The organism is Shewanella sp. SM95 (assembly GCF_025653595.1).
GTDB lineage: Bacteria > Pseudomonadota > Gammaproteobacteria > Enterobacterales > Shewanellaceae > Shewanella > Shewanella oncorhynchi.
The window spans coordinates 57,672-173,014 of the sequence record NZ_JAKKSE010000005.1 but is presented as its reverse complement, the minus strand read 5'-3'; the positions used below and the strand labels follow the sequence as shown (position 1 = coordinate 173,014).

The 115,343-nt window shown below is 45.4% G+C and carries 88 protein-coding genes, 2 pseudogenes and 1 riboswitch (2 of these 91 cut by a window edge); of the genes and pseudogenes, 35 read left to right on the top strand and 55 right to left on the bottom strand.

Features of this window, described 5'->3' with window-relative positions; genetic code table 11:
• Positions 1-1,678, top strand: the 3' portion of a protein-coding gene (locus L5M29_RS08815; protein ID WP_105252534.1) for an acetate--CoA ligase family protein. The gene continues 1,028 nt to the left of window position 1, outside the view; only the last 1,678 of its 2,706 coding nucleotides appear in the window; its start codon lies beyond the left edge, outside the window; its stop codon occupies positions 1,676-1,678.
• A gap of 131 nt (positions 1,679-1,809) precedes the next feature.
• Here the strand turns inward: L5M29_RS08815 and L5M29_RS08810 are convergent, their stop codons facing one another.
• The 5 genes from L5M29_RS08810 to L5M29_RS08790 form a co-directional block, all read right to left on the bottom strand.
• A complete protein-coding gene (locus tag L5M29_RS08810) occupies positions 1,810-2,838 on the bottom strand; it encodes a GGDEF domain-containing protein (protein ID WP_263167374.1) in 1,029 nt (342 codons plus the stop codon).
• Between the two features lie 188 nt (positions 2,839-3,026).
• Positions 3,027-4,652 (bottom strand): phosphoethanolamine transferase, encoded by a 1,626-nt coding sequence (locus L5M29_RS08805; RefSeq protein ID WP_173496895.1) that lies wholly within the window; start codon positions 4,650-4,652, stop codon positions 3,027-3,029.
• 268 nt (positions 4,653-4,920) lie between these two features.
• Positions 4,921-7,014, bottom strand: a complete 2,094-nt coding sequence (locus L5M29_RS08800; protein ID WP_028759895.1) for a prolyl oligopeptidase family serine peptidase — start codon at positions 7,012-7,014, stop codon at positions 4,921-4,923.
• A gap of 211 nt (positions 7,015-7,225) precedes the next feature.
• Positions 7,226-7,705 carry a MarR family winged helix-turn-helix transcriptional regulator gene (locus L5M29_RS08795; protein ID WP_263167369.1) on the bottom strand — a complete coding sequence of 160 codons (480 nt, stop codon included), beginning with the start codon at positions 7,703-7,705 and terminating at the stop codon, positions 7,226-7,228.
• Positions 7,706-8,956, bottom strand: a complete 1,251-nt coding sequence (locus L5M29_RS08790) for a cation diffusion facilitator family transporter (RefSeq protein WP_263167367.1) — start codon at positions 8,954-8,956, stop codon at positions 7,706-7,708. It lies immediately after the preceding gene.
• A 641-nt stretch (positions 8,957-9,597) separates the two neighbouring features.
• On the opposite strand from L5M29_RS08790, the gene eco reads away from it, so the two are divergent.
• On the top strand, positions 9,598-10,149 hold the full coding sequence (eco, locus tag L5M29_RS08785; RefSeq protein WP_263161281.1) for a serine protease inhibitor ecotin: 552 nt from the start codon (positions 9,598-9,600) through the stop codon (positions 10,147-10,149).
• An 86-nt stretch (positions 10,150-10,235) separates the two neighbouring features.
• Here eco and L5M29_RS08780 read toward each other — a convergent pair whose 3' ends face one another.
• The 4 genes from L5M29_RS08780 to L5M29_RS08765 form a co-directional block, all read right to left on the bottom strand.
• Positions 10,236-10,511: a hypothetical protein gene (locus L5M29_RS08780; protein WP_028759892.1), complete on the bottom strand. Its 276-nt coding sequence runs from the start codon at positions 10,509-10,511 to the stop codon at positions 10,236-10,238.
• Positions 10,504-12,492 (bottom strand): ATP-dependent DNA helicase RecQ, encoded by a 1,989-nt coding sequence (locus tag L5M29_RS08775; protein ID WP_263167366.1) that lies wholly within the window; start codon positions 12,490-12,492, stop codon positions 10,504-10,506. Before L5M29_RS08775 ends, L5M29_RS08780 begins: the two co-directional genes overlap by 8 nt.
• 347 nt (positions 12,493-12,839) lie before the next feature.
• Positions 12,840-13,178 (bottom strand): hypothetical protein, encoded by a 339-nt coding sequence (locus L5M29_RS08770; protein WP_105252539.1) that lies wholly within the window; start codon positions 13,176-13,178, stop codon positions 12,840-12,842.
• A gap of 202 nt (positions 13,179-13,380) precedes the next feature.
• Positions 13,381-13,875 (bottom strand): hypothetical protein, encoded by a 495-nt coding sequence (locus L5M29_RS08765; RefSeq protein ID WP_263167365.1) that lies wholly within the window; start codon positions 13,873-13,875, stop codon positions 13,381-13,383.
• 589 nt (positions 13,876-14,464) lie between these two features.
• On the opposite strand from L5M29_RS08765, the gene L5M29_RS08760 reads away from it, so the two are divergent.
• Both L5M29_RS08760 and L5M29_RS08755 read left to right on the top strand, forming a co-directional pair.
• The gene (locus L5M29_RS08760) at positions 14,465-15,580 is read left to right on the top strand and encodes a tyrosine-type recombinase/integrase (RefSeq protein WP_263167363.1); all 1,116 of its coding nucleotides are present in this window, start codon (positions 14,465-14,467) and stop codon (positions 15,578-15,580) included.
• Between the two features lie 422 nt (positions 15,581-16,002).
• Positions 16,003-18,060 carry a PhoX family protein gene (locus L5M29_RS08755; protein WP_263167362.1) on the top strand — a complete coding sequence of 686 codons (2,058 nt, stop codon included), beginning with the start codon at positions 16,003-16,005 and terminating at the stop codon, positions 18,058-18,060.
• Between the two features lie 147 nt (positions 18,061-18,207).
• Here the strand turns inward: L5M29_RS08755 and L5M29_RS08750 are convergent, their stop codons facing one another.
• A complete protein-coding gene (locus L5M29_RS08750; RefSeq protein ID WP_263167360.1) occupies positions 18,208-18,972 on the bottom strand; it encodes a tRNA-uridine aminocarboxypropyltransferase in 765 nt (254 codons plus the stop codon).
• 408 nt (positions 18,973-19,380) lie between these two features.
• Here L5M29_RS08750 and ampC point away from each other — a divergent pair, with 408 nt between their 5' ends.
• Positions 19,381-20,565 (top strand): class C beta-lactamase, encoded by a 1,185-nt coding sequence (gene ampC / locus L5M29_RS08745; protein ID WP_173496889.1) that lies wholly within the window; start codon positions 19,381-19,383, stop codon positions 20,563-20,565.
• Between the two features lie 377 nt (positions 20,566-20,942).
• The gene (gene emrD, locus L5M29_RS08740) at positions 20,943-22,175 is read left to right on the top strand and encodes a multidrug efflux MFS transporter EmrD (RefSeq protein ID WP_263167358.1); all 1,233 of its coding nucleotides are present in this window, start codon (positions 20,943-20,945) and stop codon (positions 22,173-22,175) included.
• Between the two features lie 153 nt (positions 22,176-22,328).
• On the opposite strand, the gene pssA is transcribed toward emrD, so the two are convergent.
• The gene (gene pssA / locus L5M29_RS08735) at positions 22,329-23,642 is read right to left on the bottom strand and encodes a CDP-diacylglycerol--serine O-phosphatidyltransferase (RefSeq protein WP_263167357.1); all 1,314 of its coding nucleotides are present in this window, start codon (positions 23,640-23,642) and stop codon (positions 22,329-22,331) included.
• Positions 23,643-23,653: 11 nt separating this feature from the next.
• Complete coding sequence (locus tag L5M29_RS08730; protein ID WP_028759882.1) at positions 23,654-23,986, bottom strand: DUF1904 domain-containing protein; 333 nt, start codon at positions 23,984-23,986, stop codon at positions 23,654-23,656.
• A 430-nt stretch (positions 23,987-24,416) separates the two neighbouring features.
• On the opposite strand from L5M29_RS08730, the gene L5M29_RS08725 reads away from it, so the two are divergent.
• Both L5M29_RS08725 and dacB read left to right on the top strand, forming a co-directional pair.
• A complete protein-coding gene (locus tag L5M29_RS08725; RefSeq protein WP_006081710.1) occupies positions 24,417-24,593 on the top strand; it encodes a hypothetical protein in 177 nt (58 codons plus the stop codon).
• 59 nt (positions 24,594-24,652) lie between these two features.
• Positions 24,653-26,146, top strand: coding sequence for a D-alanyl-D-alanine carboxypeptidase/D-alanyl-D-alanine-endopeptidase (dacB, locus tag L5M29_RS08720; RefSeq protein ID WP_263167356.1), 1,494 nt, complete (start codon positions 24,653-24,655; stop codon positions 26,144-26,146).
• Between the two features lie 101 nt (positions 26,147-26,247).
• Here dacB and L5M29_RS08715 read toward each other — a convergent pair whose 3' ends face one another.
• The 10 genes and pseudogenes from L5M29_RS08715 to aroA form a co-directional block, all read right to left on the bottom strand.
• Positions 26,248-28,005, bottom strand: a complete 1,758-nt coding sequence (locus tag L5M29_RS08715) for an acyl-CoA dehydrogenase family protein (protein WP_263167355.1) — start codon at positions 28,003-28,005, stop codon at positions 26,248-26,250.
• A gap of 228 nt (positions 28,006-28,233) precedes the next feature.
• A complete protein-coding gene (locus tag L5M29_RS08710; RefSeq protein ID WP_263167353.1) occupies positions 28,234-28,776 on the bottom strand; it encodes a DUF2058 domain-containing protein in 543 nt (180 codons plus the stop codon).
• A 70-nt stretch (positions 28,777-28,846) separates the two neighbouring features.
• Entirely contained in the window at positions 28,847-29,668 is an 822-nt protein-coding gene (locus L5M29_RS08705; RefSeq protein ID WP_263167352.1) for an SDR family oxidoreductase, read from the bottom strand.
• A 185-nt stretch (positions 29,669-29,853) separates the two neighbouring features.
• Positions 29,854-30,549 carry an orotidine-5'-phosphate decarboxylase gene (gene pyrF, locus L5M29_RS08700; RefSeq protein WP_263167351.1) on the bottom strand — a complete coding sequence of 232 codons (696 nt, stop codon included), beginning with the start codon at positions 30,547-30,549 and terminating at the stop codon, positions 29,854-29,856.
• A 45-nt stretch (positions 30,550-30,594) separates the two neighbouring features.
• On the bottom strand, positions 30,595-31,755 hold the full coding sequence (gene lapB / locus L5M29_RS08695; protein WP_113940394.1) for a lipopolysaccharide assembly protein LapB: 1,161 nt from the start codon (positions 31,753-31,755) through the stop codon (positions 30,595-30,597).
• A gap of 1 nt (position 31,756) precedes the next feature.
• Entirely contained in the window at positions 31,757-32,032 is a 276-nt protein-coding gene (locus tag L5M29_RS08690) for a LapA family protein (protein ID WP_263167349.1), read from the bottom strand.
• 122 nt (positions 32,033-32,154) lie between these two features.
• The gene (ihfB, locus tag L5M29_RS08685) at positions 32,155-32,442 is read right to left on the bottom strand and encodes an integration host factor subunit beta (RefSeq protein ID WP_006081718.1); all 288 of its coding nucleotides are present in this window, start codon (positions 32,440-32,442) and stop codon (positions 32,155-32,157) included.
• 73 nt (positions 32,443-32,515) lie between these two features.
• A pseudogene (gene rpsA, locus L5M29_RS08680) lies at positions 32,516-34,186 on the bottom strand (30S ribosomal protein S1); the annotation flags it as partial.
• A gap of 99 nt (positions 34,187-34,285) precedes the next feature.
• Positions 34,286-34,978, bottom strand: coding sequence for a (d)CMP kinase (cmk, locus tag L5M29_RS08675; RefSeq protein ID WP_168827070.1), 693 nt, complete (start codon positions 34,976-34,978; stop codon positions 34,286-34,288).
• Between the two features lie 186 nt (positions 34,979-35,164).
• Positions 35,165-36,445 (bottom strand): 3-phosphoshikimate 1-carboxyvinyltransferase, encoded by a 1,281-nt coding sequence (gene aroA, locus L5M29_RS08670; protein WP_263167347.1) that lies wholly within the window; start codon positions 36,443-36,445, stop codon positions 35,165-35,167.
• Between the two features lie 435 nt (positions 36,446-36,880).
• Between aroA and L5M29_RS08665 the strand changes: the two genes are divergently transcribed.
• The 3 genes from L5M29_RS08665 to L5M29_RS08655 all read left to right on the top strand — a co-directional run bounded on the left by L5M29_RS08665 (position 36,881) and on the right by L5M29_RS08655 (position 40,873).
• Positions 36,881-38,071: an amino acid aminotransferase gene (locus L5M29_RS08665; RefSeq protein WP_263167345.1), complete on the top strand. Its 1,191-nt coding sequence runs from the start codon at positions 36,881-36,883 to the stop codon at positions 38,069-38,071.
• Positions 38,072-38,445: 374 nt separating this feature from the next.
• Positions 38,446-40,005 carry a YjjI family glycine radical enzyme gene (locus L5M29_RS08660; RefSeq protein WP_263167344.1) on the top strand — a complete coding sequence of 520 codons (1,560 nt, stop codon included), beginning with the start codon at positions 38,446-38,448 and terminating at the stop codon, positions 40,003-40,005.
• The gene (locus L5M29_RS08655; protein ID WP_263167342.1) at positions 39,977-40,873 is read left to right on the top strand and encodes a YjjW family glycine radical enzyme activase; all 897 of its coding nucleotides are present in this window, start codon (positions 39,977-39,979) and stop codon (positions 40,871-40,873) included. Before L5M29_RS08660 ends, L5M29_RS08655 begins: the two co-directional genes overlap by 29 nt.
• Here the strand turns inward: L5M29_RS08655 and L5M29_RS08650 are convergent.
• From L5M29_RS08650 to gyrA, 3 genes are all read right to left on the bottom strand, one after another.
• Positions 40,870-41,790 carry a LysR family transcriptional regulator gene (locus L5M29_RS08650; RefSeq protein ID WP_263167341.1) on the bottom strand — a complete coding sequence of 307 codons (921 nt, stop codon included), beginning with the start codon at positions 41,788-41,790 and terminating at the stop codon, positions 40,870-40,872. The genes L5M29_RS08655 and L5M29_RS08650 overlap by 4 nt on opposite strands.
• Before the next feature lie 357 nt (positions 41,791-42,147).
• The gene (serC, locus tag L5M29_RS08645) at positions 42,148-43,239 is read right to left on the bottom strand and encodes a 3-phosphoserine/phosphohydroxythreonine transaminase (protein WP_131524063.1); all 1,092 of its coding nucleotides are present in this window, start codon (positions 43,237-43,239) and stop codon (positions 42,148-42,150) included.
• 135 nt (positions 43,240-43,374) lie between these two features.
• The gene (gyrA, locus tag L5M29_RS08640; protein WP_105253124.1) at positions 43,375-46,125 is read right to left on the bottom strand and encodes a DNA gyrase subunit A; all 2,751 of its coding nucleotides are present in this window, start codon (positions 46,123-46,125) and stop codon (positions 43,375-43,377) included.
• A 385-nt stretch (positions 46,126-46,510) separates the two neighbouring features.
• Here gyrA and ubiG point away from each other — a divergent pair, with 385 nt between their 5' ends.
• The 5 genes from ubiG to yfaE all read left to right on the top strand — a co-directional run bounded on the left by ubiG (position 46,511) and on the right by yfaE (position 52,354).
• Positions 46,511-47,221, top strand: coding sequence for a bifunctional 2-polyprenyl-6-hydroxyphenol methylase/3-demethylubiquinol 3-O-methyltransferase UbiG (gene ubiG / locus L5M29_RS08635; protein WP_263167338.1), 711 nt, complete (start codon positions 46,511-46,513; stop codon positions 47,219-47,221).
• A 1-nt stretch (position 47,222) separates the two neighbouring features.
• A complete protein-coding gene (locus L5M29_RS08630) occupies positions 47,223-47,894 on the top strand; it encodes an HAD family hydrolase (protein ID WP_212600984.1) in 672 nt (223 codons plus the stop codon).
• 502 nt (positions 47,895-48,396) lie between these two features.
• A complete protein-coding gene (gene nrdA, locus L5M29_RS08625) occupies positions 48,397-50,685 on the top strand; it encodes a class 1a ribonucleoside-diphosphate reductase subunit alpha (RefSeq protein ID WP_113940388.1) in 2,289 nt (762 codons plus the stop codon).
• Positions 50,686-50,759: 74 nt separating this feature from the next.
• Complete coding sequence (nrdB, locus tag L5M29_RS08620) at positions 50,760-51,890, top strand: class Ia ribonucleoside-diphosphate reductase subunit beta (protein WP_028759863.1); 1,131 nt, start codon at positions 50,760-50,762, stop codon at positions 51,888-51,890.
• Positions 51,891-51,928: 38 nt separating this feature from the next.
• Positions 51,929-52,354: a class I ribonucleotide reductase maintenance protein YfaE gene (gene yfaE / locus L5M29_RS08615; RefSeq protein ID WP_263167413.1), complete on the top strand. Its 426-nt coding sequence runs from the start codon at positions 51,929-51,931 to the stop codon at positions 52,352-52,354.
• Positions 52,355-52,678: 324 nt separating this feature from the next.
• Here yfaE and L5M29_RS08610 read toward each other — a convergent pair whose 3' ends face one another.
• Positions 52,679-54,697: an NADPH-dependent 2,4-dienoyl-CoA reductase gene (locus L5M29_RS08610; protein WP_263167335.1), complete on the bottom strand. Its 2,019-nt coding sequence runs from the start codon at positions 54,695-54,697 to the stop codon at positions 52,679-52,681.
• A 165-nt stretch (positions 54,698-54,862) separates the two neighbouring features.
• On the opposite strand from L5M29_RS08610, the gene sppA reads away from it, so the two are divergent.
• On the top strand, positions 54,863-56,710 hold the full coding sequence (sppA, locus tag L5M29_RS08605) for a signal peptide peptidase SppA (protein ID WP_263167333.1): 1,848 nt from the start codon (positions 54,863-54,865) through the stop codon (positions 56,708-56,710).
• A 137-nt stretch (positions 56,711-56,847) separates the two neighbouring features.
• Positions 56,848-57,861 carry an asparaginase gene (gene ansA / locus L5M29_RS08600; RefSeq protein ID WP_006086774.1) on the top strand — a complete coding sequence of 338 codons (1,014 nt, stop codon included), beginning with the start codon at positions 56,848-56,850 and terminating at the stop codon, positions 57,859-57,861.
• Positions 57,862-58,166: 305 nt separating this feature from the next.
• Here the strand turns inward: ansA and L5M29_RS08595 are convergent, their stop codons facing one another.
• From L5M29_RS08595 to L5M29_RS08545, 11 genes are all read right to left on the bottom strand, one after another.
• Entirely contained in the window at positions 58,167-58,448 is a 282-nt protein-coding gene (locus tag L5M29_RS08595) for a YeaC family protein (RefSeq protein ID WP_028759859.1), read from the bottom strand.
• On the bottom strand, positions 58,445-58,762 hold the full coding sequence (locus tag L5M29_RS08590; protein ID WP_263167331.1) for a zinc ribbon domain-containing protein: 318 nt from the start codon (positions 58,760-58,762) through the stop codon (positions 58,445-58,447). The genes L5M29_RS08595 and L5M29_RS08590 overlap by 4 nt, the downstream gene beginning before the upstream one ends.
• Positions 58,763-58,774: 12 nt before the next feature.
• Positions 58,775-59,902 carry a M14-type cytosolic carboxypeptidase gene (locus L5M29_RS08585; protein WP_263167330.1) on the bottom strand — a complete coding sequence of 376 codons (1,128 nt, stop codon included), beginning with the start codon at positions 59,900-59,902 and terminating at the stop codon, positions 58,775-58,777.
• Between the two features lie 225 nt (positions 59,903-60,127).
• On the bottom strand, positions 60,128-60,808 hold the full coding sequence (locus L5M29_RS08580) for a response regulator transcription factor (protein ID WP_028759856.1): 681 nt from the start codon (positions 60,806-60,808) through the stop codon (positions 60,128-60,130).
• Between the two features lie 223 nt (positions 60,809-61,031).
• Entirely contained in the window at positions 61,032-63,593 is a 2,562-nt protein-coding gene (locus L5M29_RS08575) for a TonB-dependent receptor plug domain-containing protein (protein WP_263167328.1), read from the bottom strand.
• 1,001 nt (positions 63,594-64,594) lie between these two features.
• Positions 64,595-65,599: a Holliday junction branch migration DNA helicase RuvB gene (gene ruvB / locus L5M29_RS08570; protein ID WP_028759854.1), complete on the bottom strand. Its 1,005-nt coding sequence runs from the start codon at positions 65,597-65,599 to the stop codon at positions 64,595-64,597.
• A 47-nt stretch (positions 65,600-65,646) separates the two neighbouring features.
• A complete protein-coding gene (gene ruvA, locus L5M29_RS08565) occupies positions 65,647-66,264 on the bottom strand; it encodes a Holliday junction branch migration protein RuvA (RefSeq protein WP_006081742.1) in 618 nt (205 codons plus the stop codon).
• Positions 66,261-66,782: a crossover junction endodeoxyribonuclease RuvC gene (gene ruvC, locus L5M29_RS08560; RefSeq protein ID WP_006081743.1), complete on the bottom strand. Its 522-nt coding sequence runs from the start codon at positions 66,780-66,782 to the stop codon at positions 66,261-66,263. Before ruvC ends, ruvA begins: the two co-directional genes overlap by 4 nt.
• 120 nt (positions 66,783-66,902) lie before the next feature.
• Entirely contained in the window at positions 66,903-67,649 is a 747-nt protein-coding gene (locus L5M29_RS08555) for a YebC/PmpR family DNA-binding transcriptional regulator (protein WP_131524073.1), read from the bottom strand.
• 327 nt (positions 67,650-67,976) lie between these two features.
• Entirely contained in the window at positions 67,977-69,755 is a 1,779-nt protein-coding gene (gene aspS / locus L5M29_RS08550; protein ID WP_263167326.1) for an aspartate--tRNA ligase, read from the bottom strand.
• 184 nt (positions 69,756-69,939) lie between these two features.
• A complete protein-coding gene (locus tag L5M29_RS08545; protein ID WP_263167324.1) occupies positions 69,940-72,750 on the bottom strand; it encodes a transporter substrate-binding domain-containing protein in 2,811 nt (936 codons plus the stop codon).
• 150 nt (positions 72,751-72,900) lie between these two features.
• On the opposite strand from L5M29_RS08545, the gene cmoA reads away from it, so the two are divergent.
• The 4 genes from cmoA (at position 72,901) to L5M29_RS08525 (ending at position 77,891) form a co-directional block, all read left to right on the top strand.
• Positions 72,901-73,632, top strand: coding sequence for a carboxy-S-adenosyl-L-methionine synthase CmoA (cmoA, locus tag L5M29_RS08540; RefSeq protein ID WP_263167323.1), 732 nt, complete (start codon positions 72,901-72,903; stop codon positions 73,630-73,632).
• Positions 73,629-74,621, top strand: a complete 993-nt coding sequence (gene cmoB, locus L5M29_RS08535; RefSeq protein WP_263167321.1) for a tRNA 5-methoxyuridine(34)/uridine 5-oxyacetic acid(34) synthase CmoB — start codon at positions 73,629-73,631, stop codon at positions 74,619-74,621. Before cmoA ends, cmoB begins: the two co-directional genes overlap by 4 nt.
• A 295-nt stretch (positions 74,622-74,916) precedes the next feature.
• Positions 74,917-76,779, top strand: coding sequence for a M3 family metallopeptidase (locus L5M29_RS08530; protein ID WP_263167319.1), 1,863 nt, complete (start codon positions 74,917-74,919; stop codon positions 76,777-76,779).
• Between the two features lie 203 nt (positions 76,780-76,982).
• The gene (locus L5M29_RS08525; protein WP_028759846.1) at positions 76,983-77,891 is read left to right on the top strand and encodes a LysR family transcriptional regulator; all 909 of its coding nucleotides are present in this window, start codon (positions 76,983-76,985) and stop codon (positions 77,889-77,891) included.
• A gap of 147 nt (positions 77,892-78,038) precedes the next feature.
• On the opposite strand, the gene L5M29_RS08520 is transcribed toward L5M29_RS08525, so the two are convergent.
• From L5M29_RS08520 to L5M29_RS08480, 9 genes are all read right to left on the bottom strand, one after another.
• On the bottom strand, positions 78,039-80,249 hold the full coding sequence (locus L5M29_RS08520) for a putative metalloprotease CJM1_0395 family protein (protein WP_263167317.1): 2,211 nt from the start codon (positions 80,247-80,249) through the stop codon (positions 78,039-78,041).
• 5 nt (positions 80,250-80,254) lie between these two features.
• Positions 80,255-80,518, bottom strand: a complete 264-nt coding sequence (locus L5M29_RS08515) for a chemotaxis protein (RefSeq protein WP_113940374.1) — start codon at positions 80,516-80,518, stop codon at positions 80,255-80,257.
• Positions 80,519-80,620: 102 nt separating this feature from the next.
• Positions 80,621-81,736, bottom strand: coding sequence for a 2-iminoacetate synthase ThiH (gene thiH, locus L5M29_RS08510; RefSeq protein ID WP_113940373.1), 1,116 nt, complete (start codon positions 81,734-81,736; stop codon positions 80,621-80,623).
• Positions 81,733-82,497: a thiazole synthase gene (locus L5M29_RS08505; RefSeq protein WP_263167312.1), complete on the bottom strand. Its 765-nt coding sequence runs from the start codon at positions 82,495-82,497 to the stop codon at positions 81,733-81,735. The genes thiH and L5M29_RS08505 overlap by 4 nt, the downstream gene beginning before the upstream one ends.
• A gap of 1 nt (position 82,498) precedes the next feature.
• Positions 82,499-82,702: a sulfur carrier protein ThiS gene (thiS, locus tag L5M29_RS08500; protein WP_131524081.1), complete on the bottom strand. Its 204-nt coding sequence runs from the start codon at positions 82,700-82,702 to the stop codon at positions 82,499-82,501.
• 1 nt (position 82,703) lies between these two features.
• Positions 82,704-83,606 carry a HesA/MoeB/ThiF family protein gene (locus L5M29_RS08495; protein WP_263167311.1) on the bottom strand — a complete coding sequence of 301 codons (903 nt, stop codon included), beginning with the start codon at positions 83,604-83,606 and terminating at the stop codon, positions 82,704-82,706.
• A complete protein-coding gene (locus L5M29_RS08490; RefSeq protein WP_263167411.1) occupies positions 83,599-85,551 on the bottom strand; it encodes a bifunctional hydroxymethylpyrimidine kinase/phosphomethylpyrimidine kinase in 1,953 nt (650 codons plus the stop codon). Before L5M29_RS08490 ends, L5M29_RS08495 begins: the two co-directional genes overlap by 8 nt.
• A gap of 2 nt (positions 85,552-85,553) precedes the next feature.
• Complete coding sequence (gene thiC / locus L5M29_RS08485) at positions 85,554-87,659, bottom strand: phosphomethylpyrimidine synthase ThiC (protein ID WP_263167309.1); 2,106 nt, start codon at positions 87,657-87,659, stop codon at positions 85,554-85,556.
• Positions 87,660-87,860: 201 nt separating this feature from the next.
• A riboswitch (TPP riboswitch) is annotated at positions 87,861-87,959 on the bottom strand.
• A gap of 166 nt (positions 87,960-88,125) precedes the next feature.
• Positions 88,126-89,478 carry a hypothetical protein gene (locus tag L5M29_RS08480; RefSeq protein WP_263167307.1) on the bottom strand — a complete coding sequence of 451 codons (1,353 nt, stop codon included), beginning with the start codon at positions 89,476-89,478 and terminating at the stop codon, positions 88,126-88,128.
• 494 nt (positions 89,479-89,972) lie between these two features.
• On the opposite strand from L5M29_RS08480, the gene trhA reads away from it, so the two are divergent.
• Together trhA and L5M29_RS08470 are read left to right on the top strand one after the other, a co-directional pair.
• Positions 89,973-90,656, top strand: a complete 684-nt coding sequence (trhA, locus tag L5M29_RS08475) for a PAQR family membrane homeostasis protein TrhA (RefSeq protein ID WP_263167306.1) — start codon at positions 89,973-89,975, stop codon at positions 90,654-90,656.
• A complete protein-coding gene (locus tag L5M29_RS08470) occupies positions 90,632-90,778 on the top strand; it encodes a pentapeptide repeat-containing protein (RefSeq protein ID WP_263167305.1) in 147 nt (48 codons plus the stop codon). Before trhA ends, L5M29_RS08470 begins: the two co-directional genes overlap by 25 nt.
• 55 nt (positions 90,779-90,833) lie before the next feature.
• Here L5M29_RS08470 and L5M29_RS08465 read toward each other — a convergent pair whose 3' ends face one another.
• From L5M29_RS08465 to L5M29_RS08455, 3 genes and pseudogenes are all read right to left on the bottom strand, one after another.
• Complete coding sequence (locus L5M29_RS08465; protein WP_411569040.1) at positions 90,834-91,394, bottom strand: tRNA-uridine aminocarboxypropyltransferase; 561 nt, start codon at positions 91,392-91,394, stop codon at positions 90,834-90,836.
• A gap of 193 nt (positions 91,395-91,587) precedes the next feature.
• The gene (locus L5M29_RS08460; protein WP_263167303.1) at positions 91,588-92,118 is read right to left on the bottom strand and encodes an NUDIX hydrolase; all 531 of its coding nucleotides are present in this window, start codon (positions 92,116-92,118) and stop codon (positions 91,588-91,590) included.
• Positions 92,119-92,410: 292 nt separating this feature from the next.
• A pseudogene (locus L5M29_RS08455) lies at positions 92,411-93,203 on the bottom strand (tRNA (adenine(22)-N(1))-methyltransferase).
• Between the two features lie 278 nt (positions 93,204-93,481).
• Here L5M29_RS08455 and L5M29_RS08450 point away from each other — a divergent pair.
• The 3 genes from L5M29_RS08450 (at position 93,482) to L5M29_RS08440 (ending at position 97,386) form a co-directional block, all read left to right on the top strand.
• On the top strand, positions 93,482-95,644 hold the full coding sequence (locus L5M29_RS08450; RefSeq protein ID WP_263167301.1) for a glycoside hydrolase family 97 protein: 2,163 nt from the start codon (positions 93,482-93,484) through the stop codon (positions 95,642-95,644).
• Between the two features lie 346 nt (positions 95,645-95,990).
• Positions 95,991-96,893 (top strand): helix-turn-helix domain-containing protein, encoded by a 903-nt coding sequence (locus L5M29_RS08445; protein WP_263167299.1) that lies wholly within the window; start codon positions 95,991-95,993, stop codon positions 96,891-96,893.
• Between the two features lie 43 nt (positions 96,894-96,936).
• Entirely contained in the window at positions 96,937-97,386 is a 450-nt protein-coding gene (locus L5M29_RS08440) for a carboxymuconolactone decarboxylase family protein (RefSeq protein WP_263167297.1), read from the top strand.
• Between the two features lie 84 nt (positions 97,387-97,470).
• Here the strand turns inward: L5M29_RS08440 and L5M29_RS08435 are convergent, their stop codons facing one another.
• Both L5M29_RS08435 and L5M29_RS08430 read right to left on the bottom strand, forming a co-directional pair.
• On the bottom strand, positions 97,471-98,478 hold the full coding sequence (locus L5M29_RS08435; RefSeq protein ID WP_263167296.1) for a class I SAM-dependent rRNA methyltransferase: 1,008 nt from the start codon (positions 98,476-98,478) through the stop codon (positions 97,471-97,473).
• A 211-nt stretch (positions 98,479-98,689) separates the two neighbouring features.
• A complete protein-coding gene (locus L5M29_RS08430) occupies positions 98,690-98,983 on the bottom strand; it encodes a YciI family protein (RefSeq protein ID WP_198572268.1) in 294 nt (97 codons plus the stop codon).
• An 887-nt stretch (positions 98,984-99,870) separates the two neighbouring features.
• Here L5M29_RS08430 and L5M29_RS08425 point away from each other — a divergent pair.
• Both L5M29_RS08425 and L5M29_RS08420 read left to right on the top strand, forming a co-directional pair.
• Entirely contained in the window at positions 99,871-101,532 is a 1,662-nt protein-coding gene (locus tag L5M29_RS08425; RefSeq protein ID WP_263167295.1) for an MFS transporter, read from the top strand.
• A gap of 148 nt (positions 101,533-101,680) precedes the next feature.
• A complete protein-coding gene (locus tag L5M29_RS08420) occupies positions 101,681-104,233 on the top strand; it encodes a glycoside hydrolase family 15 protein (RefSeq protein ID WP_263167293.1) in 2,553 nt (850 codons plus the stop codon).
• Between the two features lie 134 nt (positions 104,234-104,367).
• Here the strand turns inward: L5M29_RS08420 and L5M29_RS08415 are convergent, their stop codons facing one another.
• Complete coding sequence (locus L5M29_RS08415) at positions 104,368-105,186, bottom strand: AraC family transcriptional regulator (RefSeq protein WP_263167292.1); 819 nt, start codon at positions 105,184-105,186, stop codon at positions 104,368-104,370.
• A gap of 80 nt (positions 105,187-105,266) precedes the next feature.
• On the opposite strand from L5M29_RS08415, the gene L5M29_RS08410 reads away from it, so the two are divergent.
• The 3 genes from L5M29_RS08410 (at position 105,267) to umuC (ending at position 108,579) form a co-directional block, all read left to right on the top strand.
• Entirely contained in the window at positions 105,267-106,658 is a 1,392-nt protein-coding gene (locus L5M29_RS08410) for an SLC13 family permease (protein WP_263167291.1), read from the top strand.
• A 230-nt stretch (positions 106,659-106,888) separates the two neighbouring features.
• Positions 106,889-107,308, top strand: a complete 420-nt coding sequence (gene umuD / locus L5M29_RS08405) for a translesion error-prone DNA polymerase V autoproteolytic subunit (protein WP_212601839.1) — start codon at positions 106,889-106,891, stop codon at positions 107,306-107,308.
• Positions 107,305-108,579 carry a translesion error-prone DNA polymerase V subunit UmuC gene (gene umuC / locus L5M29_RS08400; protein ID WP_263167288.1) on the top strand — a complete coding sequence of 425 codons (1,275 nt, stop codon included), beginning with the start codon at positions 107,305-107,307 and terminating at the stop codon, positions 108,577-108,579. The genes umuD and umuC overlap by 4 nt, the downstream gene beginning before the upstream one ends.
• A 181-nt stretch (positions 108,580-108,760) precedes the next feature.
• On the opposite strand, the gene L5M29_RS08395 is transcribed toward umuC, so the two are convergent.
• Entirely contained in the window at positions 108,761-109,918 is a 1,158-nt protein-coding gene (locus tag L5M29_RS08395; protein ID WP_263167286.1) for a cupin domain-containing protein, read from the bottom strand.
• 219 nt (positions 109,919-110,137) lie between these two features.
• On the opposite strand from L5M29_RS08395, the gene L5M29_RS08390 reads away from it, so the two are divergent.
• Complete coding sequence (locus L5M29_RS08390) at positions 110,138-110,764, top strand: PolC-type DNA polymerase III (RefSeq protein WP_263167285.1); 627 nt, start codon at positions 110,138-110,140, stop codon at positions 110,762-110,764.
• A gap of 136 nt (positions 110,765-110,900) precedes the next feature.
• Here L5M29_RS08390 and L5M29_RS08385 read toward each other — a convergent pair whose 3' ends face one another.
• Both L5M29_RS08385 and L5M29_RS08380 read right to left on the bottom strand, forming a co-directional pair.
• Positions 110,901-111,956 (bottom strand): LacI family DNA-binding transcriptional regulator, encoded by a 1,056-nt coding sequence (locus L5M29_RS08385; RefSeq protein WP_263167283.1) that lies wholly within the window; start codon positions 111,954-111,956, stop codon positions 110,901-110,903.
• A 104-nt stretch (positions 111,957-112,060) separates the two neighbouring features.
• A complete protein-coding gene (locus L5M29_RS08380; protein ID WP_263167282.1) occupies positions 112,061-112,789 on the bottom strand; it encodes a DUF3334 family protein in 729 nt (242 codons plus the stop codon).
• Between the two features lie 357 nt (positions 112,790-113,146).
• Here L5M29_RS08380 and L5M29_RS08375 point away from each other — a divergent pair, with 357 nt between their 5' ends.
• Positions 113,147-114,784, top strand: coding sequence for a methyl-accepting chemotaxis protein (locus tag L5M29_RS08375; RefSeq protein ID WP_028760053.1), 1,638 nt, complete (start codon positions 113,147-113,149; stop codon positions 114,782-114,784).
• 208 nt (positions 114,785-114,992) lie between these two features.
• Positions 114,993-115,343, top strand: partial view of an ACT domain-containing protein gene (locus tag L5M29_RS08370; protein WP_028760054.1) — the 5' portion only. It continues 45 nt past the right edge of the window; 351 of the gene's 396 nt are visible here — the first part of the coding sequence; it begins with the start codon at positions 114,993-114,995; the stop codon falls past the right edge of the window.

The following is a 115,343-nucleotide window of genomic DNA, read 5'->3' as shown; positions in this document are numbered from 1 at the left end:
ACCTAATACTTGGTCAAGGCAAAACCCCATCGATATCATTGGTGATGCGAACGCATCACGATATGCTAAAGCTTTGACTATCTTGATGGATTCCAATGAACTTGACGCTATTTTGGTCTTGCACTCCCCTTCAGCACTCGGTGAAAGTGTTGAGATAGCTGATGCTTTGGTGAGTGTGATCCACGCGCATCCCAAAAAGAATCGCCTCAATATTTTGACGAACTGGAGCGGTGAAGACTCGGCTTATCAGGCACGAAAACGCTTCACTAAGGGCGGTATATCCACCTACCGTACACCCGAAGGTGCTGTGGGTGCCTTTATGCACATGGTTGAATACCGTCGTAACCAAAAACTGCTGCAAGAAGTGCCGCAATCGATCCCCGACAATATTCCGACAGATAGCCTCACGGCGCGCAAATTACTACAAGCGGCTCAAGCTAAAGGAAAATCGGTACTGGAAACCCATGAGGCCAGCCCTATTTTGCGGGCTTATGGGCTTAACACCATAGACACTTGGTTTGTGAAAGATGCCGATGAAGCGGTGGCCATTGCGAATGAAGCGGGCTATCCCTTAGCGTTAAAAGTGCAATCCCCTAACATCTTGCATAAGTCCGATGTGCACGGAGTGATGCTCAATTTAACCTCGGCTGAAGATATCCGCCACGCCGCGAATGCGATTACCCAGAGGGTGCATCAAGCCAATCCCGAAGCCATTATTGAAGGCATGATAGTGCAGAAAATGGCGTTGACCGCTGGCGCGCAAGAAATCCGCGTGGCCGTGATAAGCGACCCCGTCTTTGGTCCAGCGATTTGTTTGGGTGAAGGCGGTTCTGAATGGGATCCGACTAATGACGCCGCCGTTGCCCTGCCTCCACTGAATATGGCACTGGCGCGGTATATGGTGATCCAAGCGTTAAAGACCCATAAGTTGAAGGACAGGCATTTACCGCTCGGTTTAGACATGAATGCCCTGTGCGTGATGTTAACGCAAATATCCCACATTATTATCGATTGTCCTGAAATCGCCTCGTTAGATTTAAACCCAGTACTGGCCGCGGGTGAAAACATCACTCTGCTCGATGTGAATATCCGTTTGCATGATGCCAATGCCGACAGTTCATCGCGGATGGCCATCATGCCCTATCCGAAGGAATTAGAAGAATTCGCCGAGCTAAAAAATGGCCTTAAGGTAATGCTAAGGCCGATTTTGCCCGAAGATGAACCTAAACATTTGGCCTTCGATAATTCGCTCTCCGATGAAGACAGATACAAACGTTATTTTGGGGTGCGATCGAAAATGACCCATGAAGAAATGGCGGTATTAACTCAAATCGATTACGCCCGTGAGATGGCCTTTATCGCCACGGCTAAGGGACCCGATGGCGATGACATCACTTTAGGTGCCGTGCGTGCATCTATTGACCCTGATAATACCGAGGCCGAGTTTGCCATGGCGGTGCGTGGCGATCATCAAGGTATAGGGTTAGGCAAATTGTTACTCGAAAAATTGATCAAATATTATCAGGCCAACGACACGCCCGTGCTCACCGGCTTTACCATGTTTGAGAATCGCAATATGGCCAGTCTTGCCAAGAGTCTCGGTTTTAAAGTGACCTTCGATATGGAGGAGCATTTGATCAAAATGCACATGGATTTAAAACCGCCCAGTGATCAATAGCACCTATCCAGACGAACAAAAACGCCGCAAATCATTGCGGCATTTTGTTATCCTAAGTAAATGATTATTTAACGAAATAGCGACCGAGCTAATACTTAACGCCTTGAAACATCGACACTCGCATCACATACTCAGCCTCTAACACAGTTACGGCCTTCGGACTTAGCTTGGTACAGTGCTTTATCGGCGCGACTAAACAGCGTTTCAGCATCATCCCCCTGTTGCAATGAGGCCATCCCAATCGAGACAGTAATCGCGCCAAGGGAAAGCTTTTTGTCTTTCCCTACCGTTAAGCGTCGCTCAGAAATACGTTCACGCAGATTTTCAGCCACTTGCAATGCGTCGTGAAAATGGGTGTTAGGTAGCACCACCACAAATTCTTCACCGCCATAACGCGCAACAAAGTCATCCCCACGCACACATTGCTTTAAGGCTAATGCGACATAGGCCAATACTTTATCACCCGTTAAATGACCATAGGTGTCGTTAAAGGCTTTAAAATTATCGATATCAATCAGTAAGAGACTACAGCGGGTCTGGTGATCTTGTGAACGGTAGATTTGATCCTGAATACTCAATTCATAGGCGCGGCGATTATGCAGAGACGTTAATTGGTCTGTCATAGCCGCGAGGCTAAGATTTTCCATTTCAGATTTAAGATTTTGCACTTCTTGACCCATGGTACACAGACTTTGCTCCATCTCACGGTTGTTGATAAGTAGCATCTGCATCTCATCGACCACACCATCAACCAGCTCGTTCAAGGTATTGATATCGGGATTAGTCTGTAATCGCAAACCAAACTCGGCTAATGAGCCAGAAAATGCCGCGGTTCCTTGACTCAACTGGCTGATTTTATTCAACAGGCTATTGATCAAGATTTGTGTTTCAATCTGAACATTTTCAATCACTTCTGGTGACTGTTCTTGGAGAAAGGTTTTATAAAGACTGGTATTAACTTCCTTGGTAAAAGAGACAGAATTCGCCAAAAAACCATCAATCGCGCGATTTAAATCGAGATTTGTGCCTGCAAAATATTCATACCAAACAGTGTAATTTTCAGGAGTAACAGGAATATCGAGGGCAGACATTTGCGGCACGGCCAAACGCAAAATTTGCGCGGCAGAATCAAGTTCTTTATTTTCTGCAGTAGAAGACATAAATCGCAAACCATAGATTTGTTATGTTTTTGTATACATCAAGTTAACTCAACTGATTAGATTTGGATATGGGAGAAATCAATTATTATGACAGGGAGCAAAAGAAAAGAGGATGTTGCCATCCTCTTCCTCATCACGGTATCGAACCAACTAGAACGAGCTAAACCTCGCGACAATTAAGTCCACAACTAACCGCGGCAGCGAGCAAAGATATCTAATTCAGGCTGATATACCTCAGTTTTGATATTCATTAGTCCCAATAGACTATCGAATAAATTGTCATGGGAGAAACCACCTTTCGCCGCATGCTCAGCCAAACAGTCCATATCCAATTGATTATCTTGGCTAAAATCTTTTGATACCCAAGCAAGCATAGGAATGCTCGTCTGCTCAATCGGTGCGATACTGTAAGGCGCACCATGTAAATACATGCCTTTTTCGCCTAAAGACTCGCCGTGATCGCTCAAATACAACATGGCTGGATCAAATTTATCTTGTTGGTTTTCTAACTTTTTAACCACTTCGCTAATAATATAGTCAGTGTACAAAATACTATTGTCATAGGTATTCATCAGCTCATCTTCACTGCAGTTTTGTATATCACTGCGCTGACAATCCGGTGTGAACTTACGGTGTTCTGCTGGATAACGTAAAAAATAAGTTGGGCCATGACTACCAATGACATGCAATACAATCACAGTATCTTTGCGTTCTGCGTTGGCTAAGGCTTCATCTAATTTGTTCAGTAACACTTGGTCGAAACAATATTGGCCAGTGCACAACTTAGGATCACTGTTCAAATCAATGGTTATGTTTTCAACTTGGTCACACACCCCTTTACAGCCAGAATCATTGTCAAACCACTGTACTTTAATACCGCCATGATCCAACACATCAACGGCGGTGTCTTGAGCATAGGCACGGCGTGAATCGTAATCTTCCCGTCCCATGCGAGAAAACATGCAAGGCAAAGATACCGCGGTTGCCGTGCCACATGAATGGGTATCTTTAAAGACTATTAATCCTTGGTCTTGAGTGTGGGCGTTGGTTGGCTTGTCGTAGCCATAATACTGATAACTCATTGAACGCGCGGTTTCCCCCACGACTAGGACTAATAAATTCGGTTTTCCATTTGAGTTGGCACTGACATTTTTTGCATCGAGGCCAAGTTGCTGATATTCCATTGGCGTTTGCAAGTACTGCACATTGATGTACTTAGACACCGCACCGATAAAATACGTCGGCACGATATAACGTTTTAGCTCGTCGTTGTTACGGCCAAAGGCCGCGTAATCTTGAAAATAGAAGAAAGCAATAATGCCCAGTCCTGCCAACATCGCTAGCATAAAAAGCACTTTATGCAGTAATTCTTTTAGGAAAGGTTTGTACTGAATATCCGCTTTATAGATAAGGTACGCGGGTAAAATCCCAGTCAGTAACATATTCATTATCGAAGCGAAATTCACATACATGAACGCTTCGGCATGATTGGTTTGAAAAGTGTTTTCTATCATGCCGTAATCGAAGACGACATTGTATTGGTAGGCAGCGAAGAACACACTCGATGATAACAAGGTGAGTAAGATGAAAAACGGTTTAACGAGATACTTCACCGTAAATAAGGAAAATACAAAACTGAGTGCAAAGGTTAAAAACAACGGCACTGTAGCGATGAAGATAGGATCGACATCAGGTTGTTTTTCAATGCCTTTCTTAATGATGCCAAACAATGGGATATTGAAAATACAGACGTAAAATAACGCTGTGATAAAAGTGAATCGATTCACCGATAGAGTCTTAAATCTTGCTAACACTGATAGCTCTCACTCAAATTAGTTGTTTGTCGAGAATAACTTAGTATTCTTAAGGTAGTCTTAGCCTTTGACAGTGAAATTTTTTCGCAATAGTAGCAAGCTCTTGGCAATGGCTCAAATTATCTGTGGGTATTGTTAACATTAAATAATAAACTTAAAAAAACGGCCGAACCTCAATAAGTTCGACCGTTTTCTGCTCCCCAACCTATTAGGGTCTTGCTCGGTTTTACCAGTGAAGAGTTAACAATTCATGCTAACCCAGCGGTAATTATCTTAATTGCTGTAATAAGTAGGCAAACGCCATTGAATTAAGTTCCGCGGCTTGATTATTATCTGCAGCGCCGGCGTGGCCACCTTCAATATTTTCGTAATACAAAACATCAATTCCCATGTCTTTCATCTTAGCAACCATCTTACGGGCGTGACCAGGGTGAACCCTATCATCACGGGTCGATGTGGTGAAAAAGACCTTTGGATAATGCACGTCTTTATGCAGATTATGGTAAGGAGAGTACGTTTTAATGTAAGCCCATTCCTCAGGAATATCCGGATTACCGTATTCGCCCATCCAGCTGGCACCGGCGAGTAACTTATTGAATCTAAACATATCAAGCAGAGGTACTTGGCACACAACAGCGTTGTACAGATCCGGTCTGCGGGTAAATGCCGCCCCCATTAACAGGCCACCGTTGCTGCCACCTTGGATGCCTAAATGTTTACTTGACGTGATTTTACGGGCAATCAAATCTTCCGCTATTGCCTCGAAATCCTCATAGGCTTTATGTCGATTTTGCTTTAACGCAGCTTGATGCCAAGCTGGGCCATATTCGCCACCGCCACGAATGTTAGATAACACATATACGCCGCCTTGCTCTAACCAGTTCTTACCAATGGTGGCCGAATAGGATGGACGCAGTGAGACTTCAAACCCACCATAGCCATAAAGTAGCGTAGGATTAGTGCCATCTAACTTAAGATCCTTAGCCATCACCACAAAGTACGGTACTTTAGTGCCATCTTTAGACGTCGCAAAGTATTGCTCAGTTTTAAACTTATCCGCAGCAAACTGTTGCGGCATACCTTTAATTTTCTTCGGATTTAAGGTTTTTGCATTAACCGTATAGAGGCTTGAAGGCTCAAGAAAACTGGTGTAATTCACAAAAAAATCATCACTGTCTTGCTCAACGTCCATTACCGTCAAGGCGCCATTCGCTTCGAATGGGACTTGGGTGCTTTGCCAAGCGCCCTTTTCGTCTTGCTCATACCGTACTAATTTGCTTTTCACGTTATCGAGCCAATTCACGAAAATCGCACTTTTACTAAAACTCAGCTGCGCTATCGATGCGGTCTGAGTCGGGCTCACAAATAAACTGAATTTGGCTTTTTGGGCGATAAGATCCGCCACATCAGCATACACGACCGCGCCTTGCTTAAAGTTACCGTCTTTGTTGGTTAAATCGCTCTTTAACTCAATAAATAACTTACCTTTAAAATAACCTTTAATCTCAGCATCTTGAGGTAATGGCAACCCAATGAGTTTGCCATCTTGATAGACATATTGGCTGGCGGTATAAAAAGTATGTGCCTCGGTGACTAAACTCAGCGGCGTTTTATCATCGAATAAAACCCAGCCTGATACTGCGACTGAGGTTTTGTCACCAGTGAAAATCGGTTTCGCTTGCTCGAGTGCTGTACCACGTTGCCAGAGTTTCACTTCCCGTGGATAACCTGAGTCAGTCATGCTTTGACCATCACCAAAATCAGTACCGACAAAGGCGTGGTCTTTATCTATCCAGCTCAGACTTGATTTGGCTTCTTTCAAAAAGAATGGCTTATCTTTGGTGGCAACAAAGGATTTAGTATTTAAATTAAATTCTCGCACTTCCACCGCATCGGCACCGCCGCGGGAAAGTGAGACAAAACAGCGCTCATTTTCGGGATACTGACAGCTAATATCCTTAAATACCCAATTGACGGATTCAGCTTTACCTAGGGCATCGATATCGAGCACGGTTTCCCATTTGGGATCGGGTTTAGCATATTCTTCCATGGTAGTGCGGCGGTAAATACCGCGCACATGGGTGTCATCCTTCCAAAAGTTGTATAACTTGTCGCCAATGTGGGTCGCGTAGGGAATGCGTTCTTTATCGTTCAGGATGGCGAGACTGTTCGCCACTAAGGTATCAAAACCTTTAAACGCTTTAATTTCGGCGGCAGATGCAGCATTTTGGGTTTTCACCCATTCCATAGGCTTAGCGCCTTCAACATCTTCTAACCAAATGTATTTATCTTCTTCTGCGTGAAGTTGACCGCTCATACCGAGCACTCCTGCAATGCACAAAGGCAGTAATTTATTATTCATTCTATTCCTTTTAAACAAAGTCCATCTTGAGATCTGCCCTTACATTACCTTAATTAATATCCAGTTCAACTATTAATCCAACAAGAATGTAACAAAAGGTAAGATACTGTAATAGCTGATGATTAATCTAGAATGAATCGCGTTTTTAAAGATGTCATGCTATAAAAAAGCGTCCACGAGGGACGCTTTTTAGTGGATGAAATAGGGTAAATTAAAACTCGTTATTCATGCGAGACAACAAATTGAGCAGCACGATACGTTCTTCACTGCTCATTTTAGCGGTGAGATCTGTGGTGAGTTGTAGATGTAATGCATCATGTTCAAGGAACAAAGTTTGGCCCTTTTCGGTTAACTCCACCAGAATCGAACGACGATCGGTTTCATGGGGACGACGTACAACCCACTCAGCTTCTACCATTTTGTCGATTTGGACCGTTAGTGTGCCTGTTGTGACACCAATTTTATCCGCCAGTTCTTTCATCCTCATAGCGCCGTGCACGCCGAGTAACTCAATGGTGTGCACCTGCGATAGGCTAAAACCTTTGTCACGCACAATGGCGTGTTCCCAAGACGACAGCTTTTCATAAAATTCAATAATCACATGATTTAATGCATGATCTGTTGAATGTGCGGCCGTTGAATGAGCAGTCGTTAAATTCAGGTTTGATGAATGATGATGTTTAACAGTCATTTAGGCTTCCTTAACCATACACTCGCGCTGACGGCAAGTATGGAGTTCAATAGTGATATGAGCCAATTCAGGAAATTGTGACAGTAACTGATTAAAATAACTGACATCTTTCGGTGAATGGGACACGATAGACACCATAATAGCATGGTGATCGGCACTCACTCGCCAAAGGTGTAAATCGGCCACTTGATGATCCGGTACGGCCTCAAGGGTTTCCACGACCTTACGCTGCAATGACGCTTTAACACCACCGTCAAGTAAGATAGGACTCGTTTGCTGAATGAGTCCCCATGACCAACGGCTAATAATCACAGCACCCACTATACCCATAACCGGATCGAGCCAAGTCAGTCCCATGTATTTACCAAACAACAAGGCCGCAATGGCGAGCACTGACGTTAACGCATCGGCTAATACGTGAAAATAGGCGGCGCGTAGGTTGTGATCATGACCACCGTGTGCCTTCTGACTTTCATGCTCATGCTCATGCTCATGCTCATGCTCATGCTCAGCAGCATGGTGCTCCTGTTTATGATGGCAATGGCTATGATCTTGATGACTTTCATCGTGTACATGTGAGTCATCATGTGTATGTGGACCCGCACCATGTGAATGAGCCGTATGGACGTGATCGTCATGAGAGGAGTGTGCTTCGCAGCTGTGATGAGCATGCTCGTCTTCATGATCATCTTGATGTCCATGATCGTGACTATGACCATGAGTGTGCCCATGGTCGTGGGTATGGTGATCTTTGAGTAAAAATACACTCAGCACATTAACGCTCAAACCTATGACAGCCACAAATATGGCTTCGTTAAAATGGATTTGCTCAGGATTAATCAGTCGCATTCCCGATTCAATCAACATCACCAGTGCCACAAGTCCTAGCGCTATTGCGCTGGTATAACCGCCAAGCACACTCACTTTGCCAGTACCGAAAGCAAATGCAGGATCGTTAGCGTGTTTACGGGCATACGAATAGGCGAATAAAGTGATCATAAAGGCCGCGGCATGGGTTCCCATGTGCCAACCGTCGGCGAGCAGTGCCATAGAACCGTAGATGGTTCCGGCAGCAATTTCAGCCACCATAGTGATCACGGTTAAATACAGTACATAGCGAGTGTTCTTCTCGCCATCGCGGTTCTGACTCGAAAACTCATGGGCGTGCTGCCACTGGGTGAGTGAGTGCCCTTGGCTGCTTCCCGTAGTAGCTTGATGCCCTGTCGCTTGCTCGGCTGTCATTGATTTCATTGTATGGCCCCTGTTCCATTTCTATCGCTATTAATGGTGAAAAACTCGTCGCTTGAATTATAGTTTGAAAATCAAAATATATGAAGATCAAATTAACTATTTATCAAGATATACTGTTTTCAAACTTTTAAACGTGTATTTGAATCCCCATAATGCATCTGCCCTCCTGCCATCAGTCGAGACACTGATATGTGAATTAAGATAGGCAGCTAGACTAGGCAAAGGATATCAGGCAAGGTTTAATGGATTAGCGCTTGATTTATGAGTAAAAACAGCTCACATAGCTGAGTTAGATTGGCTTTATTATAGCCTTATGCAGTTATAGACAGACACAGCTGTGGCTTTTCAGTGCAAGTTGAAATCCAAGTTTTAAGGTTTTTATCTAGGCTATTTCGTATATTTTTCGCATGATATGAGTCATAAAACAGCCACAGCAAAGAATTGAAATAGCTGCGAACTTAACAAAATAAGTCATTGGAAAGTGTAATCAACCCTTATTATTCAGATTGATAAAGATTATTTGAATAAAAAATCGATTTTTTATTGAATAATTTAACCCTTTTTTACCTCTGCTGCGTTTATAGGGAGCAGAACACAGACAAATTTATCGACATCAATTCAGTTCGATTAGGAGAAATAAAATGAAATTGAAGACCTTATTTAGCGTTAGCGCTGTTCCCCTTGCATTTGCACTATTGTCATTCAATGCCGTGGCGGTGAGCCCACCACATCCAACAGGGTTAAATGCGCCTATGATCAGTATTCAACGTTTCGATCCAAAAGATTACAGCGCGCAGGAAGCCACTAAGATGTTCCCTGCTCCGGCAGCAGGTATGGTGCAGCACATTTTGAGTTTACCTAAATTAGAAAACGAAGATGACTACATGGTCGAAATCCAAATTGGTCAGACTCAAATGGTTGATTGCAATAAGCATGGATTAAACGGGGAGTTGAAGGAACTGACAGTACAAGGTTGGGGTTATAACTACTATCAAGTGGATGAAATCGCTGAAGGCCCAAGCACTATGATGGCCTGTTTCGAATTGGCGAAGAAAGAAGCTTTTGTACGTATTCCAGCTGAGCTAAAAATGCGCTACGACAGTCGCTTGCCTAAGGTGTTTTATCTACCAGAAGGCGCTGAACTGCGTTTCAGAACTTGGAAAGTAGATTCAACCTATCAATATTCCAAGTAAATAGCCGAATTTAACTCTTGCGTCATCAATCAAATGCGCTTCGAGTCTTTGCTGATTGATAAAAGCAAAGACTCGAAGCGCATTAACTAGAATCGTTTAATTCTAACGACTTGCATAATTTCTATTTCAAAACCTGCCACAGTTTCTGTCTCTGGGTAATAGATGACATTGATCTTTTGTCCTTGCAGATTACGATACTTTTTGACCCGTCTAAATTTAAACGGCACGTCACAATCTTCAATCATAACAGTATGTTGTATCCACTCCGCTTTTTCCCTTTGCATATGCGAAACCACAGTCACACCTTCAGAGTGAACCAAATGTTCATGGGTGGCTAACATCTTTTTTACGGCCTTATTCATGTTCAACTCTTTTATCATCTAGTTGCGACAACAGTGACTCAACTTTCTGTTTAATTTCAGCATATCTCAATTTTTCACAGCGGCCGAAGCCACTTAACTTACGCACTTGAAAACGACTCACCAAAGGAACCGACATGCCAGCGAGGCAACGACAATAGGTATCGAGTGACAAAATCTCAATGCCTTTAGCCGTTAAATGATGTTTCAACTCACGCAAATCAGCCAATATCTGCTGATCTGTCGGCCAAGTTGGTTCCGTCGAATAGCGCAACTTAGCAAGATTGCCGCGGCAAACACTGCAATGACCGCAGACCGCTGGCGTCTCATTATCATTAAAATAACGGGATAAATTGTGGCTTAAGCACGTCTCAAGTTCAAAAAAGCGGACTAACTGCGCGATTCGCGCAATTTCTTTCTGCTCTTTATCGATAAAATAATGGTACAGCTCATCGATGAGTTCCGGACGCGCTAATGCGGCAACATCCACCCGATACACATCAGTAATTCGTTTAGTTTCTAATTCAATGAAATGATGTTCAGCTAAATATTCCAGCGCGGCTAACACGCGGCTGCGCTCATGACCCGTCGCACTGTACAAGGCATCAAAATCTAACGCGCCCCATATTTTCTTCATCTGCGTATGATTAAAAATCTGTGTCAAAAACGCCTGCCGCTCTGGATTAAATCGGCTCAGAATAGCGTGTTTGTCGACCAAAAACTTGTAATTAACATCGGCGTAATAAGCAAATAACGGCTTAACCACACCTAGAATTTCTAACTGCACAAGTAACGTTCTTAACGGCAACTGGCGAATATTACTCGCAGTCGACACGCCATTAAGCTGACATTCCCACTGAGCAGAATCTTGTTCAAGTCGAATAGCTTCAATGACTTGCGCTATACCTTCTCGCTCAGGCGTATCGCCATACACAAAATTTTCAACGGTATTGAGTCCATCAAGATTGGCTAAAGTCACACAATGGGATAACGCACCATCACGCCCTGCTCTGCCGATTTCTTGACTGTAGTTTTCAATGGATTTAGGCAAATCATAGTGGATCACAAAACGGATATTGCTCTTATCGATTCCCATACCAAAGGCGATGGTAGCAACAACCACTTGCAGCTTATCCTGCATAAAATCATTTTGAATTTGTTGACGTTTTTCATCTTCAAATCCAGCATGATAGGCACTGGCGACTATGCCTTGTTGGCTCAAGAGTCGTGCGACTGTTTCGGCGGTTTGCTGTAACGTCACATACACAATACCAGCACCTGAGAATGATGTTATCTGGTTAACCAGTAAGGCATTTTTCTCTTGCGTCGACACGGGCAGAACAGTCAAATCTAAATTGGGTCGATAAAATCCCGTTTGTACTATGTGTTCGGGCGCGATATCGAAGCGCTTGGCCATATCCAGTTTCACTTTACGTGTCGCTGTGGCCGTCAGTAACAGTACCCGCGGGATCTCAAGCTCGCGCCGATAATCGGGTAATTTAAGATAATCAGGCCGAAAATTGTGGCCCCATTCTGAAATACAATGCGCCTCATCTACGACCAACATAGACAGCGGAACCGATTGAATAAACTGCCTAAAGCGTTCATTTTTGAAACGCTCCACCGACACCATTAAAACTTTCAGTTTGCCAGAGCGCGCATCTGTCATCACTTGCTGACTCTGCTCAGCGCTTAAGGTTGAATCTATGCTGGCCGCATGAATTCCCTTAGATTGTAAAAATTCCAGCTGATCTTTCATCAAGGCGAGTAAAGGCGAAATCACTAAACTCAAATGGGGTAACTGCAATGCTGTAAATTGATAACAAAGGGATTTACCAGAACCCGTCGGGAAAATCGCTAAACTCGACTTCCCTGCTAAAAGTTGTGTTATCGTTTGTGCTTGGCCTGGGCGAAATTCAGAAAACCCGAAATCCTGCTGCAATAAACTAACGTATGGATTGGTTTCCGGAATGGGATTTAACATCAACCGTCCTTTACACTTATCCTTACCACCCACAAAATTCGGGCATACCGCAAGAAAAAGATTCAGCATTAAGTGAGTCGACTAGTCTAGCAAATTTTGACGTACTTTACGGAGTTAATTAGCAACAACTGAGTTTTCAAGCCAACTTAACTGCTTATCAGGAGCGTAATTATAGGTGCAGATTTCATTGCAACACGATGATTAATATATAATTAATTTAATTTTTTAGTCAGCAATTAAATATGAAAATAAAACCGATTTGTAAAAATTCGTTCCGATATCTCCTATAAAAAAACAAGACGTCAGATGAATCTCAGCAAAAAATACATCTCCGATAAATTGAGCATTTAAGGTTTTCTAGCAAGATATAGATTGATCAGCGACGTCAGTTTGTCCTGAAATCTTTCTTCAAAACCATCAATGTCACGCCCTATAGAGACTAAATATTTAGTTGCCTGCTCACGCGAAAGCAGCTTATTTGCAAGACTATATTGCATCTCTTCTAAGGTTTTATCATATCTTGGGATCAATACCCAAGTGCCGACATCGACGTCAAAATGTTGCATCGCTTTCTGGGCTAAAGCACAAAAAGCCTCAATATGATCTACGCCATCAGGTCCGAGACAGCCAGGTTCAATTCGGCATAAAACCGCAATTTTCCTATCGTTTGCAATACTTAAACTCATCTCTAATGCCCCGCGTTATCTAGTCGTAAATATAAGATCTTAACAGTAATTTTACGTGTCTGCACAGATAAGTCACGGCTAACTTACCTTTATTAGATAATCCATTTTAGGCAATAGAACAACTTTAAAATCATATTCTTCAAAACATAGATCCGCGGTTATTTTGTTCTATTCATCAATAATGTCACCTACAACATCCTCATCAGTATGTTGTAAAAACATTAAGCGAAATATTTTCATTATGCTCTGACAATAGGGTATCAATGGCTTGGTCAAAACTGTCTAACTTTTGAGTTTCCATATAACGTTTTAACCTCAAAATAATATCCCTGCTCAGCTCAATATGAGACTTTTTTTGCCGTTTTTTTATTTGAGATAATTCTTTGCGAACCATACGCCAGCCAAAATCAGTAAAATACTGATTGAGCATTTTGTTTACATTAGTAAGCTCGTTGTCGATCCGCTGTGCCTTTTTGCGTAATCGGACCAATTCATTTAGTTGTGTCACCAACTTAGTATAGAAAACCGTTTGTAACTCAGCGTCACAAAACCAATCCGGTTTAGATGCCACAGCTTCAGGATTGATAAGACGATAAATTAAGGGTAAGGCAAAAATTAATTCTGCTTCCTCAAGCAATAATAATTTTCTCCCTGCTGTTGGTTTGTCTTGTTGATATATCCAGGCTTGCGGTTCCATAAATACGTTTCTTTAGTTAAGCATGCGTCTAATGCAGATGAAATAAATCGGTCCTCATGCTAGTACAAATCGACAAGTATTAATATATGGTTCAACCATTTTTTGTGTTTGATATCGATTCTTTGTGCTTCCTTTTACTTTAGGAAGAATAACTCAACTCGTATCAGGTCAAATACCTAGCAAGCTGTTGTACTTATTAGCTTAAATTTCATCCAACATACAAGCCTAGTTTAGCAGCATTCCATTCAACAAAGCCAATAAAATGGTTAAACCATTCTTTAAAGTTGTGATTCTTTGGCTAACCAAGTTCGAAACCACCGCATATAGAGAGTACAAATTTCATACTATTTTTGCTTTTAATTCTATATCCGCATACTTAATCGCCATTGTCCAAATGGCTTTATCTTGGCTATTTTTTAAACTAAAAAAACCAACTAAATGCTATTTAATGCGCCCTATTCCGATAACAGAAGTTTATTTGAACAAATAAGCACTCTACCAGTGATAATGACGATTATCACTGGTAGATGTAGGCGTGATTTGCGTATAATTACACCTTCTTAATTCGATATCAGGTGACTTCAACGGCATGTCTAAAATAATCCGGACAAATAGTAATGCTCAAAATAACACCAATGTATCGAATGAAAGAGTGACTAGATCAGATCATCACAATAATAACCGTACTGAACAGCCACGTTTTTTTGAAGAGACTTTCCTGCCACAATCTGTTCGAAGTGATTATTTAAGTGCTGCCGAAGAAACTGAATATGAAATTTCAGCCAACACCCGCCGTGTTTATAATACGAGCTTTAGTCTATTTAGCCGTTATTGTGCGGAGCACCAACTGCAGGCCCTTCCTGCAGATCCAAGAAGCGTAATTTCATTTATTGGTCATCAAAAAGAATTGTTCCAAGAAAGCACTGGAGTACAACTTTCTAAACAGACATTAACGACTCGACTCGCGGCGATTCGCTACCACCATATTCAAGCGGGATTCCACTCACCTACCGAGCACCCTCTGGTGATCAGAGTGATGCGCGGTTTAAGCAGAAATCAATCTCGCCATGTGAGTGATTATGATCAACAACCGATTATGTATGATGAAGTGGAAATGCTCATTCAAGCTATCGATGAACAAGTGCAGCCATTAACCCGAGCAAGAGACAAAGCCATTATTCAGTTAGGATTACAAGGTGGGTTTCGCCGTTCTGAACTTGCAGATATAAAAGTTCAATATGTCAGTTTTTTACGTAATAAGCTAAAAGTGCGCCTACCTTATTCGAAGAGTAATCAGCAAGGTCAACGGGAATGGAAAGACCTGCCGGATCATGAACCTTTTGCAGCACTCAACGCGGTAAAAAATTGGTTATCACTCGCCAATATTGAAGATGGACATTTATTTAGATCGCTTTCCCGTGATGGGAAATATTTACGCCCTTATCAAATAGTAGAACATCACTCTGAAGCTAATTCAAGTTTACATAAAAATAGTGGTTTTCTCACGGGAGATGATATTTATCGCATCATTAAAAAATATTGCACAAAAGCGGGCCTACCTGCAAAGTTTTATGGTGCCCACAGTCTGCGTAGTGGTTGTGTCACTCAACTCCATGAAAATGATAAAGATCATTTATACATTATGGCCAGAACTGGCCATACCGATCCTCGATCACTCCGCCATTATTTAAAACCAAGAGACTAAAACCCAAAAGACTAAACTAGATCATGACTCGGTAAGAATCAGTTAGTCTTTTACCTAAAATAAAATAGCAATTTTAACGTTAAACATAAATCTATCATGTTTATGAATAAAAAATGATATTCAGTAATTTATATTAAAATTATTTCCAACTTTTAATTTTAAAAATAATTAAAGCAATAATTTCACATTATATATTTTTATCTGTGACACAACATTTGACATCATAGCAGAATAAAAATCCTAATTGAGGTACTTTGACCTCAGCAGCTTAGACCATAGCAAACTGCTGGTTAACATTTTTATAGAATATCGGGTTTATTGCTCACTGCAGTATTATTGTAATATAAAATCATCTTTATTGTCATATTGATACTTTAGCCTTAGTCACGAAATTTAATCCATCGTACTAGCCGGAGTAATATATGAGTAAGGCCACCTTTGATCCTACACTTTATAATAAAAGTAATAACGAGCCATTTAACCAAGTGTTGGATAAACATTTATCTCGCCGTAACTTCGTAAAAAGTGGTTTAGGCCTCAGTGCTATGACTGCTTTTGCCAGTGTAGGTTTAACTGCTTGCGGATCAGATGACACACCCGTTACAAAACCTGTTGATCCAGTGACACCTTTGCCACCGACAAAAAGTACCGCCAAGCTAAACTTTACGTCAGTTGCGGGTTCTCGTTTAGATGCCGTCGTTGTGCCAGAAGGCTATACAGCGCAGGTACTTGCACCATGGGGCACGCCATTAAATGCAAAAGCAGCACCATGGAAAAGCGATGGTAGTAACACTGCCGATGACCAAGCGAACTCAGTCGGTATGCACCATGATGGCATGCATTTCTTTCCATTAAATGATTCGGGTAATGACGGTTTACTTTGCATTAACCATGAATACATTGATGAAGTTGCATTACATCCTGCAGGACAAACTTTTGATCCTACTTCAGGTTTGCGCACGATTATCGATGAGGTACGTAAAGAAATCAACGCCCATGGCGTATCGGTTGTACGTATAAAACTGGTTAATAATCAATGGGAAGTGGTTAGCAATGATAACCATAACCGCCGATTCACCGGTGCGACTGTAATGGATATTAGCGGTCCTCTCGCCTACTCTTCTCTACTCGAAACCCGCTACTCTCCCGACGGTAGTCAGGCTCGCGGTACATTAAATAACTGCGGCAATGGTTACACGCCTTGGGGCACTTATTTAACCTGTGAAGAAAACTGGCCAGGCTACTTCGCTAACCGTGGTACGTTAACTGCCGAGCAAAATCGCATTGGGATCAGCAAAACCAGCACACGTTATGGCTGGGATGATCTTGCAGGTCATGATGAAGAACGTCTCGATGAATTCGCGCGTTTTGATGTCACACCAAAAGGTGCAAGTGCTCAAGATGACTATCGTAATGAAGCGAATGGTCACGGTTATATTGTTGAAATTGACCCTTTCAATCCAACATCGCGCGCAGTTAAACGTACCGCGCTTGGTCGTTTCCGCCATGAAGGCTGTACCTTTGGCAAATTAACCGAAGGTAAGCCAGTAGTGTTCTATTCTGGCCACGATTCACAATTCGAATACCTCTATAAATTTGTCTCGGCCGCGGCATGGGATGCAAAAGATGCTGACAGCAGCAATCGCATACAAACTGGCGATAAGTATATGAATGAAGGTACTTTATATGCAGCTAAGTTTAATGCAAATGGTGGTGGTGTTTGGTTGCCTTTAACCTTAGATAGCCAAACTACGGACGGAAAAACCCTAGGCAATACTTTCGCTAGCTTAGCCGAGATTATTTTGAACACCGCAGGCGCAGCGGATCTTGTTGGTGCAACACCGATGGATCGCCCTGAATGGTGTGCTGTCGATCCTTTCACAGGTTCAATTTATTTGACCTTGACCAACAACTCAAAACGAACTGAAACCAATCCAGCGAACCCAAGATTGAAAAACCACTTTGGCCATATTATTCGTTGGGATGAAAGTGACAAAGATACTGAATTTACATGGGATATCTTCGTATTCGGATCACCAAGTGATGGTAACGCAGAGACAAACTTATCAGGCTTAACGGATCTTAACCAATTTGCCAGCCCAGACGGTTTAGCCTTCGATCAACGCGGTATTTTGTGGGTTCAAACCGACAATGGAGCCAAGGAGGTCGCAGAAGAAACCAACGATCAGATGCTAGCGATAGTGCCTTCAAAACTTGTTGATGGCCAAGAGAAACAGCTAGGCGTATCGGCTAATAACCAAATGGAATTAAAGCGTTTCTTCGTTGGACCAAACGACTGTGAGGTTACGGGTTTTGCTATTAGCCCTGATTACACTTCTGTTTTTGCTAACATTCAGCATCCCGGTAATTGGCCTTATTCGTCCAATGCCGCTGAAAAAACGCCTGCGGGCACGACATTACGCCCTCGCGCCGCTACAGTCGTTATCCGTAAGTTAGATGGTAAAGAAGTCGCGGTATAAACAATTATGCTTGTGCAAGGTATCTTCTTAATATGAAGTTCCTATAAGTTAATTGCTACACATAACAAATCCCCTCACTGTAGGGGATTTGTTATTTAAGAAGATAGTTAACTAGCCTTTTTCATAATAGATTAAATCCAACATCTATTAACTCTTACTACGACTTGCTTGTTCAAAGGCCAGTTCAAAAGCATCGGTAAAATCTGTAATTGGCAGAAGGTCCTCACGGCAACGGCGATTGCGGCCAAGTAAGGAAGATTCAACAAACAAATCAAACCAAGTACTTAAGGCTTTGCCATTAGCCGCTTCGCCAATCGCTCCTAAAGCCAATGATGCCACCTCGGCGGTGCCAAGTTGAAAATCATGACTACCTTTACGCAATGCATAGGTCGCGAGCGTGTCGGGATCGAAGGAAAGCAACGGCAGCGAGTGTAAGTAAGAGCTCTTACGGAACATTTTAATCGCTTCACGCCAACTGCCATCAAGCAGAACAAGCAGCGGCCGTTTGCCTTCGGCCAATGTCGACATCGGCACTTGGTTCAGTACGGTTTGCCCTTGCTCTGCATACTGGGCAGGAAACACTAAATAGGGTTGATATTGCGGCGAATTAACCAAAGCAAGCAACTCAGCTTCAGGTTCTGTACGTGACCAAATATAGGCGTGAGTATCAGGAATAAGATCCGCTATGAGTCGTCCGCTATTAGTCGGCTTTAACACCTCATCGTTATACATAATCAGCAGAAAACTGGCGTGAGTATCTAACTGACGGCGTAGCGCACAGGTACAGAACTGCTCACCTAAGAGGCATAATGGACAGCGGATCAGTTTTTTACCGCGGGCACCAAAGGGTTTAGTCGAAATAGACTTACGGTACTGATATAAATGGTGCACTGCATGGGGGGCTAAAGCCATAAAAACCAATTCTCTATCAAACTTATTAAGGATCGCGACCACATCATTTAGCACTTTTTTATCGCGGTGGCGCAGTTTATCCCTTGGCCATCAATGGTGCAATCGCGTAATACATTATCGTGATAAAAGGCCGGTGTCAGTGGTTGATGGTTTCATATGCAGCCTAACGCCAGTGAGATAATTTAAGAGCACAGAGCAATTATCTCTTAAAACAACTGTAATGTATTAATCTGTGTTACCACTTAGCATGCAATAGTGTGCAACACTAAACCGACTAAATTAACGTTTAACTTACTTATTGGGGGAGTATTTAAGCTAAATATCAGTAATGACTTAACTTCGTGTGGAATTGCCCTAATATCATGCGAAAATCTACTCTACAAATACAGTCTCAATGAAAGGTCAATTATGCACCCAAAAGCCCCGATCGCTTCTATACCGTTATTAAGCGGCGTACTGCTCTCTGCTACGCTATTTTCTAATGTCACTACGGCCCAAACGCTTAATACCAAAGACATCCAGTCAATTGTAGATTCCGCAGTTAAACCACTGATGGCCGAGTATGCTATTCCCGGTGCAGTAATTGGCATCACCATAGAAGGTAAACAGTATTTTTACCAATATGGCGTCAGTTCTAAAACCTCTGGGCAAAGTGTGACTGAAGATACCCTGTTCGAGATTGGCTCTATCAGTAAAACCTTTACCGCAACACTGGCTAACTATGCACAGGGCGAAGGTAAATTAACACTCACGGATATGGCCAGTGATTATGTTCCAGCATTAAAAGGCAGCCATTTTGATAAGATTAGTCTCATCAATTTAGCCACCCACACAGCGGGTGATTTGCCGATGCAAGTTCCTGATAAGGTCACTAATAATGCAGAGTTAATGGATTACCTTAAGCATTGGCAACCATCATTTGCCGCGGGGACCCATAGGAATTACGCCAATCCGAGTATTGGACTACTTGGCATGATTGCCGCGCAGAGTTTAGGGCAAACGTTTCCACAAGCCCTTGAGCAAACACTATTTCCACAATTGGGTATGACAAACAGCTATCTCAAGGTTCCTAGCAACAAAATGGCCGATTATGCCCAAGGCTATGATAAGCAAGACATGCCAGTGCGAGTCAATCCCGGTGTATTAGCCGATGAAGCCTACGGCGTTAAAACCTCAGCCAAGGATTTACTGCAATTTGTTGAGGCCAATATGCATATACATTCGTTACCCAAACCACTGCAAACGGCACTCGATGAGACCCACACGGGATACTTTGATGTGGGCATGATGACCCAAGATATGATTTGGGAGCATTACTCATATCCTATTGATCTTGATAAAATACTTATGGGCCATACTCAGGAAGTCGTGTTTGGCAGTACACCCGTTAAACCCATAGTGCCGCCCCTCGCACCGCAGCAAAATGTGTGGATTAATAAAACCGGCTCTACTGGCGGTTTTGCCGCTTATGCAGCATTTATTCCCGCGCAAAAGCTTGGCATAGTATTGTTAAGCAATAAAAATTATCCCGTACCGCCTCGGGTGACTGTGGGGTATCAGATTTTAACTGGGATCGAAAAGTTGCAAAAATAACCATGCACTAGGATAGAGGAGATAAGTATATTGGTGCTATCTCCTTTTTCTTAACAATATTCTTGTCGCTACTGATTTATGGCTGACACCTTGCTGCTAACTCACAGTTTCCTTGCAATCTCTCTTTTCTCATGGCGGCTTGTAAGAAAAGATGCACCACAGAGTTAATCCTTGCGTTAATTCATTTGCAACTCATCGACCTAGTTAACAGACAAATAACCTATCGTAAGTTTAGCTTTACAGCTTAAAATCAGGATAAAAACTTATGTATCACATTAAAAATTATTTCGTTAAATCAATATGATTGACACTTGAAGTTACGATTTTAGGGAGTAAGATGCGCGCAAATACCTTAAGTGACCTTTTTCGGGAATATCATGTCAGGCACGCCACATTCTCCTATTCATCACGATGTCGCTCCAGCGGCGAGTCAGTCTAGCCTACTGTTAATGATTGTCTTTATGGTCGCCTGTGGCCAAATGGCGCAGACGATTTTTGTACCTGCCCTTCCACAAATCGCACTCGGGCTCCATGTGGACGCCAGCCAACTACAAGCCGTGATGGCCTGTTACTTACTCTCCTACGGGATGTTTCAATTTGTGTATGGCCCAGTGTCAGATCGCGTTGGCCGTAAAATGCCACTCATCGTGGGTATCGCAATTTTCGTTCTAGGCGCAGTGTTCGCGGCGAAGGCCACAAGTTTTAACCAACTGATAATGGCAAGCCTTATCCAAGGATTAGGCACAGCCAGCGCAGGCGCATTATGCCGGAGCATTCCCCGCGATCATTACTTTGGCGACCGACTGGTAAAATTTAATAGCTATGTCTCTATGGCTGTGGTGTTTTTACCTTTGCTTGCACCATTTATCGGCAGCGCCAGTGCAGCCTATTTCGGCTGGCAAGCCGTATACTGGGTATTAGCGGTATTCGGTGTCATGGTCTGGCTGTTGTTAATATTCCTCTTTAAAGAGTCTTTACCTAAGGCGCAACGGGAACATCAAGCCGTTTTCAAATCCTATAAGCATGTCCTGCACCATAGAGCGTTTCGCGCTTATTTATTTTCATTGATCGCAACCTTTGCCGGTATTGCGGCGTTTGAAGCCATTGCTGGCGTACTCTATGGCCAATATCTCGGACTGACACCTTTTATGGTCAGTTGTTATTTTGTTGCGCCAATTCCTGGCTACTTACTGGGGGCACTCATCGCTGGCCGACAAAATAAGCCACAAAGGGTTGTTTACCAAGGTGTTGCGTTACTCGGTGCTGGCGCATTATTTATGTTGACCCCAGGTCTTTTTAATTTAGTGGTTGGCTGGAGTTTACTTATTGGATCGATTTTATTCTTCAGTGGCGCAGGCATGCTGTTCCCTACCCTAACATCTGCTGCGTTAGAACCATTTCCACGTCAGGCGGGGATTGCGGGCGCATTACTGGGGGGATTACAAAATTTTGGTGCCGGACTTGCCGCATTAACTATGTCTTTAGTGCCTATGGGCGGCCAGTTGAGCATAGGTTTATTAAGTGCTGTAATGGTGGTTTTAGTGATCCTGTCTCTGTATTACGCCAAAGATCAAAATGATACTCACCAGAATTTAATGCCACAGATTTAATGGATATGATTTGAAGCGACAATTCTTGGTTTAAGCTAAATCTATTACCATCAGTCAATAAAAAGCCCACATTGTTGTGGGCTTTTTAAATCGATAAGACACTGTAATAAATCAAAAATATCGATTAATTTATAGCGTCTATAGCTTTAATCGTTACAGAATGCGACGCAGTAAAAAATCAGCTTTAAGGCGACGAATTCTAGTCATGATCTTCTTCACTGGCGCAGGATAGCTCTGTAAGGTGTCGACTTGACTGTAGTGATATAACCGCTGTGTGTGTTCCAGAATATGTGTCTGCTCGGCTTCAAACTGGGCTTTCCAGCAGCCAATTTCATCTTGGATCAACAAACCATTCTCAAGATCCAGCGCCCAAGCTCTTGGATTCAGGTTAGAACCTGTGATCAAATGCTTATTACCGTCGGCACTGATGCCTTTGAGGTGATAACTGTTGATGCCGTGTTTCCACAGATGGATATTCAACTGACCATTATCAATCGCCCACTGTTGGCGTTTAGCGAACTTACGCAATGATTGCTCATACATATAGGGCAATGCACCTATGGTTGAGAAATCCTGCTCTGGCGGAATATAAAAATCGTTAGCCGTCTTGTCGCCCACAACGATATCGATGCGTTTGCCATTGCGTAAATGCTTCGCTAAAGCGCGCACTAAAATGTACGGCGGATTAAAATAGGGCGTGCAAATAAACAGCGAGTCTTTTGACTCTTCCACCAAGGCGACAACCACTTTATTGAGCAAGTTTTTCTTACGTCCTAGCCCAAGTAACGGCGTGATGCGATTGCCATCACGGGTCTCCTTAAACTGATACTCAGCATCAGACAGTCTCAGCTTAAAGCTACGCATGTCCGTCTTTGGTGGTAGCACTTCTTGCTCAGCATCTTGCGTTAATGAACACACAGCTGGATCAGAAATGATATTTTTCTGGATCATCGCGCGCATACTGCGCGCTAATTCGGCAGACTCAATCAAGTGATAACGATCGAAACGGTACTTATCGTGTTGTTGCAAATAGATATTATTGAGACTGGCACCGCTATAGATCACCGCATCATCGATAATAAATCCCTTAAGATGCAACACACCCATAAATTCACGGGATTTGACGGGTACACCTAAGATATCGATGGGATGTTCGGCTTCAGCCATAACTCTGCGGTACATCAAATAGTTACCGCTATCACCTTTATGGCCAATCAAGCCACGTCTCGCACGGTGAAAATCGACTAACACTTTGATATCAAGCGTTGGATTTGCCGCTTTGGCATCCATGAGGGCTTGTAATATCTCACGACCCGCTTCGTCATCTTCTAAATACAGCGCCGCAATATAAATACTGTGCTTGGCGCTCGCAATACGAGCGAGTAATTCTGCCTTGAAACGGCATGGCGTGAGCAACCACGTTAAAGCCTCGGGTTGAACGGCTATTCCACCAAGCTTATCTAGCAAGGCATCCTCCTTTAAACATGCTGACCACCCCGATAGGAAGCGCTGGGGTTCAGTGATAAAAACATCACAGCAATATGTGTTAACTCTGGATAGGCCTCTGTCACTGCCAACCTGATCGTTTGTTCTACTTTAAGATGTATATCAGGGTCCTTAGGGAACCAGAGTAACTCAACTTGGACAAAGCGTTGATCAATTTTTCCATTTCGAAAACTGATGCTTGGGATCCAATCTAATGTGAAACTCTCTGCATTACCTTTACATATATCCGCCAATGACTGCAGTAATGTTTGGCTGAACGCTGCAACGACCGCTTGTGGTAAGCCGCGCATACTAATATGTGGCATGGTTTAGTTGTTACCTAAGAACCTAAAATCGTAAGGGGTAGAAATTACCGACTTCACCTCGTCTCGGCAAGACTTTTCTCCCAAAAGTCTTGTTAAACCTAACGGTTTTGCTGGTAATTTGACCTCACGCGATTTTATTCCACTTCAGTGCACCGATTTACCTAAAAATCTTCTTCATTTATCCTTGCTTGAAATCGCATTTTACGGCGAGTATTCTCGGCATTATTTGCCCGTCCACACAATATTTCGCCCCTAAATAGGGTGATTCTTAACGCTACAAATCAGTCCAAATTTCACTAAACTGCACCCAAAATGTCTGCCAAATCACAAAATAATCTTCAAACCCATTTCATTCACCCCGAATCCAGTGATTTAGCGTAAACTAAACCGCCTATTTGCGATTAGACCACACGATACAAGATTAAGAACTATGAACAAAAAAATTCTGCTGACGTTAGCACTGACATTGCTGTTTGCTTGGGGTATTTTCCATTTTAAAACCCAGTTAGGGTTACTCATCCTGCCGTTGTTTATTGGGCTAGTATTGTTTGTTACCCTACGTTTATATCGCTTGATGGAAAAGGATGACGGCAGCAGTGAGGATTAACCGCACACAATACCAACCTAATCTTAATGATGTTTTGATAAAAATGGCCAATAGCTAACATGGAAACGTTACTGAAAACCACTCTATATGCCGGCCTACTCCTAGCCGCAAGTCATAATATGGCCTATGCAGAGCAACATGATTCTAGGCCGATAAGTGCTCAAACCACTTCGCTTAGCCAAGCAATCAGTAAGATCAGCCCTCGACATTCACAAATCGCCTTACTGGCAATGAATATGTCGAACAATCAAGTGATCTATAGCCAACAAGCTGAGACCTTGTTTATTCCAGCCAGTACCCAAAAGCTGCTCACGGCAGTCAGTGCTATGGCTCAGCTTGGACCTGATTTTCGTTATGTCACACAATTATGGACAGATGCACCAATACGCAAAGGCCATATCGCAGGCAGTGCTTATCTGCGTTTTAGTGGCGATCCCACGCTGACTCAAGCCGATCTCAAGACCATTTTTGCCAATCTCGTAAAACAAGGCATTAATCGCATTGATGGACATCTGTATTTGCTCGGCGATAAGCAGGAACAATTGCAAGCTCCGGGTTGGGTTTGGGATGATTTGGGCATTTGTTTTGCCGCGCCAGTGTCGAGTTATATTATCAATCAGAACTGCGTCTATGGTCAGTTTAGCCCCAGCTCTACCAGCAAACCTTCACAGGTAAGTCTGCGCGCGGGGAGTTATGGAGTCAAAATCAGCAGCGATGCGGTGTTTGATCAAAAGGCGAACCGCGAATTTTGCCAACTTGATATGGTCAGATTAGGTCAAAATAACTACCATTTACGCGGCTGTTACCCTGGCGGTGAGGCGATACCACTGGCGATTGCGGTCAGCGATCCGTTCAAATTTGCCCAAGATAACCTCACCTCCCTACTTAAAGGCGAGATGTCTCTTGCGGGTAAAGTACAACTCGGCACTAGCTTACCCCAAAAGGCAAAACTAATTGCCAGCCATAGCTCTGCGCCCTTACCTGAGCTGCTCGAAACTATGCTGCTCAAGTCAGATAATTTGATTGCCGATAGCCTTTTTAAGCAACTTGGTAAAAGTTATTTTAAGACCCAAGGCAGCTTTACCAATGGTGCCGCTGCTATGCAGCGAATTTTAACGAATTTAGGCATAGATTTGAGTAACGCCAATATTGTGGATGGTTCAGGATTGTCACGCTATAACTTACTCAACGCCAAGCAGTTAGCAGCAGTGTTGGCGCTAATCCACCAAGATAGCCGCTTTAGTCCGTTAATCACGAGTCTGCCACAGGCGGGGATCAGCGGCACCTTAAGATATCGTATGGGCTACAACAAGCCGCCGCTTAAACAGCAAATTTTTGCTAAAACAGGCTCGATGCAAGGCGTGTCTAATTTAGCGGGCTTTATCCGTTTGCCCCAGCATAACGATACCCTGTTTGTAATCCTTGAGAATGGCATGAGTCCTGAATTGAAAAATCAGCATAACCCCTCATTCAATGCCGAGTTTCTTAAACAATTGATTTCAGTGCTGCAACCGTCATCAACCACTGCGACTGTGAATACTGCGGCTCACTAGAGTCATTAATTAACTGCTACAGAGTAAAAAACTTGCACAAAAAAGCACTGAGTCATCAGTGCTTTTTCAGTTTTTATCTAAACGAATATACCGAAGCCTTGTTAAAACAACTCCGCAGGCATCGCCATAGTCGTCGCATCACCAGCTCTGACTTGAGCGATATGGTAATCCGCTTTTGGCAATAACTTATCAAAATAGAACTTAGCCAAATAGACTTTCTGCTCGGCGAAAGCGTTATCTTCATGATCCGCGACCTTATCGACCATAGCCAACCAGTAGAAACCATACAGGGTGTAACCAAAGGCATCTAAAAAGTCGACCGCACACGCATTAATAAGTGCAGGCTGAGCCACTTTGCGATCATTAACTGACTCGGCAACGATGACCAAGGCATCTAAACGTGCGCATACTGCCGCCACTTTCACCGCATCAACGTGAGTAAATGCGCGCATTTGTGCCTTCAAGTCAGCCACAAATTCATTTAATGCGGCTAAGTTATCGCCAGTGACTTTACGACCGAGGAAATCGATGGCTTGAATGCCATTGGTGCCTTCATAAATCTGAGCGATACGGGTATCACGAACTAATTGCTCAATACCTGTTTCACGAATATAACCATGTCCACCAAAGACTTGTTGCGCCATGATAGTCGCATCAAGACCGCGATCGGTTAAAAAGGCTTTAGCGACTGGCGTTAACAAACCCACATAACGCGCCGCTTTAGCCTTAACCTCATCTTGGGCATATTTTGCTAAATCCAGCTGTTGTCCTGTAAACACAGACAAAGCACGGCCCGCTTCTGTCATCGCACGAATGGTCAACAACATACGGCGCACATCGCCATGGACAATAATGGGATCAGAATCACTGCCCGTCGGAGAGCCGCCAGCGGCGATGCCTTGATTACGCTCTTTAGCATAATCGGCCGCCATCTGGTACGCCGCCTGCGCACTGCCAAGCCCTTGAATACCTATCGCTAAACGCTCATAGTTCATCATAGTGAACATGCATACGAGGCCACGATTAGGCTCACCAATCAAGAAGCCTTGGGCATTCTCAAAGTTCATCACACAGGTCGCAGAACCTTTAAGGCCCATCTTATGCTCGATAGACCCCACTGATACACCATTGGCATTGGCTAAGCTGCCATCGGTATTTACCGATATTTTAGGTACAAGGAAGAGTGAAATCCCTTTGCTATCCGGTAGCTTAGCAAGCACTAAGTGGATGACGTTTTCAGTTAAATCATGATCGCCACCCGTGATAAAAATCTTGCTGCCCGTGATGGCATAACTACCATCATCCTGCGGTAAAGCTCGAGTGCGAATATTACGCAGATCAGAACCCGCTTGCGGCTCCGTCATATCCATAGCACCCGCCCATTCGCCGGAATATAACTTAGGCAAATAAGCTTGTTTCAATTCTTCGCTGCCGTGGGCATTGATACATAAAGCCGCCCCCGCGGTTAACGAGCCATAAAGTGTAAACGCATTACAAGCACTGTAAGCCATTTCGTCGACTAAGATCCCCAGCATCTTCGGCATCCCCATGCCACCAAATTCAGGATCGCCACACAAACCAATCCAACCGCCCTGGGAATACTGCTCATAAACGGCTTTATAGCCATCAGGGGTAATCACTTGATTGTCTTGATGCAACACGCCCTGCTCATCGCCCGTCCGGTTCAGTGGATGGATCAACTCACTGCTGATCTTGGCTGCTTCTTCAAGAATAGCATTAGCAGTGTCGATATCGACCATTTCAGCTATCTCAGGCAATTGTGCCCAAGTGTTTGGAGCATCAAATACCTGTTCCAGTAGGAAACGCATATCCGTTAACGGGGCTTGGTAAGGATTCATTGGTAGACTCTTAAACGTAGGATTAAAACAGTTGTTTTAATTTATACCAGTTCACTGTAGAAAACAATCTCATTACAAATACAGCCGCGAATAATATAAAAGTATGCGAGTGTGCGAGCTAAGTATAAATTCAACGCATAAAAAACCCTTAAGCTTGAACTTAAGGGTCTCTATTTTATAAGCTTTAACACAGGGTTGTCGCAGCGTTAGCTCACAGGCTTGTGGCAATTACCACATTAAATCATCAGGAATTGCGTAATCTGCATAGGGATCATCTTCAACGACCACAGCTTTAGATTCATCCTGTTGCCACAGATAACCACACCACTGCGGCACCAGCAATTTGACTCGTTCGGCCAACTTATGTGGTACTAAGTAACTCTTATCTTCGTAACGTACTATGCCTAACTGCCCTTTAAGCAATTCTGCCTGCAGTTTTTCATCTAAGTATAAAGAATAGATTTTATTATCAAGAGTATAGTTAAATTTCACTTCAGCATAAGCTGGGATCTTTATCGCAGACTTAGTGAACTCAGTGATTAAACCGCGCACCTGTCCACGCTCAGATGCCTCTGCAAAACGTTGCTCGTTCAGCGCTTTATCTTTTAGCGCCTGCAACCGTTTTTGCTCAGCCACTTCTTGCTTAAAAGCACTGGAGCCATCATCTATTCGTGATTTTTTATCACGGCGTTTTTGAGTCTTAACGTCGCGAACCTTTTGTTTACTGGCAAGCCCTGCTTTGAGTAGCTGCTCTTGTAATGCATTAGCCATGGATCATTACCTACTTAATTTCTATAAAATCAAAGCTCTCGATTTTGAATATCAATAATCTAAAACCAAACTACATTTTTGCGGCCAGTTCGCCAAGCTCTGTCATCGCTATACTGGCGCCGCCAAGTGACCAACCGCCATCAACCGGCAGCACAACTCCCGTAATATAGGAAGCTAATTCAGAGCCTAAGAATAGTGCGGCATTGGCGATATCCTGACCTGCGCCGTTGCGTTTTAGCGGAACGGATTGGGCAACCTTTTGCTGTAATGCGGCGCTGGGGGCAAGGCGATTAAAACCTTCAGTATTGGCGATGGGGCCAGGCGTAATCGAATTAATTCTCAGCCCTTCACAGCCCCACTCTAACGCTAAGGTTCGCGTCAGCATATCCACACCCGCTTTAGCCGCACACACATGAACTTGCATTGGCATAGCGATCGAAGCCTGCGGCGCCGAAATCTGGATAATATTGCCATTGGGGCGACGCAGCAAAGGATAAGCCTGCTTTAGCACTTGAAAACTGCCGAGCAAATCAATGTCCATCACCGACTTAAAACCATTGACCGAAAGCTTTGCGGCGCTGGCGGGGAAATTCCCCGCCGCGCCGCTTACCAGCACATCGATAAAACCAAACTCAGAAGCGATTTTATCAAAACCGACTTCAAGGGCGCTAAGATCGCGCACATCAAAACTCACACCCAAATGAATACCGTCAGGATTGGCCTGTTGCAACTGCAATACCGCGGCATCGATTTTATCTTGACTGCGGCTCGCAACGGCCACATTTGCGCCAGCCTGTGCGAACGCAATGGCAATCGCGAGATTTATCCCACTGGTTCCTCCGACAACGACAACATTTTTACCTTGATAGTTAAACATCGTAGCATTAAACATGGGCGTTCTCCGTGAACAGTGAGATATGCACTCAGGGTGTGATTCATTATTCTATGCTGTCATTCAACATACTATTTCAATTTTTATCCATCATCTCAAGGATACCAACGAGTGATTTCAAGCTTTTTTATTTAAACAACGGTCAAACGACTTTCAAACCGCGCTTTAGACGGCTAGTGTGGCGTCTATACCAATGATTGGTGAATCGCTTGCAATGCTGCTAACGGGTCGGCAGCTTTGGTGATCGGGCGGCCAATCACTAAGTAATCAGAACCCGCTGCTATCGCTTGAGGTGGCGTCATCACGCGGTGTTGATCGCCAGCATCACTGCCAACTGGGCGGATCCCCGGCGTCACGAGCTTGAAATCATGACCTAACAGTGATTTCAAGGCTGTCGCTTCTTGGGCGGAACACACCACGCCATCGAGTCCCGCTTGTTGCGTGAGCTTCGCCAAACGTTGCACATGCTCAAACGCAGGCACATTGATGCCGAGTAATTTAAGATCGTCATCACTCATCGAGGTTAATACCGTAACCGCGATCAGCATAGGCGCTTTATCGCCGTATGGCAGTAAGGCTTTTTTAGCCGCTTCCATCATGGCTAAGCCACCGCTGGCATGTACGTTCGTCATCCATACGCCCAGCTCTGCAGCAGCGGCCACGGCTTTGGCGACAGTATTGGGAATATCGTGAAATTTCAAATCAAGGAATAAATCAAAACCACGATCATGGATATCTTTCACCAGTTGCGGGCCAAACAAGGTAAACATTTCTTTGCCGACTTTAAGGCGGCACATGTTGGGATCGAGTTTTTCTATCAGTTGTAAAGCATGGTTTTTATTATCGTAATCAAGCGCTACGAGGATAGGTTTAGTCGTCATCATCTCTCCAACGGGGTTACACAAACTGTGTATTCTTCTAATAGATTATTCGCCGTCTAGGCCTCGGATCCGTTTAATGCTGCCCCAGTTTTTACAGGAAGGACAATGCCAGTAAAGCGCATGGGAAGGAAAACCACACTCCTTACAACGGTAACTCGGACGGAATTTAATTTGTTGTTCAACGAGCTGCTCTAGCATAGTTAAACTTTGCTTAGCTTGCCCTTCTTCGGCTTGGCGCAAATGCATCTGCATCAAGTGCTGAAAACCTTTCATGGTCGGATGGCGATATAACGCATCGAGTACCATGGTCTCTGCCGCTTTAATCTCATCAAGACTTATCATGTGCTGCGCTAAGGCGACCACTACAGAAGCTCCAGCGCCATCGGCCATGGCGCCCGCGAGTAATTCTTGAAAACCTTCTTTATCTTGCGTGTCGCGATAAACTTGTTTGGCCGTTGGAATCGCATCGGCAAAAAGCTCGATATCGGCTTTTTTCAGTTGCAGCAGCATTTGCTTACACTGGGCATAATCTTGAATATCGAGGAATTTTTTCGCTAGGGTCAATAATGCACGACCGCATTGGGGATCTTGCTTCAGCGCTTGCTGTAGCAGTTTAATTTTCTGCGCGTCATCACTGGCTTCATCGGCTAACTGGCAATAGAAATGCGCCGTTAACGGCTTTAAAACTTGTTGACGTTTACGACTCAAACGCTTAGTGATATCAATGGCTTTTTGCCACTCTTTAATCACTTGATAGATAGCAATCAGCTGTGTTTCAGATTCTTCACTGTGATCGTCTTGGCTGACCAAGTTGATAAAGATTTCTTCAGCTCTGTCATAAAAACCTGCTGCTAGATAATCTTTACCCAACTCCATCATAGCGATGTCACGCTGCTCATTGGTTAATGTAGGCCGCGCGATTAAATTTTGATGGATACGAATAGAGCGATCGACCTCACCTCGCTTACGGAACAGCGAACCGAGTGACAGATGGGTATCTATGGTTTCATCGTCAACATCTAGCATACTGATAAACAAATCGACGGCTTTATCCGATTCGTTCGACAGTAAGAAATTGAGGCCAGTAAAATAATCCCGGCTCAATTGTTTACGTTGATTACTTTGATTCTGCCTTATGCTCCGTCGCCCCATATACCAGCCATAGGCGGCAGCAATGGGAAGCAACAGAAAGAGGATCTCAAGCATATTAGGCGTCTACATCCTGAGGGATTTTAGTGATCACTTGATTTAGTTTCTTTTTAGTTGCCGCTAAACTTAATTTCAAGCGAACAATATAGTAGCTAGCAAATAACCAACTCAAAATAAAACCAGCAAAAAAGACAATCGCTAAGACAACAGGTAAACGATATTCACCCTGTGCGACAAAATAGCTGATGGTCACCACTTGTTCGTTACGCGCGCCAAAAATCAACGCCAAAATAAATAACAGTGCCACAAGCACAGTTGCTACAAATGATTTCACGCTGCACTCCCTAAACGCGTTTCAATTTAATGATTATCCAAGAAATTTACTAAGCTGACCAGCATTGCCTTGCAATAGATACAAAAAAGCCTCCTAACGGAGGCTTTTTACTATGCGGTCAATCACACATTAACGGCGTCAACACGCTCGCGCAGTTCTTTGCCTGGCTTAAAGTGCGGGACGTATTTACCTTCCAAATCGACTGATGAACCAGTCTTTGGATTACGGCCAGTCCGCGGTGCACGATAGTGAAGCGAGAAACTACCAAAGCCACGGATCTCAATACGATCACCGCTTTCTAATGTTGTTGCCATTTGCTCCAACATTTCTTTGATTGCGCCTTCAACCTCTTTCGCCGACAGCTGCGACTGCCTGGTGGCGAGTTTTTCGATAAGTTCAGATTTCGTCATCCTAGCTATCCCCTATTATCAAGCCAAACACAGTCGCCTAATGGGGAGAGATGTCTCCCCAAACAACAGGCGATTATTTACGAGCTGCTTTAAACGCTTCAGCCATTGCATTGCTAATAACAGCGTCATCTTGTTTGTTCAGAGTCGCCATTACTTCTTTCTCTTCAGCTTCGTCTTTCGCTTTGATTGACAGGCTGATAGAGCGGTTCTTACGGTCAACACCCATGAACTTAGCTTCGATTGCATCACCTACATTATAGACAGTAGATGCATCTTCGATACGCTCACGTGAAATGTCAGCTACACGGATGTAACCTTCAACAGTGTCAGCCAGTTCAACAGTCACACCTTTAGCATCAACAGCAGAAACAGTACCGTTTACGATAGTACCTTTCTTCTTGTCAGCCAAGTATGCGTTGAATGGATCATCTTCAGTTTGCTTAACACCTAAGCTGATGCGCTCACGCTCTGGATCTACAGACAGAACCACTGCATGGATTTCATCGCCTTTCTTGTATTCAGAAACTGCGTCTTCGCCAGTACCGTTCCAAGAAATGTCAGACAGGTGAACTAGACCATCGATACCGCCGTCAAGACCGATAAAGATACCGAAGTCAGTGATTGACTTGATCTTACCAGAAACCTTGTCGCCTTTGTTGTAACGAGTTGCGAAGTCATCCCATGGATTGGTCTTACATTGTTTCAGACCTAGAGAAATACGACGACGCTCTTCATCGATGTCTAGAACCAGAACTTCAACTTCATCACCTAAGTTAACCACTTTAGATGGGTGAATGTTCTTGTTAGTCCAATCCATTTCAGAAACGTGAACCAGACCTTCAACGCCTTCTTCGATTTCTACGAAGCAACCGTAGTCAGTTAGGTTAGTAACGCGACCAGTTAAACGTGTGTTTTCTGGGTAACGTTTGCTGATTTCTAACCATGGATCTTCGCCAAGTTGTTTCAGACCTAGAGACACACGAGTGCGCTCACGATCGTACTTCAGTACTTTAACGTTGATTTCATCGCCAACATTGACGATTTCTGATGGATGTTTAACACGTTTCCACGCCATATCTGTGATATGTAGCAGACCGTCAACACCACCTAAATCTACGAATGCACCGTAGTCAGTCAGGTTCTTAACGATACCCTTAACTGCTTGACCTTCTTGCAGGTTTTCTAACAGTGCATCACGCTCAGCGCTGCTTTCTGATTCGATAACTGCACGACGAGAAACAACAACGTTGTTACGCTTCTGGTCTAGCTTGATAACTTTGAATTCTAATTCTTTGTACTCTAAGTGAGCGGTGTCGCGAACTGGGCGCACGTCAACTAGAGAACCTGGTAAGAAGGCACGGATACCGTTTAATTCAACAGTGAAACCGCCTTTAACTTTACCATTGATGATACCGATTACAGTTTCAGCATCTTCATAAGCTTTTTCCAGAACGATCCAAGCTTCATGACGTTTCGCTTTTTCGCGAGACAGTTGAGTCTCACCGAAGCCGTCTTCAACAGAGTCAAGAGCTACGTCAACTTCATCGCCAACTTGAATTTCTAAAACGCCTTGAGCGTTTTTGAATTGTTCAGCTGGGATTGGGCTTTCAGACTTCAGACCCGCGTCAACCAGTACCATACCGTTTTTGATTGATACAACAGTACCACGAACGATAGAGCCTGGACGGAATTCCAGAGTTTGAAGGGATTGTTCAAATAGATCAGCAAAAGATTCAGTCATGTTTAGGTTACTTTCTTTATTAAACCACTGTCCGTCCTAGACGTGGAGTCAGTCAAATTATCCGTATCATCCTTAATACGAATACCTATCCGGTGGACTAACTTAGTTAGTGCCGGATAATTTTTGGTTGATAAAGTTAAGCGCTAGCGCTAGCACTTCATCAATACCCTTACCGCTAGTATCGATAATGAGCGCGTCCTCGGCGGGGACTAAAGGAGCCACCGGACGATTCATATCGCGGTCATCACGTTCGATAATTTCACTTAAAAGGCGCTCGATATTAACATCGAAGCCCTTGTCCTGCAACTGATTATAGCGTCTTTGGGCACGCTCTTCAGCTGAGGCGGTTAAATATAATTTTGCCGGCGCACTTGGGAAAACCACTGTTCCCATGTCACGACCATCGGCAATTAATCCTGGCGCCGTTTTAAAGGCCCGTTGGCGACGTAATAAGGCTTCTCTCACCCGTGGAAAGGCAGCGACTTTTGAAGCGGCATTCGAGCACTCTTGGGTGCGAATGTCGTTGGTGACGTCTTCACCTTCCAATATCACTTGAACCGGATCTTTATCATTGCCTGTTAGAAACTTCACATCCAGATGTGCCGCTAACAACGTGATAGACTCTTCATTTTCCAGTTCAACGTTATGATGAATTGCTGCAAGCGCAAGAACTCGGTAAATGGCACCACTATCAAGTAGTTGCCAACCTAGATGCTGAGCCAATAATTGACTAATTGTACCTTTGCCAGCACCACTTGGGCCGTCGATTGTGACTACAGGAGCCCGTTCAGACATACATTCCTCCGCAAAAAATAACCATCATCCGTGAGTTCATCAAGTGAGCCCCCGAAAATGAGCGCGCCGCATTGTACAACAAAAGACAAACAAAATCCGTGGATTTTTTATGAAGATTAGAAGCCGCACAAATACGGCTTGCTATTCTTGACATCGATGGTTGTAACAATGACGAAACAAACAGACTTAGCCTTGCAGGCTCGCAAACTGCTTAAAGTAGTCAGGGAATGTTTTAGAAGTACAATCTGGATCATTGATGGTGATACCGCAATCGGCAAATGCCAGCATAGAAAAGCACATGGCCATGCGGTGATCATTGTAGGTATCAATTTCAGCGGTGTTAATAACGGCTGGCGGGGTGATTTTAATGTAGTCATTCCCCTCTTCAACCTCGGCGCCCACTTTTCGCAGTTCAGTTGCCATAGCCGCTAACCGGTCTGTTTCTTTAATACGCCAGTTATAGATATTGCGAATAACCGTCGTGCCTTTAGCAAATAATGCGGCCGTTGCAATGGTCATGGCCGCATCGGGAATATGGTTCATGTCTAAGTCGACGGCAGTTAATAGGGAGCCGCGTGCAATAATATAGTCATCGCCCCACTCGATATCTGCGCCCATTTTTTCGAGCACATCGGCAAATTTTACATCGCCTTGGATACTCAAACGACCTACACCCGTGACTTTGACTTCGCCGCCCTTAATCGCCCCAGCCGCGAGGAAATATGATGCCGATGACGCATCGCCTTCTACCAGTACTTTGCCTGGTGATATATAACGCTGGCCTGCAACAATCTCAAAACGCGCGTAGTCATGGTTAATGACTTTAACGCCGAACTGCGCCATCAAGGCGATGGTGATATCGATATAAGGCTTAGAGACTAACTCGCCTTTGACATGGATATTCACGCTGCCCTTGGCAAGCGGCGCCACCATTAGCAATGCCGTTAAAAACTGGCTTGATAAATCCCCGGCAATTTCAACATCACCGCCATTAAGGCCAGTGGCATTAATCGTCAGTGGCGGGAAACCGTCATTTTTAAGATAAACAATATTGGCACCGAGTTGCCTTAAGGCATCGACTAAATCGCCAATCGGACGCTCTTCCATACGTGGTTCGCCCGTGAGAGTAAATTCACCTTGGCCTAAGGTTAAGGCGGCGCATAAGGGGCGCATTGCGGTACCCGCATTGCCTAAAAACAATTCCTGCGCGGATGCTGAGGAAATCACACCACCTAAACCATCGAGTTCACACACAGTATTGTTTTGCGATAAACGGTAGTTCATCCCTAACTGCTTGAGGGAGGCCAACATGTGGCGGATATCATCTGAGTCGAGCAGATTGGTGAGCGTGGTCGTACCTTGGGCTAAGGTGGCCAATAATAAGGCTCGATTTGAAATACTTTTTGAGCCCGGAATATTGATTTCACCGCGGACTTGCACAACAGGTTCAAGACGTAATTGCTTCATGAATAAATCTTCTTTCTCTCTAGGGCGTCATCATCACGATCACGCGGACTGAATACGCAAAATGGCAACTTCACGCTACAGCGCGTCAAGTTAAGATTACAAATAAAAGGAGATTGGGGCCTTGTTGGTGCTTCGTCGTTATAAAATTACCGATTGTCGCTAAGGATTCAACCGTTTTTTCGAGAAAAATGGCATTTTGGTCAGATTATTTGCTGAGATCAGTGTAAAAATAACAAAAACGCAAAATTTAAGCGGTTAATTTATGATTTAACCGTATTTTTGGCAGGCTTTTTTGCCAAGATAACTGGCGTGTAATCACAGTTTTCACTTTAATTACTTTACCTTTCCGCGCTATTCTAACCTCCAAACGATAAATAACGCATATCTGATACGAACAATCACGTTTGCACTATAACCAGAAAGGTAGATGGAGCTATGTTTAACTCACTCATCGCAATGCCAGCGGACCCCATCCTTGGCTTGTTAACTCAGTACCGAGAAGACTCTCACCCACAAAAAGTGGATTTAGGTGTGGGCGTTTATAAAGATCCTACCGGCGTTACCCCTATTCTAAGCTGCGTGAAAAAAGCGGAAAAATTCCGTCTCGATACCGAAACCACCAAAGTGTATATAGGCCCAACAGGCTCACCACAATTCAACACCTTGATGACAGAATTAGCCTTTGGTGCTGACCACAGTGCCATTATCGCTAACCGTATCCGCACCGTTTCAACACCCGGTGGTACAGGCGCGCTGCGCGTGGCGGGTGACTTTATCAAACGCTGCAACCCGAATGCGGTGTTATGGGTAAGCGACCCAACTTGGGCAAACCACATCGGTTTGTTCGAAGCGGCTGGCATTACCGTTAAAACCTATCCTTATTATGACTACGATAGCAAATCATTGAAATTTGATGAGATGCTTGCTGCATTATCGCAAGTGAGTCCTGATGATGTGGTGTTATTCCACGCCTGTTGCCATAACCCAAGCGGAATGGATTTAACCACAGAAGAATGGGATAAAGTGATTGCCCTGACTAAAGAGCAAGGCTTTACCCCACTGATTGACATGGCCTACCAAGGCTTTGGTGATGGCGTTGATATTGATGCCTACGGCGTGCGTCAAATGGCGGCAGCGGTCGATAATATGATCCTTTGCAGCTCATGCTCGAAAAACTTCGGTTTGTACCGTGAGCGTATTGGTTCCTGCTCTGTGATTGCCAAAGATGCCAATACCGCCAATATCGCGCAATCTGTACTGCTTTATGTGGTTCGCTGCCTCTACTCTATGCCACCTGCCCATGGCGCAGCGATTGTTGAGACGATTTTAGGATCAAAAGAATTAACCCAAGAATGGCTTGATGAGCTGAAAGTGATGCGCGATCGCATCAACGGCAACCGCGCCATTTTAGTGGATAAACTTAAAGCCAACGGCGTAAACCGTGACTTTAGCTTTATCGCCCGCCAAAAAGGTATGTTCTCTTTCCTTGGGGTGGCTCCAGAGCAAGTGGCGCGCCTACAAAAAGAATTCAGCATCTATATGGTAGGTTCAAGCCGCATCAGTATTGCTGGGATCAGTGAAGATAACGTTGATTACTTAGCTCAATCGATTGCTAAAGTGCTTTAAGCCGCTGAGTTTATCTGCACCGCTCACTCTGCTGTATTCACTCAATAAAGGAATACAGCAGAGTTCATTTACCGCCTCAAGTGTTAAATTTTTCAATCATCCCACCCGATCAGTTTTGACAGTTTATTATCCTCTGTTGCATATCCCCGAATATGACAAGCAAGGCCACGCCTCACTGTTCAAGCATTTATTTTTAATCGTAAAATCACATTCTAGCGATTTTGACATCGCGGCTTTATCGCAATAAGACACAAATTGTGACCTCGGTCGGCGGATTTCCATTTCATTAATCAGGGCTGCGGCTATTTTCACTTTTTAAAGCCAAAGCCACTGAGTAGATTAGTGGTTATCATAGAACTTGTGGATGTTCAGCCATGTTATTACCAGATAAATTAGTGCAAATCGTTACTAGCCCGCTGCTTTCACCCAAGCAAAAATCCAACTATTTAGCATTAGAAGCGGAAGCCAGTTTGCCCTATATGTCGATATCGCCCGAGGTAAACGCGGCGATGAATGACGGTATTATTTGCGACATGTTTGAAGGCCATGCGCCTTTTAAACCACGCTATGTGTTGCCAGATTATGCCCGCTACCTTCAACAAGGCTCTGAATACTTAGAGTTATCAGCGGCAAAAAACTTGGACGAAGCCATCAATGCCTTAACGATTCTGTACCATCACGTGCCATCGGTGACCAATATCCCCGTGTATTTAGGTCAGCTGGATGACATTTTGATGCCTTTCGTTGAAGGAATAGATGCGGAAGTCCTTTATCGTAAATTAAAACTGTTCTGGATCATGCTCGACAGAACCCTGCCCGATGCCTTTATGCATGTGAATATTGGCCCTACAGATAACATCGTTTGCCGCACCCTACTGCGCATTGATGCCGAGTTAAAACAAGTTGCACCCAATTTGACTTTTATGTACGACCCCGCCGTCACGCCAGATGAATTGTTGTTGCTTGCGACCACCAATATTTGTCAGAGCAGTAAGCCACATATCGCGAATTACCCTCTGCATGCCAGTGCGTTTGATGAGCGCGGTTTTGGTATTGTGAGTTGCTACAACGCGTTGCCATTAGCGGGCGGCGCCAATACTTTAGTTCGACTTAATCTTAAAGAAGTGGCGTTAAAGGCCAATTCTATAAACGATTTTTTTGATACTGTATTGCCAAATTACTGCTCACTCACCTTCGAGCTCATTGAAGCGCGCTCGGTATTTTTGCATCAAGAATCACACTTCTTTGACAGCTTTTTAGTTAAAGAGCAATTGATTGATGAATCGCGCTTTGCACCCATGTTTGGTATTTACGGCATGGCAGAAGCCGTGAATATTCTGCGGACATTCACGACTACTGATGCAAAGAAGTTATCTCAACGAGATCAACACACTGGCTATGGTCATCAGGCAGATGCAAATCAACTTGGCTACCGTATTTCTGCCACGCTCGATGCCATAGTGAAATCCACACCCGTAGCCCATGGTTACCATGAGCGGGCACTACTGCATTCACAGGGCGGTATTAGTATCGACAACGATGTGACCCCAGGCGTTCGTATTCCCTATGGTACTGAACCGAATCCCATCGCCCATATTCAAGCCTTAGCGCAGCATCATCAGTATTATACGGCGGGGATTAGCGATATTTTGACCATAGATGAAACCGTGAAATCCAATCCTCAAGCCATGTTCCAACTGTGTAAAGCCGCGCTTGAGTTAGGTTTTAGGGAGTTTACCGCCAATGTCGCCTCTAACGATTTAATGCGCGTGACTGGCTATATGGTAAAACGCTCGGATATTGAAGCATTTAAACAGTGCGGATCGCGTCTCAATACCACAGGCTTAGCCGCAGAAGCTGCGGTTAATACGGGAATATTGCAACGACAAGCACGAGTTATCGCCCATGAACACTCCCCTTGTGTCTTTACATAGACACGCTATTGTCAGTCAGCTATTGCCCTTTTCATGCGTCGACGGGCCTGGCAGCAGGCTCGTATTATTCCTGCAGGGCTGCAACTATCAATGCAAAAACTGCCATAACCCACATACCATAGGCTTATGTGATGCTTGTGGCGATTGTGTCGCCACCTGCCCTGAAAATGCGCTGAAATTGATAAACCTCAATGATAAGCCTCGCATTCACTGGGATAATGAGCGTTGTAGCCAATGCGATACTTGTCTTGCCGTATGCCCGAAACAAGCGAGCCCTAAGGTCAGTCGTTACACCGTTGAGGAGATACTGACGATTCTCCATAGTCAGCGTCACTTTATTAATGGTATTACGGTTAGCGGCGGCGAAGCGAGTCTGCAACTGCCATTTATTCTTGCGTTGTTTAAAGGAATTAAGGCGACAGAGTCGTTATCACACTTAACTTGCATGCTCGACACCAATGGCAGTTTAAGTCTAACGGGATGGCATAAACTGCTGCCGTTTTTAGATGGCGCTATGGTGGATCTCAAAGCGTGGCAGCAAGATACCCATAGATACATTACTGGTCGTGATAACCATGCCGTGTTCAAATCAATCCAGTTATTGGCTAAACAGCAAAAACTGTATGAGGTGAGATTGCTGCACATTCCGAGCATCACGGATTATGAGGAAGAAATAGACGCACTAGCGACCTATTTACTTCTGCTAAGCCCAAATATGCGAGTTAAGTTAAATGCCTTTCACCATCATGGTGTTGTCGATGACGCACTCAATTGGCCAAGCTGTAAACAAGCCGATATTGAACGCTTAGCCGCAGCGCTTACAAAGCGAGGTGTAACCAATCTCGTGTTACCGTCCATCTACCTTTAACGACTGCAAAGCAAAATTTGCTCATAAAGCCAGCGCAGCGCGGGATCTTTCATGCTTTGACTATGCCAAACAAGGCTGTAAGCCACTTTGCCATATTCTATGGGTAAAGATTTAATCGTTAAGCCTTGAGCTTGGCTGGCGATGGATGCCCAGCGGCGCGAGCAGGTAAAGAGCAACTCACTGTGATGGCACATTAACGCCGCACTGCCAAAGTCTGGGACCGAAATGGGAACGGCACGTTTTTTAGATTGCTGGGCGAGCAAAATATCAAAAAAAGGCGTGCTCAAATCTGTGTCTGTAATGCCAATATGGCTAAAACTCAGGTAATCATCGAAGCTGATATGCGGCTGTTTAGCCAAGGGATGGGATGAATTCATCAGGCAGACCATTTCATCGCTGAATAAGGTTTCCCACACCAGATCGTCTTGAAGAGGATTAGGTTGACTCAGATCATGGGGTAACAGCACAAAGTCTAATGTACCTTTAAGCAATCCATCAAAACCAATATTGTCTTTACTGTAAATATCGAGGCGGATATTAGGAGCCAAGCTCAGAATATGGGCGCTAAGTTTGGCGGCCAGCAGTTCAAAGGTACTTTCGCGCATCGCAAGCGAAAAACGCCCCTCAAAATGAGCAGGGTTAAACGCATCCTGACTCATGATCTGATTCATATCATTGATCATTTGCTGCACGCTTGGGCCTAATCGTCTTGCCAATGGGGTTGCTACCAGTGAGTTGCCGTTACGATAGAACAGTTCATCGTTCAAGCTGTCCCTGAGCTGGCTTAAGGTTTTACTGACGGATGAGGGACTTAAACATAAACGTTCGGCGCTGGCGGTTACGCTCAAGGTATCGAGCATCACATGCAAAGTGATCAAATGCTTCATACTAATCCGCGAAAGCTTGGCCAAATCCATCGGTGACATCCTATTGATTTATCGTGTACACGCATTTAAAGATACGTTCTTTTAATCATGATAAACAATAGCATACAACTAACCCAGCATCTTATTCAGTAATGCGCGTCAGCTCACAGGCTTTCTCACAGCGAGTGTTCTTGAAGGCATCTGGTCTCAACGTCATCTTGCTTAACGCTATTGTCGATAAATTAAAGCTAACAAAAAAGCGAATGCATTTGAGCATTCGCTTTTGGGATGTCTCACTTGAGATGGCTAACTGATGATCAACATTCAATAAGCATAACGTTGATATTCAGGCAGAAAAGCCTAGACGCTAAGCGTCGCAAGCTAATGAGTGACTCAATACAGCTAAGCCTAGCTATGTTTGTTTGCAAACTCATTCATAAACTTGACCAAAGCAACTACACCATCGAGTGGCATTGCATTATAGAGGCTAGCACGCATACCCCCTACGATACGATGGCCCTTTAAGGCTACGAGTCCAGCTATTTGGGCTTGCTTTAGGAACTCACTATCGAGTGCTTCGTTGACTAATTGGAAAGTCACGTTCATTTGTGAGCGGTTCGCTGCAACAACCCCATTACGGTAGAAAGCATTACCATCAATGCATTGATATAACATCTGCGCTTTTTGTTGATTAATTTTTGCAATACTCGCAATGCCGCCAATGGACTTAAGCCAAGCAAAGACTTCAGCGGCGAGATACCAAGCAAAGGTTGGCGGTGTGTTGAACATAGAGTCATGCTCAACGGCTAAACGATAGTCCATGATGGACGACTGCGGTAAACTCGGCAGTTTTAACATGTCATCGCGCACTATCACTATCGACAGACCCGATGGACCTATGTTCTTTTGTGCGCCAGCGTAAATCAAACCGTAGCGGCTGACGTCGATTTCACGTGACATAATGGTTGACGATAAATCGGCAACAATTGGCCAAGGTGAGTCTAATTCATCAAAAATTTCGATACCATCTACTGTCTCATTAGGGCAATAGTGAACATAGCGATAATCGGCATCGATTTTATGTAAATCAGGTAAGACAACCGCATTGAGTCCATTGTGTTTTTCAACAATATTCAAGCTATCAATCTGCGCTTCACCCACGAGCTTTTGTGCTTCGGCTAACGCGGCAGATGACCATTGACCACTGACTAAATACAGGGCTCGGCCATGATTACCTAAAAAATTATTCACAACAGCGGAGAACTGTCCACGACCACCGCCGTGCATAAATAGCACATGGTAATTTGTGGGGATCTGCATCAGTTCACGTAAATCGGACTCGGCTTGTTGTGTAAGCGCGATGAACTCTTTACTTCGGTGGCTGATTTCCATCACGGAAACGCCTTGGCCATTCCAATCAAGTAATTCCTGTTGTGCTTTTTTCATTACCGCTGCGGGTAACATTGCAGGTCCAGCACAGAAATTATAAATCGCGCTCACTGACACTCTCCTTAATCCCAACCATGATGTAGGTATTGATAAATACGAAACCATTCTAAAATGAACAATGCTATCAACATCAATGCCATTAAAAAAACGAGCGTCCAATTGGACGCTCGTTAATATGACACTTAATTACTCTTCGTCTTGCTCATCATCAGCAAGCTCGTCTTCATCTTCGTCCAACTCTTCTTCGTCATCCAGCGCTTCTTCAAGCGCCTCGTCAGCTAATTCGCCTTCGACAATGACAGGAACAATCGGTAAACCGTTTTCATCCAGTTCGACTTCATCTTCTTCAGTTTGGATTTCGTCGATACGTTGTAGGCCGACCACTTTCTCGTCGCCCGCAGTACGGATAATCGTTACACCTTGAGTGTTACGGCCAATGATAGACACGCCGCTCGCAGGTGTACGCACTAAGGTACCTTTATCACTGATGAGCATCAGTTCGTCGTTAAGACCGACTTGAACAGCCCCAACAACAGCGCCGTTACGTTCGCTCACCTTGATTGAAACCACACCTTTAGTCGCACGGCTCTTCGCAGGATATTCAGACAGTTGCGTCCGTTTACCGTAACCGTTTTCAGTCACAGTCAGAATCGCGCCATCGCCTTTGGGTACAATAAGCGACACGACTTTCTGACCTTCTTCTAAACGGATACCACGAACGCCTGTTGCAGTACGGCCCATAGGACGTAAGGACAAGACTTCTTCACCGGTTTCAGGATCAGTTTTCACTTCGCCTGTTTCAGAATCACGAACTTTCTCACCAAAGCGAACCACTTTCCCTTCGTTCGAGAACAACATGATTTCGTCATCACCGTTAGTGATATCGACACCGATCAGTTGGTCACCGTCTTTGAGGTTAACGGCGATAATGCCGTTTGCACGTGGGTTGCTATAAGCAGTTAGTGCGGTTTTCTTCACAGTACCGTGAGAGGTCGCCATGATGATGTACTTGTCCGCAGCGTATTCACGTACTGGCAGAATCGCAGTAATGCGCTCGCCATCAGATAACGGCAGCAAGTTAACAATTGGACGACCACGTGCCGTACGGCTCGCTAATGGCAGTTGATACACTTTGAGCCAGTACATCTTACCAAAATCAGAGAAGCACAAAATGGTGTCATGGGTATTGGCAACTAACAGCTTCTCAACGAAATCTTCGTCTTTCACTTTAGTTGCCGCTTTACCTTTACCACCACGGCGCTGAGCTTGGTAATCGGTCAACGGTTGATACTTGGCATAACCTAAGTGCGACAGTGTTACTACAACGTCTTCTTCGTTGATCAAGTCTTCAAGACTCATATCAACTTCGTTGGCATTGATCACTGTACGGCGCGCATCACCATATTCTTCAAGGATTTGAACTAATTCTTCCTTGATCACTTCCATCAAACGCTCAGGACTGCGCAAAATAAACAGCAGACCCGCGATAAATTCGAGCAGTTCTTCGTATTCGGCGATGATCTTATCGTGCTCAAGACCGGTCAAACGGTGTAAACGTAGTTCCAGAATGGCCTGAGCTTGTTGCTCAGTCAGGAAGTATTGACCGTCACGAATACCGTATTGTGGCTCTAACCACTCAGGACGCGCGGCGTCATCGCCCGCTTTTTCCAACATACCTTGAACGTGGCCTAATTCCCAACCTTGCTCAACCAATTTCACTTTGGCATCCGCAGGGGTTGGTGAGGCTTTGATCAGTGCAATAATCGGGTCAATGTTAGCCAGTGCAACCGCCAGCGCTTCCAAAATATGGGCACGCTCACGGGCTTTACGCAGTTCGAATACGGTACGACGCGTCACCACTTCACGGCGATGCAGAATAAAACATTCGAGCATTTCTTTAAGGTTAAACAGTTTAGGCTGACCATTGGTCAGAGCCACCATGTTAATCCCGAAAGAACACTGCATTTGCGTTTGAGCATAAAGGTTATTTAGTACAACCTCGCCCACTTCACCGCGCTTAATTTCGATAACGATACGCATACCGTCTTTATCAGACTCGTCACGTAGACCGCTGATCCCTTCAAGCTTTTTATCTTTAACCAGCTCGGCAATCTTCTCGATTAAACGGGCTTTGTTCACTTGATACGGGATTTCAGTGACGATAATGCGCTCACGGCCATTATCTTCGGTTTCCACATCTGCCAGAGCACGCATGATCGCGCGGCCACGGCCAGTTTTATAGGCATCAATAATACCTTTACGGCCATTGATAATCGCTGCAGTGGGGAAATCCGGACCAGGAATGTATTCCATCAACTGTTCAATCGACAGTGAGGGTTCTTCAATCAATGCCAAACAGCCTTTCACGACTTCCGTTAGGTTGTGTGGTGGGATGTTGGTTGCCATACCCACGGCAATACCCGATGAACCGTTAATTAACAGGTTAGGTACGCGTGTAGGTAATACAGCTGGGATCTGTTCTGTGCCGTCGTAGTTAGGGACGAAATCCACTGTCTCTTTTTCAAGATCAGCCAGTAATTGGTGCGCTAACTTATCCATACGGATTTCGGTATAACGCATTGCCGCCGCTGAGTCACCGTCGACCGAACCGAAGTTACCTTGGCCGTCTACTAAGGTGTAACGCAGTGAGAATGGCTGGGCCATACGGACGATAGTGTCATAAACAGCAGAATCACCATGGGGGTGATATTTACCGATGACGTCACCGACCACACGGGCAGATTTTTTGTAAGGCTTGTTCCAATCGTTCTTCAATTCACTCATGGCAAACAGAACACGGCGATGAACCGGCTTTAAGCCGTCGCGCACGTCTGGTAATGCACGTCCCACGATAACGCTCATGGCGTAATCAAGGTACGAATTCTTTAGTTCGTCTTCGATATTAATTGGCGAAATAGATGATGCCAGATCAGTCATAAACTGCTCGTTCCCCTGAAAAATAGCCGACAACGTATAATCCGTATCATTGCCTAGCCCAAAAACGTGATTTGGCATTCTAACACAGTTATTTAATGTCGCCAGACCTATCATTATCGAATTGAGAGTCTGGTGGCTTAATAGATGAAAACACTGTCAATTTGGTCGTTTGTGCGATAAACAAGCGTTGAAATTCACGGCTTACGATGAGGAAAAATCGTCAAAGGGATAAAGTAAAAGGTCGATACGGAGCACAACAATTAACATAAAAGCAGATAACTGCTGAAAATTCACTCAACCACAAGGGCTTAGCTCAGTCGAGCACTTTGTTTATCAAACATAGTCGTTATAATAGCCGCACAATACAGCTTCTTCAGGTAATAGCATGCATCAGAATACCAATGTAGACCCACAGGAAATCGCAAAGTTTGAACGTATGGCCGAAACTTGGTGGGATCTCAACGGCGAATTTAAGCCGCTGCATCTATTAAACCCGCTGCGCTTAAACTATATCGATCAAACCGCTGGCGGTATTTTCGGGAAGAAAGTGCTCGATGTCGGCTGTGGTGGCGGCATTTTGTCTGAAAGCATGGCCCGCATCGGCGCCGAGGTTGATGGCTTAGATATGGGTGATGAGCCCTTAGAAGTCGCCCGCCTACATGCCCTCGAAACGGGTGTGAGCATTAATTATGTAAAAAATACTGCCGAGGCCCACAGCCAAGATCATCAAACCTATTACGATGTGGTGACCTGCATGGAAATGCTCGAACATGTACCCGATCCACAATCTGTGATTAAAGCATGCTGTGACATGGTCAAACCCGGTGGTCATGTGTTTTTCTCCACCATCAACCGCAACATTAAATCCTACGTGCACACCATTTTAGGTGCGGAATATTTGCTAAAAATGCTGCCAGTTGGCACCCACGAGCATAAAAAATTCATTAAGCCTTCGGAGCTGATTGAGCTAGTAGATAATACCGATCTTATCTGTACCGATGCCTTAGGGGTAAGCTACAACCCATTGACGGGCATTTTTCAGTACACGCCTAAGGTTGATGTGAATTACATGATAGCGACGCGTAAGGTTGATTAATATGAGTCTGGCACAGATCAAAGGCGTACTGTTCGATCTCGACGGCACCTTAGCCGATACCGCGCCGGATCTGGTGCAAGCCCTCAATTTAAGTCTTCAAGATGTCGGCATCGCCGCGCAGCCGTTAGCGGCCATGCGCTACGCCGCATCCCACGGCAGTTTTGCCTTAGTCGATGCCGCGATCCCTGATGCGGCAGAAGATCTTCGGTCTCAAGTTCAGCAAGGGCTACTCGCCCACTATCAGCGTATAAATGGCGATCACTGTGCGCTATTCACAGGCATAGCGGCATTACTCGACTGGCTCGAGTTAACTCAGCTGCCGTTTGGGGTGATCACCAACAAGCCTGCGCGCTTTACCCGTCCCTTATTGCGAAAACTGAATTTACACTTGCGTATGCCCGTTATCATTAGTGGCGATTCTACAAAACACCCAAAACCCCACACTGCACCTATGCTGTTAGGCGCACAACAGCTGAACTGTGCTCCAGAATACATTTTGTATCTTGGGGATGCCGAGCGAGATTTGCTCGCGGCCAAGGCTGCTGGCATGTTAGGCGGCGTGGCCCTATGGGGTTATCTGGGCGTGAACGACAAGCCGTTGCAATGGCCAGCGCACGCGCATTTTGCGAGCCCAACTGAGCTACATCAAGCACTAATCGAAGCATTGGCTTAACAACATCAACCAAAAACAGCGCCTACAATGCTCACGAATAAGGCATCCAATACGTAACTTCACTGACGAACATCAGTGTGTCAGCATACTATTTATGACCCACGGAAAAAGTCAGGCGGATAAAAGATCGGCACTCGTGAGCGATCGCGATCTAAAGAAAAGATCGCCTAAAAATCCCCCATGAGTGTGACACGCTAACCTGAAATTGAGCTTCAAGGTTAGTCGTTACTAACGCAAAATTTTATCCTCACGTTATCCACAAGATGTCCCCTGAATTCAGACTTGCAAATAGGGGCAAACCTCACTATCTTGTATCCCATATAATTTAAAACACCATATCTTGTGTATAGGTAACAATCAGACACACTAGAAGCTCGCCGCTTAATTGACTCGTTTGTAACCAGTCAGCTGTATTTAAGGGACGATTGTTGATTGTTTTACAAGGATACGTACGGTGATTTTGCTCACCTAAATACATATAAGAACCAAGGCCTATCTCCAAATGAATAGCACTATGACAGTCACAAAACGCTGTGGCGATCGTGAGAATATCGATCTCGAAAAAATACACCGCGTAATTACTTGGGCAGCCAAGGGATTAAAAAACGTTTCTGTTTCGGAAGTTGAACTTCGCTCACACCTACAGTTTTTCGATGGCATCCCAACCGAAGCTATCCATGAAACCATTATCAAGGCTGCGGCGGATTTAATTTCTCCAGAATCACCGGACTATCAGTTTCTTGCTGCCCGTTTAGCGGTGTTTCATTTGCGTAAGAAGGCCTTCGGTCAGTTCGAGCCGCCCGCATTGTATGCTCACGTGACTAAATTGGTTGAGCTGGGTAAATACGATCAACACATTTTAAGAGATTACACCCGCGAAGAGCTGGATGTGATGGATACCTATATCGACCATTGGCGCGATATGGATTTTTCCTACGCTGCGGTAAAACAGCTTGAAGGCAAATATTTAGTTCAAAACCGTGTGACCCACGAAATCTATGAGAGTGCGCAGTTCCTTTACATTTTGGTTGCGGCTTGCTTGTTTGCCCGTTATCCAAAAGAGACGCGCCTGAAATACGTTAAAGATTTCTATGACGCGGTATCAACTTTTAAACTGTCGCTGCCAACGCCAATTATGGCCGGTGTGCGCACCCCAACGCGTCAGTTCAGCTCTTGCGTACTGATCGAATGTGGTGACAGCTTAGATTCCATCAACGCGACCGCTTCGTCTATCGTGAAATATGTCAGCCAACGTGCGGGTATCGGTATTAACGCCGGTCGTATTCGTGCCTTAGGTAGCCCAATCCGTGGTGGTGAAGCCTTCCACACAGGTTGTTTACCTTTCTATAAGTATTTCCAAACCGCAGTGAAGTCGTGCTCTCAAGGCGGCGTGCGTGGCGGTGCTGCGACCCTGTTCTACCCTATTTGGCACTTAGAAGTCGAATCTCTGCTGGTATTGAAAAATAACCGCGGCGTCGAAGACAACCGTATCCGTCATTTAGACTACGGTGTGCAGTTGAACAAAGTCATGTATCAACGTCTGATCAAAGGCGAGAACATCAGTTTATTTAGCCCATCTGACGTACCTGGCTTGTACGATGCTTTCTTTGAAGATCAAAACGAATTCGAACGTTTATATGTGCAATATGAGCAAGACAGCAACATTCGTAAGAAAACGATAAAAGCCGTTGAACTGTTTTCACTGATGATGCAAGAGCGTGCCTCAACGGGCCGTATCTACATTCAGAACGTGGATCACTGCAACACTCACAGCCCGTTTGATTCAAAAGTCGCGCCGATCAGACAGTCTAACCTGTGTCTTGAAATCGCCCTGCCGACTAAACCATTAAACAACATCGATGATCCAGAAGGTGAAATCGCGCTTTGTACGCTGTCAGCACTTAACTTAGGTTCTATCAAAGAGTTATCTGATATTGAGCCATTAGCCGACCTCGCCGTACGCGCACTGGATAATTTATTGGATTATCAAGATTATCCTATCAAGGCCGCGCAAATCGCCTCGATGAATCGCCGTACTTTAGGCATAGGTGTGATCAACTTCGCTAACTATTTAGCGAAAAATGGCATGAAGTATTCTGATGGTAGCGCGAACGCTTTAACCCACAGAACCTTCGAAGCGATTCAGTACTATTTACTGAAAGCCTCAATGAACTTAGCCAAAGAGCAAGGGGCATGTCCGTTATTCCACGAGACCACTTACTCTCAAGGTATTTTGCCAATCGATACCTACAAACGTGACCTAGATAAAATTTGTGCTGAACCATTGCACTTAGACTGGGAATCACTGCGTAGCGATATCAAGCAATATGGCCTGCGTAACTCGACGCTGTCGGCATTAATGCCATCAGAAACCTCGTCGCAAATCTCCAATGCGACCAATGGTATTGAGCCACCACGTGGTCTTATCAGCGTGAAATCGAGCAAAGACGGTCAGCTAAAACAAGTGGTACCCGATTTCGATACACTGAAAGATAGCTATGAATTGCTGTGGAAAATGCCAAGCAACGACGGTTACTTACAGCTAGTGGGTATTATGCAGAAATTCGTTGACCAAGCGATTTCGGCTAACACTAACTACGATCCTTCACGTTTTGAAGGCCGTAAAGTGCCAATGCAAACCCTACTGAAAGATTTGCTCAATGCTTACAAGTTAGGTGTTAAAACGCTTTACTACCATAACACTCGCGATGGTGCGTCGGATTCACACGATGACATCACCAATTTAGAGAAAGAAGATGACGGTTGCGCCGGCGGCGCATGTAAAATCTAGTCTTTAACTTTAACGTTAACGGTTTTATAGGGATCCCTATTTAGTGGATCCCTATCCATTGGAAAAATAGCACCATGGCCTACTCTACCTTCTGTCAAACACCCAACGATGCCACCCGTGAACCTATGTTTTTAGGTCAATCGGTCAACGTGGCTCGTTACGATCAACAAAAATATGAAGTGTTCGAAAAACTGATAGAAAAGCAGTTATCTTTCTTTTGGCGCCCGGAAGAAGTAGACGTCAGTCGCGATAAGATTGACTACGGTGCATTGCCTGATCATGAAAAACACATCTTTATTTCGAATCTGAAATACCAAACCCTACTCGACTCGATTCAAGGCCGCTCGCCCAATGTGGCCTTTTTGCCGCTGGTGTCACTGCCTGAATTAGAAACCTGGATTGAGACTTGGTCTTTCTCTGAGACGATTCACTCGCGCTCATACACCCACATCATTCGTAATATCGTTAACGATCCTTCAGTGATCTTCGACGATATCGTTGTGAACAAAGAAATCTTAAGCCGTGCGACCGATATCGCCGCTTATTACGATCACTTGATCCAACTGACTCAGATATTCCATTTACTCGGTGCAGGAACCCATGTTATCGATGGCAAAGAAGTCATAGTCAACACCCGCACCCTGAAAAAAGCCTTGTACCTGTGCATGATGTCAGTCAACGCCCTAGAAGCTATTCGTTTCTATGTTAGCTTTGCCTGCTCATTTGCCTTTGCTGAACGTAAGCTCATGGAAGGTAACGCGAAAATCATTCGCTTAATCGCCCGTGATGAAGCCTTACACTTAAACAGCACTCAGCATATTTTAAGCATCATGCAAGGCGGTAAAGACGATCCAGAAATGGGTGAAATTGCTGCAGAATGCCAACAGGAAGCTTTCGATTTATTCTTCAAAGCCGCAGAGCAAGAAAAAGAATGGGCCAAATACCTGTTCAAAGACGGCTCTATGATAGGTTTGAATGAACAGATCCTGTGCCAATACGTTGAGTTTATTACTAATCAACGCATGAAGTCGGTGAATCTACCGCAACCATACCCAGAAATAACCAATCCATTACCTTGGATGAAAAACTGGTTAGAAAGCGATGCAGTGCAAGTTGCACCACAGGAAGTTGAAGTCTCTTCATACCTTGTCGGCCAAATCGACTCCGCGGTTGATGGTGATGAGTTCCTCGACTTCGATCTATAAGACACTTAAAAGTGACGTTACAAAATGGCATTAAAACAGTGACATCAAAAAAACGGCCACAAAACCTGTTTGCGAAGGCGCCAATCGTGCGCCTTCAAGGTCAACCTGTGTTGCTCTTTACCGAGCAACAAGGCACTTTGCTGCAAGCGCTCGAAGCCAAAAAAGTCAAAATCTTCTCAGAATGTCGCAACGGTTTCTGCGGTGCCTGCAAAACACGCGTCATCAGCGGAAAAGTCAGCTACTTAAACGAACCATTAGCCGAACTCAAACATGATGAATGTTTGCCCTGCTGCTGTGTGCCTACCGAAGATTTAGAGCTGGATCTATCACCTGAAGGTGCAGCTGTGGTCACCTATGCGTGTCAATCTCATCAGTATAAAGCCAGTTTGGCTAAGCCAAAGCAAACACAAAATGTAGCAAGTGACACACGCACGCAGAAACAGGCAGTGTTTGAAGACTCATAACGGCAAAACTCGATTGTTCAATAAGCTGCTTTAAACAAGATGTGGCGTTAAAACCCAAAATCGCTTTAAAACAAAAATGAGCTTTTAAACAAAGAGTAGCTTTAAGACAAAAAGTAACTTTAAGACAAACAACCCCTTTCAATACAGCCTTATTCAATCCGCGCCATTAGATACCAAACGTATTAAAACCCACTATTCTCCTTTCTCTCTATTTTCAATGCATTCACACAAACAAACTAAAACAAAAAAGCCTGAACACAAGTTCAGGCTTTCAAGATCTAAAATTTAATACTTAAGGTTTAAAACGTAAGGCTTATCGACTTTCTATAAACGCATTGCCAGTTCAGCGCCTTGGCGGATTGCACGCTTAGCATCAAGCTCTGCCGCGACATCTACGCCACCAATCAGATGCACAGGCAGGCCCGTTGCTTTCATCTCATCCACTAACGTGCGATTCGATTCTTGCCCAGCACACAAAACGACGTTATCGACGGCCAGCACTTCAGCGGTTTCACCCACGCGAATATGCAGTCCTGCATCATCAAACTTGTCGTAACTCACGCCCGTTTTCATCTTCACATCATGTTGCTTAAGCACAAGACGGTGGATCCAGCCGGTGGTTTTGCCTAAGCCCTTGCCCATCTTCGACGTTTTACGTTGCAGTAAAAACACCTTACGATGATCAGTATTGTCGGAATGAGGTTCAGTTAGGCCGCCCGCATGCTGGTAAGTTTTATCTATGCCCCACTGTTGTAGCCATTTATCGGGGTTCAAGGTGCTCGACTGGCGCTCACACAAAAAGTGCGCCATATCGAACCCTATACCACCGGCGCCAATCAAGGCCACCGTATTACCGACAGTCACTTCACCCGAGAGCACTTTTTGATAATCGACCACCCGTGGGTCATCAAAGCCGGGTAAGACTAAATCACGCGGCACAACGCCTGAGGCGATTACCACTTCATCAAACTTTTCGGTCGCCAGCACACTGGCATCGAGGCGAGTATTTAATCTCAGCTCCACCTTATGCAGCTTAATTTGGTTAATGAAATAACGAATAGTCTCGTTAAACTCTTCTTTCCCAGGGATTTTACGGGCGAGATTAAACTGACCACCCACCTCAGATTTCGCTTCAAACAAGACAACGTGATGGCCTCGCATGGCGGCATAAACAGAAAACGCCATGCCCGCAGGGCCTGCCCCCATCACCGCAATACGCTTTTTATTTGCTGTGGGTAAGAAGTTGATTTCAGTCTCATAACAGGCGCGAGGATTCACTAAGCAGGTTGCGCGCTTGAGGGAAAAGGTATGGTCAAGACATGCTTGGTTACAGCCAATGCAGGTGTTGATAAGCTCCGGCGTGTTCGCAGCCGCTTTATTCACGAACTCGGGATCAGCGAGGAAAGGCCGCGCCATCGACACCATGTCCGCTTGACCTGAGGCAATAATCTGCTCACCAATATCAGGGGTGTTAATGCGGTTAGTCGCAATTAAGGGCACAGAAACTGATTGTTTGAGCTTTTCAGTCACCCACGCAAAGGCGCCGCGGGGCACACTTGTCGCAATGGTCGGTACGCGCGCTTCATGCCAACCAATACCAGTATTTAAAATAGACACGCCAGCTTGCTCTAACCACTGGGCGAGCTGCACCACTTCATCCCAAGTCGAGCCGTTATCCACTAGATCGAGCATAGATAAACGGAAGATAATGATGAAGTCTTTACCGACTTTTGCCCGTATCGCGTTAACAATCTCAATCGGGAATTGCGCCCGCTTTTCAAACGCACCACCCCATTCATCGGTGCGGGTGTTGGTGCGCGCACTGACAAACTGATTGATCAAATAGCCTTCAGATCCCATCACCTCAACGCCATCGTAACCGGCTTTCTTGGCAAGAGCGGCTGAGCTGGCGTAATCCTTAATGGTCGAGCGCACTTGGCGACTAGACATAGCAGACGGCGTAAAAGGTGTAATGGGTGATTTAATTTTGCTCGGTGCTTGGGAAAAAGGATGATAACCGTAGCGGCCCGCATGCAAAATTTGCATGCAGATCTTACCGCCGGCCTCATGTACAGCCTGCGTGACCACGCGATGCTTACCGACTTGCCAAGGAAAACTCAGCTGACAGGCATGGGGCGTAAGGCGACCGCGAAGATTGGGGGAAATACCGCCCGTTACAATCAAACCCACGCCGCCCAGAGCGCGTTCTTTGTAGAACGCTGCCAGTTTCTCAAATCCGCCCTTTTCTTCTTCCAAACCTGTGTGCATTGAGCCCATAAGCACGCGGTTTTTGAGCTGGGTGAATCCCAGATCTAAGGGTTCTAATAAATGGGGAAACGACATTCAAACATCCTTTTAAAACAAGTGATTTAAATCAGCATACCTTGAGTCAAATCTAAGCTCAACCGTTGGATCGAGGCCATTAGTCAAAATCCTTTACAATTGTGTTTAGCCTGTAGCGCCATTTTCAGTTAGCATGGGCAGATTGGACTTATAAAGGAGTGGAAAATGTCCGCTAACCCATCGTTTTTCAAGAGAATATGTTTGTTTATTTGGCACACCCTCAACGGGACGCGTAAACTGATACTCAATCTGATCTTTTTTGGCATCTTAGCCGCCATTATCATCTCCATTGGCAGCAGCGAAGATATTCAAGTTGAAGATAATTCAGCACTGGTGCTTAATCTGGCTGGTTCGATTGTCGATCAGAAGCAACAGGTCGATCCCTTAGAAGCCGCATTCAAGCAAGGCAATAATGGCAATGCCGATGGGGAAATCCTGCTCGCCGATGTGTTATATGTGATTGATAATGCCGCGCAAGATCAAAGGATAAGTACCCTAGTACTTGATCTAGCCGATTTGAAACGTGCCGGGATCAGTAAGCTGCAATCTATCGGTGATGCGCTCAATCGCTTTAAAGAAAGCGGTAAAAGAGTGGTCGCCATAGGCAACTACTACGAGCAAAATCAATATTTCCTCGCCAGTTTTGCCGACACTATTTACCTCAATCCCCAAGGTGGTGTCTCGCTTGATGGCCTGAGTATGTACAACCAGTACTTCAAATCGGCCTTAGATAAACTCAAAGTGAAAGCGCATATTTTCCGCGTGGGAACCTTTAAATCTGCGGTTGAACCCTACATGCGTGACGATATGTCCGATGCTGCTCGCGAAGCCAGTAGCGCACTTTTAACCGATGTATGGCAAAGCTATACCCAGATAGTCGCTGGTAATCGCAATATTGAGCCTAACTCGCTAGTGCCCGATGCAAGCACTTATTTGGCCGAGCTCGATAAAGCTAATGGTGACTCTGCGGCAATGGCCATCAACATGAAATGGGTTGATAACTTAGCCACGACGGAAGATTTTCGTCAAACCATGCTAGAAACCGTTGGCAAAGCCAGCAGCGGTGACAGTTTCAAGCAAGTGAGTTTTTACGATTATTTAACCTTAGTGACGCCATTGCCAAGCTTTGTTGAACAAGACAGTGTCGGCATTATTGTCGCAAGTGGCACGATTCTGAACGGCACTCAACCTGCGGGCCAAATTGGCGGCGAAAGCACTGCCGAGCTGCTACGTAAGGCCCGTTTCGATAAACACGTTAAAGCCTTAGTGCTGCGCGTCGATAGCCCAGGCGGTAGCGCCTTTGCCTCGGAGCAAATTCGTCAAGAATTACTGGCACTTAAAGCGGCTGGCAAACCTGTTGTCGTCAGCATGGGCAGTTTGGCCGCATCGGGCGGTTACTGGATTTCGGCCAGTGCCGACTACATCTTCGCAACGCCAACTACGCTCACGGGCTCAATTGGGATCTTCGGCATGATCACCACCTTCGAAGATTCTCTGGCCAGTATAGGCGTGCATACTGATGGCGTATCAACATCGGAATGGGCGGGATTGTCTGTGACGCGCACGCTGTCACCGCAAGTTGAAGCGATTATCCAACGTCATATTGAACGTGGCTATTTAGACTTTATCTCGCTGGTCGCTAAAGAACGTAAAATGACCATAGAACAAGTCGATAAGATTGCCCAAGGCCGTGTTTGGAGTGGTAAAAAAGCCCTTGAGCTTGGCTTAGTCGATGAACTGGGTGATTTAGATGAGGCGATTGCTAAAGCCGCTAAACTCGCTGATATGACACTATTTGACACCCGCGTTATCGAACAAGAGCTGACACCCGAGCAACGCTTTATGCAACAGATGTTTGCCTCAGTATCGAGCTACCTGCCCGCCTCACTGAGCCAATCATCGATGTTAGAGCAAATGCTAGCGCAATGGACCAGCAGCTTGAAAACGTTAACCTCTTTTGATGATCCAAATAACGTCTACATCTACTGTGATAGTTGCAATATGATGAACTAAATCTGCCAGCGTCTAGGTTGCAGCTCGCAACTTCAAGATGATGACAAAGACAAAGCCCGGATCTCCGGGCTTTTTTATTGGGTTTATGTCAGTAAAATCGTATAATTCGGCCACTTGAAGCTAAGAAAACGACAAGAATGACTAAACGCTCCATTTATGTTGCCTATACTGGCGGCACCATCGGTATGCAAAAGACCGATAACGGCTTTGTCCCCGTCGCGGGATTCCTGACTCAGTGCGTGCAATCTATGCCTGAGTTTTACCATGAAGAAATGCCGACATTTGTGATCCACGAATACTGCCCGCTTATCGACTCTTCCAATATGGCACCAACCGATTGGCAGATGATCGCCGACGATATACAAGCCAATTACGATAAGTACGATGGCTTTGTAATCCTTCACGGCACAGATACCATGGCGTACACGGCTTCGGCACTGTCGTTTATGCTGCAAGGCTTATCAAAACCTGTGATAGTGACGGGCTCGCAAATTCCCCTCGCCCAGTTGCGCTCAGACGGCCAAACTAATTTATTGAACTCACTCTACATAGCGGCGAATTATCCAGTTGCGGAAGTGTGTTTATTCTTCAATAACAAACTCTTTAGGGGCAATCGCTCGACTAAGGCCCACGCCGACGGTTTCGATGCTTTCGCCTCACCCAACTTCCCGCTACTGCTTGAGGCGGGGATCAAAATCAATCTGCGCGCAGGCAAAATCACGGTCGCCAACGATACCCCATTAGAAGTCGCTCATATCAGCCCACAACCTGTCGGTGTGGTGACCTTGTATCCTGGGATATCAACACAGATTTTTGAGAACATTCTGCAACAGCCAGTTAAAGCCCTCATACTGCTAACATTTGGTGTGGGTAACGCGCCGCAGGATGCCGCCTTACTCAAAACCTTAAGGCAAGCAGATGAACGTGGCATAGTGCTGGTGAATCTAACCCAATGTTTCCAAGGTAAGGTGAATATGGGCGGCTACGCCACAGGCAATGCATTAGCCAAAGCAGGCGTGATCAGTGGCGCCGATATGACCATAGAAGCGGCCTTAGCAAAACTGCATTATTTGCTATCTAAAAATTTGCAGCCAGCTGAGATAAAAGCGGCCATGTTACAAAATCTAGTCGGTGAACTGAGCATAGATTAAAGATAGTGTCTTCTAATCTGTTTGTTGCCCTCAAACGCTAGCAACAAAAAAAGCCCATATTTGATGGGCTTTTTTGATTTAAACTCAGACTAGATTTTAGTTCAGACTTAACAGCACTAAATGAGCGTTTATTTTAAGACTTTTGCGGACCAAGAGTTGCATTGAAGTTATTTGATATCAAATCAATGTTAGCATTGATATCACTAACAAAAGATAAAATGCTAGCTCCCCTTGCCAACCTCAGACTTACACCTAATTCCTAATAAAGCACACCTTGCAAGCCGATCTGCGCGGCCAGTCAGAAATTATAAATCCTGCGCTTTAAAGCCAGCAATCGGCTCACCGCGGAATTGCTTTTTCAGCTCGGCCTTAGACAGCTCATTTATTTTACCGTCAGATGCAATAGTGAAATGCTCTGTTTGCTCAAGCTTACGCGCTTGATACAACATCACCACCTGCAGAGTCGATTCACGCTGAGTCTCACTCAACACAGTACCATCCTCCCACTTACCCAGCTCAGCCGCACTACGAAGCCTTTCATAAACTTCAATGGGCATTTGATCGATCACTTGATTGATATCCGTCATACACTTTTCCGCTTATGTAACACGATTCTGACTCGTGTAATGAGATAACCTACAAAACCAAACACAAAGCATATTCCGGCGATATTCGCACGCATACCTTCGGCGGGTTCCCCACCCCAAAACCAAATCACCACACCAGCAATGAACAAGGTCATAGCAACGAAACTCTGATTCATTAAGCTGCTGGACTTTTGAATATGACTAATACGCGATAAGGACTCATTGTCGCCATCGGTTTTTGCTTGGCAATGGGGGCATGAAGACGCTTTGCTCGACATACGTTTACGACACACCGAACATTCAATTAATGCCATATCAGCCTCGCCCTAACGTAACTTATCAACAACGGCGAGCATGGCAATTAGCGATGCTTCACCTAAATAAATACTGCGTTCTGGTGACCAACCCACAAAAGGATCGGCCAGATTGTTATTGTCTTTAAACGGCATCTCAAGGGTATTTGATAAACACTTGAAGGTCTGGGCAACCCAATTAGACGCTACGGTCAGATTCGCTTGACCGGGCTCATCTTTATCATACCCATACTGAGTTTGAAAATCGGCACTGGCTAAGGTCAATGCTTGACTAAAGTTCGCTTGCAGCTGCGCGAGTTTATCATTATAAGCGGGGACGCCTTCACAACCCGCTAGAAACACATAAGGTAAGCCTTCATCACCATGCACATCATAAAACAGGTCAACACCCGTTTGCTGCATCTTATTGACGACGTGATATACCTCAGGGCTTTTTTCTAAACTCGGAGTTTGCCACTCGCGGTTAAGATTAATCCCAATAGCGTTGGTGCGCAGATGGCCTCTGATACTGCCATCGGGATTCATGTTGGGCACTATATAGAAATTGGCCTTATCAAGCAGCGCCTTTGCCGTGGGACAGTCATTATCGAGTAAACGATTCACTAGGCCTTCAACTAACCATTCAGCCATCGTTTCACCCGGATGTTGTCTGGCGGTGATCCAAATATTGCGTTTAGAAGGATCACCATTCCCCACTTTCATCAGAGTAATATCGCGGCCATCTAAGGTCAGGCCTAAATGCTCTAAATTGACATCTGGGTGTAACTGGGCGCCGCTGAGTAAATCTAAATGACGCTCATAGCTGTAGGGTGCAAAGTAAGCGATTTGAATGGCATCACAATCTAACTCTATGCTAATGCTCAGTTTACCATCTTGATATTGAGTCGGAATACGGAACCAATGCTGGCGATCATAACTGGCCACCGCCTGATAATCTTCCCATCCCTTGGTATAAGAAGCGGTTCCCGCATTGATAATATTCAAGGTGTAATGGTTACCCACTTCACCTTCAAATCGAAAATTGAACCATTGATAAAACTCACCACCCGCATCAGGGCGGATAGCAAGTTGAATATCGTCTTTATTATCAAGATTGACGACTTGGATATTTCCGCCATCAAAGTTGGCACTGATCCGCATAATGATTCCTAATAGGTTGTTAAAACTAAGGGCAATTTAATGGCGTGCGACAGATAGCACACGTCACATTTTATTATATGGCCGATAGAATAAACCAAAACATCCCAAGGGGAAAACGAAAGCCATTAAATTCAGTCAAGACACTTGCAATCGGCCTTTAATTAACCAGTTAACACGCCTAAAATCCACAAGAAATGAGCCTTTCGCTATAAATTCATGAAGATATTAGACCATAAAACTATAACCTTGGCCTCGTACTGTATTTATCAAATTACGCGGCAAGCTGATATTGGCTAGCTTGCGGCGAGTGTTACTAATATGCATGTCCAGATTACGGTCAAATCGGCCCAAATCTTTCTGTAGCACTGAGCGCTGCAACTCTTGCTTAGTGATGACTTGGCCTTTTCTTTCAAAAAGATATTTAAATAATTTAAACTCGGTTTGGGTCAAATCGACATAGCGGGTGCCAATAGTGATCCTATAACTCATTTCATCGAAGTTAATCACTTTAGCCGCCACAGTCGCCATTTGCGGCGAGTGAGAGTGACCAGCACAGAGACGCCGCTCTAAGGCTCGTAAGCGGACAAAAATCTCTTTTATGCTAAACGGCTTACTCAGAAAATCATCTGCTCCCAATTCATAACCAGTGATGCGATCATCTTCATTATCACGTGCTGAAATCATCAATACTGGCGTTGAACATTCACGCGCTTTTAGCAACTCAAATCCATTCATCTGTGGCATCACTAAATCAAGCACTATGATGTCTGGAGCAAAACTTTCAATGCATGCCAGACCCTCAATGCCATTAACCGCACACTTAACCTCATGCCCTTGCGTACATAAGGCATCAGCTAACCACACGCTAAACAATGGATCATCATCGACCAAGAGTATTTTACTCATCCTTAAAGCCCAAACGAGAATCTATATCATTTATATTACCATGCGAATCGAGACGACTCTAGCGCTATTACATTAGTTAAGAAGTGTGATGTTGAAAACTGTGAACAAAATACGATATTAACAACCAATCAACGGATGATTAGCGACTCTAAAATCATCTCATAAACTCCCAATAAAAAAGCGCCCTAAGGCGCTTTTTAGAAACTAAGAGTCTGAACTTAGCTTAGAATTTAACAGTTACACCACCGTAAATGGTACGGCCGATAGTGTCATAAACTTCAGGAACCGTACCAGCATCACTACCGTTAGTAACGTATAGAGGCTTCTCGTCAGTAAAGTTCTTAACACCTAAGCTAACTGTGGTGCTGTCATTTACGTGATAAGTCCCAGAAATATTGTGATATAAAATAGAATCAACACCTCTTACAGCAGCAAATGGTTCATCATTCGCATCATAGTCTGTGTAATGATCATTCATAGATCGGATATAGCGGTTGAAGTACATTACACTCCAATCATCTTGACCCGCAGAAATGCTGAAGTTGTTACGAACACGAGAATACGCACCGAAGTTCCCATCGATAGTGCCTGTATAGTTTTCACCATCTTGCTCATAATTAATGAGGTATGTAGTATCATTACTGACTTTCCAGTCTAACCCAAACAATGCAAAGCTATAAGCTAAGTTGAAATCAACACCGCTAGTATCCTGTGATCCAACATTTGTTAATGCGCTTGTTAAATTAAACAAATCACCGTCAGCAGTAATATTGAATGTACTACATGCTTCAGCATCACCTTTCTGACAAGCATCTAAACCAACTTGAACATCTGCACGAGCAATAGCATCAGTTACTTTGAAACGCCAGTAGTCCAAAGTAAGAGACATACCATCGATATAGCTTGGTGAATAAACTAAACCAGCGGTATATGACTCAGATTCTTCAGGTTTCAAATTTTCATCAGATGTGCGGTTGACTAAAATCTGCCCCGTTTGCTCATTCTTAGGTAACCAAGGGTTCGTTAAATAATCAAAGGAACCTGAATTACCACCATATAATTCGGCAACGCTAGGAGCACGGAAGCCTGTAGCTGCAACAGTTCGGATCATTAAATCATCGGTAGCAGTATACGTTAAACCAATTTTCCACGTAGTTGCTTTACCAAATGTTGAATAATCATCTAAACGTAGTGCAAATTCACCCGTTAATTTGTCTGTGAATGGTACGCTCACTTCTTGGAAAATAGAGATAACGTTATAGTTACCACTTGTTGGATCTTGCTGAGCAGCAGTACTATCGCCAGCAACAACAATAGGATCTGGATTATAGAAACCACTTTCACGACGATACTCTGCACCTATGGCAAAACCCACAGCACCCGCACTTAAATCGAAGAGTTCACCATTTAAGCCAGCAGATAAAGTTTGTTGTTCATTGCCACCAGTTGATTTCTCGTCATAAGAAACGTCTTTCATCTCATTTGTCAGTGGAGAACCTTCAAACCAAGCATATGGATCAGCATAAATAGAAGCGGCCATCAATGTGGCGTTAATTGAGTTATCAACGCCTGTTTTAGCCTCGTTCTTACCAAATGTGTAGTCCACATTCCAGTTCATACCAGTATGAACATCCAAAGACCCCGCTAAGCCAGTAGATAAACGCCAGGTATCGGTATCTTGGTTATAAACACGAGGTCCAACATCATTCATACGTCTGTTATATTGCACTTGTCCGCGAGCGTCAGCTTTAATCCCAGCATCAACCATGCTTTGGTCAAGATTAAGGCAACCAGCAGTTGGATCTGTCACTCTTGGGTCACCGCAAACATTTAACTTGATTTGCGCAGGCTGTGCCGCAAGTTGTTGGTTAGAACGACGATTGGTATAGATAGCATCGGCCGTCAATACCACATCATTACCTAACTCTTGTGTCATATTTGCAAATAGGCTGCGACGCTCACTTGGCGTTTGAAAATATACGTCATTCGAATAATCATAACCTGTGGCTCTGTTAACCCAATTACCATTTGCATCAATTACTTTCTGGTTTAATGCACCAGTTGGAATAATTGAACTCGTATTATCGAGTGGGTCATACCAATCTCGATCACCTTGGATCACGCCACGACGGTCAGCATAAGCAGCACCAAAGGTATAGTTACCACCCTCTGTGTTGAAACCGTATAATGCACTTACATCACCACTTTCACCGTCACCTTTGTCAGTGCCACTGCCGTTAAAATCTAGCTGGAAACCTTCAAAGTCTTTCTTAGTGATAATGTTCACTACACCTGCAATGGCATCTGAACCGTAAACCGCTGAGGCACCGTCTTTCAGAATTTCAACACGCGCAATCATAGCCACTGGAATCGAGTTCAGATCCACAGAACTATTGGCACCAGAACCTGAGTTCACCATACGACGGCCGTTCAGTAACACAAGCGTACGTTGTGAACCCATGCCACGTAAGTCAACTTGGGCAACACCGTCAGCACCGTTGTTTGTGCTTGAACCCACTGCCGCACCCGCCATCGAAGTCTGCACTTGTAACATTTGGTCAACAGAAGTAAAACCTTCCGCTTTAATCGCAGCAGCATCAATAACGGTCACTGGAGATGCTGTTTCCATGTCTTGGCGTTGAATGCGTGAACCCGTGACTTCAATACGTTCAACTTTTGCTTTTTCTTCAGCAGCAAATGCACTTGACGTAACAAATGCACCAGAAGTGATAGATGCAACGATAGCTAAGTTAATAGCCGACGCTACTTTGGTTCTTTTGATCATGTATGAATGCTCCCTAGATCTTACTATTATTTTTATGCTTACAGCTTGTACAACTATTGATGTACTAGTGTTGCACTCGATACTGAGGATTCACTTTAACTCCGTCAACACTCAAAATATTAACCAACACAGAATAAATGTTAATAAATTTGAGTTAATTTGTTTTTTTTGATGGTCGTTATTTTCAATAAAACTTAATATTCATAATTTATCAGAAGTTAACCCTCAACATTAATAAGTAATTAGTGATTAACACTGTTAATAAATTACTTTTATGAAACATATTCAATGGCAAAAAGTGTGATACAAGTCACAATTATTTGGTGTGGCGAGAGACTTGAATTGGAATGAAGTATTGATTAACTACCACTTAAACTGCATATCTATAGACGTGAGCAATTTGAAATAGCCATAATTATTAAGATAATCTTGCTAAATCAGTACATAACAAAGGATACAATTAGCATCAATTGTGTTATTTATGCATAAAAACAAAGCCACCAATAAAAACAAACCAATATCATTACAAGTTATTCCATATGAAAACCTAAAAAAGGGTAACTGTAGCGACTATTTGTTTTGAGAATTTAATGGCCTAAATCCAATTTGTTGAATTAAATTAATCTCAGATAAAAATCAATCTTAATAGTAAAGATCTCAGATTTCAGCTCAACAAACACACCACACTGATACACTTGTTGATAAATAAAAGGCATCAGTAAATAGCTGTAAATATATAGATTTCTATATATTTACAGCTATTATTAATGTCTAAATAACGAGCTGAAAACAGCCATAATACTTTGGAGTTTTGATACAATTTAATAATGAGAATTTATACCTATCAACTCATAAAAGCTCATTATCCCCTCCAATTACCGCCCTTAATTTGTTTAAATATCGCTTTTACTTCACCCAAATTGTATGCAAAGGTAAATTTTTCCCATAAAAAAGGCGACTCTCAGGTCGCCTCTTAATCATATAAATCATCAAACTGATATTTACTCGGGTTTGATCAACTCAAAATGTTGATATGCTCGTGCGGTTGCAATACGGCCGCGGGGCGTGCGTTGGATAAAGCCTTGCTGGATCAAAAAGGGTTCTAGCACATCTTCAATGGTTTCGCGTTCTTCGCCTATGGCTGCGGCTAAGTTATCGAGTCCAACTGGGCCACCCATAAACTTATCGATAATGGCGAGTAGTAACTTGCGGTCCATGTAATCGAAACCTTCATTATCGACATCCAGCAAGTCTAGTGCATGGTCGGCAACAAACTTAGTGACAGCGCCATCATGCTTCACCTGCGCGTAATCCCGCACGCGGCGAAGCAGTCGGTTAGCTATCCGCGGTGTACCACGTGAACGGCGTGCGATTTCAAATGCACCTTCAGCATCAATATCCAGTTCCATCACCTGCGCCGAACGCGTGACTATGGTGCTTAAATCTTTGATATTATAGAATTCAAGCCGTAGCGGGATCCCAAAACGCGCCCGAAGTGGTGAAGTCAAAGCCCCTGCCCGTGTTGTCGCCCCCACTAGAGTGAACGGCGGTAAATCAAGCTTGATAGAGCGCGCTGCCGGCCCTTCACCTATCATGATATCCAGCTGATAATCTTCCATCGCTGGATACAAAATCTCCTCCACCACAGGGCTTAATCGGTGGATTTCATCGATGAATAACACATCACCGGATTCGAGATTGGTCAAAAGTGCGGCGAGATCGCCCGCTTTTTCCAGCACAGGCCCAGAGGTGGATTTAATGTTCACCCCCATCTCGTTCGCAACAATCATGGCTAAGGTGGTTTTACCCAATCCCGGCGGACCGTAAATCAACATATGATCTAAGGCTTCATTACGATTCTTTGCCGCTTGAATAAACACCTTAAGCTGTGCCCGAGTGTCATCTTGACCCGTGTATTCATCGAGCATTTTAGGGCGCATCGCCCTGTCGATGGATTCATCTTGAGCTTGGATCTGCGGCTGGATGAGTCTGTCTGCCTCAATCATTATTATTCCTTATCGCAGCTTTCATCTTAATTATCATCATTGTTCAATTAAAGCATCGATTTAAGGGCGGCTTTGATCAGAGTTTCTGAATCCATGCCCTCTTTGTAGGCTGCAGAAACCGATTTGCTCGCCTGCGGTGGTTTATAACCCAGCGAAATTAAAGCTGAAATAGCATCTTCTTCGGCGCTATTGACTGTCGGTGCGGGTGAGTAATTGGATTGCAGCACGAACTCACGCTCTGAGCCTGCTGAGGCTTCCATCAAGCTCTTGAGCTTATCGCGCATTTCTACCAGTAACCGCTCGGCGGTCTTCTTACCAACACCAGGTAATTTCACTAAGGTCACTATGTCATCGCGCTCAACGCAGCCCACAAATTCTCCGGCTGTCATGCCTGATAAAATGGTCAGTGCGAGCTTGGGACCGACACCATTGGTCTTGATCAGTAAGCGAAATAACGCCCTTTCCTGCTTAGTGATAAAACCATAGAGTAGCTGTGCATCTTCACGTACCACAAAGTGGGTGTAGACCATAGTTTCATGATTAACTTCAGGCAGCTCATAAAAGCTAGTAAGCGGCATCTGTAACTCGTAACCAACACCATTAACATCGATCAAAATTTCTGGTGCTTGTTTCTCAACGAGCACGCCCCGTAAACGACCTATCATCTGTACCGTCCGTATGTTCTTGCCGTTGCCCGGCCACTCAATGCAATTAAACTCTGGCTGGTGTGATAATGACACACAGCAACTCCGAGTGCATCTGCGGCGTCAGCTTGTGGGGCTGCGGGTAATTTAAGTAGTTGTTGGATCATGTGTTGTACTTGGGCTTTCTGTGCTCGCCCCGTACCCACGACTGCGCTCTTAATTTGAGTCGCACTGTATTCGGCCACAGGTAAATTGGCGACTGTGGCAGCAACAATGGCCGCGCCGCGTGCTTGGCCTAACTTGAGCGCAGAATCGGCATTTTTTGCCATAAATACCCGTTCAATCGCAAATTCGTCCGGTTGATACTGACGAATAATTTCAGTGATCCCATCAAATATTTGCTTAAGCCTGCCAGGAAGCTCTTCAGACGAAGTGCGAATACAGCCACTGCCGAGGTAAATCTGATGCCGTCCCTGACATTGGATCACGCCGTAGCCGGTGATCCGTGAACCTGGGTCAACACCTAAAATAATTGCCATTTAATGCCTTATATGGGATCTGAATGTTCGTCTCAGTTCCTGGATTAGCGAGTGTCCTACGTTAGCGTGTGCGAACTGAAATTGGTCTAGATTGACGCCCAAATCCAGCTCACAGTTAATCTAACCTAGGCTTGCCATCACGTCATCGGAGATTTCCGCATTATGATACACCTCTTGCACATCATCGTGATCTTCAAGGGTGTCGATAAGGCGCATAAATTTTTCGGCGGTTTCTAGATCAAGCTCAGCTTTCGTCGAGGCTATCATCGCGATTTCGGCATTATCCGCCACAAAATGGGCGTTATCGAGCGCCTCTTTCACCGTATAGAAATCAACGGGATCAGTAAAAACATCCACAGCACCATCATCATAGCTGACAATATCTTCCGCGCCCGCTTCAAGCGCCGCTTCCATCAATGCATCTTCATCAGTTCCCGGCGCATAGGATAACACCCCACGCTTAGTGAACAGATAAGAAACCGACCCATCCGTGCCTAAGTTACCGCCCGATTTACTAAACGCATTACGTACACCACTCACAGTACGATTACGATTGTCCGTCATGGTTTCAACCATCACAGCGGTGCCGCCTGGGCCATAACCTTCATAGAGAATGGTTTCGAGTTGCTGGCCTTCTAATTCACCGGCGCCGCGTTTAATCGCACGCTCAACCGTGTCTCGGGTCATATTGCCACCAAGGGCTTTATCGATGGCGACACGTAATCGTGGATTAGAGTCGGGATCTGAGCCACCTTCACGGGCTGCAACGGTTAACTCGCGAATGAATTTAGTAAAGAGTTTACCGCGTTTAGCATCTTGAGCCGCTTTACGGTGCTTAATGTTGGCCCATTTACTGTGACCTGCCATGGGAAGTCTCCTCTACTTAGGTATCATCTAGGTGCCATCGCAAAGCTTATCAAGAGCCGAAGGTGGAATAAGACTAAATAACGGCTATTTACTTAAAGGATTGAACTAACAGATATTGATAAGCGGTGGAATGACGGTTCACTAAAACAAACCGAGGCTCATGCCTCGGTTTTCGGTACGACTAAAAATAACTGATAAGGACTAATGCTAATAGACTAACGCCAATCGACTAATGCCAATCGCCTTTCACAAAACGAGTTACACAACGTCGACTTGAATAAGATCAATTTGCATAAGATCAATTTACAAAAGCCCTGTTACGAAAGATCAGTCTTCCGTTTTAACGGCTTTCTCAACCACGGCAATGCCAAGTTCAGCTAACTGCTGCGGATTTGCAAATCCTGGCGCGTTAGTCAGCGGACAAGCGGCAGTGGTGGTTTTAGGGAACGCCATCACATCGCGGATTGAGCTTGCGCCCGTCATCAGCATGATGATGCGGTCTAAACCAAACGCTAAACCTGCATGTGGCGGTGTGCCGTAACGCAGCGCTTCTAACAGGAAGCCGAATTTCTCTTTAGCTTCATCGTCAGTAATACCCAGAATACGGAATACCGCAGACTGCATTTCTTGGTTGTGGATACGCACTGAACCACCGCCTAATTCGCAGCCGTTTAATACCATATCGTAAGCATCAGAAACGCGATTTGCTGGGTTAGCTTCAAGTTCAGCTGCCGTTACGCCGCGCGGTGCGGTGAACGGATGGTGAACCGCGTGGAAGTTGCCGTTGATTTTCTCAAACATTGGGAAGTCAACTACCCACAGTGGACGCCATTCACCTTGTAATAAGCTGAAATCTTCGCCCGCTTTAAGACGCAGTGCGCCCATAGATTCGGCAACCACAGTCGCCTGATCTGCACCAAACAGGATAATGTCACCGGTTTGCGCGCCAGTGCGGCTCACGATTTCATTGACTATGCTTTCGTTTAAGAATTTCAGCACCGGTGATTGAATGCCTTCTAAGCCAAGGCTTAGGTCATTAATCTTCATCCACGCTAAGCCTTTAGCACCATAGATGCCAACAAATTTAGTGTAATCATCGATTTGCTTACGAGACAGCGCAGCGCCGCCCGGAATACGCAGTGCAGCAACACGGCCTTCTTCATCGTTCGCAGGACCAGAGAATACCGCAAATTCGACTTCTTTGAGTAAATCGGCAATGTCCACCAGCTCTAATGGGTTACGTAAATCTGGCTTATCTGAACCAAAACGACGCATCGCTTCGTTGTAAGTCATGCGCGGGAATTCGCCGAGATCGACGTTCAGCATTTCAAGGAACAGACCACGCATCATCTCTTCGGTTTTCGCCATCACTTGCTCAGAGCTCATGAAAGACGTTTCGATATCGATTTGGGTGAATTCTGGCTGACGGTCGGCACGTAAGTCTTCATCACGGAAGCATTTTACGATTTGATAGTAACGATCAAAGCCTGACATCATCAGCAACTGTTTAAACAACTGTGGTGATTGTGGCAAGGCAAAGAACTGACCTTTATAAGTACGGCTTGGTACTAAATAATCGCGGGCACCTTCTGGGGTTGCCTTGGTCAGGATCGGGGTTTCGATGTCTAAGAAACCGTTTGAGTCGAGGAAACGACGCACAGAACTGGTCACTTTAGCGCGGAAAATTAATCGCTGCGCCATTTCTGGACGACGTAAATCTAAGTAACGATACTTAAGACGTTGCTCTTCGCTGTTGTTCTGGTAGTTATCCATGCTCAATGGCAGTGGATCGGCAGCGTTGATGATAGTCAAAGCTTGGCCTAAGACTTCAATCTCACCCGTCTTCATTTGACCATTGACTTGGCTATCAGGACGGGCACGAACTAAGCCTTTGACCTGAACGCAAAATTCGGCGCGCAGCGTGCTAGCGACATTGAACACCTCAGGTAAGTCTGGATCATAGACCACTTGGATGAGACCTTCTCTGTCTCTTAAATCTAAAAAGACAACGCCACCCAAATCACGGCTACGATTAACCCAACCTACCAAGGTAACTTCTTGTCCAACGTGAGACTTATTGACGTCTCCACAATAATGACTGCGCATCTAACTCTATCCTTTATCCGGAAACCGGTGCTTTGGAAATAATCAAAACGAGATAAAAGCGGCATTATAGTAAAATAATGCCGATTACCAAAGTACTTCACACTTAGGCGGTGAAGTATCAAACAGTTTTACGCCCTTGACTAGAGGCGAACGCACTATCTGAGCATGAGCGTTCAAAAAAACATCAAGCTGAGCGATAACAACGCCCGCCGCTACTTTTTGCTTGGTACATCAGCTGATCGGCTTTTTTCAACAAACCTATCGCTGTGTCACCATCGCGGGGGTAAATCACCACGCCGATACTAACGGCTATGCTGACACTGACGCCTTGAATAAGCAAAGGGCTCGACAGTGCCTGTAGAATATTATCAGCAACTTGGGTAACGGCATCGAGATCTTGCACACGATTTAGCAGGATAACAAACTCATCGCCGCCAAATCGCGCCACGGTATCTGATCCACGGATAACCTTGGTTAACTTTTGGGCGACCAGTACCAGTAATTCATCGCCAATGGGATGACCGTGTTGGTCATTGATTTGTTTAAAACCATCGAGATCGATGAATAACAAAGCGAAATGTGCCTGTTCTCTGCGATGAGATAGCAAAGCTTGGGTTAGTCTGTCATCAAGTAAGGCACGATTGGGCAACTGAGTTAAAGCATCATGATTAGCCACATGCAACAAACGTTTTTCTGCCACCAATCGCTGGGTGATCTCACGATTTAAGCGACGATTCACTAACAAAACAGCCACCATCACTAAGCACAAGATTATCACGCCAAACACGATATAACGCAGCCATTGCAGATATTTAGCACTCTCTGTCGCCACAGAAAATGACACCCAGCGCGTATATATTTTTTGCTGATGTTGAGCGTCAATCAAGGCTAAGGCTTTGTTAATCAGCGGAACCAGCGGCGCAAATTGAGGATAAACACCAATATGACTATGCTGATCGGCGAGATCACTGAGCAGCGACATTTTCAGTGTCGGATAGTGGCTGGTTTTAAGCTCAGAAGCTAAAGTCACCACTTTATCGATAAACACATCCGCATTGCCATTCGTCACGGCCGCTAATCCGGCCTGCGTATTTGGCACTATGACTAACTTGAGCGAAGGCTCCAGACTCATCAATTGCGCCACTAAATGATATCCCTCAACCACAGCCACCCTTTGACCTGCGAGCTGAGCAATATTAAAAACCGAGACTTGTTCCAGTTGCGACACTAAGGCCCACGGCGATGGCCAATAGGCTTCACTAAACGCTAAACGCTGCTGACGCTCCGCCGTTTGCGCGACACTGCCGGCTAAACTCACCTCGCCCTTTTGCAACGCCTCGATTAACGAATGCCAATCATCAAAGGCAACGGGCGTGAGCTTAAGTTTGAGTTGTTCCTTGAGCAATTTGACGATATCGCTATTGATCCCCGCAAACTCACCCTGTTCATCCATAAACTCCATCGGTGGCCATTGCTTTAAATAACCGACTTTGAGTTCGCCTACACTTTCCACATAGGCCTGTTCTGCGGGGCTTAGGCTGACATGGCGCTCAGCTTGGGTAAAAACATGATCTTTAGGATTGAGCATCCATTTATGTTCAATCTCAGCAAATTCTTGATTGCTAATACTGTTAAACCCATTGGCTATCCTCTGTGTAAGGCCAGCATCATCGCTACGGGTCAGCACATAAATGTTGGTGCTAAATTCGAGATCAGGATACTGGCTAAAGTCAGACCAGCCTTTATTGAGCAGTAAATAATGGGATGTCCATGCACCCGCGGCGATAAAACCGACAACTTCTCCAGACCTCGCCCCCGCCACCATGGCATCCATACTGTCGTAATAACGCAGTGACACTTGGGGTAAGGCTTTACGCAAATCCACCAAATAAGGCGCTGTCGGCACCACACCAATACGTTTACCTTTTAAGCTGTCTAAATCGGTTAACTGTTGCTGATAGAGAAAGAGTCGACTCTTCACTGTATATAAATGCCAAGCCTGAGTAAGGCCCGTTTTAACATCATCACTTTCAGGATAACCTATATGGGCATCGGCGAGACCACGACGAACATCATCCACACTGGAGTTCATATCGCCAGAAATAAAATCAACGGCGATACCCGTTTTCTCGGACCACAATTGCCACATGTCCACATACAAGCCATGGGGTAAACCATCGGCCCCTAAGTCCACAAAAGGCTCGGCGCCCAGTTGCATGGAAATAACAATCCCAGCTTGTTGACGTTGGTAGCCAAGCCATCGTCGCTCCGTTTGTTGGATAAAGTGCGGATCGAGCGCGGTGAAACCTTTATTGATCCTATCAACTAAATCGAGATTGCCCTTTTTGACTGCAGGAACAAATTGCATCGCCTTAATTTGGATACGCGCCGTATTGGGATAATTCGCGGCAACCTCTTGGGATGAAGCCGGATCTTTCAAATAACCTTCTAAGCCCGCAAACACCATAATCTCGCCGGCTGCGACCCCAGCGAGTAATTTCTCACGACTTTCGTAACGTTTAAACACGAGCTGAGGTTCGATACGGTGCAATTCTGCTTCGTGGGATGAAGCCGCCACCACACCAATTTGAAAGGGAATGAGTTCTTTAATGGATTTTTTGCCCTGCAGGGATTTATGCAGATACAAAAAGGTACCAACATCGGCGATGGGCACAGTAAAGTCGAACTCTTGCTCACGCTCTGGAGTTTTCCCCATGCCGATATGCACTTGCGCCTTACCTTGCCGCAGTTGATCAAGGGACTCGTGCCAGTGGCGCGCCACAAAAACCACTTTGGTATGGCTTTGTTTCGCCCACTCTTTCCATAAATCGACCAGTAGTCCGGTCGGCTCACCGTCGTTGTCGACATATTGATAGGGAAAGCTATCTTCACCCATAACCACAATTAATGGCTCGTCGGGCAATGGAGTTGCCAGCCCTGTTATGCTCAAAAAACAGCTGCATAAGATCACGATTAAGTGGATCACAAACTTCAAGTTGAGCCCTTAGTACTTGATGTACATGTAACGATTTTGTTATCTATGGCGTATTAGACAAAAATTTATCGCAAATTACCAGTATGAGACTTGCTGCTAATCGCTCTGATTCGTTAAAATGCACAGTTGAATTCCCATGAAAAATCTCAGATGAACGTTTCTCAAGACACTATCTACGCTCAAGCGAGCGAGCATATTAGCGATTTCCAGTTTGATAACCGTGTAGCAGGGGTGTTCAGTGACATGATCCGCCGCTCAGTGCCTGGATATACGCAAATTATCAATACCATAGGCGATTTTGCAGATCGTTTCGTCATGCCAAATACTCAAATTTACGATTTGGGTTGCTCACTCGGTGCCGCGACCTTAAGTATTCGTCGCCAAATCCAAGGCCGCCAATGTCGCATTATTGCTGTAGATAACAGTGAATCTATGGTCGCACGCTGCCAAGAGAACCTGAATGCCTATGTCAGCGATACAGACGTCGATCTGGTTTGCGGTGATATTCGCGATATCGATATTAAAAATGCGTCATTGGTGGTACTCAATTTTACATTGCAGTTTTTACCGCCAGAAGACAGAGAAACCCTGATAGCAAAGATTTATCAAGGTCTGAATCCCGGCGGGATATTAGTGCTGTCAGAAAAAATTCGCTTCGAAGATGCTCCTATCCAAACCTTATTGGAAGAGCAACATTTGGACTTTAAACGCGCTAATGGTTACAGCGAACTTGAGATCAGCCAAAAACGCAGTGCGCTGGAAAATGTCATGAAGCCAGACACCTTAACCACGCATCAACAACGACTCACCAGCCAAGGCTTTAGTCACTTTAGTCTCTGGTTCCAATGCTTTAACTTTGCTTCTATGGTGGCCATCAAGTGATCAGCTTTAGCTCGTTTTACCAACAAATCGCCGATTCGAATCTACAACACTGGCTCGAAACCCTGCCGAGCATTTTAGGCAAGTGGCAACGAGATCATAAACACGGCAACCTGCCAAAGTGGGAAAAAGTGCTCAACAAGCTGCACTATCCTGCACCAGATCAAATAGATTTTATCGATAGCGTGACCGTCGGTAGCGGCGAGCAACTCAGCCCTGGTGAAAAAGAGAAGCTAGAAAACCTGCTGCGCCTTTTTATGCCATGGCGTAAAGGCCCCTTCCACATTCATGGCATCCATATCGATACCGAATGGCGCAGTGACTGGAAATGGGACCGCGTTAAGCAACATATTTCGCCGCTGAAAAACCGCACTGTGCTCGATGTCGGTTGTGGCAGTGGTTATCACATGTGGCGCATGTTGGGCTCAGGTGCCAAACGTGTCGTTGGTATCGACCCTTCGCCGTTGTTTTTATGTCAGTTTGAAGCCATCAAACGTTTAGCGGGCACACATCATCCTGTGCACTTGTTGCCTCTTGGCATTGAAGAGCTGCCACCGCTCGATGCATTTGACACGGTTTTCTCCATGGGCGTTTTGTATCACAGACGTTCGCCTATCGATCACTTGTTACAGCTGCGTGATCAATTGCGCACCGGTGGTGAGCTCGTGCTAGAAACCTTGGTGATAGATGGCGACGAAAATGCCGTACTCGTGCCTCAAGATAGATATGGCAAAATGAATAATGTATGGTTCATTCCGTCCGTTGCCGCGCTCATGCTATGGTTAAAAAAGTGTGATTTCACTGATATCCGTTGTGTCGATACCGATGTCACAGCCCTTGCTGAGCAACGCCGTACCGACTGGATGCCTAACGAGTCACTGGTTGAATACTTAGATCCTAACGACATCACCAAAACGGTTGAAGGTTATCCTGCGCCAAAACGTGCCACGATTATCGCAGTGAAAAATCAACCTAATCAGGATTTAAACTAACCTTTTCAGTCTGAAGTAAGCGAATATCAGTCATTGCGTCCTCAGGGTTTGAGTTGGTAATGGCTGATATCAAAAGCCGAAAGATCACCATTCATCTAGTTAATCTGGAATATGTAAGTGTTCAGCAGCTCAGTGTAACTCCTTCCTTGAATAGCAATACATTTGCGACTCCCACCCTTATCGTTGACATCCAGAACAGAACAGGGTTTCATGCATAACAATGACTTGAAGCTAACTCAATTGGATACTAAGTCAAAGTTAACTCATTCCATCACAGATGCAGAACACATAACCCATGTTAAAACCCACTTTACTGGTTAGCCTGTTTGGCTTGAGCCTTTATGTTACGAATGCCGCCTATGCGGCGCCAAGCCCTGTTCCCCTTTTAGTTGAACAATGCCTGCGTTTGCCAAGTATTAATCTCGCGACTGTGTTCGCCAATGCGCGTTTAACGGCATCTGAATTAACCTTGGCCCAGCGCGCGCTTATTTTTGAGCAACAGATGTTAGGGCTTAATAATATCAACGACAGACTCAACTATTACCGTGGGTTTAACTTACCGAGTGAAGAGCGCGAAGGTTTACTGCAATGCCAGTTACACCTCGCCGACACCCTGTCGCAACTTCTCAGCCAAGCAGAATTTAGCCAACTCGCCTACGCCTTAGCCCAAGGCAATACAGAACAAATACTGCTGAGCCAACAGCTTAAACAGTTACTACAACAGCATTGGAGCGCCGAGGAAAAAGCGAAATTACATACAGCGCAAGCCAGCATAGGCCAAGGGTTAGGCAGCCAGCAATTTAGTCTTGCCTTCAATGACAGCCAATGCCAACCCGAAGCGACTCAGCAGCAACATCATCTGCATAAAAAAGGTGATAAAAGTGATGAGCCGAAGCCCGACAATTCAAAGCAGAGCGACTTTTCTGGCACTATCGCCAGTTACTTACTGACGCAGGAAAACGCCGTATGTCGCCAAAATGTATGGCAGGCCTACCAAGTCAGAGCCAGTGAAACCAATCAAACGGCATTAGAGCGAATTGCTGAGCAGCGCCAACAAGCCGCCACTGCTGCAGGCTTTACCGATTACAGCGCATTAGTGCTTAGTTCGCAGCAGTTATCGTCCCCTGAATTAGTCAAAGCTTTTCTTGATAGCCAAACCCAAGATCTGCAAGTGGCTCCCTGGGATATTGGGCGAACCCTGTCACAACAAGCATCAGCCAAGGGGCCGACATGGCAAACTTCTGACGTCTTGAGTCGCAGCTTTACTTATCTGCAAGTGTTTGGTTTACACTTTGAGACCATAGAAACCGCTAAGGTCGAGAAAATACCTGCCGATCCCAATCGGCCGCATATCATCAGGGTCTACCACCAGCAAAGATTGTTAGGTGAAATCTATGTGGCGTACAACCCAAATCCACAGCAAGGTAGTCAACAGCAAACATTGCGTCAAAGTGTACTCGGCCAGCAATTTGGACAACAAGCGTTGGATCTCAAACCACAGCTGAGTAACTACAAAGACATTGAGCAATTAACCGAATCCATCGCAGAGGCTGTCACTTCCCTTGCTAAAGCGAGCCATTTCTACCTCAACAATGCCATGGGACAGAGTCAAGATAGCTATTTTGTGGCGAGCCTCTGGTTAGCTGAAGTGCTACGCCATCAACTATTTCCGCAATTTGAGCACACCTATTTACAGGAGCGTGAAACACTGGCTAAAGCTTATTCGAAGCAGCTTAAAGTCTTTCGCGCTAAGGTTGCAGTCAACTTTTACCAAAACTCAAGTGCACAAGTCTATCTGGATCTCGGTGCGGAGTTTAATGCGAGCTTTGGCCAAGACTGGCCACAAACACAAGATTATCCTTATAGCTTCAATGCTATCGCCAACGAAGGACCGCTCTACTACCAATCACTCTGGCAAGTATCGCTAGCCCAGCTAATAGCTCAATCCACATTCAACTGCCAAGACAAACTAAAATTATTCAATGTATTAGTCATCAATGAAGACGCTTTAAGCTTCAGTGACCAATTAAAAGTGGTCATTGGCTCTCCCGTTGATAGTGCTGCACTGATCCAAAGAATTTCAAATAGCACCGCTTCAGAACATGCTGACAACTCCAACAATCAAGCTTTCGACGCAACAGGTTCTTGTGCGTTTTAAGTGTTAATGCTTAGGATGTGTTTGTGACTCGCTCGGGCGCAAACACAGCTAATCGTCATGATTCGCCTCTCTATCACCTTAATAACTTAGCGCGACATAGTTAGCTGTATGTCGTGAAAACGACTGACTCTATGATATTTAATTGAAAAAGTCGTAAGAAGTGGCCACTATAAGCCCCAATCTATCGTTTTTTTGAGATTATAATGACTCGAGCTAAATCTACCTTAGAACAATGGCGTATTTTGCAAGCGGTGGTCGATTTTGGCGGCTACGCCCAAGCGGCCGAAAAACTCAACAAGAGTCAATCGTCACTTAACCATGCCGTTGCCAAATTACAGCATCAGTTAGGTATCGAGCTACTCGAAGTCAAAGGCCGTAAAGCCTATCTCACCCCGCAGGGCGAAGTGCTGCTGCGCCGCTCACGGCATGTCACCCAAGCCGTCAATGAGTTAGAACAACTTGCGAGTAATCTCGAACAAGGGTGGGAGCCGACACTCACGATTGCCCGTGAAATTATCTATCCGATGGAAAGCTTAGTGTGCGCCCTCAATGCGTTTCTGCCCCACAGTCGTGGCACTCGAATCATAATGCTGGACTCAGTGATCACCGGCACTCAAGAGCTCATTCAGCAGAGTAAAGTCGATATTGCTATCTGTGCAGGGGTGCCGCCTAAAGGGTATTTATCCGAACCCTTATGTGAACAAGAACTCTACCTCGTCTGTCATCCAAATCATCCACTCGCTGATTTAGGCACAATTGAAGACGATAAACTATTGGCACAATATTTACAGTTAGTGATTAAAGATACTGGTGTACAATCCAACATTGATATCGGCTGGCTCAAAGCAGAGCAGCGCTGGACAGTCTCTAACTTCCATGAAGCTAAAGTCATTTTAAATCAAGGTATTGGTTTCTGTTGGATCCCCTCTTTCTTAGTCCAAGAAGAATTGGCTTCGGGTAATCTAGTACGTTTACATCTTGAGGGTAGCCAAAAACGTCGCATCATGTTGAGCTTAGTTATCCCTAATAGGGATCAACAAGGGCCTGCATCAAAACTGCTTGCTTCCTTGATTTTAAAACAGCATGGAATTGAAACGACGAATAGTCATTAACAGCAAGATACCAAACGAGTTATCAATTCGAGTGAGCAAAACGATAAGTGCTAACTGCTGATTAAATGGTTAGTTCTTAGTGGTACTGAGAAGTTGTTTCGAAAAAGATGATGAACAGCGAATCATGGGAATAGTTAAAGCCTAATCTTACACACTAAAGTCGACATAGCGCGCTTGTTGATCACCCAAATATTGCGACTGAATAAATCCCGTCTCCTGTAAAAGGTCATCCTTCACATATAACTCGCTCTGCAAAGACACATTCGTATTCGCGCTAGCACTGATATTTGAAGACTGCTCATTTACATCGTTTGCGGACAAAACATCCGTAGATTGCAAATTGCTAGGGAGCTCATTTGAAGATGCCAGATACGAAGACTGAATATTGGCTTGCGACGTCATATCGACACGAGCTGAAGGTCCAGCACTGGCTTGTGCAACCGCGGCATAATAACGGCTTGCAGCACTATCGGATCTTGAGATAAAACCCGTCGCTAAATCCGCTGAAGTTGAAGCTTCTCCAAATGCTAAAGTTGCGGTCGGTGGCTCAATCGTTTCCACTGTGGTCGATGTAGTGACTGAGTCACTGATATCAGAAGAGGTTTTCGAACCCGTATCAATGACTCTCGTGTTGACCGTTTGCGCTTCGATCGCTTGTTTTAGCTTATCAAGCGCAGTAGAGGCTGGGGTGAATACAGCCTCTTGGGGCTGAACAATATTACCTGACTCATCAACATCTCCCGTCACCACAGGTGTATGTTTTTCTAACGGTGGCAACTCTTTGATTTGAGCATCCGCGTCTATTAATGTTTGAGCCGTTTGCAAGTCAACAATTTGTTTTTGTCGCTCCTCTGCCAGCATCACCTTAGCTTCATTCATTTTTTGCAAGGCTTCCGCGGCAACACGGATATCCGCTGATGACGGGTCAACAGGAGCCATTGCTGCGGCATAAACTTGCTTCATTTTGTTTATCGTTGCAAGCGGGTCGCCTCCCACAGGAGAGACATCAATCTGCACTTCGCCATCGGTGGCGTAACGTTGGCCATCAGCACCCTTTTCATACTTAAAACTCGGGCTCTGAGCGTATTGTCCTCCGACGGTTGCGTGGGCATGCTCATGGGCTTTAACCTCTGAATCTCGAGTTTTAAGTTCATCGACTTGCTGTTGCTGTTGAGCCTGTACATTTTCTTGGGCTTGTATCTCTTGTTCCTGAGCCTGCTGAACCAGTGATTGCTGCTTTGCCTCTTCCGCTGCTGCTATTTGCTGTTTCCGCGATTCTTCTTCCTGTACTTGCTTTTCAAGCTGATTATCATTTGGGGCAAAGACAGCAGCTAAGACTTGTTGACTATCATCTGGATTAGACGCTGTCGCAGGAGCATCTACAGGACCAGCTTGAGCCTGAGCTTCACCGAAAACTTGAGTAAATTGCTCTAACACAGTCGGTTGAGCAACATCATTGCTAGCTGATTGATCTACGGCTTGCGCAGGGTTTGACTGACCAACAGGACCTGCACTCGTTGCTATACTCTTATTTACAGCACTGTTGATTACAGAATCGGACGCAGTGGGATCAAGTAACGCAGATCCAGTAAAGACAGTTTGTGGTCCAAACACTGCAGCTAAATCAGGCATTATTGGAGAAACATCACCCGTGCTAGATGGATTGAAAGCAGGAATATCAGTACCAGTAGTGCCAATTGATGGACTCAGAGGCGTAAAAATATCAACGGGAATATTGCTCGTTACACTGAGATTTGGACTTATTGTAGCCAAGGAATTTACCCCAAGTCCGCTATTACTCGTACCCGCGACTGGCGAAAATACCTGAGTAGAAATAGGTGCCGCAATCTGTCCCCCGCGTACACCAGAAATGGATCTTGGTCCTGTTAACAAACTAAAACTCGCATCGGCATGTAAGCTAGCTCGATCATTTAACGTATTTACCTGAGGATTGCTCCTTGGCGTTGGTACGGAAAAAGGATCGATCTTGGGTGCTTGGCTTGCACCATTCAGTACAGGAAGTACAGATGCAGCAGTTGATGAAACAGCACTAGAAGCAGCAAAAGACACATTCGGTGATGAGTGGAGATATTGGGAAACGTTAGCAGCTAATGAAGTAATAGGCGTGGCTTGAACTGGAGCAAATGAAGTTCCAGTTACCTGTAGTTCATGGACACCACTCGCTTCAAGTTTTGCGGAGCCTGCTTGAGCGCTGGCTCCTTGATAAGTGCTATTAGCTTGACTCTGGATTAGGCTCTGGCTTTGAGTCTGGCTTAGATTCGAGTTTAGCGTCTTATCATGTGCCGAAAATGAAGAGGATGGCGCTCCAACCTTAGGTGATAGCGCCACAACCGACATGATATTTACACCTTAATATTAATGATCGAACCTATCGTTTCAGAATCAGTTTCAATCACCTCTGTAGAGGCTTCACCTTGTCTTAATGACTCATTTGCCGCCAATAATGCCGAGGTTTTATCGGGCTGAGCAACATCTCTGGCAGGCTCTGCCGGAGATGCACTTTGAGTCGGTGTAGGTTTAGCCACATCTATTGTTGCTTGAGTGAGCCCAGATTGAGCACTTTGCAAGCCTTGCAGACCGGATGAATAAGCAGATTGGATTTGCATAACGGTATTCCTGCACGCTGTGATTAATGGGTCAATTATTGACCAATCACCTGCAAAAGTACAGGTTTTATCCGCATTCTCACCATTTATTTACGGTCTTATTTATCCTGTGATCCAATTGGCTTCCCAATCCTTAAATACGGGATTAAAACCCTGCCGTTGCATCTGTTCGATGACTTGCTCGACGCTGCGATCATCGCTTATCTCAAATTGATCGAGTTGACTGTCGGGTGCTTGATAGCCGCCCGGTTGTGTCGAACTACCCGCACTGATTTGAGTAATTCCAAGTGGCAAAAGATTATCCCTCAGCTCAGGGCTTTCCCTTGTCGACATACTGATATCAAGCTGATGATTAAAAAGTCTAAATGCACAAATCATTTGTACTAAACCTAAATCCGATAGCATAACTTTTGGGGTGATCCCGCCAGTACAAGGCCTTAACCTTGGCAGCGAAATACTAAAGCGGGTGCGCCAATAGCGCCGCTCTAAATAGTCGAGATGATATCCCATCATTAACGCATCTAAACGCCAATCATCCAGCCCCAGTAATACCCCAAGACCAATTTTATCAACGCCCGCCGCCGCAACTCTGTCCGGTGTTGCTAAACGATAGGTAAAATCCATTTTTTTACCTCGGGAATGGTGACGAGCATAAGTCTCGGGTTGATAGGTCTCCTGATAAATCATCACAGCATCTAAACCTAGCGCGACTAACTGGCGATAATGGTCCTCACTCATGGGCTGGACCTCCATCGCCACATGGCTAAATTGCTGCTTTACCAGCGGCAACATTTGCGTGAAATAATCGATACCAACCTTAGTTTCATGCTCACCCGACACCAGTAAAACAGAATCGAAACCCCTATCTTTGATAATGGCCATTTCGGCCATCAACTCCAGCTCATTCAAGGTCTTGCGTTTGAGTTTGTTACTCATGCTAAAGCCACAGTAATCACAATCATTAGCGCACAGATTCGAGACGTATAGCGGTAAATACATGCCCAGATTCGCGCCAAATCGCTGCCGCGTAAGCGCCGCAGAGTGCTGCGCCATGGTTTCGATATAAGGTTCCGCCGCAGGTGATAACAAGGCCAGTAAGCTGCGCAAATCCCCTGCTGGACTCACTAACGCCCGTTCGACATCTTGGGCTGTGCAAGAATACAAATCGAGTAACAGTTTATCCCGTGGGATGTTGGCAAATTCCGCTACAAAACTCATTGATTTAAAAATCCTGTCAGAGGACTGGTCTGTACCGCGCCCGTTTGTACTCGGCCAAGCCCAGCTTCAAAGGCCCGTCTGCCGCATTGCACCGCCTCTTTAAAGCACTCGGCCATCACTATCGGCGACGCGCTGCTGGCGATGGCGGTGTTGACGAGCACAGCATCGGCGCCCAGCTCCATTGCCCGCGCAGCCTGTGAAGGTGCGCCAATGCCAGCGTCAATCACCACTGGCACCCGCGCCTGCTCTATGATGATTTTTAAAAAGCTTTCAGTGACTAAACCTTGATTACTGCCAATCGGACTCGCCAGTGGCATAACAGCAGCGCAGCCCACCTCTTCCAAGCGGCGACAGAGCACAGGATCGGCATGCACATAGGGCATCACGATAAAACCTTTATCACAGAGAATCTTGGCCGCTGCTAAGGTTTCAATTGCATCGGGCATCAGGTACTTAGGATCGGGGTGGATTTCGAGCTTAATCCAATGAGTTCCCAGCATTTCACGGGCAAGCTCAGCCGCAAACACCGCTTCCTTGGCGTTTCTCGCCCCCGAAGTGTTAGGCAATAGCCGTACACCCGCTTGACGTAACGGCGTGAGTAAATCATCAAGCCCCATTTTAAAATCAATTCTTTTCATCGCAATAGTTACTAATTGCGATTTCGAGGCCATTATCGCCTCGATCATCATTTGGCTATTACTGAACTTTCCCGTTCCTGTAAATAACCGCGACTCAAACTCCACATCAGCAATCTTTAACATATTAGCCTCCCGCCACTGCTGAAAAAAGTTCTAATTTATCTTCATGTTGGCAGAGAATAGATTGCCAGCGGTTGCGCGGAACCACCTCAGCATTCAACACGATAGCAACCGAATCGAGGGCTATATCTTGCGCGAGGATCACCGCCGCGAGTGACGTCGGTTCAGATAACGACTGCGGGATATTGTTTATGTGAATTAAAATCATATCAAACCTCAAGACTATCTTTATTTGATGATAGATAAGCCCCTTTGGGACAACACACGTCACAATGGGGATCCCGCGTTAATGCAGCTGCTGTCCATGAAAGCGATTTAGCGTCAAAGCGCCAAAAACGCCCCAACAAGGCATTTTTCGGTTCATCACCACAGCTATTCACACTCAGCAAGAGTTGCATTGCCACCAAAGATTGCATTGACGCCATCACGCCTACGCTGGGGCCGAGTACACCTTGTGTACTGCAGCTCTGCGACACTCTCGTCTGTGCGGGGAAAATACAGTGATAGCAACCGCCAGAAGGGAGCTGCACTTGATCGACCGCAAACAATTGACCGCTAAATGCTGCGATTGATGCACTGACTAAAGGCAAAGCAGCTTCGATACAGCAGCGATTAATAGATTGGCGAGTCGCAAAGTTATCTGTGCAGTCAAGCACAAGTAATCTTTTACCCTGTTGTTTTAATTGTAAAACCTCAGCGAAGTGATGAGCTGATGTCTCAGTACTAAATGCTGTTTCATGGGCAGTAACAGTGCAATGTGGCGCTAAGCCTTTGAGCTTTTGCTTGGCAACTCGGGCCTTATTGAGTCCAATGTCGGCATCGTTGAATAACAATTGTCTTGGCAGATTTGATACTTCAACCTTATCCATATCGATTAAGGTTAAGTTGCCAACACCTGCACAGGCCAAATATTGCGCCGCCAATTGCCCTAAGCCGCCAAGACCGATAATCGCGACACAGGCATCGGCCAATTGCAATTGCCCTGCCTCACCCACTTCTGGCAATAAGACTTGCCGAGAATAACGCATGAAATCTGAATCACTGAGTGTATGAGCGCTTTGTGTACCGTCGCAAAGAACCTCTGCGTGAGAAAGCGGTTGGTTTTTACTCATGCTTAGCAACCAACTCATGCTTTACAGCCAGTTCTTCAGACAAGCTACATTGCTCCCAAGCTTGGCTCAACTCTGCAAATGCTGCGACTGGATCCTGAGCCTCGGTTATTGCGCGCACCACAGCAATATTGCCGACCCCAGTGGCTTTCACCTTTGCCAGATTAGCTAAGTCGATGCCGCCAATGGCGACCAAGGGATAGTGGTCTTGGAGTAACGCCACATAATGTTTAAGTTTTGCGAGCCCTTGGGGCGCCGAAGGCATTTGCTTCGTCGTGGTTGAGAATATATGCCCAAGCGCTATGTAGGATGGCGAGTATTGATGCGCCAGTAGCAACTCAAAATAACTGTGGCTGGATAGACCTAGCGCGAGCCCCGCGGCTTGGATGGCCGCTAAGTCGGTAACGGCGAGATCTTCTTGGCCTAAATGTACCCCAAAGGCATGGTATTTTATCGCTAACTTCCAGTGATCATTGATAAAAAGCTGCGCATTAAAATGCTTACCTAAGGCAATGGCCGTTTGAATTTTTGCCTCTAATTCAGAGCCAATTAACTCAGGTTCGCCTGACTTAGATTTGCCTGACTCACATCTACCTAGCGCAGACTTACCTAAATCAGATTCGGTTAACGCTGCAGCAGTTGACCCGCTGGTATCGGTTTTTATCCGTAACTGCACGATTTTAACGCCCGCAACTAACAAACTTTCCAGCATGGTTAAATCACTCACCACGGGATAAACACCAAGATCAGCATCGAGAATTTTAAAACCGTGGGATAAGATGTATTGCGGCAGCGTCGAGGCTATTCTTACCTGAGCGGTTGCCTGATCTGTTGCAGATAAAACTGTTGCAACTAAATCACTTCTAATATCAAGGTGTTGGTTGAGTTGATGACTAATAAAATTGCCATCACACAGCCTTATCTTTGCATAGCGGGACAAGTCATTGGGCCACCCCGTACGGGCCAACGGCCCTGGACCTTGCCCTAAACCAATCGCCGCGCTTAAGCCTTGACTCACATAGGCTTTGGCAACCACCACCGCATCTTGCAATACAAAACCTTGCGCTAACACGGCGGCAATGGCCGATGACAAAGTACAGCCGCTACCATGGTTATGACGGGTATTAACCCGCGGGCTTGCCAACCAGAAACGCCCATTTTGATGCAGTTTAGAGCTCGCGCGCACGTGATGGCAAACCAGATAATCCTCGGCAAGCCCATGATCCCAGCCGTTGCTATCGAGAGTGCTAACATGAACGTTAGCCTGAGTTTGAGCATGAGTGTTATCGTGAGTTTTAGCATGAGTATCATCAAGAATATCAGTGCTGCCAAAGCTCACATCGCCCCCTTTAGCGAGCACACTGCAATCTAAACTCTGGGATAAAGCCTGTGCTGCAGCAACGAACTGCGATTTGGTCGAAACATCACTGTTAGTTAACCGCCCAAGTTCAAGCACATTGGGCGTGATAAGTTCGATTAAACCTTTGAAAGGCCTAAAATCTAAGGCTGATTTAGCCGTACTTTTTATATCCTGACAGTTATCTACTGCTAATGCATCGCCACAACTGGCGACCATCACAGGATCGACAATCACAGGCACAGATGGATAGTGGATTTTAAAACTCGCGATCCAATCTGCCAGCAATGCCACTTGAGTTTGATCTGCCAGTAAGCCGATTTTAATTGCTTTGGGTGGCAAGTCTGAAAGCAAAGTCGTCAGCTGAGCCATTAACATCGCCGCTGATACGGGCTCGACTAAAGTGACTGCTACTGAGCTTTGCGCCGTCACAGTGGTGATCACGCAGCAACCGTGACAGCCCAAATCTTGAATTGTCGCCAAGTCCGCCTGAATACCGGCACCGCCGCCGCTGTCTGAACCGGCTATGGTCCAAACAAATGCGGGGCGAGCGGTATTCATGGGCGAATTACCCCCATGAATACCCAGCATCATTAGGCTTCCTCTGCTTCGGCGACAAGCTTGTCTTTCACGTGATAGATCTCGGCGCCCGAAGCAGCAAATTGTGCCGATTTTAGCGCCATTGCCGCTTCCAACTCCTGCGGCGTCTTGACTGTGACTTGCATGGCTTGGTCAGCAGCTTCAACTTGATCCGCCTTCGCTTGTGCCGCCTCTAAGCCAGCGGCATAGGCGCGCACATCTTGGGTGATTTTCATCGAACAAAATTTAGGGCCGCACATAGAGCAAAAATGCGCGACTTTAGCCGATTCCTGCGGTAAAGATTCATCGTGGTAAGCACGCGCGGTTTCAGGATCGAGTCCTAAATTATATTGATCTTCCCAGCGGAATTCGAAACGCGCCTTTGCCAGCGCATTATCACGAATTTGCGCACTCGGATGACCTTTGGCCACATCGGCGGCGTGGGCAGCAATCTTATAAGCAATCAAACCTTGCTTAACATCTTGTTTATTCGGTAATCCTAAGTGTTCTTTTGGTGTTACATAACACAACATGGCGCAGCCGTACCAAGCTATCATGGCCGCGCCTATGCCGGAGGTGAAATGATCATACCCAGGTGCAATATCGGTGATTTGTGGGCCAAGGGTGTAAAACGGCGCCTCGTCGCAGTGAACTAACTGCTTGTCCATGTTCTCTTTAATGAGCTGCATCGGGATATGTCCCGGCCCTTCGATAATGGTTTGTACGTCGTATTCCCACGCGATTTTGACTAGCTCACCTAAGGTTTCAAGCTCTGCAAACTGGGCGGCATCATTAGCGTCGGCAATCGAGCCTGGACGCATACCATCACCTAAGGACAGGGATACATCGTAGGCGACGCAAAGCTCACAGATCTCACGAAAATGGCTGTAGAGGAAGTTTTCCTTATGATGGCTCAAGCACCATTTGGCCATGATTGAACCACCGCGGGAAACGATCCCAGTAACGCGTTTAGCCGTCATCGGCACATAACGTAGCAGTACACCAGCATGAATCGTAAAGTAATCAACACCTTGCTCAGCTTGTTCAATTAAGGTATCGCGGAACACTTCCCAGGTTAAATCTTCTGCCACGCCGTTCACTTTCTCCAGCGCTTGATAAATCGGCACTGTGCCAATGGGCACTGGCGAGTTACGGATGATCCACTCGCGGGTTTCGTGGATATAACGACCCGTGGATAAATCCATGACAGTATCCGCGCCCCAACGGGTAGACCAGACGAGCTTTTCCACTTCTTCCTCGATGGAAGACGTCACCGCAGAATTACCGATATTGGCGTTCACTTTCACCAGAAAATTACGCCCGATGATCATAGGTTCGGCTTCGGGATGGTTAATATTCAGCGGAATAATCGCGCGGCCACGGGCAACTTCGGCGCGGACAAATTCGGCGGTAATCGGTTCACCAACTAAGGCACCAAAGGCTTCGCCCTTGGCTTTACGATTGAGGATTTCATCCTGTACTTCGGCGAGAGCCATATTCTCGCGGATCGCCACATATTCCATTTCGGGAGTGATAATCCCTTGACGGGCATAGTGTAATTGACTGACGCGTTTGCCCTGCAGCGCTCTGCGTGGGCGGACAATCGCACTCGAACCCGCCTCAAAACGCAGATGGTCTAAACCGTCATCGGCGAGCCTTTGTTGGGTAAAATCCGATGTAGCGCAGGGTAATTGCTCTGTATCGTTGCGGGCTAGGATCCAGTTTTGTCTTAATTTACCAAGGCCGAGGCGCACATTGATGTCGGCCTCAGGATCGGAATAAGGTCCGGCGCAATCATACACGCGGATTGGCGGATTTTTTTCCATGATAGGCGCATCATCTGTACCGCCCACCAGCGTATCCGTCTGCATAATTTGTCGCATACCAACGCGAATATCGGCACTAGAGCCTTCGAGGTAAATCTTTTGTGAATTAGGATGTTGCAGTGGCGCTAGCGTATCGATAAAGGCTTGGGCCTGCGCACGGGTTTCGCGGCGACTCGGCGCCTGAGGCACGATTGATTGACTAGACTCAGTCGATTTATTAGGGATTGTCGATTCTGGCGCTGTGATTTCTATCGCACTGGCAGCTACAGCTGGGTTTGGGTTTGAACTGGACATAAGCAATCTCACGTTAAAAAATAGAGTTGCTTGTCTGGAGAATTGAGTTGTTGATAGCTGGGCATGGCAATCAATTTTTGTGACCAACACTGGCTTCAAAAATTGAGTTACCCTGCTCAATAACAATTAAATCTAAACATTAAGGCTTAAAACACTGCTGAGTTAACAGGTGTTCAAGCTGTCTATTTTGGCGATTTAATGTGTGTTATTACGCTTGTTTCCTTCGCAGGTTTTAACCTGATCAGGTTCAACGGATCCCGAATAAACGGTCTCAGCCAAGAGGCACTCCGACAAGATGAGTGCGCAGTATAGACAGAAGCGGCAGCAACAAACAAGGAAAAAAGCAATTAAAAACCTTAACCACCAATCCAAAATAAAGATTCATAATTAATTGTTTTTAATTGATTAAATAAAATTAAACTAAAAAAGCTATAATTAGCATGAAAATAAATCATAAAAAAAGTCACTATTTATGGGGTTTGAGCATCATTTTGTTTAATCGAGATTGAATGGCATCATCAATAGCTTGATTGATTTTTTTGCCACTGCAGTTAATGGGAAAACCTAAATTTTCGGCGTTAGGATTAACTTGAGTGCCGACTTGTACCACGCGATAACAAGTATCCCCTTTACGCACAATACGATTTGGGTCTAAGGGTAAATCTAGACTCGTTGTGCCACCGAAATCATCGGCATTAGGGACAAATAGCACCTCCATCTCTGGGCTCATTTCACTCATATTCGATTTCCGGGTGAACTTATCGGCCTGTTCAATGACGAGAGCATCGAGCGCTTGCTCGCGCTGACGTTCAAAATATTGCTGGGTGAATAAACTCATGCTTGAGCTTGTCGCTATTGTGCTCTCACCTTCTGCTGCGGGTGAACTCTTAGCGCCAAGCTGCGGCTTTATTTCTGTGGTATCAAGCGTATTCGTTGGTTTTGTTGCCATCGTTTCAGTGGGTTGTTCATCACTTGGGGCAATTGATTGAGTTTTCTTTGATTGAGATTGGATCGATTGAGTGATGTTCGGTTTAACCGTATCTGGGTTCACTTTTTCTGACTCTACTTTTTCAGAGACGGCCTTTTCGGGTGCTATTGTTTCAGGCATGACCTTTTCAAGTATTGGCAGAGGCTTAACTTGAGTTGGAGGCGTGGGAACAGTTGCAGGCGTAACAGAACTTGTCGCTTCAGTCTTATCCTCGGCCCTTATCTCAGTTTCGGACTCTGAGGTTTCGGCTTTCTCTACCGCGGGAGCATAAATAAAGTATGCCTTGATCGCTGCCACTTTAGGACCACGGCTTTCTACTTCTTTCAATCCAAAGGGATTTAACTGCGGGCGCCACAACATGCAGATAAATAAAAATAAACACATATGCACTAAGATTACAAAAAATAACAGACTTAATCCTTTGAAATATGGCTGACGAGTACGTAACCCCAATCCTTGAGCACTAGTTTGTATCGTCCCAGACAGTTCAGGTTTGGATTCAGACTTAGGAACCAATTTATCTTGATGTTCAGCATGGATTTCTTGCAGTACGACATCTTGGGCTTGCTCTTGATATATAGCTTGAGTGTCATGCTCAGTGACTAAACGGCCTACACCGCTATTGAACGCTAATGGCTCCGCATTAGTAGTAAAAACAGGCGTTTGAGCAGCATCCAGTTCACCGAGGTGATGATCAAAGGCGATAAAAGTCTCACCTTCTGGCGATGTGACCGAAATCAGCAAAGCACTATTGGCATCATCTCCAATCGCTATCGCTGTAGGAGATGCTGTCAATAAAGGCGCGGCCTTGGGTTGATGTTGAAAAGGCAAAATCCATCCTTAGGTTTTGTATAGTATCCATTGATTTCAATGATGCTTAACGTGGAACGATTACACTCTAATTCAATATCAATCCAATATCGGGTTGGTGAATATTGAAAGCGAATTATCTATTGATTGTATTTACTTACGAGTGCTCAACGCAGATTAGAGGAGGCAAACAGAGCAAAGTTCAATGCGAATGCAACCTGCTACAAGCACAGCACTTTACGCTAGTGCTTGATAAGTCACTTGCCAGTTAAGACAAATAAGGCTGGGAATTGGGATCATAATCGCGCTAAATTGAATGTTAAATCTCACGTTTTGAAGCGAGTAGCATCATCAATGCGATGCGCTGATGGGAGTGCAAGACGGCGTTAAAAATCTAAAAGATGAAAAATAGAAGCCAACCATAAATTTAAGCTTACAAGTGTACGCTTAAATATGGTGATTTATTTTTCTAACTGATAGACTCAGTCATTATCATTTACGAGTGTGTATCTACCATGTCGAGTCAAAGTGTTACCGAACAGCCAAACACAGTTAAAAACCCGGTAAAATCTGGACCATATAGTATCAAAGAAGAGATCGCTAACAGTGTATCCCATGGCCTAGGTGTCATTGCGGGGATTGTGGCATTGGTGCTCATGCTGCTTAAAGGTCAAGATCACCTAACGCCAATTCAACTTACGGGCGTAACCATTTATGGTGCGAGCATCATAGTGCTTTTTTTATGCTCGACCTTATACCACAGCGTTAGCCATTCGGGCTGGAAACATAAACTTAAGATCGCCGATCACTGCGCAATTTACTGTTTGATTGCAGGAACTTACACACCTTTGATGCTGATAGGCTTACAGGGGACGCAATCGATAGTGATTTTAACGGCGATTTGGTCGCTTGCGATTGGTGGGATCCTATTTAAGACGCTATTTATACACAAATTCAAAAAGTTAAGTTTAGTCTTGTATCTCGCCATGGGTTGGTTATGTGTCACTGTGATGGGGGATTTAACGGCGGCAATGTCGGAACTGGGGTTTAATCTATTGATCTTAGGTGGCTTATTTTACACTTTAGGTGTTGTGTTCTACGTCGGGAAACGCATTCCATTTAACCATGCCATTTGGCATTTGTTTGTGCTTGGCGGTGCCATGAGTCACTTTCTGTGTATATATCTGACTGTTATTTAAATGATTATGATTTAACTGATGGTGATTTAACTGATGGTGATTTAACTGATGGTGATTTAACTGGCTCTAATTTAAATGACTATGACTTAACAGATGGTGATTTCTCTGTGGGTCAAAGTTAAAAGTCGTTAATTATCTATTCAAGCACTTTCGTAGACGTTCTCTTAACACTCACAATCAAGTACGGCTATTCAACTCAGTAAACAGCGACGCTAATGCCGTCGCTTGTTCTGCTCTTCCACACTGGCGCCAAAGTGCAATAATGCATTCTGCGGTGCACAAGCCCCCTTCTTGCTGATTACGTCGTAATATAAAAGTGGATTCAGGCATAGGTGGCAAACTGATCCGTGCAGCCGTTTTAAGATAGGGACTCTGGCGCAGCATCTTACGCGCCTCCTGCCAAGTTGCATCTAAAATCACCACTTGGTTAGGCATTCGTTGTGCTGCTATGAGTGTAGAATGTGCAGGCGCTAACAAGGCTTGGGCGTTCGAGAGCACTGGCTCAGCTAAAACCGTATCTAAGGCATTATGATCAATGGGCCCAGTGTGCTCAGTATCACTTGCTGGAAACAACAGTTTAGCCTGCTGCGATGCCAACATAGCCACTAAATCGTTATCAGGTGCCGTTCTCGACCAGACGATGCTTTTCACCTCTTCAGGGAATGTGGCTAACGCGAGTTGGCCAGTATTCGTTTTGCGGGTTAACTCGCGCTCGTGGGTCAATAAAATAATCTGCATTGCCTTCCTTGCTGCGTCAAAAGAATGAGAAATGACATTAAACATCTAGCGATGTTAGGAACAGGCTCGAAGCAGTATCAGCTAAAAAGAGCACGTTGAAATAACGGCGTTTAATCGCTAACCAAACCCTGCTCACTCAGTTATGTGTGAAATAAAATCACACATTAAACACATGATTTTAAAGTAATAAAACTTACAAGAATTCCAGCGCTATCTGTTTTAGCAGAAAAGTTTCACGCTCTATTGATTGGCCTTTATGGGGATGATTACGCTGAATATCTTCATTATGGGCGATTGCTTGATGAATATTGAGCCATTGAGGCCGCATGCCATTTTTTATCTCATGGGCTTCTAATCGAGTCTCACCTAAACCACGCTCGCCCAAGGTGGTGTCGATACGGCACACATAACAGAATGACTCCATGTGCACCACGTTCGCTCCCTCACGGTACCAAGGTCGAAACTCTTCGTAACGACCAAAGGGGGCTAACACTTGAATGTCTAGGGCGCCGGTTTCTTCCTGAAGCTCGCGGATCAGTCCATCTTCGAGACTCTCGCCATCGTCAATTCCGCCTCCGGGTAAGCTGTAGTCGCGGTATTTTTGGGTATAAAGTAGCAAAATGTCTTCACCCGATAACACTATCGCGCGGGCAGCTCTGCGATAAAAAACGCGTGCCGTCTGTAGGTTAACCGCAGGATCTTGGGTGGTTCTCAATAAACGCATAGTCGTAGCCATTTGCCGAAAAGGAGTCGCAGCATAAACGAAAATGTGCCAAATGCAGATCAAAAACTGTAGCAGAGGCAATAATCACACTCAGTCCAGTCCGAGTGATTGATAGGTTTTAGCGATTAGACTCTTGATTATTAAAGGCTTAAGCTAAAATCGTTTTGCCCATGATGTTAAGATCGCGATGCATCAGCTCTTTCGCCTGATCCTCATCTTTGGTGCTCATCTTTGGTGCTCATCTTTGGTTCTCATCTTAGTTCTCAACGTAATCCCCAAGCGGCAAAAATGCTCAAGAACATTCAAGCTCACTCATACTCACTCAAGAGCTGGGCCAATTGCTGCTGATAGGCGTAAATAATTTCAGAAGTTTGCTTGTGCGCCGGCATGCGTTGGTAATGGCCAATCACCTGCGACAGGTAGCGTTGTGCTCGCGGCAGGTTTGCTTCATCTAACATCTGCCACATTAACGACCCCGTAGCAGTGATAGATAGACCATTTGGAGCTGCGATTGTACTGACATGGAGGATTTCGTAGAAACGTTGATTCTCTTCCAATAAGAGTTCCGACTTGAGCCCTAGCCCTAAGGCCGAAAGTGATTGCCTGACATAGTAATTATGATGCACGGGACACAAAATAAATTCGAGGGGCCGCAGTGGGTGTTGCGCTAGAATTGCCCGCACTAAGTCCACCAGTATTTCACCACCCACGCCAGCGATGATAATCAACTGTTTATCTTTGTCACTGGTTTGCTCGAGCGGTAAAGCCGCGACATCGAGGCAATGCACTTGCCACTGTGTATGACAACTTAAGTGTGGGTCTATGTCTGGGTTTAAGTCTGGATCTGAGTGTGGCGCTAAGTTTGGATTTAGGCCTGATATGTCAGCGGGAAAGAAACGTTGTAAACGCAGTTCAAGCGCCTGCATTAGCGAAGGCACACAATCAACAAAATGTACGTGGCGGGCAGCGCTCCTTTCTAGCAACAGCATACCAAGCAAACCATGATCGCAGCAGCAATCCCAAATATGATCGTAATGACCAGTGATCATGCTGTTTATCTGTTGTAAACGTTGGCTAATTTTCACGGTTTGACCTTACTGCTGCGGCTCCAAATACTGTAAATCCCACTGTAAATCCCACGCTAAATCCCACGCTAAATTGCATTTTTAAGCAAAAAGAAAGCGCGCATTTTACCCGAGTCAAAAGCAAACCACATCTTTTGTTCGTGCCCTCGCAGTGCTTCCGTCACGTCTGTTACGCCACGCCTTAATGTGGTGAATACGTATGCAGGCCGTTGCGGTTAAAAAGCCATCGCCACTAGTATGCTGTGAGTCACATTCATTATAAAAACAAGGATCAAGGAATGTTCATCAAGACCAACCCTATTCAGTTCACTCGCAGCGACTTAACTGCCTGTCACGTAACAGACTGCCACTTAACAAACAGCCACGCTCGCCAGAGCTCATCGCGACAAAAACTATCGCAAGCGCGATTAAGCCCTACAGCCATCGCCCTTGCAGTCACGAGTCTTTTTAGTGCCAACGTATTTGCTAAAACCGTTACCGTCAGCTCACCCAACCAACAAATTCAAATCAGCTTGAGTGATGATACTGGCCGCCCCGAATATAAAATCGAGTTTCACGGCAAAACAGTCATAGAACAGAGCCGCTTAGGCTTAGTTTTTCAATCCCTTGGCGAACTCGGTCAAGGATTACAGATAAAAAGCAGCGATAAAAAAAGTGCCGATGAAAAGTGGCAACAACCTTGGGGCGAACAGGAATGGATCCGCGATCAGCACAATCAACTGACTGCAGTATTAAGTAATGGCAAGGTGCAACTCGAAATCGAATTTAAAGCCTTTGACTATGGTATTGGCTTTCGCTATCACTTAGCCCCACAAGCTGCCCTGCCCGCCAATTCGCCGCTATTAATAACTGACGAGTTAACCGAGTTCAATGTCGACAAAAGCGATAAAGCTACAGCATGGTGGATCCCTGCCCGCGGCTGGAATCGCTACGAATATTTATATCGCACCACTGCGCTTAAAGACGTCGATAGAGCCCATACCCCCTTCACCTTTAAACTCGCAGACGGTACGCACTTAAGTATCCACGAAGCCGCCTTGGTGGACTTTGCCGCCATGACCTTAGATCAACAGCGCGATGGCAAACTTAAGGCGGATCTCACGCCTTGGTCCGACGGTATTCGCGTCAAAACCCAAGTGGGTTTTTATACGCCATGGCGCACCATTCAAATTGCCGACAAAGCAACTGGGCTACTCAATTCGCACCTCATCCTAAACCTCAATGAACCCAATAAACTCGGCGATGTTACTTGGGTAAAACCAGGGAAATACGTCGGTATTTGGTGGGGAATGCACTTAAACGAAAATACCTGGGGCTCGGGCCCAACCCATGGAGCAACCACCAGTGAAACAAAGCGTTATATGGATTTTGCCGCTCAATATCAGTTTGATGGTGTATTGGTAGAAGGTTGGAATGAAGGTTGGGACGGCGACTGGTTCCACAATGGCGATCAATTTAGCTTTACCAAGGCCTATGCTGATTTCGATCTGCCCGCCATCGCAGCCTACGGGGCAAAACAAAATGTACGCTTAATCGGCCACCATGAAACCGCAGGTTCAGTCACGCATTATCGCGAGCAAATGGCAGATGCCTTCGCCCTGTATGAGCAGCTTGGTGTTACTCAAGTCAAAACGGGCTATGTCGCCGATGCTGGCCAGATCAAGCGCATAGATGACAAAGGCATTACCCGTCACGAGTGGCACGACGGCCAGTTTATGGTCGGTGAGTATTTGCACAATGTCACTGAAGCAGCGAAACACCATATCAGTATCAATACCCACGAGCCGATTAAAGACACAGGCCTGCGCCGAACCTATCCGAACTGGATCTCCCGCGAAGGTGCCCGCGGCCAAGAGTATAATGCTTGGGGTAGCCCACCAAACAGCCCTGAACACACGGCCATGTTACCCTTTACCCGCATGCTTGCGGGTCCAATGGACTTTACCCCGGGAATTTTTGACTTAGCGCCCAAGGGGTTGGATGCTGAAAATCGTGTGCAAACCACATTGACCAAACAGCTCGCCTTGTACGTTGTGCTCTATAGCCCAATCCAAATGGCAGCGGATCTGCCGCGCAATTATGAAAAGCACTTAGATGCCTTCCAATTTATCCGCGATGTGCCCACAGATTGGTATCAAAGTGTCGCGCTGGCCGGTGAAGTCGGTGACTATGTGGTCTTTGCTCGCCAAGCGAAGGATCAAGGTGATTGGTACTTAGGCGCACTCACGGATGAAACCGCACGCACGGTCACGGTCAAACTGGATTTCCTCTCCCCGAATAAACGTTATCAAGCACAAATTTACCGCGATGGCGCAAAAGCCGATTGGAAAACCAACCCCTATGATTATGTGATTGAGACTAAAGAAGTGAGCGCTAAAGATAGCCTCAACCTCGTACTTGCCAGCAGTGGCGGTACAGCAATAAGGTTCAAAGTGCTTTAGGTTTGGCTTTAAAATCAGTGCGTTAACAACGTGTTTAAACGAATGTGAAAATACAGAGTAAAAAACAGAAAGTCACCAAGGATATACCTTGTCTTTGGTGACTTTTTATCGCCAACTAACACCAGTTGATCCCAGTACAAACGTAAAAGTTGATCATGGTCGAGGCGTCTATTCAGCTAGTGCCAATTAGCTGTCAAATCGGTATAAACCGAATAAACAGGTTGTAAATGCTTCTGGCTAACCAGCAACAGCATAGACAGACCATGCCAGTCCAAGGCAAATGCGTACAACCAACACAGGTGCAAAAATGCCTCAGTTAGATTAATCTGACCTTCCTTTCTTCCTTATGGTGCTCAGCTTGCGATATCGGGCAAATTTATTAGAAATGCGCAGCTTTAAACGTTTCGAAACTGAACTCGCGCACTTAGGCTTTAGCCATTTCCAACCCTTAGCGCCACTTCGCCCTTGGGTGCAGCGCTACTTTCATTTGCGCGTTGCGACTGATTTACCGCAGAGCATTGAACAGACATTTTACCCAGACGGCGGCACTAGCCTGCATTTCTATTTCCCAACGCTAACTCAAACGCTCAGCGGCGATGAACCTCAAGTGTTATTTCATTGTGGTCAGAGCCGACATTCCCACGCCTTTTTACCAGGAATCGAGCTGATGACAGTTCGTTTTCACCCCGGCGGCGCGTTTCATTTACTCGGCATTGAACTGCAAGATATTATGTCTACTTCATCAGTGACGACTATTGATGCGACGCAATTGCAGCTAACAGGATTGGATCAACTGCTATCACAACTGGCGCAAACCAATCTGCCAGCCCAACGCGTCGCTCTACTTGAGCACTGGTTATTGCAGCTCAACCAGCGGCAATGTGATGTGGCCTTATCTCGACATAAAAGCGCTATGATTAGCTTAGTGCAGGCGAGTTTACCAAAGCTTACTCAAACCCAAGCCAGTTTAGAGGATTTCTATAGACAACTGCCCCTAAGTCGCCGCCAGTTTGAACGAAGATTTAAACAAGAAACCGGATTATCACCCGCGCAGTTACTGCAATTAAACAGAGTCAAAATCGCCCGAAACTTACTCAGCCAATCACCTAACCTCAGCCTAGTGCAGGTCGCATTCGATTGCGGATTTTACGATCAAGCCCATCTACATCAACACTTTGTACGGGTGACACAGCAAACTCCAGGACAATACAAAAAGCGTAAAATGTCGCAAATCTCCAATCCTACATAGCGCTAACAGCTTAGATTGAAGCCTCAGCTTATAGGAGGTTTTTATGTCAGAACGTATACCACGCCAGCAAATTTACCAGCTACAACCCACACTCGCTAACGCACTGCTCAGCTTAGACAAAGCAGCCGGCGACTCCCACTTTTCGCCATTACTGGTGCATTTAGTCAAGCTTAGAGCATCGCAACTCAATGGCTGCGCGTTTTGTCAGCGAATGCACGCCGAGGAAGCCAGAAGCGACGGTGAAGAACAGCTGCGTTTAGATTTACTTGCCGCTTGGCAGGAGGTCGATGGAATCTTTAATGAACGGGAACGTGCAGCGCTGCTCTGGACAGAAATCTTAACCCAAGTTGCTACTGCCCCCGTGCATGACAGTCAATATACGGCGCTTGCAGAGTATTATTCCGAGAAAGAAATTGTCGACCTCACCAGCTTAATCATTGCCATTAATGGCTGGAACCGCGTCGCGATTGCCTTCCACTTGCAACCCATCTAGCGGTAAATAAACAGGGCACCGAATCGGGTGCCCTGCTTGTTAATATCACTATGTGTAGTTCTTATCACTATACCATTTGTATAACTAACTTAATGTCAGTGCCACTATTTTAAGTGGATGATTGTCATCGAACGAAGGGAAATCCTCATGGGGATCGAGCCAAGTGTGCGTAGTGACTGTACGACCTTGTTTTTCAACGCAGCGCACTAAACTGTCAAACCATGCTTGGCGCTCGACTTTCGCCACATTGTTACAGCAAACGATAGTGCCACCGACTTTGGTCGCCATTAATGCGGGCTTAAACAAACCTTGATAATCATTGACCAAATCGACAATACCAAAAGCACTCTTGGCATAACGCGGCGGATCGAGGAACACCAGATCAAACTGGGTTTGCGCCAATTTGGGATAACTCGGTAATTTTTGATTGCGGCGCCCTCCCACACTCAAGCCTGCCAATTGGCGCAGGGCCGGAAACGCATCACTCTGCACAAACTCACATACATTCGACACCTGATTTAACGCCGCATTCGCTTTGCCCGTCGCTAAAGCAAAGGAAGAAAAATCAACATTCATCACCTGAGTCGCACCGCCGATAGCTGCCGCAGTACCAATGCCGCAGGTGTAGGAAAACAAATTCAGCACAGTTTTATCTTGGCTGTGTGCCCGCACATATTCGCGGCCAATACGCATATCGAGGAATAACAGCGGATCTTGTCCTTCGTGGCGCAGTTTAGTGCTGAACTTGATGCCATTTTCCTGCATTACTCGCTCAGAACTCGCAATCTCTGTCAGTGCGGGTGATAAGGCATTCAATACACGGGAATGGCCTAAAGAACGATCGTTATACACAATCGGCAAATCGGCCTGTTGCAACAAAACAGTGCCGACATCAACCAACTCTTCGTCGGTTAAGGTTTGATGAAAACTCTGCACTAGCCAAGTATCGCCGTAGCGATCGACATTCAAGCCACTCACGCCTTCAACTGTGCCATGGAACACCCGAAAACAATCGGTTTTATCCTGTTCAGCTTGTTGTAAAAAATCATGGCGTTTCGCCAGAGCCGTCGATAACAGCGTTTGAATAGACATAAAAAGTGGGACTCGCGCAGCGGAAACCTGCGTAAGGTTTCAAGAGGGAAAACGGCATAATACCAAACTAGGTCGCAGAATATCGGAAAAGTTCGCCCCGAAAACAGCATAAACACCGACTAACACCCAAATGGGCGGAACTCTATGTCCCCCAACCCGCCAAGCCTGTTATAACCAAGTACACGGAATAATTTTCAAACAAAGATGTAGGTTAAATCACTTCAAGCAACGGCTCTAACCCTGGCGCCGTTTTAGTCGGCACAAACTCTATCACCTCAAACTCAGCAACATCGGCAATGCAGAAAGGATCTTGCTGCAAAATAGCCTCTAGCGCCGCGCGACTTTCAGCCTTGGCGAGGATGACGCCACCGGTACGTGGCACTTTGCGACCCGAGGCGACAAAAGTCCCTGCGGCATAATACTCATCAAGATAAGCAATATGGGCGGCTAAATGTAACTCCACTTCTGCAATTGGCTTTTTATAGGTAAGCGAGACAACAAACATAGGGATCCTTTAATCAACTGAAAAAATTTAAAATAATCGAACGAAAAACACTTAATCTGGCGATCATCATAAGCTAAGTACCTATCTGATCCCACCATATCTAGGCTGGCTATTATCATAGTGCAGAGTGCGCGACTTTCGAGTCAAGCTATCGGTATCTGTACTGGATATTTATTGCATGCTGACTCTTATTAAGTGCATTTAACTCGCCGTCAGTTATGCTGCGGTTGATTTTATCACTCAGTTAACATCCGCAATAACAATACCCTTTTTTCTAAAAAATAATGCAATGACTGATCATCAAGTATTCCAACAAGATTAGAGAGTTATTTGAGCATTCCAGCAAGCCTATGACTATTGATAAACCGTCTAGATGCGTTACACCTATGTTTCCATCCAGTTACTAAGCCATGATGAATACGTATGTAAGCAGTTGTGCAAAAATCTACGCCGAGGCTACTATAAATCCGCTCGTTTCACCCTCTGCTTGTGGGGTTTGAAATCTGTGAGGTCGTTTCTGATAGGGTTACATACAAGGATTGCTATCAGGCTTAAGTTCTTTCTGCTGACTGGCTTTAGGCCACTCACTTGGGCTAATCCCTTTGAATTAAGGTGTTAGGTCCAAATTTGAAATGAATTTATCGGCGAATATGCTTCTGAGGGAGGAGTATATTCGCCATTTTTTCACAGAGTACATTCATGGCATGCGCGAAAGCACCATGAATAAGCCATAAATCTGACTCTTAGCTTTTATTGTATGCTCTTGGCTGTGATGAAATAGCTCACCACATAAAAGCAAAGTACAGTGCCAATCCATTGCTAGGCAAAACAATTAAAACAATAAGCACTCAAGGCAGAACGACTGCCGGCAACAGAAAGGAAGTTCAATGTCTTCGAATTACCAGCAAGATCCCCATCAAGCCGCAGCACCTCAGTTGCCGCATGCATTCAAGCAACAACCTGAGTTGAGTTTCTGGCAAATTTTTAATATGTGTTTCGGTTTTTTAGGTATTCAATTTGGATTTGCCCTGCAAAATGCCAACGTCAGCCGCATTTTTCAAACCTTAGGGGCTTCTATCGATGAAATTCCCATTCTGTGGATTGCCGCACCACTGACGGGTTTATTGGTTCAACCTATTATTGGTTATTTGAGTGATAACACTTGGGGACGCCTTGGCCGTCGCCGCCCCTATTTTTTGATTGGCGCGATTTTTACTACCCTTGCCATTTTCATCATGCCGCACTCGCCTACCCTGTGGATTGCCGCTGGCATGTTATGGATCATGGATGCCTCGATCAACATCGCCATGGAGCCGTTTCGCGCCTTCGTCGGTGACAATTTACCGAAAAGCCAACGTACCCAAGGCTATGCCATGCAAAGCTTTTTCATCGGCATTGGCGCTGTGGTCGCTTCGGCCTTACCCTATATTTTGACTCACTTTTTTGATGTTGCGAATACTGCACCAGCGGGTGAAATTGCCGATTCAGTGCGTTATGCTTTCTATTTCGGTGGCACAGTATTATTGCTCGCGGTCACTTGGACTGTCGTATCCTCAAGAGAATATTCCCCTGAAGAATTAGCCGCCTTTAACGCAAAACAAGTCGATGCTGAAGATGAAACCTTAGCCCGCACTCGTACCCGCAAGGACTATCAATTTGCCTCCTTCGTGTGGATGGGTCTCGGCGCCCTGCTAACCTTCGCTATTTGGGCGCAGGATTTAGACAAGCAGCTGTATATTTTGAGCTTAGGGATTTTCGCCTTTGGCCCATTACAACTGTATTGCGCGCTGCGTTTGGGCAATTCACAACCCGCTGAACGCAATAAGCTCGGCATGGTATTTAGCGTGGTCGATGACTTGTTCCATATGCCCAAAGCCATGCATCAACTGGCGATCGTGCAGTTTTTCTCTTGGTTCGCACTGTTTGCCATGTGGATTTACACCACAGCCGCCGTGACGTCTTACCATTTTGGCAGCAGCGATGTATTGTCCCAAGCTTATAACGACGGCGCAGATTGGGTCGGCGTACTGTTCGCCTCCTACAATGGTTTTGCCGCCATTGCCGCGATTTTTATTCCTATGCTGGCTAAGCGTATTGGCATCAAGCTGACCCACACAGTCAATATGTTCTGTGGTGGTATAGGTTTGATTAGTTTCTTTTTTATTACAGACCCAAGCCTGTTATGGCTGCCTATGATAGGTGTCGGTATCGCGTGGGCGTCAATTTTATCTGTGCCCTACGCCATGTTGTCGAGCATGTTACCCCCGCAAAAAATGGGCGTTTACATGGGGATTTTTAACTTCTTCATCGTCATCCCGCAGCTTCTTGCCGCCAGTGTGCTGGGTTTAGTGCTCAATGGTCTGTTCGATGGTCAACCTATTTATGCACTGATCACAGGTGGCGTCTTGATGATGTGTGCAGGCATTGCCGTATTATTTGTCGACCAAGACGTTGTCGAACAAAATAACCCAAATAATCAAAGTACAGCAATGAACCACAAGACCCACTTAATCACGAAAGCCACAGACAAATTAACAAATAAAAGTTAGCTCTTTATAGCAGCGATACACATTAGGCGACATGCAGCAATGCATGTTAAGCGCGGTGAATTCGGTCATTTGGCTAATCACAGCTGCATAAAATATCTTTATCAATTCAATCACTATAAAAATAAAACCATTATTTGGGGAGAACGAGATGGAATCGAGTCCTACGCCGCAGCAGGATCTGCACACCAGCCAAAACCGTCACACACAAGCGTTAACAAGGCACAGCCGCCTAGCGCTTGCCGTCGCCGCAAGCCTATTGGGGATAATAGGGTTAGCGGCCTGTTCACCCACATCGAATTCAGCAACAACTGCCACAAGTGTGAATGCCGCGCCAAGTGTGCAGCGGGTTGCGCCCGGCGCACCGGGTAAAGCGCCCACTTGGGCATTTTCGGGTAAAACTGGTATTGGGACGTCTTACGAGCCTTACACCCAAGGTCAATACCAAGATGCTAAGCAAAATCCCATTAGCCGCGTTTGGTTCTCCCTCGCCCAAGGTATTTTGACCGAAACCATGTATGGTCTTATTCACAATGCGCAGCTCAAAGAACTGCAATTTGTGATCACGGGAAATGGCTTTGTTGATACCGAAAAAGAGAACACCATCAGCAGCATAGAATATTTAGATACAGATACTAATGGTCGCCCGCAATCCCTTGCCTATAAAATTATCAATAAAGATGTTGAAGGTAAGTATCAGATTGAAAAGCATATCTTTACCGATCCAGACCGCGACACTTTGATGATGCGCGTGACCTTTACCGCCTTTGAAGACGGCATTACACCGCATTTGTATGTCAACCCGCATATCGACAATGCGGGCGCCAATGATATCGGCCGCATCGACACTCATACAAAGAATCAGGCGCTGGTGGCCTATACCGCCGCCAAAGACAGTAGCGTAATGACGGTAAAATCCGATCTGAATTTTGTGCAGGCAACCACTGGGTTTGTCGGCGTCTCCGATGGCCTAACCGATTTGGCCGATAACGGCAAACTCGATACGCCCTATCAAATAACCAGTGCGCAAGATAAATCGACCGTTGGCAATATCGCCTTTACCGCGAGTTACCCTACGCTCATCAAAGCCAAACCCGTCACTTTTAATCTCGCCATCGGTTTTGGTAAAGATGAAGCACAGAGTTTAGCCAATGCCGATGCCACCTTGGCCGCAGGTTATGATTCTGTGCTGAGTGCCTACAAAGGCGATGCCACCCATGTCGGCTGGCACGATTACTTAAGCTCGCTGCCCGCCATCGCTAACATGGCCAACAACACGACCGATAACGGTAAGCTGCTGTATACCAGTGCTATGGTCTTGAAAGCTCAGGAAGATAAAACCTATGCGGGCGCACTTATCGCCTCGTTATCTAATCCTTGGGGCGATACGGTTTCGGCAGCCGTGCCGAGCACTGGCTATAAAGCGGTATGGCCGCGCGACTTTTACCAATGCGCCATGGCATTCCTCGCCATGGGTGACACACAAACGCCCAAAGTGGCCTTCGAATACCTGAAAAAAGTGCAAGTGACCGAAAAGACGCCCGGCTTTACGGGTACGCCCGGTTGGTTCCTGCAAAAGACCCATGTGGATGGCCAAATTGAATGGGTCGGCGTGCAACTCGATCAAACTGCCATGCCTATCATGCTCGGCTGGAAACTCTGGCAAGCGGGCGTACTCACCCCTGATGAGATCAGTCACTGGTATCAAGAGATGCTCAAAGGTGCTGCGGACTTTTTGATCAGCGGCGGTGAGATCAATCTGGATTGGAATCACACCCAAATCACCCCGCCCAAAACCCAGCAAGAGCGTTGGGAAGAACAAGCGGGTTACTCCCCCTCAACAACGGCCGCAGTGATTGCCGGTCTTGTTGCCGCGAGTGACATCGCCAAAGAAGCCAAGGATATCGACTCCAGCAGCCGTTATCTTGCTGCCGCTAAAAGCTTAAGTGACAGCTTGGAAAAGCATTTAGTCACCACCCAAGGACTATTGAAGAACAGCGCAGGCGTCAGCGCGCCCTACTATTTACGTTTAAGCCCGAATGGCGAACCAAATACTCGCGATACACTGGCGGCGAATAACGGTAAGCAAGGTTTAGATCAGCGTCAGATCCTCGATGGCGGATTTTTAGAACTAGTGCGTTATGGCGTGCGCGGTGCAACAGACAAGCTCATCAATCAAAGTCTTCAACTGATTGATAATACAGAGCTTGAGCACAACCTACGCATAAAATACGAGTTTACCGCCAAAGATGGCAGCACTATCCCAGGCTTTAGACGTTATGGCAACGACGGCTACGGTGAGGATACGGTTTCTGGCAATAACTACGCAGAATCCGGCAGCAACAGCGCCAATCAACGTGGCCGAGTCTGGCCCTTCTTCACCGGCGAGCGCGGTCATTTTGAATTAGCACTCGCCCAAGCGAAAGGCGAGCTAACAGGCAATAACGCCCAGCAAACCAAGCTGCAGTTGATCAACACCTATGTGCAGGGCATGGAAACGTTTGCGAATGCTGGCATGATGTTACCCGAGCAAGCGTGGGACGGTGTCGGCGACGCCACCCGTTATCATTACCAACTCGGACAAGGCACCAACTCTGCCACACCGCTTGCCTGGACCCATGCCGAATACATCAAACTGGTGCGCTCAATGACCGATGGCCAAGTCTGGGATTATTACCCTATCGTCCCATCGGCATTGAAATGACAAGTTGAAATAGCCAATTAAAATAGCCAATTAAAATAGCGCATTAGCTTAACGATACTTTGATAAATTGCAGGCTAGAACAGCATCCTAGATATTGTTCTAGCTTTTTTATAGACGGTTTTATGATGCCTGATTTAGCGCCCGCTTTTCATCGGCTTATGCTGCGGGTAATCTTGCGGCGTGCAACCAAATTGCATTTTAAAGGCGGCACTGAAACTGCTGACACTCAAATAACCTAAACTATGGGCCACCATAGTTGTGCTCTCCCCTTGGCTTAAGCTCTCAAGCGAATTTAACAAACGAAATCTTTGTCGCCATTGTCGATAAGTAAGCCCAGTTTCAGCTTTGAATAGTCGCTCAATCGTTCTCACACTCGCGCCGCCCATTTCGGCTAACTCAGTCAGTGAGTAACTCACTTTTGGACGTCGGATCAGCGTTTGGATCAAGCGGCTGAGTCTTGGATCTGAGCCTGCGGGTAAATGGGCATCCAGACTGTCCAGAGTTTGGAGCTCATCGATGGCAACCAAACCCAGCCGATGCAGTTGTCCACTGTCCATAAGATGTGAACTTTCACAAAGTTTAAGCACTAATTCGCGCATCAGCGCTGTCATAGTCACCATCACCACTTGTGTATCCTGTGGCCTAACGCCATAACTAGGGTCAATATAAATATTGCGAGTATGGGCGTGGGTTTCACTGTTCACTTGATGGGGCAAATTGTAAGGGATCCAAACGGCATGGGTTGAGGGTACCACCCAAACGGCATTTTCACTGCGAACACGTAACAAACCTTTGGCGGCCCAAAGTAGCTGACCCCGCGGGTGCGAGTGAGGCTCGATGCCCGCTTCCGCCGCCATATTGCGAGTATGGGTCAGCACGGGCCGATTGGCATCTATGATAAACGCCGCATCACTGGGTGTTAACAATGTCGCTTTAGGAACATACTTTGACATATTACCTTCTTAAAACGCCAAACCAAGTCAGTTATCTTAGTAGGCATCTTTTACGTATTCAACCCAATAGGTCAGTAAACATGAAACGTTTTATTGGCGTTAAACAGCTAGTGTGTTTCAGTGCACTGTTGATCGCTACTTTACTTGCGCTTTTTCCGCTAAGTCAGCATCCCGCGATGTTTTCCTACAGCGCAGGCGTAGTGTTAGTGACCTTGATGTTTTGGAGCACAGGTTTCTTCCCGCCCTTTATGGCGGGGTTAATCTTTTTTGCCCTTGCCACCATTTTTAAACTCATTGAGCCGAGTATACTTTTCTCCGGATTCGGCTCAACTGCGGTGTGGTTAATCATTTCGGGGTTTGTGATCGGCAGTGCCATCACTCAGTCTGGCTTAAGTCGCAGAATGGCCAGTTTGATTGCCCCCATACTGACCTCAAGTTATCCACGCTTGATTGCGGGTTTGGTCTTTAGTGCCGTGCTGCTTGGCTTTGTGATGCCCTCATCCGTTGGCCGTGCAGTGGTCATGGTGCCAATTGGTATGGCGTTAGCTGAGCAAGTCGGTTTTGCTCGTGGTAGCCATGGGCGGATAGGCATTGCGACCGCCTTGGCACTGGCGTGTAACATGCCCAGTTTTGCCGTGTTGCCCGCGAATATTCCCAACATGATATTAGCGGGTTCCAGTGAGAATCTATTCAATATCCACTTTGGTTATACTGAGTATCTCTTATTGCATTTTCCAATCCTTGGTTTACTCAAATCGATATTGATTGTGGCGCTAGTTATCTTCCTATTTCCTGCAAAAATTGATAAAAATCAGCCTGAACGCGTTATTGAAAAAGAAGCTTATAACCTTGGTATTCAAAAGAAAGTTGCACTGTTACTGGCGATTACTTTGCTCTTTTGGGTGACTGACTCGCTGCACGGCATCAACCCCGCTTGGGTAGGATTAACAACGGCTATCTTGTTATTGCTCCCAAAATGGGGAGTGCTTGAGCCTAAGAGTTTTAATAGTTCAGTGGATTTGTCGACCGTCATTTTTGTCGCGGCGGCCTTAGGTCTGGGAGCATTGGTCAATCATTCCGGGCTCGGCACTGCGCTAGGTCAACTGTTCAGTGAATGGTTACCCTTGCAGCAAGGGGCATCGTTCCTGAATTTTATGTCGTTATCGTTAATCGCGACGCTAACAGGATTAGTGGCAACGGTTCCAGGCGTGCCGACTGTGTTATCCCCCATGGCGGCAGACTTTGCCAATGCAACTGGCTTCTCCACCCCTGCGGTATTAATGACGCAGGTGATCGGGTTTTCAACCGTGATTTTTCCTTATCAGGTGGCTCCTTTGATTTTGGCGATGCAATTATCCCAAGAGCCATTAACTAAACTACTTCGCATCACCTTACCTCTAGCGGCAATAACTCTAGTTGCACTCATGCCACTGGATTATTTATGGTGGCTATGGCTCGGTTGGATTAACTAAATTGCGTTAACTAAAGCGGGTTAACTAAAGTGCGTTAACTGAATTAAATGGACGAAACGCTCACCCTTGGCGATATTCAAGCCGTCAAGGGTGCTTTAGAGCAGCCATCATCAATTGCTCAGCACTCGACAGCACTTGGGTCGATAACATAACTCTCCCCACATAAATTCTTTCGATAAGCTTCGTAGTTAGACTATACTGTTTATATGTACAGTGTATTGTGATTTATTATGATGCTTCTAGGCCGCTTCGCCAAACATACCCAATATCAGCTCTCGTTATTTAGCTCCTTGATTGCCGCAGGATTTCCGTCACCGGCCCAAGACTATGTAGAACAAACATTAGATCTCAATGAGTTATGCATCAAACACCCTGCCGCCACGTTTTTTGTCAAAGTCCAAGGGGATTCGATGATCGAAGCGGGGATTTTCTCCGGTGATATTTTGGTGGTAGATCGCTCACTACAGCCAGCCCACGGTGATACCGTTGTCGCAGCGGTGAACGGTGAGTTTACCGTAAAGCAATTACAGCTACGCCCTGTGGTGCAATTGCTACCACGTAATGCCTTATTCTCCCCGATTGCCATCAATGATGAGTCTGAGTTAAACATCTTTGGGGTGGTGACCAACGTGGTAAAAAAGCTCAAATGACGCCCTCATTATTTGCCCTCGTCGATTGCAATAATTTTTATGCCTCCTGTGAGCGGATGTTTAGGCCAGATTTGATTGGTAGGCCGATTGTGGTGTTATCCAACAACGATGGCTGCGTCGTCGCCCGCTCGGCAGAGGCAAAACACCTTGGCATCAAGATGGCGGTGCCTGTGTATCAAATCGCAAACCAACTCCGCCAGCATCAGGTTGCGGTATTCTCCTCTAACTATGCCCTCTACGCCGACATATCAAATAGAGTCATGACCACCTTAGAGCAAATGGTACCGAAAGTAGAAGTGTATAGTATTGATGAAGCGTTTTTAGACCTTTCTCGTCTCGATAAATGCACTGATATTCATCAGCTTGCACTTGATATTTATCACCGAATACCGCAGTGGATTGGGATCAGCGTTTGCGTCGGCATTGGACCGACAAAAACCCTGGCTAAACTGGCAAACCATGCCGCGAAACGCTATCCCGCGACGCGGGGCGTGGTTGACTTGCGCGACCGTGAACGCCAACGACGACTGATGGCGCTTATCCCTGTCGACGAAGTCTGGGGAATAGGCCGTAGGCTTACAAAACGCTTGAACATCATGGGCATAAATACCGCGTTGCAATTGGCGGATGCGCATCCAAAGCTTATCCGCGACACCTTTTCGGTCACCGTTGAGCGCACGGTACGCGAACTTAACGGCATTGCCTGTGATGACATACAAGAGGTCGCCGCCACTAAGCAACAAATTATCAGCTCCCGATCCTTTGGCAGTCGTATTGATAATTTAGAAGCGATGCAACAGGCGATCAATGAGTACACTTTTAGGGCCTGTGAAAAACTACGTTCCGAGCGCCAATACGCTAAAGCGATGTCAGTATTTGTGCGTACTAGCCCTTTTAGCGATGCAACTCCCCAGTACAGCAAATCGCTGTCGGGCAGTTTAGTTCGCCCCAGCAATGATACACGGGATTTTGTCACCCTTGGCCAAAGCCTACTGCAACGCATTTGGCGTGAAGGTCATGCCTATGCAAAAGCAGGGGTTATGTTAGGGGATTTTTTTGGTGCAGGCGTGTTTCAGCTCGGATTATTCGATGACGTCACACCTAGGCCTAAAAGCAAGGAGTTGATGCAATTACTCGATAAAGTGAACCACAGCGGTCATGGAAAAATTTGGTTTGCAGGACAAGGTATTGACCCGACTTGGGGAATGAAGCGTGAGCAGCTTTCCCCACGTTACACCACCCAATGGGCACAATTGCCCATAGTGAAATAATCAGCAAATCCAGTGGCTAAATGACCGCCTGCGAATTACAGACCCCACCTAACTCTAAACTAACTCTAAACTCCATATAGCACTAAAACCCATCTAGATCTAAAAAACATATAGCGCTAAGCCCGTCGGGCGTTAACGCTAAAACGGTATTAACATATACCAAGCTTTGTCTCATTCCGCCTTAACACTCTTCATCGCTGAGATCTTCAAAGTACCAGTAGCCTAGATTCACCCACTCGGTAAGCTGCGTGAGTAAGTCAGCATGGGCTAACCAAGGCGCTAAGGCAGCTTTATCCAACTGATTGCTATCACATAGTAGTGGGATCACTGCAGCCAATTCGGCTGAAAGTTGATACTTATCACCATTAATATAGACAACGCCCTGTGCCACATGAATATCAAAATACAAACAGCGCAGTCCGCCGAGGCGAATAAGCGGCTGCTCATCAAACCAAGCCAGCACTTCGTCTTGAGTGATGTCCAATGGCTCATCGGGTAAATCTAAGGCGCATTTTGACTGAGTTAAATAGCGACCCGAAAACTCGCTCACCAGTTCATCGGTTAACATATTAGTCAGTTGCGTACGTAACCGCGCTAAATCACGATTATCAACACAACCACTGCGCGTTGTCTGCTCGCGGTCTGGATCTTCAATCTGCTGTGTGCCTAAATCTTGCTCAGACAGATGATCGGCCAAAGCACTTACCATATCTTTGGCGGAAGCTGTACGATAACCTACTGAAAAACTTAAAGACTGTTCTAAGGTTATGCCGTCATGGGGGAATCCAGGGGGAATATAAAGGATGTCGCCGGGCAACAACTCAGTATCGATAATCGGTTCAAAGGCTTCTGTGTGCAGCAAAGCAGGATGCGCGGCAAACTCTTTGTGCGGTCCCAGATCGCCTACGCGCCAGCGGCGACGTCCCGAACCTTGGCAAATAAACACATCATACAGATCGATATGCGGCCCCACGCCACCGCCAGGTGTGGCAAAACTCACCATCACATCATCTAAACGCCATCGCGGAATAAAATCAAAACATTGGATCAGGGCTTCTGCATCGGGCACCCAGTTGTTCAAGGCTTGCACGATCAAAGTCCAATCCCGTTCACCGAGATGATCGTAGGAATCAAAAGGGCCAAATTCAGCCTGCCATTGCCCAGCCTGTTGGTACACTCGCCGAGATTCCACCAGCTCATCCATGGCTAAGCCGGCTAACTCTTCGGGCGAGATTAAATCTTGAAAATGTTTGAATCCTTGGCGGATAACCAAAGGTTTTTTCTGCCAATATTCTGCTAAAAATTGCGCGGGCGTTAAGCCATTAATATCGAGTTGCATGGGTCGCTCACAAACCAAACTGTTATTCATAGAGGTAAATGCTAACAGGAAGCGAAACCAAGAAAGCTCGACCGGATCAACAAAGCATTAAGTCTTTTATCAGCGTCAATGTGATAGTGAATTTACTAACGTATTGAATTACAATCGGCTTATCTAAAAGCATTGCGCTGTCAAAGAAGGCAATGCTGACACATTATTTATAGAGTCCACATAAGATCTATGCCTACATCTGCAGCTAACACTTTGGTCGTGCTCGACTTTGAAACCACAGGGCTATCGCCTAATCAAGGGGACCGCGCGATTGAAATCGGAGCTGTGCTGATTGAAAACGGCGTGATCACCCAAAGATTTTCAGAGTTGATGAACCCAGGATTTAGAATAAGTCGTTTTATTGAGGACTACACAGGGATCAGCAATCAAATGCTCAGGGATGCAGCGCCCTGCAATGAAGTGATGGCGCGTTTTGCCGACTTTATCGCCGATCATAACTTAGTCGCCCACAATGCGGCATTTGATCAGCGCTTTTTAGACGCGGAATTTGCCCAAATTCGCCATCGCTATCGAGGACAATTTGGTTGCTCCTTGCTAGTGGCAAGACGGTTATATCAAGCGGCACCGAATCATCAGTTAGGTACTTTAGTGCACTATAAACAGTTACCAAGCGATGGCACCTTTCACCGCGCCTTAGCCGATGCCGAAATGACTGGCCATTTGTGGCTGGCAATGCTGGCAGACCTTCAGCAAGAGTTCGGCGTCAATGCCCCCACCTTCGAGTTACTGCAAAAAATCGCTAAGAAAACCAAAGCAGACGTACCAAAATTTTTGCGTCAATACGCAGGCAAGTGATCTAAAAACAACGCCGCTAAATGATAGTAAAAAGCCGATATATCCTAGGATTATCGGCTTTGTTCCATCAGCTTAGTTTCAACAGCTTAGTTTCAACAGGTAAAATTAACGATTAAATCGGTTGCCGACAAAAACATTATGCTAGCGATAACGGCTTAAGCGGCGCGCTATCAATGCCGCAGGAGCTGCGAACAACTAAGGTCGTCGGAATAAGCTGCGCACTCACCTCTTGTCCGCGGATAAGTTTGAGTACACTGTCGACTAAAATTTCACCGGCTAATTGAGTGTTCTGCTTAATGGTCGTTAATGGCGGATTGGCAAAACTCGCCACAGGAATATCATCATATCCCACCACTGCAACTTGTTCTGGGACTGAAATCCCCTTCTCTTTCAACGCACGAATAGCACCAATGGCAATCAGATCGCTAGCAGCAAAAATAGCATCAAACTGTGCGCCTTTGGCCATCAATGCCATAGCTGCATCGTAACCAGCACTTTCAGTGCTAATTGCCGACACTTGCTTAGTGCGATCAACGGGAATATTCGCCGTTTGCAGCGCTTTCACATGGCCTAAATATCTGTCCCTAAACTCGGGGCTGTGGCTCGAGGCATCGCCTAAAAAGGCAAAAGCTTTACGACCAAGGGAAATCAAGTGCTCTGTGGCAATCAAGCCACCTTGATGATTATCACAACCAATGGAAAGTACTGACTTATTGTTATGCTCAGCACCCCAGATCACAAAGTGAGTATTCTGCGCGAGCAATCGCTCCAGCTTTTGCTCGTAGTCCATGTAGTCACCGTAACCAAGCAGAATAATGCCGTCAGCTTTATTACTGTCTTCATAATCGGCGTGCCAGTCGCTGGACAATTGCTGAAAAGAAACCAATAAATCATAACCTTGCTGCGCCGTTGCTCGGGTAATGGAGCCAAGCATAGACAGGAAAAAAGGATTGATTAACGAGTCATCGTTGGTGGGGTCTTCACACAATAACAGCGCTAAGGTATGGCTATTTTGGGTGCGAAGATTACTGGCATTTTTATCGACCTTATAATTCAGCTCTTTGGCAATAGTTTGAATACGTTGGCGAGTTTCTAAATTGACTAACGGGCTGTTTCTAAGGGCACGGGAAACCGTTGACTGGGATACGCCAGCACGATAAGCAATATCAATCGAGGTCGCTTTCGATGCCATAAAGAGGATTTAACCTTAGTTATTATTTTGCGTCGATACTAAAACAGTTCCACCCACTTGTATAGACGAATGCGTTAACATCCGTCTTACATTAGAGACTCTGCTTAAATGCCGAGCTGATCGAGCAAATCATCGGCTTCATTATCAATGGCACGAGTCGCAATGGCGGGTTTATCGGCCATCTTAACCCAAGGCGAAACATTCGAATTTGAGTCGTTATTTCCCCCAATTGAACTGTGCTGCTCTAACAGACTATCGGGATCGAATTCTTCATCGTAGACAAATTCATCTAAGCGAATGAATTCGGTTTTGTCCATGGCAAACTCGAGGTAAAAAATATGGTTATTTTCAGTCCTAAACGACACTCTACGGACAACCGCATCGTCTAAGTTAGCGTCGATTGATATGGTTAACTCTTTATTAATCGTCAACATTTTTGGTTGGCTTTGGCTGATGGATGTTTGTAATTCTTTAGAAATTTTATTAATAAAATCCCCTAGAATTTGGTTCATCAGTTCGCCCATCACATTACTCACTTCATCTGACGTATGTGAAAACGCGAGCTCAGACTCAGGCATGCCCATGTTCAGCATGTAGCGACGGTAGATTTCAATCGCCGCCGAAGCTGAAAAGTTGATCACCACTAGGCCTGAAAAACCACCGTCGAAAATCGAGAAACAACCGAGATCAGGTTTAAGACGAGTACGCGCAATACTTTGTACCATACCCGCATGGGTAACATTGCTGGCACTGGTGCTAGAAAGGACGTGGGCGACTGAGTGGCATAACTTCAGTAAAATATCATCCGACGTTACGATAGTATTTGTGGTCATAATCGATTCTCAAACTGAATAATGAATTAATCTTGCGCGTAAAAGCGTAAAAAATCAAAATTAAAACAATTGATTAGCCTAATATAGCAAGATGGCAAAATTAACATAATGCTAACTTATTGATATTTAATAGATCAGATAAAACCTTCAACATAAAGCGACTTATAAAACGGCCTAACTTAATAAGAACATGCCCCATAATGCAACAGATTAAAGTTCCCTATCACTATTCCCTGCTTTAGATCAAAGAAACTCATATTTTATAACGGCTTTTACTTAATTTATGTCACAGACGATTCAATTGAGATTGATTCGCAGGTATATTGATGCACAATAATAAGTCCTTAAGGAATCCAAATGATCACGTTTTTGCGCCGGTTTACCATTTTGCAACGCTTAATGATGATGCTCCTTATGGCCGCGATAGGGACTGTGTGTTTTGCCAGTTTTTCAATTAAAGAGCAGTACAGTAATTTAATTGAACAGAAATGGTTGCAGATAGATGGTCAGCTCGCCAGCATGTTAAGCGTGATAGATGTGCACCGTCAGGATGCGCTCAAAGGTAAGTTTAGCGAAGCAGAAGCTAAACAAATCGCCGCGGATTTAATCAATCAAACTCGCTATTCAGGTTCAGGCTACTTCATTGTTATTGATGATAATAATCAAATCCTCGCCCACGGGGATAGCGCAAATCTTATTGGCACCTCAGCATTAACCTTCAAGTTACCTAATGGCACAAATCCCTTAGCCACTATGCTGCCATTAGCGCGTGCTAAATCGAAAACAACCCTCGAATACCCGATCGCCGATCCTATGACCCGTGCGATAGAAGACAAGCTTGCTGAAGCCCGTTACTACCCGCAATGGGGCTGGACAGTCATCACAGGCGCCTATCTTAGCGATGTCAAAGCGAGCTTAAAGTCAGTCATTATCGACTATCTGATTATCATGTTTTTGATTTCAGTGCCGATTTTTGCCTTCTTCCTTGTGCTTAACCATTCCATCACCTCACCATTAAATGATGCTATTGATGCCCTTGAAGATATTGCCCAAGGCGAAGGCGACTTAAGTCAGCGCATTAATGCTCAAGGTAAAGATGAGATTGCCCATCTCGCCCGCGCCTTCAACATGTTCGCCCAAAAAATTGGCGACATGGTCGGCCATTTACAACCTTTAGGCCAAGCATTAGATAAAGATGCAAAACAGCTTTTGATTGCAGTTGAAGAGTCCAATCAGAGTGCTGAACATATCCACAGAGAAACAGGCAGCGTCGCCACAGCCGTCAATCAAATGCTGTCGACCACCCATGAAATGGCGAGCAACACCCAGCAAGCGGCCGATGCGGCGAACAGCGTAAAAGAACAAGCGCAGCAAAGCCAAGTCGTGATCGACAACACAGTCAGCAATACAGAAAAACTGGTGGCAGAATTAAAAGCTTCTGAAGTCATCACCCAAAAGCTGGGCGTCGCCTCACAGCAAATCGGTAGCATTCTCGATGTGATCCGCAGCATTGCCGAGCAGACCAACTTGCTCGCCCTCAATGCCGCCATTGAAGCTGCTCGAGCAGGGACCCACGGCCGTGGTTTTGCCGTAGTTGCCGATGAAGTCCGCGCCCTTGCTACTCGCACCCAAGACTCGACCAATGAGATCCAAAAAATCATTAGCGAGATCCAATCCGGTGTTGGCTCAGTGATGAAGAGCAACAATCAAACTCAACTGCAATCCGATGAGCTACAGGCCCAAGCCCACGAAGCGGGTAAAGCCATGGCGGCGATTCTGCAATTGATTGCCCATATCAGTGACATGAACACACAATTAGCCAGCGCCACCGAAGAGCAATCACTGGTAACCGAAGAAATTAATCGAAATATTTGTAATATTTCGGAATTAACCGAAGTCTCAGTAAAAGCTAACGAAAGTAATAGCCATGCAGCTCAGTCACTGCAAGACATTAGCCAAGACATGTCCCGCACCTTAGGCCAGTTTAAAATCTAACTAAAGTGTATGAGAACGGCATGACTTGTCGATTGGGGCGCCATAGGGCGCCCTTTTCTTTGGGTAAACCTTCTGGTAACGCTTGTTAACCGCTATCTCACCAATAATAAATTTCAACGACAAAATCCCATTAACCACAGATTCTCTGTCACGCTAACGTTTGATATGCGGTATGCTTTAGCCTTAAAAATCCAACCGAGACACTGCCATGCGAATGACCTTAGCCGTTCACCCTGAACAGTACACAATTCATAGCTTTAGCCCGAATGCCGTATTGCCCAGTGAGGTTTTTGCACAGGACATGTATTTCATTGGTAAGACCCAAGAAGGTTTATCTTTAGTCGTTTCCAGTGAAATGGAACTCGACAGCCTAGAGCAAGAACCGGGCTGGTGTTGCTTTGAAGTACTCGGGCCACTGGGATTTTCGATGACAGGCATTTTATCTAAAGTGTCTGGCACCTTAGCGGACGAACAAATCAGTATTTTTGCGATTTCGACCTTTGATACCGATTACATTTTAGTAAAAAATAATCGCCTCAAAAGTGCCATCGCCGCCTTG

Coding starts and splice junctions, on each gene's coding strand:
- L5M29_RS08810 (WP_263167374.1), bottom strand. CDS start 2,838: ATGTCTTCTACTGCAGAAAATAAAGAACTTGATTCTGCCGCGCAAATT.
- L5M29_RS08800 (WP_028759895.1), bottom strand. CDS start 7,014: ATGAATAATAAATTACTGCCTTTGTGCATTGCAGGAGTGCTCGGTATG.
- L5M29_RS08795 (WP_263167369.1), bottom strand. CDS start 7,705: ATGACTGTTAAACATCATCATTCATCAAACCTGAATTTAACGACTGCT.
- L5M29_RS08790 (WP_263167367.1), bottom strand. CDS start 8,956: ATGAAATCAATGACAGCCGAGCAAGCGACAGGGCATCAAGCTACTACG.
- eco (WP_263161281.1), top strand. CDS start 9,598: ATGAAATTGAAGACCTTATTTAGCGTTAGCGCTGTTCCCCTTGCATTT.
- L5M29_RS08780 (WP_028759892.1), bottom strand. CDS start 10,511: ATGAATAAGGCCGTAAAAAAGATGTTAGCCACCCATGAACATTTGGTT.
- L5M29_RS08775 (WP_263167366.1), bottom strand. CDS start 12,492: ATGTTAAATCCCATTCCGGAAACCAATCCATACGTTAGTTTATTGCAG.
- L5M29_RS08770 (WP_105252539.1), bottom strand. CDS start 13,178: ATGAGTTTAAGTATTGCAAACGATAGGAAAATTGCGGTTTTATGCCGA.
- L5M29_RS08765 (WP_263167365.1), bottom strand. CDS start 13,875: ATGGAACCGCAAGCCTGGATATATCAACAAGACAAACCAACAGCAGGG.
- L5M29_RS08760 (WP_263167363.1), top strand. CDS start 14,465: ATGTCTAAAATAATCCGGACAAATAGTAATGCTCAAAATAACACCAAT.
- L5M29_RS08755 (WP_263167362.1), top strand. CDS start 16,003: ATGAGTAAGGCCACCTTTGATCCTACACTTTATAATAAAAGTAATAAC.
- L5M29_RS08750 (WP_263167360.1), bottom strand. CDS start 18,972: ATGGCTTTAGCCCCCCATGCAGTGCACCATTTATATCAGTACCGTAAG.
- ampC (WP_173496889.1), top strand. CDS start 19,381: ATGCACCCAAAAGCCCCGATCGCTTCTATACCGTTATTAAGCGGCGTA.
- emrD (WP_263167358.1), top strand. CDS start 20,943: ATGTCAGGCACGCCACATTCTCCTATTCATCACGATGTCGCTCCAGCG.
- L5M29_RS08730 (WP_028759882.1), bottom strand. CDS start 23,986: ATGCCACATATTAGTATGCGCGGCTTACCACAAGCGGTCGTTGCAGCG.
- L5M29_RS08725 (WP_006081710.1), top strand. CDS start 24,417: ATGAACAAAAAAATTCTGCTGACGTTAGCACTGACATTGCTGTTTGCT.
- dacB (WP_263167356.1), top strand. CDS start 24,653: ATGGAAACGTTACTGAAAACCACTCTATATGCCGGCCTACTCCTAGCC.
- L5M29_RS08715 (WP_263167355.1), bottom strand. CDS start 28,005: ATGAATCCTTACCAAGCCCCGTTAACGGATATGCGTTTCCTACTGGAA.
- L5M29_RS08710 (WP_263167353.1), bottom strand. CDS start 28,776: ATGGCTAATGCATTACAAGAGCAGCTACTCAAAGCAGGGCTTGCCAGT.
- L5M29_RS08705 (WP_263167352.1), bottom strand. CDS start 29,668: ATGTTTAATGCTACGATGTTTAACTATCAAGGTAAAAATGTTGTCGTT.
- pyrF (WP_263167351.1), bottom strand. CDS start 30,549: ATGACGACTAAACCTATCCTCGTAGCGCTTGATTACGATAATAAAAAC.
- lapB (WP_113940394.1), bottom strand. CDS start 31,755: ATGCTTGAGATCCTCTTTCTGTTGCTTCCCATTGCTGCCGCCTATGGC.
- ihfB (WP_006081718.1), bottom strand. CDS start 32,442: ATGACGAAATCTGAACTTATCGAAAAACTCGCCACCAGGCAGTCGCAG.
- cmk (WP_168827070.1), bottom strand. CDS start 34,978: ATGTCTGAACGGGCTCCTGTAGTCACAATCGACGGCCCAAGTGGTGCT.
- aroA (WP_263167347.1), bottom strand. CDS start 36,445: ATGAAGCAATTACGTCTTGAACCTGTTGTGCAAGTCCGCGGTGAAATC.
- L5M29_RS08665 (WP_263167345.1), top strand. CDS start 36,881: ATGTTTAACTCACTCATCGCAATGCCAGCGGACCCCATCCTTGGCTTG.
- L5M29_RS08660 (WP_263167344.1), top strand. CDS start 38,446: ATGTTATTACCAGATAAATTAGTGCAAATCGTTACTAGCCCGCTGCTT.
- L5M29_RS08655 (WP_263167342.1), top strand. CDS start 39,977: ATGAACACTCCCCTTGTGTCTTTACATAGACACGCTATTGTCAGTCAG.
- L5M29_RS08650 (WP_263167341.1), bottom strand. CDS start 41,790: ATGGATTTGGCCAAGCTTTCGCGGATTAGTATGAAGCATTTGATCACT.
- gyrA (WP_105253124.1), bottom strand. CDS start 46,125: ATGACTGATCTGGCATCATCTATTTCGCCAATTAATATCGAAGACGAA.
- ubiG (WP_263167338.1), top strand. CDS start 46,511: ATGCATCAGAATACCAATGTAGACCCACAGGAAATCGCAAAGTTTGAA.
- L5M29_RS08630 (WP_212600984.1), top strand. CDS start 47,223: ATGAGTCTGGCACAGATCAAAGGCGTACTGTTCGATCTCGACGGCACC.
- nrdA (WP_113940388.1), top strand. CDS start 48,397: ATGAATAGCACTATGACAGTCACAAAACGCTGTGGCGATCGTGAGAAT.
- nrdB (WP_028759863.1), top strand. CDS start 50,760: ATGGCCTACTCTACCTTCTGTCAAACACCCAACGATGCCACCCGTGAA.
- L5M29_RS08610 (WP_263167335.1), bottom strand. CDS start 54,697: ATGTCGTTTCCCCATTTATTAGAACCCTTAGATCTGGGATTCACCCAG.
- sppA (WP_263167333.1), top strand. CDS start 54,863: ATGTCCGCTAACCCATCGTTTTTCAAGAGAATATGTTTGTTTATTTGG.
- ansA (WP_006086774.1), top strand. CDS start 56,848: ATGACTAAACGCTCCATTTATGTTGCCTATACTGGCGGCACCATCGGT.
- L5M29_RS08595 (WP_028759859.1), bottom strand. CDS start 58,448: ATGACGGATATCAATCAAGTGATCGATCAAATGCCCATTGAAGTTTAT.
- L5M29_RS08590 (WP_263167331.1), bottom strand. CDS start 58,762: ATGGCATTAATTGAATGTTCGGTGTGTCGTAAACGTATGTCGAGCAAA.
- L5M29_RS08585 (WP_263167330.1), bottom strand. CDS start 59,902: ATGCGGATCAGTGCCAACTTTGATGGCGGAAATATCCAAGTCGTCAAT.
- L5M29_RS08580 (WP_028759856.1), bottom strand. CDS start 60,808: ATGAGTAAAATACTCTTGGTCGATGATGATCCATTGTTTAGCGTGTGG.
- L5M29_RS08575 (WP_263167328.1), bottom strand. CDS start 63,593: ATGATCAAAAGAACCAAAGTAGCGTCGGCTATTAACTTAGCTATCGTT.
- ruvB (WP_028759854.1), bottom strand. CDS start 65,599: ATGATTGAGGCAGACAGACTCATCCAGCCGCAGATCCAAGCTCAAGAT.
- ruvA (WP_006081742.1), bottom strand. CDS start 66,264: ATGATAGGTCGTTTACGGGGCGTGCTCGTTGAGAAACAAGCACCAGAA.
- ruvC (WP_006081743.1), bottom strand. CDS start 66,782: ATGGCAATTATTTTAGGTGTTGACCCAGGTTCACGGATCACCGGCTAC.
- L5M29_RS08555 (WP_131524073.1), bottom strand. CDS start 67,649: ATGGCAGGTCACAGTAAATGGGCCAACATTAAGCACCGTAAAGCGGCT.
- aspS (WP_263167326.1), bottom strand. CDS start 69,755: ATGCGCAGTCATTATTGTGGAGACGTCAATAAGTCTCACGTTGGACAA.
- cmoA (WP_263167323.1), top strand. CDS start 72,901: ATGAACGTTTCTCAAGACACTATCTACGCTCAAGCGAGCGAGCATATT.
- L5M29_RS08530 (WP_263167319.1), top strand. CDS start 74,917: ATGTTAAAACCCACTTTACTGGTTAGCCTGTTTGGCTTGAGCCTTTAT.
- L5M29_RS08525 (WP_028759846.1), top strand. CDS start 76,983: ATGACTCGAGCTAAATCTACCTTAGAACAATGGCGTATTTTGCAAGCG.
- L5M29_RS08520 (WP_263167317.1), bottom strand. CDS start 80,249: ATGTCGGTTGTGGCGCTATCACCTAAGGTTGGAGCGCCATCCTCTTCA.
- L5M29_RS08515 (WP_113940374.1), bottom strand. CDS start 80,518: ATGCAAATCCAATCTGCTTATTCATCCGGTCTGCAAGGCTTGCAAAGT.
- thiH (WP_113940373.1), bottom strand. CDS start 81,736: ATGAGTTTTGTAGCGGAATTTGCCAACATCCCACGGGATAAACTGTTA.
- L5M29_RS08505 (WP_263167312.1), bottom strand. CDS start 82,497: ATGTTAAAGATTGCTGATGTGGAGTTTGAGTCGCGGTTATTTACAGGA.
- thiS (WP_131524081.1), bottom strand. CDS start 82,702: ATGATTTTAATTCACATAAACAATATCCCGCAGTCGTTATCTGAACCG.
- L5M29_RS08495 (WP_263167311.1), bottom strand. CDS start 83,606: ATGAGTAAAAACCAACCGCTTTCTCACGCAGAGGTTCTTTGCGACGGT.
- L5M29_RS08490 (WP_263167411.1), bottom strand. CDS start 85,551: ATGCTGGGTATTCATGGGGGTAATTCGCCCATGAATACCGCTCGCCCC.
- thiC (WP_263167309.1), bottom strand. CDS start 87,659: ATGTCCAGTTCAAACCCAAACCCAGCTGTAGCTGCCAGTGCGATAGAA.
- trhA (WP_263167306.1), top strand. CDS start 89,973: ATGTCGAGTCAAAGTGTTACCGAACAGCCAAACACAGTTAAAAACCCG.
- L5M29_RS08465 (WP_411569040.1), bottom strand. CDS start 91,394: ATGCAGATTATTTTATTGACCCACGAGCGCGAGTTAACCCGCAAAACG.
- L5M29_RS08460 (WP_263167303.1), bottom strand. CDS start 92,118: ATGCGTTTATTGAGAACCACCCAAGATCCTGCGGTTAACCTACAGACG.
- L5M29_RS08450 (WP_263167301.1), top strand. CDS start 93,482: ATGTTCATCAAGACCAACCCTATTCAGTTCACTCGCAGCGACTTAACT.
- L5M29_RS08445 (WP_263167299.1), top strand. CDS start 95,991: ATGGTGCTCAGCTTGCGATATCGGGCAAATTTATTAGAAATGCGCAGC.
- L5M29_RS08440 (WP_263167297.1), top strand. CDS start 96,937: ATGTCAGAACGTATACCACGCCAGCAAATTTACCAGCTACAACCCACA.
- L5M29_RS08435 (WP_263167296.1), bottom strand. CDS start 98,478: ATGTCTATTCAAACGCTGTTATCGACGGCTCTGGCGAAACGCCATGAT.
- L5M29_RS08430 (WP_198572268.1), bottom strand. CDS start 98,983: ATGTTTGTTGTCTCGCTTACCTATAAAAAGCCAATTGCAGAAGTGGAG.
- L5M29_RS08425 (WP_263167295.1), top strand. CDS start 99,871: ATGTCTTCGAATTACCAGCAAGATCCCCATCAAGCCGCAGCACCTCAG.
- L5M29_RS08420 (WP_263167293.1), top strand. CDS start 101,681: ATGGAATCGAGTCCTACGCCGCAGCAGGATCTGCACACCAGCCAAAAC.
- L5M29_RS08415 (WP_263167292.1), bottom strand. CDS start 105,186: ATGTCAAAGTATGTTCCTAAAGCGACATTGTTAACACCCAGTGATGCG.
- L5M29_RS08410 (WP_263167291.1), top strand. CDS start 105,267: ATGAAACGTTTTATTGGCGTTAAACAGCTAGTGTGTTTCAGTGCACTG.
- umuD (WP_212601839.1), top strand. CDS start 106,889: ATGATGCTTCTAGGCCGCTTCGCCAAACATACCCAATATCAGCTCTCG.
- umuC (WP_263167288.1), top strand. CDS start 107,305: ATGACGCCCTCATTATTTGCCCTCGTCGATTGCAATAATTTTTATGCC.
- L5M29_RS08395 (WP_263167286.1), bottom strand. CDS start 109,918: ATGCAACTCGATATTAATGGCTTAACGCCCGCGCAATTTTTAGCAGAA.
- L5M29_RS08390 (WP_263167285.1), top strand. CDS start 110,138: ATGCCTACATCTGCAGCTAACACTTTGGTCGTGCTCGACTTTGAAACC.
- L5M29_RS08385 (WP_263167283.1), bottom strand. CDS start 111,956: ATGGCATCGAAAGCGACCTCGATTGATATTGCTTATCGTGCTGGCGTA.
- L5M29_RS08380 (WP_263167282.1), bottom strand. CDS start 112,789: ATGACCACAAATACTATCGTAACGTCGGATGATATTTTACTGAAGTTA.
- L5M29_RS08375 (WP_028760053.1), top strand. CDS start 113,147: ATGATCACGTTTTTGCGCCGGTTTACCATTTTGCAACGCTTAATGATG.